The following is a 104,154-nucleotide window of genomic DNA, read 5'->3' as shown; positions in this document are numbered from 1 at the left end:
ATTCCTGTACTATGATATGACAGAACTGTGGGGACACGTGCAGAGAGCGGAAGCCGGGAACGGTATCCCGGTGCAAGCGAGGTACCAGTCACATTGGAAAAACCGTGTGGCAATGGGAAGACGTGATGCGGAGTGAATTTTAGTAACGAAGTCCGTGAGCTGTGCGTCAAGAAAAGCCGCTATTGTTCATACCATACCCGTACCGTAAACCGACACAGGTGGATGAGGAGAGAATCCTAAGGCCGGCGGAAGAAGCATTGTCAAGGAACTCGGCAAAATGACCCCGTAACTTCGGGAGAAGGGGTGCCACTGAGAAGTGGCCGCAGAGAATAGGCTCAAGCAACTGTTTAGCAAAAACACAGGTCTATGCGAAACCGTAAGGTGAGGTATATGGGCTGACGCCTGCCCGGTGCTGGAAGGTTAAGAGGAGAGGTTAGCGCAAGCGAAGCTTTGAATTTAAGCCCCAGTAAACGGCGGCCGTAACTATAACGGTCCTAAGGTAGCGAAATTCCTTGTCGGGTAAGTTCCGACCCGCACGAAAGGCGTAATGATTTGAGCGCTGTCTCGACAATGCATCCGGTGAAATTGAAGTACCAGTGAAGATGCTGGTTACCTGCGCCAGGACGGAAAGACCCCATGGAGCTTTACTCCAGTTTGGTACTGGGATCCGGTACTGCATGTACAGGATAGGTGGGAGGCTATGAAATGGTAACGCCAGTTGCCATGGAGCCGCTGTTGGGATACCACCCTTGCAGTATTGGGTTTCTAACCAGCCGCCGTGATCCGGCGGTGGGACAATGCCAGACGGGGAGTTTGACTGGGGCGGTCGCCTCCGAAAGGGTATCGGAGGCGCCCAAAGGTTCCCTCAGGATGGACGGAAACCATCCAAAGAGTGCAAAGGCAGAAGGGAGCTTGACTGCGACACCGACGGGTGGAGCAGGTACGAAAGTAGGGCTTAGTGATCCGGTGGTATTAAGTGGGAATGCCATCGCTCAACGGATAAAAGCTACCCTGGGGATAACAGGCTTATCACTCCCAAGAGTTCACATCGACGGAGTGGTTTGGCACCTCGATGTCGGCTCATCGCATCCTGGGGCTGTAGTAGGTCCCAAGGGTTGGGCTGTTCGCCCATTAAAGCGGTACGCGAGCTGGGTTCAGAACGTCGTGAGACAGTTCGGTCCCTATCCGGCGTGGGCGTAGGATATCTGAGAGGAGCTGTCCTTAGTACGAGAGGACCGGGATGGACGGGCCGCTGGTGCACCGGTTAGACTGCCAAGTCTATAGCCGGGTAGCCAAGCCCGGAAGGGATAAACGCTGAAGGCATCTAAGCGTGAAGCCCCCCTCAAGATGAGATATCCCATCCGAAAGGAGTAAACCCCCTTGAAGACGACGAGGTTGATAGGGCAGGGGTGGAAGTGTGGTAACACATGGAGCTGACTGCTACTAATAGGGTGAGGGCTTGACCAACTAGTTCGAGAAAGGTCATGAGGTGACCGCTATCGAACGGAAGCATGGTTAAAATTCGATTGCTTAGTCAACATGTATGTAGTTTTGTAGGTACGATAAATTTTCTAGGGGATTGGTCAAATGGTATGATAGGGGTCTCCAAAACCTTTGGTGGGAGTTCGATTCTCTCATCCCCTGCTATTTAAGAAGAACAAAGAAGTTTTAAATAGAACTTCTTTGTTCTTTTTTTGTGAAAAAATGAGATATCGGGAGAAATATAGAAAAAAAGAAAGTAAAACATAGATAATATCAATATTTCGTTGCGCTTTTTCACGATTTAGCGTAATATAGTAGTATTAAAGTATAGTATTAGGAAAGAGGGGCTTATGGAGAAATTTTCAATGTTTGTAAACCAGATGGATGCGATAGTCTGGAGCATGGTATTGGTTGTTTTGTGTCTTGGAGTTGGACTTTATCTGTCACTGCGTCTTAAATTTCCACAGATCCGCTTAGTGAAAGAAATGGTCAAACTTCTGACATCCAAAGAAGAGAGTGAGAGCGGAATCACTCCATTTCAGGCATTTGCTACAACAGTAGGTGCCCGCGTAGGTATGGGAAATATTGCCGGCGTCGCTTCTGCGATCTTTTATGGCGGACCGGGATCTGTTTTCTGGATGTGGATGATCGCTGTGATCGGAGCAGCGTCTGCCTTTGTTGAATCGGCACTTGCCCAGGCATACAAAGTCAAGAGTCCTGACGGAGAATTCACCGGCGGCCCGGCATATTACATAGAAAAAGGCCTGAAGTGCAAACCATATGCGGTCGTGTTTGCAGTAGTTGCCTTTCTGGGACCTGGATTCCTCATGCCGGGTGTGCAGATTAACTCACTGGTAACTGTGTTTGAGGAAGCTTTTTCTGTAAATAAGATCCTTGTGGGCGCGATCTGCTGTATCGTACTTGGAATCGTAGTATATGGAAGTATCAAACGTATTGCCCATATCGCGGAAATGCTGGCACCGGCAATGTGCGCGATCTATATTCTGGCAGCGCTGATCATTGTCGGACTGAATATCACCAAACTTCCGGGGATCCTTCTGATGATCGTGCAGTCTGCGTTTGGTGTACATGCAGTACTTGGCGGTATTCTCGGATCTGCTGTTTCCTGGGGTGTCAAACGAGGAATTTACTCAAATGAAGCTGGAATGGGATGTGGTGCGATTGTGTCCGCAGCGGCAGAATGTTCCCATCCGGTGAAACAGGGACTGATCCAGTCATTTTCTATCTATGTAGATACTTTATTTATCGGAACTTCAACTGCACTGATCGTTCTTCTGACAGGAACCTTTGATGTCACCGATGGTGCAGGAAATCTTCTAATGAGCCAGACCGGCGGCATCGAAGCCGGAATCAAATGGACACAGTATGCGCTGATGAGCACGTTTGGAACGTGGAGCGGCAAGGCGCTGGCGATCATCATTGTATTGTTCGTATTCACATCCATGACGGGATACTGTTATCAGGCAGAGTCCAATATCCGTTATCTCACCGGCAACAGCAAGAAAGCCATTGCAATCGCACGGGCAATTTTTCTTGCGGCATCATTCATGGGAGCCATTGTAAATGCGGATGCAGTATGGGCGATGGGCGATATCGGCTATGGCCTGATGGCATGGGCAAACATCATTGCGATTGCACTTCTCGCACCAAAAGCCGTCGCACTTCTTAAAGATTATGAGAAACAAAAGAAAGAAGGCAAAGATCCAGCCTTCGATCCGAAAGAATTCGGAATCGAAGATGAGACCGGAGCCTGGAAATAGCAATAAAAAAAGATAGCTGACAATAAATAGTTCGGCTATCTTTTTTTATGGAAAAATTCAGAAGTTCTCTATGTATTTGATCACTTTTTCAGCAGTGGTGTTCTGGTATTTGCCTTTTTTCCAGATGACACCGATACGCTGCTCAATCGATGGCATGACCGGGATCCCGACAATATCTGGATGTGCTTCCACAATAGAACGATACAGGAAGGTTCCTACATGACCGGATTTGACCATATTGATGAGTGTCGTGATCTGGCTGGTGTTTAGGATAACACGCGGGGTTACACCGACTGCTTTGAACTGCCGGGTCAGTGTCATGACCTGCACAGAATCTGTGTTAAAGAGAATCAGAGGTTCGTTTGCGAGCATAGTGAGAAGAATTGTCTTCTGTTCGGCAAGAGGATGATCTGGTGCAACACAGAAATAAAGATCCTCTGTATCAATAATGCGAGAATTACATTTGTCAATTGCAGGCTGTTCCGCATTGACGATCGCGATATCCAGTTTTTCCTCCAAAACAAGGTCACACGCTTTGATAGAACCAAACTCAAAAAGCCGGAAATCGACTTCCGGGAAATTTCCTTTCAGGGATAAATACAATTCAGGCAGATAGATCGTCCCCAGCATAGGCGGGATCCCGATGCGGATCGGTGTGATTTTTTTCCTTAATTCATGAAATTCCATCTCGACAGAATCTGCATGCGCAAGAAGTCCTTCTGCACTCTTATAAAAGAGCTCGCCTTCCGGTGTGAGGGTGAGCTTATTATTATTCCGGAAAAAAAGATTCACACCAAATTCCTCCTCCAGTGCTTTGATCGCATTGGAAATCGAAGGCTGAGTCACAAAAAGCTCTTTGGCGGCTTTGGTAATATTGTGATACCTGGCCGCCACACAAAAGTATTCTAACTGAGTTAATTTCATGCTGAAATTCCCCCTTGTATCTGTAGTTTTATTAAAATTCATAATAGCATGAGAAAAAAAGATTCGCAATGAAAAGATAAAGAAACGTTTATTGAGATGAATTTTTCAATAGGAAAAACTTATAGTACCATATGTTTTAATAAATGTACAATCCTGAAACCCTTGTATATAATAAGCTCATAACAAAACAGTAATGAATCGGCCGAACGATTACTGAAAAATTACATAACGAAAAAGTAGGAGGGTGTGGCAATGAGTCCATCAACAATTACACTGCTGTTTCTCCTGTTTGCGGTAATCATGTTCGTATTTGAGAAGATTCCGCTGGGAGTTACATCCATGATCGTCTGTATCGGTCTTGTCGTAACCGGAGTCCTGGATGTCAAGACAGCTTTTGCAGGATTCATCGACAGTAACGTCATCTTGTTTGTATCCATGTTCATCGTAGGTGGGGCATTATTTGAAACTGGCATGGCAAACAAGGTCGGAGGTATTGTAACAAAATTTGCAAAATCAGAAAGAATGCTGATCATCGCGATCATGGTGATCGTAGGTTTTATGAGTGGTGTTTTATCCAACACAGGTACAGCCGCAGTTCTGATCCCGGTAGTGATCGGTATCGCAGCAAAATCCGGATACAAGAGATCCCGTCTCCTGATGCCGCTGGTATTCGCAGCAGCTATGGGCGGTAACCTTTCTCTGATCGGAGCACCAGGAAACCTGATCGCACAGAGTGCACTTCAGGAAATTGGAATGAAATTCGGATTTTTCGAGTATGCGATCGTAGGTCTTCCGATCTTGATCGTAGGAATTCTGTTCTACGCAACCATCGGTTACAGACTTCTTCCAAATCACGATGTCAAAGATGAGGGAGCATTCGATACAGAAAAAGATTTCAGCGACGTTCCGGCATGGAAACAGTGGTTATCCCTGATCATCCTGATCCTGACACTGCTGGCAATGATCTTTGAAGACAAAATTGGTATTAAATTATGTATTTCCGGTGGAATCGGAGCACTGCTTCTGATCCTCACAGGAGTTATCTCTGAGAAAGATGCACTCAAATCCATCGATCTCAAGACGATCTTCCTTTTTGGCGGTACACTTTCTCTTGCAGCTGCACTGCAGGAAACAGGAGCCGGTGAACTGATCGCCAACAAAGTAATTGGAGCACTTGGTGAAAATCCATCTCCATACATCCTGACATTTGTAGTATTCATTCTCTGCTGTATCCTGACAAACTTCATGTCAAACACAGCAACAACCGCTCTTATGGTTCCAATCTGCCTGTCAATCGCACAGGGAATGGGAGCTGACCCGAGAGCAGTACTGATGGCATGTGTGATCGGCGGTTCCTGCGCATACGCAACACCGATCGGAATGCCAGCAAACACAATGGTAGTAGGTGCCGGCGGATACAAGTTCATGGACTATGTAAAATCCGGATTCCCGCTCATCATCATCGCAACAATCGTAAGTATGATCATTCTTCCGATCGCTTTCCCATTCTTCCCGTGAGAATGAGAAACGCGAAAGGAATTTGATAAATAAACTCAAACTCAATTATTAACTTTAAAATTATAATAACCAGGAGGACAAACAAATGGGTAAGAAAGAACAGGTAGAGCAGCTTACCACTTATATGGCAAACTTTGTTTCCTATATTGGTAAAGTGCTGCCGGACGACATCAAGGCAAAGATCAACGAACTTGCAGAGAAAGAAGACAGCCCGCTGTCTAAAGTAATTTACCAGACCATGCAGAGAAACCAGGTTCTGGCAAAAGAACTCAACAGACCAAGCTGCCAGGATACAGGTGTATTACAGTTCTGGGTAAAATGTGGAACAAACTTCCCGCTCATCGGAGAACTGGAAGCACTCCTCAAAGAAGCAGTTGTCAAAGCTACTTTCGAAGCACCACTTCGTCATAACAGTGTAGAAACATTTGACGAGTACAACACAGGCAAAAACGTTGGTAAAGGAACTCCTACCGTATTCTGGGATATCGTTCCGGACAGCGACAAATGCGAGATCTACACATACATGGCCGGTGGCGGATGTACTCTTCCGGGAAAAGCTATGGTCCTGATGCCAGGTGAAGGCTACGAAGGTGTAACAAAATTCGTTATGGATGTCATGACATCTTATGGCTTAAATGCTTGTCCGCCACTCCTTGTAGGTGTTGGTGTTGCAACATCCGTAGAAACAGCTGCACTGCTTTCCAAGAAAGCTCTTATGAGACCGCTTGGAAGCCACAACGAAAACGAGCGTGCTGCATCCATGGAAAAACTGCTCGAAGACGGTATCAATGCGATCGGCCTTGGACCTCAGGGTATGGGCGGTAAATATTCCGTAATGGGTGTTCACATCGAAAACACAGCAAGACATCCATCCACCATCGGTGTAGCCGTAAACGTTGGATGCTGGTCCCACAGACGTGGACATATTATCTTTGATAAAGACCTTAACTACACAATCACAACACATTCGGGGGTGACTTTATAATGCTGGAAATGAAAGATGGAAAGAAAATTTTAACAACACCGATCTCAGCAGAAGATCTGAAGGATATCCATGCAGGAGATATCGTATACTTAAACGGAAGCATGACAACCTGTCGTGACGTTGCTCACAGACGTCTTGTTGAAGAAGGCCGTGAACTTCCTGTAAACGTAAGAGATGCAGCAATTTTCCACGCTGGCCCGATCATCCGTCCACTGGAAAATGATAAGTTCGAAATGGTATCTGTAGGACCGACAACCAGTATGCGTATGGAAAAATTTGAATACGAATTCGTAAGAGAGACAGGCGTTCGTGTTATCATCGGTAAGGGTGGTATGAAAGAAAACACAGAGCGTGCATGCAAAGAATTCGGTGCGATCCACTGTGTATTCCCGGCTGGAAACGCAGTTGTAGCAGCAACAGAAGTAGAAGAGATCGTAGATGCTCAGTGGAGAGACCTCGGAATGCCTGAGACACTGTGGCACTGCCGTGTCAAAGAATTCGGACCTCTGATCGTATCCATCGACACAGAAGGACGTAACCTCTTCGAAGAGAACAAAGTAATCTTCAACCAGAGAAAAGATAAAGCAGTAGAAGAAATCTGCAAGCACGTAAGCTTTATCAAATAATTCCTTAGAATTAAATGTTCAGACATATATAAGTAACGTACTTAATAAGTAAATCAAAATTTTGCCATAACAAAAGCCATACCGAAGGATTACTGCCATGATCCCGGAGTATGGCTTTTGTGCTGCTTATGAATAAAAAATTATGCGGATTTTGTTTCGTGGGCGTGAGCGTAGGCTACCTGGATCTCTTCCGGCATAGAATCCGGGATCATCGCATGAAGCTGATCTTCGCTGACACCTTTCATTACCTGGTCATAAAACCAGCATTTGTATTTCAGCATATCAAGTGCCTGGTTCATACGCTCAATTTCTGCCTCGATATTCTGACGCTGACGCTGGAACATGGCACGGCGCTGCGGGTAAGTTTCCTTTCCCATGGCACACCATTCGATGAACTGGTGGATGTCCTTGATCTCCATGCCGGATTTTTTGAGGCATTCGATGACACGCAGAGTCTCCAGTTCGCGGTCGCTGAATTTGCGGACCCCGGAGACACGCATCATATCCGGAAAAAGCCCCTCCTTGTCATAGTAGCGGAGCGTGGAGACCGGCAGGTCAAACATTTCAGATACTTCTCCGATAGAATACATAATAAAAACCTCCTGAATTCAGATATTTCGATTAAAAGTTAAGATCGCGAAGCGCAGGATAACCATAAGCGGACTTCGCACTATGAACAGCACAGAGGATCGCTTCTGACATGACATCGGCTGCAAGCGTGCCGACCATATCGTAGTCTGCAGCAACGGTTCCGACGGAAAGGGCGTAGATACTGTCGCCGTCAGCAGAAGTGTGCACCGGACGGATGGAGCGGGCATAGCCATTGTGTGTCATACCGGCGATCTTGCAGAGCTGGCTTTTGTCGAATTTTGCATTGGTGATGATGGTACCGATCGTAGTATTTCCTGTAAATTTGTTTTCGCGTACTTCATAAGACTGATAGAGCAGTTTCGCAGAATCAGCAAAAGAATTACGGTCTTCATTGAGTAGACCGGCGATGATCCTGCCAGAGTGGTGATCGTAAATATCACCAAGTGCATTTACCGCAACGATCGCGCCGACTTTAAGCTCACCGATCTGCACGGCGTAACTTCCGATGCCGGATTTCATGCAGAAATCCATCCCTTTAAATTTACCGACGGTTGCTCCTGTACCTGCACCGAAGTTTCCATCCTGGTAATTGTCAAGATAAGCATTCTTACAGGCTTCATATCCCATCGCCTTATCCGGGCGGCAGTGTGGATCAGCTACGGTCAGGTCAAAAAGATCCGACTGGCAGACAAGCGGTACCTTAGTCACGCCTACATCAAAACCGATGTCCTTTTCTTCCAGGAACTGCATGACACCGCCGCCGGCATCCAGCCCGAATGCACTTCCTCCACCAAAGAGTACGGCGTGGATCGTCTGTGCATTGGCAAGCGGCTTGAGAAGTTCGCTTTCCCTCGAAGCAGGACCGCCCCCGCGGACATCAAGTCCCGCGCACATGCCGCCTTCGCTCAGGATAACGGTACATCCTGTTCCTCCATCGACATTCTGTGCATTTCCAATGCGGATCCCCGGAAAGTCTTTGATACTGATAACGTCCATTACATTCCTCCATAATCTGTAAAACCGTAAAATAAAACCGGAATTTACTCTATATTTTACCTAAAGGTATTGACCTAAAGTCAGGTTTAAGTGTTATACTCATAGTAACAAATTAAAATTTTAATGTCAAACAGAATGGAGGAAACTTTATCATGGCAAAGAAATTAGTAGCATATTTTTCAGCAAGCGGAGTAACAGCAAAGATGGCAAAAGCCCTGGCAGAAGTTACAGGAGCAGATCTTTTTGAAATCCAGCCTGCAGTACCGTACACCAATGCAGACCTTGACTGGATGAACAAAAAGAGCCGCACCATCTGCCAACTGGAAAGAAGGCAAACGTTTCGGAAGTGCGGACAAGAATGCTCTCAAAGTATGGGCAGATTCCCTGGGAATGTGATCCTCACAATAAAATACACGATCACAGACAGAGCGATATAGCCTGTTTCTTAAAGGAAGCGGGTGTGTATCGCTTTTTTCTGCTTTTTTATAACAATATAAAAATATTTTGGCAAATAAAAAGTTTTTGCAATATCCAATTGCAAGAATACATGATTACGGTTATAATGACGGCAGAGGTGAGCAAAATGGCAGATTATATCATCTGTAATGGAAAGATCGTAAATGGAAAAAACGAGGCTCCTTTTGAGGGCAATATCATAATAGAAGGAAGCCGGATCAAAGAAATCACAAAGACGACGGAGTTTCCTTCTGATTTTCCGAAGGAGCGGATCCTGGATGCGAAGGGCGGCTATGTGACGCCGGGATTTATTGACATCCACAGACATGGAGACTGGCAGGCACTGGAAAACGGTGACGATGAACTTCTGAACCGTCAGGGACTTACGACAGTTGTGAATGGAAACTGCGGCCTTTCGGTCGCACCGGTCGGAACAGAACATCAGAAGGAGATTCTTGGTTTTATCAGTAGCGTTACCGGAAATCCGCCGGAGAAATATATAAAGGAAGACAAAAGCTGCCCGGCAGCAGAGTCCTTCCACGCCTATATGGATGCCCTGAAAGCGACGAAGCGGAGCGTGAATACAGGAATGCTCGCGGGAAACGGAACGATCCGTGCCTGTGCAGCCGGCTACAGGACAGGAAGTTTGACGAAAGAAGAATTAAGAACAGCCTGGAAGCAGATCGAGGAGAGCCTGGACGCAGGAGCACTCGGTATCAGTCTTGGTATTGCCTATGCGCCGGAATTTGAATACGATGAAAAAAGCCTGATCGAAGTCTTAAGTCCGCTCAAAGATACCGGGATCCCGATCACGACGCATGTGCGCAGCGAAGGCGACAGTCTGATCGAATCACAGAAAGAAGTCCTCCATGCAGCAAAGGCACTTCATATCCCGCTGCACATCAGTCATGTGAAATGCATCGGAAAGAAAAACTGGGGAACGAAATGTGAAGAAGCCCTCCGGCTTTTTGCACAGGCGAGGGCAGAGGGTGTGCAGCTTGATTTTGACCTGTATCCGTATCTGACAGGTCCCACACAGCTCGTGCATGTGCTTCCACCGGAATGCCAGAAAGGCGGTACGGATGAAATCATCCGGAGACTGAAGGACAGAACATACCGTAAACATCTGACAGAAGTCCTCAAAACACCATCTGATGAATTCGAAAATATCGTGGAACTGGCAGGTTTTGACCAGATCTATACAAGCACGCTCCATACAGAGAAATACAAAGCCTATGCAGGAAAAACGATCCAGGAGATCGCAGACTTTACAGGAAATGATCCGTATGATACACTGTATGACATTCTGATCGAAGAAAACTGTCAGGTCACAATGCTTGACACGATCGCATCGGAAGAAGACATGCTGCATTTTCTGAAGGATGAATATGCAAATCTGATCTCAGATGCGATCTATCCGGCAGGTGGCAAATATCATCCGAGGGTTTATGCCGCATTTCCGAAGGTGCTTACGGACTATGTGCGTGACAGACAGATCTTTACGATCGAGGAGGCTGTCTACAAGATGACAGGAAGAGCAGCGAAACCTCTGCATCTGGACCGTGGCGTTCTGGAGGCAGGAAAGGCAGCAGATATCAATATTTTCCATCTGGAGAATCTCAAGGTGAAAGCAGATTTTGATGATCCGGATCAGTTCTGCGAGGGATTTGACTACGTTCTGACAGGAGGGAAGATCGCAGTCAGGGATGACAGATGGACAAACACAGGAAGCGGAGAAGTTCTTGTGAGAAAGTAAACAAATAAAGGGGAATTGGAGAGGGAAGTTATGGATTATCAGCAGCTCATTACATTTATTATGGAAATGGTCGGGACGATCGCTTTTGCGGCATCCGGTGCCATGGTTGCGGTAGATCGGGCAATGGATATTTTTGGTGTGATCGTGCTGGGAGTCACGACAGCTGTAGGAGGAGGGGCAGTGCGTGATGTGATCCTCGGGATCGTGCCGCCGGCAATGTTCCAGCATCCGGTTTATACGGTCGTCGCAACGGTCACATCCTGTGTTGTTTTTATGATCCTGTATCTTAAGAAGGAACTCCTTCAGGGACATAACAGGGAGACTTATGACAAAGTAATGCTTGTCATGGACTCAATCGGGCTTGGAATCTTTACTGTGGTAGGTGTGAATACAGGGATCGCCCATGGATATATGGATTATACTTTCCTGCTGGTGTTCCTTGGCACCGTCACAGGTGTCGGCGGAGGACTTCTCCGTGATGTCATGGCAGGTGTGCCGCCGTATATCCTGGTGCGCCATATTTATGCATGCGCGTCTATCGTCGGAGCAATCGTCTGTGTGGTACTGTACCGGAATTTTGGGGCAGTCGCAGCGATGGTGGGAGCCTCAGCGGTGGTAATACTGATCCGTTATCTGGCAGCGCATTACCGGTGGAATTTGCCAAAACTTACAAGAGAAGAATAAAAGACGACAGAAAAGCAGCCCTTCTACACAGAAAGAAGAGCTGCTTTTGCTTAGAGGAAAATCTATTAATACTGCCGGGGGAATCTTATTCCAGCGGCTGAGTATCCTGAAGTGCTTCAAATCCTTCCTCACCGGTACGGATCTTGACAACGTTTTCGATATCATATACGAAGACTTTTCCATCGCCGTACTGACCGGTGTGAAGTGTTTTCTTGGCTGTTTCGATGACGGTTCTTACCGGAACGAGGCTGACTACGATCTCGATCTTGATCTTCGGCAGCAGGTTCATATCCATCTCAACACCACGGTAGTAGGAACGGGAACCTTTCTGTACACCGCATCCCATAACGTTTGTGATGGTGATACCGGTAACACCGATCTCATTCATTGCATGCATGAATTCTTCAAGTTTGCTCTGTCGTGTGATGATAACAACTTTTGTCAGTTTATGTACGCCTTCCTTCGGAAGTTCTGGAATGGTGGCTGCAACTTCAGCAGGTGCAACATTTGCGGAAGTGTTTGCGGAAGGAGCTGCTTTTGTAACACCCATAGGTGTTGGAACAGTCATAGTGTCGTGTACAACGAATCCGTCGTATGCACTTGTAAGACCATGTTCTTTGGAGTCCAGACCTTCGATCTCTTCTTCAGCAGTTACACGAAGACCAACCGTATGTTTGATCGCCTGGAAAATGATCGTCATAGTAACAGCAACCCATGCGATGGTGATGATCATACTGATAAACTGTACACCAAATCCGTGGAAACCGCCGCCTACGAGGAGACCTTTCCATTCCGTACCTGTACCATCGGAGAAAAGACCAACAGCAAGAGTACCAAAGGCACCGTTTAATCCGTGAACGCCGACAGCACCAACCGGGTCATCGACTTTGAGTACTTTGTCAATAAATTCAATACCAAATACTACAACAAAACCAGAAGCGATACCGATGATAGCTGCAGATGTAGGAGAAACGGTATCACAACCTGCTGTGATCGCTACCAGACCTGCAAGAGATCCGTTGAGGGACATGGAAACATCAGGTTTTTTGTATCTTACCCATGTGATAAGAAGAACAGTGACAGTTGCAACAGCTGCTGCAAGGTTAGTAGTTACGAAGATCTTACCTGCACTTACGATAGCATCGCCTTCCATGCTGACGGTAGATGCACCGTTGAATCCGAACCAGCAGAACCAGAGGATGAATACACCTAAAGCACCGATGGTAAGGTTATGTCCAGGAATCGCTTTGGACTTGCCGTCTTTTCCGTATTTGCCGATACGAGGTCCAAGGATGATGGCACCGATAAATGCTGCAACACCACCGACCATATGTACTGCACAGGAACCTGCAAAATCATGGAAGCCCATCTGGCTGATAAATCCGCCGCCCCAGATCCAGTGTCCGGATACCGGGTAAACGATCAGGCTGATCAGGAAACTGTAGATACAATAGGAAGAAAATTTAGTACGTTCTGCCATGGCTCCGGATACGATCGTAGCGGAGGTTGCACAGAATACTGTCTGGAAGATCAGGAATGCCCAGAACGGAACGCCGTCAGGAAGCATTGCGGAACCATAATTTGCCTCTGTGGCAATGCCGCCGATCTTTCCGAAGAATCCGTTTCCTGCTCCAAACATGATCCCGAATCCGACGATCCAGAAAGTAGGAGTACCGATACAGAAGTCCATAAGGTTTTTCATGATGATGTTACCAGCGTTTTTTGCTCTGGTGAAGCCGGTTTCTACCATTGCAAATCCGGCCTGCATAAAGAAGACAAGCGCGGCGCCAAAAAGCACCCATATAGTGTTTACTGATGAATACATAAAGTTACCTCTCTTTCCCTAAAAAGTTGACAAGATTAGTGTGGCTTCAATATTCAGAAAAGGCGCGAGAATGAAATTTCATCATTTTCGCGCCTTTACGAATCAAGTATATGTAAAACAGGGGATACCGTATCGTGTGATTAATGGATGAGGAAATCGATAATGAATTATGAAGTAGTTCATGTTTCATGAGATATCCCCTGGTTTTACCGGTATGAAATTGTCTGTTATCCTCTGAATCAGTCAGAGATGGAGAATAACAGTTTGCCGTATGTCGGATATGGAAGGATAGAATCTGGGATCAGAGCTTCTGCTGCATCAGCGGAAACACGAACTTTTTCCATATCGGTAAGTACAACACTCTGATAGAGTTTTGCACTCTTGAGAAGATCTTTGTCGACTTCGTATTCTGCCATTGCAGTATCCTCTTTGAGTCTTTCCAGATCTTTGACCATGGTCTCAGAAAGTTCTGTCAGTCTGGTAAGAAGTGCAGCTTCTGTGGATACGGAGATATCAGGAACGACTGATTTCTTAAGTGCTGCAGTCTGAGCCAGTTTTTCCATATATGTAGTAACTGCCGGAAGAAGATCTTTCTGGATGATCTCAACCATAGTGCCGGCTTCGATATGAAGTGTCTTTACATAGTTCTCAAGCTTGATCTCATAACGGGAATGAAGCTCTGCATGTGTAAAGATGTGATGGCTGGTAAGAAGTTTTTCATTCTTTTCATCGGTGAAGTGCGGCAGTGCATCCGGAGTAGATACCAGGTTGTAGAGACCGCGTTTTTCTGCTTCTTCGATCCATTCATCTGTATAACCGTTTCCGTTGAAGATGATACGTTTGTGTTCTTTGATGGTCTTTTTGAGTAATTCATGAACAGCGGATTCCATTCCGTCAGCCGGAACATCTTTGAGTTCCTCATAGAACTGGCTTAATACTTCAGCAACAGCAGTGTTGAGGATGATGTTCGGGTTTGCTACGGAAGAAGAAGATCCAAGCATACGGAACTCGAATTTGTTTCCTGTGAATGCGAACGGTGAAGTACGGTTTCTGTCTGTGTTGTCTTTTACGAAGTGCGGAAGTACTTTTGCTCCGATATCCATCTGAACAGCACCGTGTCCAACGAAGAATTCGTCGTTCTCGATCGCTTTGAGTACTTCTGTCAGCTCGTCGCCAAGGAAGATAGATACAACTGCCGGCGGAGCTTCGTTTGCACCAAGACGGTGATCATTTCCTGCACTTGCAACAGAGATACGGAGAAGATCTGCGTAATCATCCACTGCTTTGATGACTGCTACAAGGAATACCAGGAACTGTGTATTTTCTGCAGGTGTTTTGCCAGGATCAAGAAGGTTGACACCTGTGTCTGTGCTCATGGACCAGTTGTTGTGTTTACCACTTCCGTTGATTCCTTCGAATGGTTTCTCATGAAGCAGGCATACCATGTTGTGTTTGGCAGCTACTTTTTTCATGATCTCCATTGTAAGCTGGTTGTGGTCAACTGCTACGTTTGTGGTATCGAATACAGGAGCCAGCTCGTGCTGTGCAGGAGCAACTTCGTTATGTTTTGTTTTAGCCGGAATTCCAAGTTTCCAGAGCTCTTCGTCCAGGTCATGCATGTAAGCAGATACACGAGGTTTCAGGGTTCCGAAGTAGTGGTCTTCCATTTCCTGTCCTTTTGGAGCCGGAGCACCGATCAGGGTACGTCCGCAGAAGATCAGGTCTTTTCTCTTATTATAGAGGTCTTTGTCTACCAGAAAGTATTCCTGTTCCGGACCAACGGTGGTATCGATATGTTTTACTTCTGTATTTCCGAGAAGGCGGAGGATCTTGACAGCCTCTTTGTTCAGGGTATCCATGGAACGAAGAAGAGGTGTTTTCTTATCCAGTGCCTCTCCGCTGTAGGAGCAGAATGCAGTCGGGATATAAAGGGTACGGTCTTTGATGAATGCCGGTGATGTAGGATCCCATGCTGTATATCCTCTTGCTTCAAATGTAGCACGAAGACCGCCTGACGGGAAACTGGATGCATCCGGCTCGCCTTTTACAAGTTCTTTACCGGAGAATTCCATGATCACCTGTCCGTCGCCTGTCGGGGAGATGAAGCTGTCATGTTTTTCTGCGGTGAAGTTTGTCATTGGCTGGAACCAGTGAGTGTAATGGGTAGCTCCATGTTCGAGAGCCCATTCTTTCATGGCAACTGCAACGGAGTTGGCAACATCAAGTTCCAGGTGTGTACCGTTCTCAATCGTTTTTTTCAGTGCCTTGTACATGTCTTTCGGTAATTTCTCACGCATGATCTTGTCGTTAAAAACAAGACTGCCGTAGATTTCAGGAATGCTCTGTGCCATAATAAAATCTCCTTTCAATGCTCCATTAATCTTAATTTTCGTAATTAAAATAAAAACTCTCAGATAAACAAAAAAGGCGCCTTGGATTTTGTTTTCCAAAGCGCCGTTGCTTATGTGTTGTAGTATACACAAAAAAATCGGGATGTCAACAACTTTTTCGAAAATTTTTTCAAATTTTTTGTTTGGACGGATGAATTTATTTGTATGCTTTTTTGAGGGGACAAGGGTTGACAAATCACTTTCTTCTATTATAATTTCACTGTGAAAAGCACTTCAGAAAGCAGAAAGCATTTGAAAAGAATGGGAGGAAATTCTGATGGCAGAATTAAAGGAAGCCTGCGGCGTATTTGGTATGTACGATCTGGATGGAGGGAATGTGGTTCCCTCTATTTATTATGGTCTTACATCTTTGCAGCACCGTGGACAGGAGTCTTGCGGACTTGCAGTTTCCCGCACAGAGGGCGAAAGAGGAAACATCCAGTTTCATAAGGATCTCGGACTTGTAAGTGAAGTCCTTCGTGAGAATACTATCCGCAATATGGAAGGAGATCTTGGCATCGGTCATGTACGTTATTCAACGACAGGAGCATCGGTAGCAGAGAATGCACAGCCGCTTGTCCTGTCCTATATTAAGGGAACACTTGCACTTGCACACAATGGAAACCTGATCAACACACCGGAACTGAAATGGGAACTGATCCAGAATGGAGCGATCTTCCATACGACTACGGACTCAGAAGTCATTGCGTTCCATATAGCGAGAGAGCGTGTACACACTAGGACAGTAGAGGATGCCGTTCTCAAGACCGCGCACAAACTCAAAGGTGCTTATGCACTTGTGGTCATGAGCCCGCGTAAACTGATCGGTATCCGTGATCCGCTTGGACTGAAACCGCTCTGCCTTGGCAAGAGGGATAATACCTATGTCCTCGCATCCGAAAGCTGTGCACTGACCTCTGTCGGCGCAGAGTTCGTAAGAGATATTGAACCAGGAGAGATGGTCACCATCTCAAAGAAAGGCATCGAATCCAACAAAGAACTCGCCGGCGGTAAACATGCACACTGTGTATTTGAATATATTTACTTTGCAAGACTGGACAGCGAGATGGATGGCGTCAAGATCTACGATGCACGTATCCGCGGCGGTAAATCTCTTGCAAAATCTTATCCTGTAGAAGCAGATCTTGTGGCTGGTGTACCGGAGTCCGGCATCCCGGCAGCCAAGGGATATTCCGAAGAATCCGGAATTCCATTTGGATTTGCTTTCTATAAGAACAGCTATATCGGACGAACTTTCATCAAACCGACCCAGGAGGAGCGTGAATCCAGCGTTCACCTCAAACTGAGCGTCCTGGAATCCGCAGTTAAGGGTAAGAGGATCGTTCTGGTCGACGACTCCATCGTAAGAGGAACCACGATCGCAAACCTGATCCGCATGCTCAAGAAAGCCGGAGCACTGGAAGTGCATGTACGTATCAGCTCCCCGCCGTTCCTTCATCCATGTTATTTCGGAACAGATGTACCGTCCAATGACCAGCTGATCGCTTCCAATCACAGCACCGAAGAGATCCGTAAAATGATCGGTGCAGATTCCCTTGGATACATGCAGAGTGAGTTCCTGGAGGGAATGGCAGGAGGACTTCCTCTCTGCAAGGCATGTTTTGACGGAAATTATCCGCTGGATGTTGAGGCAGAACTGAATAAGAAGATCGACTGCGGCTGTTAAACTGTCACTGATTTTGGCAGAATGTGCAGGAAAAAAAGATAAAAAAATGCGATTTATATAAAAATTACATATTTACAAAGTGTCCAAAATACGGTATAGTAATGCACATATTTAAGAGTCGTGTCTGACAAAGGCGTCAGAGGCAGATAAGGGTAAACCAGCCCCTTCATCCGCTTCTGGTGCTTTTTCTTTTATCAGACATTTATGTGTAACACAGATGGAGGAGGAAATCACAATGTCAGTTAAATATGTTTTTGTTACAGGCGGTGTTGTATCCGGACTGGGTAAAGGGATCACGGCAGCGTCCCTGGGAAGGCTTCTCAAGGCAAGAGGCTATCAGGTGACCATGCAGAAATTTGATCCTTATATCAATATCGATCCGGGAACCATGAACCCGATCCAGCATGGAGAGGTCTTTGTTACTGATGACGGTACAGAGACAGACCTGGATCTTGGTCATTATGAGAGATTTATCGATGAAAGCCTTGATAAAAATTCCAACGTGACAACCGGTAAGATCTACTGGTCAGTCCTGCAGAAAGAGCGTCACGGAGATTTTGGAGGAGGGACAGTACAGGTCATTCCTCATATTACAAATGAGATCAAGAGCCGTTTTTACCGCGCCAAATCACCGGAAGAAGAGAGAATCGCGATCATCGAGGTCGGAGGAACCGTTGGTGACATCGAGAGCCAGCCGTTCCTGGAATCTATCCGTCAGTTCCAGCATGATGTGGGACATGACAATGCAATCCTCATTCATGTAACCCTGATCCCATACCTCAAAGCTTCTGAGGAAATGAAGACCAAACCGACCCAGGCAAGTGTCAAGGAACTTCAGGGAATGGGAATCCAGCCGGACGTTCTGGTATGCAGAAGCGAACATCCGCTGACAGATGAGATCAAAGGCAAGATCGCACTGTTTTGTAACGTACCGGTCAGCCATGTATTACAGAACCTTGATGTAGAATATTTATATGAAGCTCCTCTTGCAATGGAAAGAGAAAAACTTGCCGATGTAGTTCTGGAATCCTTGAGACTTGAGAACCGCAAACCGGATCTTACCGAGTGGACAGAGATGGTCAACGATCTGAGAAATCCGGAGAGCACAGTAAACATTGCAATGGTAGGAAAATATACACAGCTCCATGATGCCTACTTAAGTGTTGTGGAAGCTCTGAAACACGGTGGGATTTCCTGCAGAGCCAAAGTAGAACTGACCTGGGTGGATTCTGAAGAATTAAATGAGAAGAATCTCGACCAGACACTTCATAATGTAGACGGTATCCTTGTTCCGGGAGGATTTGGAAACAGAGGTACAGAGGGAATGATCCTGGCAGCACAGTATGCCCGTGTCCACAAGATCCCGTACCTTGGGATCTGCCTTGGAATGCAGATGGCGATCGTAGAATTCGCCCGCCACGTATTAGGATACGAAGATGCAAACAGCATCGAGCTGAACCCAGCTACCAAACATCCGGTGATCGCACTGATGCCGGATCAGGAGAGTGTAGAAGACCTTGGAGGAACTTTAAGACTTGGAAGCTATCCATGTGTACTTGCAGATAACTCCAAAGCACTGGAACTTTTTGGAAAGAAAGAGATCCAGGAACGTCACAGACATCGTTATGAAGTCAACAACGCATTCCGTGAAGAGCTTGCTGCGAAAGGCATGACGATCGCCGGAACTTCCCCTGACGGACATATCGTAGAGATGATCGAGATCAAGGATCATCCGTTCTATGAGGGAACCCAGGGACATCCGGAATTCAAATCCAGACCGAACCATGCACATCCTTTATTCCGCGGCTTTGTAAAAGCAGCAGACGCATACGTAAAGGAGAAAGAAAGCAGGAAACAGCAAAATAAAGAATAATATAATTTTTTTTGATAGAGAGGACGAAGATTATGCAGGAAGTAACGAGAGAAGAACAGGGCCTGTATCGCCAGGAATTTGAGCATGACAACTGTGGTATCGGCGCAGTTGTCAACATCAAAGGAAAGAAAACACATGAAACTGTTGCGAATGCTCTCAGGATCGTAGAACATCTGGAGCATCGTGCAGGTAAGGATGCAGAGGGAAAAACCGGTGACGGTGTTGGTATCCTTCTGCAGATCTCCCATAAATTTTTCAAAAAAGCCTGTAAGAAAGAGGGCTTTGATATCGGTGAGGAAAGAGAATATGGTATCGCACAGTTCTTCTTCCCGCAGCACGAGATCAAACGCGCCCAGGCAAAAAAAATGTTCGAGATCATCGTGGAAAAAGAAGGACTGGAGCTTCTCGGATGGAGAAACGTTCCTGTGATCCCGGAGGTCCTCGGACACAAGGCAAGAGAGTGCATGCCATGCATCATGCAGGCATTCATCAAAAAACCACAGGATGTCGAAAAGGGTCTCCCATTCGATCGTATGCTCTACATCGCACGTCGTGAGTTTGAACAGAGTAATGACAACACTTATGTTGTTTCTATGAGCAGCAGAACGATCGTTTACAAAGGTATGTTCCTGGTCGGACAGCTTCGTACTTTCTTTGCAGACCTGCAGAATCCGGAGTATGAATCCGCGATCGCAATGGTACATTCCAGATTCAGTACCAACACAAACCCAAGCTGGGAGAGAGCACATCCGAACCGTTTCATCGTACACAACGGAGAGATTAACACCATCCGTGGAAATGCCGACAAGATGCTCGCCAGAGAAGAAAATATGGAATCTCCATACCTCAAAGGCCAGCTTCACAAAGTCCTTCCGGTCGTAAACCGCAACGGTTCCGACTCCGCAATGCTTGACAATACACTGGAATTCCTTGTAATGAGTGGTATGGAACTTCCGCTTGCAGTCATGATCACGATCCCGGAGCCATGGGCATACAACGACACGATCTCCCAGGAGAAGAGAGATTTCTATCAGTATTATGCAACCATGATGGAGCCATGGGACGGACCGGCTTCCATCCTGTTCTCCGATGGTGATGTGATGGGTGCAGTCCTTGACCGTAATGGTCTTCGTCCATCCAGATATTATATTACTTCCGACGGCTATATGATCCTTTCTTCTGAGGTCGGTGTCATGCCGGTTCCGGAAGAGAAGATTGTTCTCAAAGAACGTCTCCATCCGGGCAAAATGCTCCTGGTAGATACTGTTCAGGGAAAAGTCCTCGACGATGATGAACTGAAAGAAAAATACGCAAAAATGCAGCCGTACGGCGAATGGCTGAACAGTAATCTCGTACAGCTTAAAGACATCAAGATCCCGAATATCCGTATGGAAGAGTACACACCGGAACACCGTGCACGCCTTCAGAAAGCGTTCGGATATACTTACGAACAGTACCGTACCTCTATCCGCAACATGGCATTAAACGGAGCAGAGAGTATCGGAGCCATGGGTGTAGATACCCCGCTTGCTGTCCTCTCCAATGAGCACAGACCTTTATTCGACTATTTCAAACAGCTTTTTGCACAGGTAACAAACCCGCCGATCGATGCGATCCGTGAAGAGATCGTTACCTCCACAAGCGTTTATGTAGGTAAGGACGGAAACCTTCTGGTACAGCAGCCGGAAAACTGCCATGTACTCAAGATCCTTCATCCGATCCTCACAAATACAGACATGCTCAAGATCAAAAACATGAAGGCAGATGGATTCAAAGTTGCTGTTGTATCTACTCTCTATTATAAGAGTACGAAACTGGAGAGAGCGATCGACCGTCTCTTCGTGGAGGTTGACAAGGCATTCCGTGACGGCGCAAACATCCTCGTACTTTCTGACCGTGGAGTAGATGAAAACCATATGCCGATCCCGTCTCTTCTGGCGGTATCCGCAGTACATCAGCATCTCGTAAAAACCAAGAAGAGTACTTCCCTGGGTCTGATCGTAGAATCCGGCGAGCCGAGAGAAGTCCATCATTTCGCAACTCTTCTCGGTTATGGTGCAAGTGCAGTCAACCCATATCTCGCACTGGAAACGATCCGCGAGCTGATCGATACCCATATGCTGGATAAAGATTATTATGCAGCAGTTGAGGATTATAACCACGCAGTCTTAAGTGGCATCGTCAAGATCGCATCCAAGATGGGTATTTCCACGATCCAGTCTTATCAGGGATCTCAGATCTTTGAGGCAATCGGTATCTCTAAGGATGTTATCGATAAATACTTTACAGGAACTGTAAGCCGTGTAGGCGGAATCACACTGGAAGATATCGAGGAGAACGTAGACAGACTTCACTCTGAAGCCTTTGACCCGCTGGGACTGAATACAGACCTCACACTTGACAGTGTCGGTGCACACAAGATGAGAAGCCAGGGAGAGGAACACCGCTACAATCCGCAGACGATCCATCTCCTTCAGGAATCTACAAGAACAGGAAGCTATGCACTGTTCAAAGAATATACAAAAGTCGTAGACCAGGAAAGCCATGGAGCCCTTCGTGGACTTCTGGAATTCAATTATCCGGAAAAAGCGATCCCGATCGACGAAGTAGAAAGCGTAGATGAGATCGTAAAACGTTTCAAGACAGGTGCGATGTCCTACGGATCTATTTCCCAGGAAGCACATGAGACACTTGCGATCGCTATGAACCATCTCCATGGAAAATCCAACACAGGTGAAGGTGGAGAGAGTGATGAGCGTATCGCTTCCGCAGGAAGTGAAAATGACCGCTGTTCTGCGATCAAACAGGTTGCCAGCGGACGTTTCGGTGTTACCAGCAGCTATCTGGTATCCGCAAGAGAGATCCAGATCAAGATGGCACAGGGTGCAAAACCAGGTGAAGGCGGACATCTTCCGGCAAAGAAAGTTTATCCGTGGATTGCAAAGACCCGTCATTCAACACCTGGCGTAAGTCTGATCTCCCCGCCGCCGCATCACGATATCTACTCTATCGAGGACCTGGCACAGCTGATCTATGACCTTAAAAATTCAAACGTTTATGCAGATATTTCTGTAAAACTTGTTTCTGAGGCAGGTGTAGGTACTGTAGCAGCCGGTGTTGCCAAAGCCGGAGCACAGACAGTCCTGATCTCAGGATATGATGGAGGTACCGGTGCAGCACCGAGAAGTTCCATCCACAATGCAGGACTTCCGTGGGAACTTGGTCTTGCCGAGACACACCAGACTCTGATCATGAACGGACTCCGTAACCGTGTCCGCATCGAGACAGACGGTAAACTGATGAGTGGCCGTGACGTTGCCATTGCAGCACTTCTCGGTGCAGAGGAATTTGGTTTTGCGACAGCTCCGCTTGTAACCATGGGATGCGTCATGATGCGTGTCTGCAACCTGGATACCTGCCCGGTCGGTGTAGCAACACAGAACCCGGAACTTCGTAAACGTTTCCGTGGAAAACCGGAATACGTAGAAAACTTCATGAGATTTATCGCTCAGGAGCTGAGAGAATATATGGCACGCCTTGGTGTTCACACTGTCGATGAGATGGTAGGACGTACAGACCTCTTAAGACAGTCTGTGGAAGCTTCCCAGGCAGAGCCGCACAAAGGCAAAGTTGACTTAAGCGCGATCCTCGATAACCCATATGCCGGAAACGGACAGAAAGTGACCTTCGATCCAAAGGCAGTTTACAACTTCGAACTGGAAAAAACTCTGGATGAAAAAGTCCTTCTCAAGAAATGCGGCAAAGCGATCGCCAAAGGTGAACATATCGAACTCGATGTAGACGTAACAAACACAGACCGTACCTTTGGTACGATCCTCGGTGCAGAGATCACCAGACAGACCGGAAAGGGACTTCCGGATGACACGATCGTGATCAACTGTCACGGAGCCGGCGGACAGAGTTTCGGTGCTTTTATCCCTAAGGGTCTTACACTGAACCTTACCGGTGACAGCAACGACTACTTCGGAAAGGGACTTTCCGGTGGTAAACTGATCGTCAAAGTTCCGGAAAAAGCAGCTTACAAACCGGAAGAAAACATCATCATCGGTAACGTTGCACTCTACGGTGCTACCAGTGGATATGCATTTATCAACGGTGTTGCCGGAGAACGTTTTGCAGTCCGTAACTCAGGTGCTTACGCAGTTGTAGAGGGTGTCGGCGAGCACGGATGCGAGTATATGACAGGCGGTCGTGTCGTAGTCCTCGGACGCACCGGAAAGAACTTCGCAGCAGGTATGAGCGGCGGTATCGCTTACGTACTTGATGTTGAGAACAAACTTTACAAAAACATCAACAAGGCAATGATCTCTATCGAAAAAGTAGAGAACAAATATGATAAGAAAGAACTTCGTGATCTGATCGAAGCCCATGTTGCGGCAACAGGCTCCAAACTGGGTGCAAAAGTGCTTGCTGACTTTGATGCTTACCTGCCGCACTTTAAGAAACTGATTCCGAACGAATATAAAAAGATGCTTACACTCAGCGCCAAACTGGAAGAAAAAGGACTGACAAGTGAGCAGGCACAGATGGAAGCATTTTACGAAAGCATCGGAGCAAAGCATTAAGGAGGATGAGGAAACATGGGAAAGCCAACAGGATTTTTAGAATATAACAGAGAGACAGCCAAAGTACTGCCGCCAAAGGTCCGGATTGCCAATTTCAATGAGTTCCGGACTCCACTCAGCAAAGAAAAACAGAAACTTCAGGGGGCACGCTGCATGGCATGCGGCGTTCCTTTCTGCCAGTCAGGAATGATGCTCGGAGGAATGGCATCCGGCTGTCCTCTGCACAACCTTGTTCCTGAGACAAACGATCTGGTATATACAGGAAACTGGAAACAGGCATATTTGAGACTTTCCAAGACGCACAGTTTTCCGGAGTTTACTTCCAGAGTGTGTCCTGCACTCTGCGAGGCAGCCTGCACCTGTAACTTAAACGGAGAGCCGGTTTCCACAAAGGAAAACGAAAGAGCGATCATTGAGACCGCTTACAAAGAAGGCTGGGTCCAGCCGCAGAAACCGAATGTCCGCACCGGCAAGACCATCGCCGTGATCGGAAGCGGTCCATCCGGACTTGCAGCAGCACAGCAGCTCAATAGACGAGGCCACAGTGTTACAGTTTATGAAAGAAGCGACCGCCCGGGCGGACTTCTCCGCTACGGTATCCCGAACATGAAACTGGAGAAATCTGTAATAGACAGAAGAATCCGTCTCATGGAAGAAGAAGGAGTAAAATTTGTCCTCAATACAAACGTGGGCAAGGACATCAAGGCAGAAGACCTGCTGAAACAGTATGACAGAGTCGTGCTTGCCTGCGGAGCTTCCAACCCGCGTGACATCAAAGTGCCTGGAAGAGAGGCAAAAGGGATCTATTTCGCAGTAGACTTCCTCGGAATGGTCACAAAGACACTTCTCGACAGCAACTTCGAAAAAGTTCCATATGAACTGGCAAAAGGCAAACATGTCCTTGTCATCGGTGGTGGTGATACAGGAAATGACTGCGTAGGAACTTCCGTCCGTCTTGGTGCAAAATCTGTGACACAGCTTGAGATGATGCCGAAACCGCCGGTTGAGCGTGCTGCAAACAACCCGTGGCCGCAGTGGCCGAGAGTCCTCAAGACAGACTACGGCCAGGAAGAAGCGATCGCAGTTTTCGGACATGATCCACGGATCTATCAGACAACCGTCACCGAATTTATCGCTGACAAAAAAGGCAATGTGTGCAAGGCAAAGATCGTAGACCTCAAAGCACAAAAAGACGAAAAGACCGGAAGGATGATGATGGTTCCGGTTGAGGGAAGCGAGAAAGTGATCCCTGCAGATCTGGTCCTGATCGCAGCAGGATTCCTCGGAAGCCAGAAATACGTAACCGATGCATTTCACGTAGCGATCAATGGAAGAACAAACGTTGAGACAAAACCGGATGCCTACGCAACTTCTGTACCGAGAGTCTTCACAGCTGGCGACATGCACAGAGGACAGTCTCTGGTCGTATGGGCGATCCGCGAGGGCCGCGAAGCCGCCAAAGCCGTAGATGAATCCCTGATGGGTTATACAAATCTCTGAAAAAAGACGTTGACAAAGACCATGCCGGTTGCTATAATACCTGCATGAACAAAGGCGTTCTTTTGGAGGGTAAACCTTCCGAAAGTACGCCTTTTTTGTTTTTATTTTCAATAGATAAGGAGAGAATGGCATGGGGAATTATACCAGAGAAGAAATATTACAGATGGTTGAGGAGGAAGACGTAGAATTCATCCGCCTTCAGTTTACTGATATGTTCGGTGCGATCAAGAATATCGCTGTTACGACCCGGGAACTTCCCCGTGCGTTAGCGAATCAGTGTATGATCAACGGCGAACAGATCGCAGGGATGGATCCTGAAAAGGGATCTGATCTTTATCTTCGTCCGGTGCTGGATACGTTTGCTATCCTGCCGTGGCGTCCGCAGCAGGGAAAAGTTGCGAGAATGATCTGCAATCTCTACTGGCCGGATGGTACACCATACAAAAACAGCCCGAGATATATTCTTGAGAGAGTAGCCGAAGAGGCGGAGCAGGAAGGATACACCTGCTATATCGATCCGGAGTGTGAGTTTTTTCTTTTCCACACAGACGATAATGGCAATCCGACAACCGTAACACACGAAAAAGCAGGATACCTGGATATGAGTCCGCTGGATCTTGGCGAGAATGCAAGACGTGACATGGTGCTGACTCTCGAGGATATGGGAATGGAAGTAGAATCCTCCCATCATGAAGCAGCTCCGGCACAGCATGAGATTGATTTCAGCTATGGTGAGATCCGTGATATCGCAGACTGCATCATGACATTCAAGATGGCAGTCCGTATTGTTGCAAAGCGTCATGGCCTTCATGCAACTTTTATGCCGAAGCCAAGAGCAGAGGTAAATGGTTCCGGAATGCACATCCAGTTTTCTGTATTCAAAAATGGAAGAAATCTGTTTGAAGACGCAGATCATCCGGGAGAATTAAGTGAAGAGGCCCGTTATTTTATCGGAGGACTTCTTGCACACAGCAAGGAGATGGCACTGATCACTAATCCTCTCGTGAATTCCTACAAGCGTCTTGTTCCTGGATATGATGCACCGACAGAACTTACCTGGACAGAGAATAATCAGAATTCACTTGTCCGCATCCCTGTGACAAGAGGAGAGGGAACAAGAGTGGAACTGAGAAGTCCGGATGCATCTTCCAATCCGTACCTGGTGTTTGCAGTATGTCTTGCAGCCGGACTGGATGGGATCCGAAACAAAATTTCTCCTACAAAATCGTCAAATATCGCAACACAGGATCAGGAGACAGAGCATCTTCCGGAAACACTCAAAGATGCGATCGAGCTTTTTGAAAACAGCACCTGGATCCGGGGAATACTGGGCGAAGAATTCTGCAGGACTTATCTTGCACAGAAGAAAGATGAGTGGCTGCGTTATACCAGACAGGTAACTGACTGGGAAGTAGAAGAATACCTGTATCGCCTGTAAGCATAAGACAAAAAATAGGAGAACACTTGTATGAGCAGCATTGTGATCGCATTACCCAAAATCGAAGATGCAAAAAAAATCCGTGCGGTTCTGGCGCGGCACGGATTTACCGTTGCATCTGTATGTACAACCGCATCAAATGCTCTGTCAAGTGCTTCCGAACTTGGAAGCGGCGTACTGATCTGCAGTCATCGGCTTCCGGATATGAATTATCTTGATCTTTCAGAGTGTATGCCAAGAGATTTTGAAATGCTGCTTCTTGCGTCTGCAAGAGTGATCTGTGAAGTGCCGACATCGATCCTGTCGGTACAGATGCCGGTCAAGGCAAGCGACCTTGTCAACACAGTAAATATGATCCTGACGCAGCAGGAGCGAAGAAAAAGAAAAGAAAAAAAGAAACCAAAGGCACGATCCTGGAAAGAACAGAACTATATATCCAATGCAAAAATGATGCTGATGCAGCGAAATCATTTAAGTGAAGATGAAGCCTACCGTTATATCCAGAAATCCAGCATGGATTCCGGAACGAACATGGTAGAAACAGCACAGATGCTTTTGATGCTTTTATATGATGAATAATAATAGAAACTTTTAAGAGACTTATAATATGGAGGATGAGGAAATGGAGTTTTTGGATGGTACATGGAAAAAAGAAGTTACTTCGTGGGAAGCACTGTTAGGAGAGGAACTTCTGGATCAGGAAGTTGTTCTGGAAGGAGCCGTTCACAGCATCCGAAATATGGGCGATGTTGCGTTCGTGATCCTCAGAAGAAGAGAGGGACTTTTTCAGACTGTTTTTGAAAATGAAAAGGCAAATCTTTCCATTCATGATCTCAAAGAGGCAATGACACTTCGCGTGAAAGGGATCCTGAATGCAGAAGAACGTGCGCCTCATGGAAGAGAGATCCGCATCAGAGAAATTGAGATCCTGTCACAGCCGGCAGAGCCGATGCCGCTGGCGATCGACAAATGGAAATTAAACACATCTCTGGAGGCAAAACTGAATTTACGTCCGATCGCACTCCGTAACATCCAGGAACGTTCCAAATTCAAGATCCAGGAAGCGCTGACACGTGCTTTCCGTGATTACCTCTATGAGAACGGTTTCACAGAGATCCACACACCGAAGATCGGGGCAAGAGGAGCCGAGGGTGGAGCAAACCTTTTCAAATTCAGCTACTTCCACAAACCGGCGGTCCTCGCACAGAGCCCGCAGTTCTACAAACAGATGATGGTCGGTGTGTTTGACAGAGTATTTGAGACAGGACCGGTATTCCGTGCAGAGAAACACAATACCAAACGTCACTTAAACGAATATACCAGCCTTGACTTTGAGATGGGATACATCGACAGCTTTGAAGAGATCATGGCAATGGAAACAGGATTTCTTCAGTATGCAGTAGCACTTCTTCAGAAAGACTACGCAAAGGAACTTCAGATCCTTAAAGTACAGCTTCCAAAAGTCGACAAGATCCCGGCCGTTCGTTTTGACAAAGCCAAAGAACTGGTTTCCGAGAAATATAACCGTAAGATCCGCAACCCATACGATCTGGAGCCAGAAGAAGAAGCTCTGATCGGAAGATACTTCAAAGAAGAATACGATGCGGACTTTGTATTTGTAACTCATTATCCGTCCAAGAAACGTCCGTTCTACGCAATGGATGATCCGAGTGATGAGAAGTTTACCTTAAGTTTTGACCTTCTTTTCCACGGACTGGAAGTAACGACCGGCGGACAGAGGATCCATGACTACGATCAGCTCAAAGCCAAGATCGCAGCAAGAGGCATGGAAGAAGAAGGAATGGAGCAGTATCTGGATACCTTCAAACATGGCATGCCGCCACATGGAGGACTTGGTATTGGTCTGGAACGTCTGACCATGCAGCTTCTTGGAGAAGAAAACGTCCGTGAAGCGTGTCTGTTCCCGAGAGACCTGAACAGACTGGAGCCGTAAGAGAAGGAGGAAAAGCCAGATGGCAAAGATCATAGATGACGAAACAATCGAAAACGTATGTATCCTCGCAAAACTTTCCTTAGGTGAGGAAGCCAAGGCAAAAGCAAAGCAGGACATGCAGAAAATGCTGGATTATGTAGAAAAACTGGACGAACTGGATACAGATGGCGTGGAGCCTCTGTCCCATATCTTTGGTGATGAAAATGTATTCCGTGATGACGTTGTGACAAACGGAGACAACAAAGAAGCAATGCTTGCAAACGCACCAAAGGAAAAAGAAGGACAGTATCAGGTACCGAAGACCATAGGATAGGAGAATGAGGATGGAACTGCAGACAATGACAGCCCTGGAGCTGTCAAAAAAGATCAGACAGCGTCAGGTCAAAGTAGCAGACGGTGTCAAAGAGGTTTTTGATCAGATAGAGAAAAAAGAGGGCAAAGTACACGCATATCTTGATCTTTATAAGAAAGATGCCCTTGCAAGAGCAAAAGAAGTCGAAAAAGGAATCATGGACGGCATTTACACCGGACCGCTTGCCGGAGTGCCGATCGCAGTCAAAGACAACATTTGCATCAAAGGCAAAAAAACAACCTGCGCATCAAAAATATTAGAGAACTTCGTACCACAGTATAATGCAGAAGTCATCGACCGTCTGGAAAAAGCCGGAATGATCGTGATCGGAAAGACAAACATGGATGAGTTTGCCATGGGAAGTACCACAGAAACTTCTGCTTACGGTGTGACAAGGAACCCGTGGGATCTGGAACACGTTCCGGGAGGTTCTTCCGGCGGTTCCTGTGCGGCAGTTGCAGCAGGAGAAGCCTTTATGGCTTTAGGTTCTGACACCGGCGGTTCTATCCGTCAGCCAAGTTCTTTTTGCGGCGTGACCGGGATCAAACCAACTTACGGAACCGTATCCCGTTATGGACTGGTAGCTTATGCTTCCTCTCTTGACCAGATCGGACCGGTCGGAAAAGACGTGGCAGACTGTGCCGCACTTCTTGAAGTGATCGCAGGACATGACCCGAAAGACAGCACTTCCCTCGACCGCAAAGACCTTGATTTCTCAAAGAGCATTGAGGAGAAGAAACTTCTCGGAATGAAGTTCGGCGTGCCGAAAGAATTCCTCGCCAAAGGTCTTGATCCGGAAGTCAAAGATGCTTTTATGGAGACGCTCAAAGTCCTCACCTCACAGGGTGCGATCGTAGAATTTTTCTCCGTAGAGACAATGGAATATATGATCCCTGCCTATTATATCATTGCCAGCGCGGAGGCAAGCTCCAACCTGGAACGTTTCGATGGTGTAAAATATGGCTATCGTGCAGCAGAGTACGAGGGACTTCACGATATGTACAAAAAGACCAGAACAGAAGGATTCGGCGAGGAAGTCAAACGCCGTATCATGCTTGGTTCCTTCGTTTTAAGTTCCGGTTATTACGATGCTTATTACCTGAAAGCACTTCGTACCAAAGCCCTGATCAAACAGGAATTTGATCGTGCTTTTGATAAATATGATGTGATCCTTGCACCGGCTGCTCCGTACACAGCACCAAAGATCGGAGAAAGTCTCAAGGACCCGCTTGCCATGTATCTTGGCGATATCTATACCGTTGCCGTCAACCTCTGCGGTCTGCCTGGGATCACCGTTCCGTGCGGACAGGACAAGGCAGGCATGCCGATCGGTATCCAGATGATCGGAAACTGCTTCGGAGAACACAAGATCCTCCGTGCAGCGGCTGCTTATGAAGCAGAAAGAGGGGCATTCCCGACTCCTCTGAAAGGAGGCAAAGAGGCATGAAACAGTATGAAACCGTCATTGGTCTTGAAGTCCATGTAGAACTTGCAACAAAAACAAAGATCTTCTGTGGATGCTCTACAGAGTTTGGTGGAGCACCGAATACACATACCTGCCCGGTCTGCACCGGTATGCCGGGTTCCCTGCCGGTACTGAACCGTCAGGTCGTAGAATTTGCACTCAAAGCCGGTATCGCGGCAAACTGCCAGATCAACCAGTACTGCAAATTCGACAGAAAGAACTATTTCTACCCGGATAACCCGCAGAACTACCAGATCTCACAGCTTTACCTGCCGATCTGCCACGATGGCTGGGTAGAGATCGAAACTTCCGCCGGAAAGAAAAAGATCCGTATCCACGAAATGCATATGGAAGAAGATGCCGGAAAGCTGATCCATGATGAATGGGAAGACTGCTCTCTGGTTGACTATAACCGAAGCGGCGTGCCGCTGATCGAGATTGTATCCGAGCCGGATATGAGAAGTTCTGAGGAAGTTATCGCATACCTCGAGAAACTTCGCTGCATGATGCAGTATCTCGGTGTATCTGACTGTAAATTACAGGAAGGTTCCATGCGTGCCGATGTCAACCTGTCTGTCCGTGAAGTCGGCAGTGAGACATTCGGAACAAGAACCGAGATGAAGAACCTGAACTCCTTCAAGGCGATCGCAAGAGCCATCGAGGGCGAGAGAGAGCGTCAGATCGAGCTGATCGAAGAAGGCAGAGCCGTTGTCCAGGAAACCCGCCGCTGGGATGACAACAAAGAATCTTCCCATGCCATGCGTTCCAAAGAGGATGCCAAAGATTACCGTTACTTCCCGGACCCGGATCTTCCGCCGATCCATATTTCCGATGCATGGATCTATGAGATCCGCACTTCCCAGCCGGAACTCCGCGAGGAAAAACAGCTTCGTTATCAGGAAGAATTTGAGCTTCCGGCATACGATGCAGGAATCCTTACCGAGTCCAGACACCTTTCTGAGCTTTTTGAGGAAGTTGCAAACCTCTGCGGCAGCCCGAAGAAAGCAGCCAACTGGTTCATGGGTGAAGTACTCCGTCTGACCAAGGACAAGGGCCTTGATGTGGAAAAAGTTTCTTTTACACCGAAACACCTCGCCGACCTGATCCAGATGGTAGAGAAAAAAGAAGTCAGCGCACAGAATGCAAAGAAAGTCTTCGAAAAAGTCTTTGATGAGGATATCGAACCAGTATCCTATATCGAAGAACACGGCCTCAAGATCGTAGAAGACACAGGACTTCTCAACGACATCTTACAGAAGATCATGGATGAGAACCCTGGACCGCTCGCAGAACTTCTTGGCGGTAAAGAAAAAGTATTCGGATTCTTTGTCGGTAAGATGATGAGAGAACTCAAAGGCAAGGCAAGCCCGGACGCAGTCCGTGAAGCACTTGTAAAAGAAGTGGAGAAAAGAAAAAATCAATAATGCTTCAGAAGAGAAGCGCAAACATAGAGATGAGGAGAATATATTATGGTAACAGTAAATAAAAATTATCTGAAACTGCCGGGAAGCTATCTTTTTTCCACAATTGCAAAAAAAGTAGCCGCATATCAGGCTGCAAATCCGGATGTAGAGATCGTACGTCTTGGAATCGGTGATGTCACACAGCCGCTTGTACCGGCGATCATTGATGCACTTCACAAATCTGTCGATGAGATGGCAAATGCCGAGACTTTCCACGGCTATGCACCGGATCTCGGATACGAATTCTTAAGAAGCGCGATCGCAAAAAATGATTACGAGGCACGCGGATGCCAGATCAGTGCAGATGAGATCTTTGTTTCTGACGGAGCAAAGAGTGATTCCGGAAACATCCAGGAGATCTTTGGCACAGACAACAAAGTGGCAGTCTGCGACCCGGTTTACCCTGTTTATGTAGACACAAACGTAATGGCAGGACGTACCGGCGAATACAATAAGAAAAACGAAAACTTTGACGGCGTGATCTACATGCCGTGTCTGGAATCCAACGGATTCCTGCCGGAACTTCCGGTAGAAACACCGGATCTGATCTATCTCTGCTTCCCGAACAACCCGAGTGGTGCAGCGATCACAAAGGACAAACTTCAGGAGTGGGTAGACTATGCAAACAAGAACGGTGCAGTGATCATCTATGATGCCGCTTACGAGGCATATATCACAGAGGAAGATGTGCCGCACAGCATTTATGAGTGTGAAGGTGCACGTACCTGTGCGATCGAGCTGAGAAGCTTTTCCAAGAATGCGGGATTTACCGGCGTTCGTCTTGGATTCACTGTTGTTCCGAAAGACCTTGTCCGCGAAGGTGTTGCACTTCATGATCTCTGGGCAAGACGTCATGGGACCAAATTCAATGGTGCCCCATATATCGTACAGCGCGCCGGCGAAGCTGTCTATTCCCCGGAAGGAAAAGCACAGTTAAAAGAGCAGGTTGCCTACTATATGAGAAATGCCCATACGATCTACAACGGTCTGAAAGAAGCGGGCTATTCCGTATCCGGCGGTGTGAACGCTCCATACATCTGGCTCAAAACACCGAACAACATGAGCTCCTGGGATTTCTTTGATTATCTTCTGAAGACAGCACACGTTGTCGGAACTCCGGGATCAGGATTCGGAGCACACGGAGAAGGCTTCTTCCGTCTGACCGCATTCGGAACCTACGAAAATACCTTAGAAGCGATCCGCAGGATCACAGCTTTATAAAAATTTATTTAGGAAAACTGGCAGCAGGGTGTCGAAGTGGCACCCTGCTTTTTGCGTGATACCCCCCCTGGTGAGATTGGCATTGCCAGAAAGAAGATAATAACGTATAATCAAGTGCAGAATAAACGACAGATGAGGAGTGGCTGATTATGTACTATGAAACAACAAAAGAACTGCTTGCTTTTATCAAAAAAAGCCCTACGGCATTCCACGCTGTAGAAGAAATGCAGGCGAGACTGACGGAAGATGGATTCCAGGTGCTTTCGGAGAAGGAACACTGGAAGCTTACACCGGGAGGGAAATATGTGGTGACGCGGAACCATTCTGCGCTGATCGCTTTTACCATACCGGAGAAGGAATCATGGAAGTTTCATATCATCGCCAGCCACAGCGATTCACCGTCTTTTAAGATCAAAGAAAACCCGGAGATCGTTGTAGAGAAGACTTACGTGAAACTGAATGTCGAAAAGTACGGCGGGATGCTGATGGCACCGTGGTTTGACCGTCCGCTGTCCATTGCCGGAAGAGTGATCGTGCGAAAAGATGGAAAGTTAGAAGAAAAACTGATCGATTTCGACAGGAACCTCGTGATGCTCCCGAACCTCGCGATCCATATGAACCGGGAGGCAAACAGCGGCGTTTCCTATAATCCGCAGAAGGATATGCTGCCGTTGTTCAGCATGGGAGGTTCTGATGTGTCACTGCAGAAACTTCTGAGCACACAGCTTGATGTAGAAGAAAAAGATATCCTGAGCCATGATCTTTTTCTTTACAACCGCATGGAAGGCTCCATATGGGGCGCAGAGAACGAATTCGCATCCAGCGCCAGACTGGACGACCTGCAGTGCGCTTTTGCCTCTCTGAAGGGCTTTCTGGGCGCACAGAAGCAGGACTGCATTGCGGTGCACTGTGTCCTTGACAATGAAGAAGTCGGAAGCGGCACGAAGCAGGGAGCGGCATCCACCTTCCTCAAAGACACACTTCTCCGTATCAACAGCGGGCTTGGAAGGACATACGAGGAATATCTGATGACACTTGCGGACAGCTTTATGATCTCCGCAGACAATGCCCATGCGCTCCACCCGAATTATACAGATAAGGCAGACCCGGTCAACCATCCGCTTCTGAATAAAGGAATCGTGATCAAATACAATGCAAACCAGAAATACTGCACAGATGCAGTGTCAGCGGCTGTGTTCAAAGATCTCTGCGACGGGGCAGGTGTTCCGTGGCAGACATTTGTCAACCGTTCTGACATTCCGGGCGGTTCCACGCTTGGAAATATCTCCAACACGCAGGTCCCGATGAATACGGTGGATATCGGCCTGCCACAGCTTTCCATGCATTCTCCGTATGAGACAGCAGGGGTGAGGGACACAGAGTATTTTGTTAAGGCAGCAAAGGAATTTTTTGCATAAACAGGCATAAGAAGAGGGAAAGAGAATGAATACAGACAAAAAAGCAGTTTTTTTTGATGCAGACGGTACGATCTGCGATATTGAAAAAGGAGTTCCGGACAGTGCGGTAGAGGCGATCCGTAAATTAAGGGAAAACGGACATGAGGCGTGGCTGTGCACCGGAAGAAGCAGGGCTTTTGTCCCGGGCTATCTGGAACAGATCCCGTTTACCGGTATGATCAGCGCATGTGGCGCGACTATTGAAAAAGACGGACAGCGGCTTTATAACAAAGAGATGCCGGTGGAAGTGGCGAAACTTTCCGTGGAGACTCTGCGTAAATACGGTCTGATCCCGGTCATGGAAGGTGCAGATTTCATGTACTATGACAAGGATGAGTATACGAATGAAGTCAACTGGTACCGTGACCTGATCACAGAGGCTCTTGGACCGAAATGGCGGCCGATCCGCGGCTATGAGGACAGCATGCATATCAACAAGATCAGTGCCAAGATGACAGAGGGCTGCAACGACGAAGAGGCATGCAGGGAACTGTCACAGTATTATGACGTGATCCGCCATGAGAACAATGCGTTTGTGGGAACAACGATCGAGCTGGTTCCGAAGGGCTGCAATAAGGCTGTCGGAATCGCTGCAGTCTGCCGTATCTTTGACATTCCGTGGGAAAGCACTGTAGTCTTTGGGGACAGCAACAATGACCTGTCCATGTTTGAATATGCAGCGACAAAGGTGGCCATGGGAAATGGTTCCCAGAAGATCCGTGAACTGGCAGATTATGTGACCACAGATATGTTTCACTATGGAATCCGAAACGGTCTCACAAAACTCGGTCTGATCTGAGAAGGCAGGAGAAAAAGTTATGAAATATGGAAAAATAAGAATCGAAGACGGCAATCTTATCTTCGCAAAAAGAATGCTGATCAATTATCTGCCATGTAAGGACATTTTGTGGGCGTATATGCGAAGAGAAGGTGTGGAAGGTGGGCGGCAGAAGCAGTTCAGCACCAGCTCTCTTGTGATCATCACCCGGCGAAAAAAACGCTATGAATTTGAGATGACGGACAAAGAGATCAGAGACTGCATCCAGCTTCTCAAAGTCCTGAATCCGAAACTTGCAACAGGTTTTCCGAAGGGTGCGAGGATTCCGCTCCAGAGCCTTCCGAATACCCGCGATCTCGGAGCGCTTGCCACGAAGGATGGAAGACATATCCTTCCGCGCAGGCTTCTGAGGAGTGGTAATCTGTATCATATGTCTCTTCAGGACCAGGATACGCTCCTCGATGAGTATCATCTGTCGACGGTTGTCGATTTTCGTACCAGAATGGAAGTCCTGGAAAAACCGGATACCGTTCTTGAGGGAGTGGAGTACCATGAGATCTCAATCGTGGATGAAGAAACTCTTGGCATTACCCGTTCCGGAAATCTGCTGGAAATGCTTCTGAAATTTGACCAGCCGATCGATGAGTTCATGCAGAAACAGTATGTTTCTTTTGTGCGGGATGATTTTTCGGTCAAACAGTATGCCCGTTTTCTGGATGTCATCCTGCAGCAGGAAGAGGGTGCCGTCCTGTGGCACTGCAGCATGGGTAAAGACAGGGTCGGCGTTGGAACGGCACTTCTTCTCTATGCGCTTGGGGTACCGATGGAGACGATCATGGAGGACTATCTCCGTACCAACCGCTGCCTGGAGGAAGACCAGCAGCATATGATCCGGCTTCTGGAAACCAAGATGATCGTGGACAATGAAGTGATGGACAAGATCAAGGCACTGTACCGTGTCAAGGAAGAATATCTGGAGGCGGTTTTTGACGCGATCAGACAAGATTATGGTTCCGAAGAAATGTTTTTGAAGAGGGCTCTCTACATGACTCCAAAGGCAGTCGACTCTCTTCGCAAAAAATATCTTGTATAAAATACAAAAAAGGTAAGAAAAACCACGAAATATATGCATAGATATACAAATACAGCAAAATTTGACGTTGACAAACGGGCTAATGTTGTTATAATGTAAAACATGCAAACGATTTTACAATGGAATTGTTTACAAGGTTAAAGTGATGAAAGCAGGTGGGTTATGCAAAAGAGAATTTTGTCCCTGTTAGTAGATAACACCGCAGGTGTTTTGAGCCGTATTTCCGGACTTTTCAGCCGACGCGGTTACAATATTGACAGCCTGACAGTTGGTGTGACTGCAGATGAGCGTTATTCCAGAATGACAGTTGTATGCAGTGGAGATTCCATGATCCTGGAACAGATCACCAAACAGCTTGCCAAGCTGGTAGATGTAAGAGACATCAAGGTTCTTGAGCCGGACAACAGTGTGAGCAGAGAACTGGTTCTTGTGAAGGTCGCAGCAAGACCGGAGCAGAGAGAGGGAATCATTTCCATCGCAAATATTTTCCGTGCCAACGTCATTGATGTCGGCAAGACTTCTCTGGTCATTGAGATGACAGGAAGCAAGAGCAAGCTGAGTGCTCTGATCGACCTTCTGGGAGAGTATGAGATACTGGAACTTGCAAGAACTGGTATTACCGGACTTTCCAGAGGTGCCAGTGACGTAAAATTCTTATAAGGATTTTACATTAAACATGTTTGCTAAGGGCAGATACCCTTAACGATAAATTATGAAAAAATTTACAAATAGCTTAGGAGGAAACAAAGATGGCAAACAGGATTTTTTACCAGGAAGACTGTAATTTAGGATTACTGGATGGTAAGACCATTGCGATTATCGGCTACGGCAGCCAGGGACATGCACATGCACTGAACTTAAAGGAATCAGGCTGCAATGTCATTGTTGGTCTGTATGAGGGAAGCAAGTCCTGGAAGAAAGCCGAGGAGCAGGGCTTTAAAGTATATACAGCAGCAGAAGCAGCAAAACAGGCTGATATCATCATGATCCTGATCAATGATGAAAAACAGGCTAAACTTTACAAAGAAGATATCGAGCCGAACCTTGAAGAAGGCAACATGCTGATGTTCGCTCATGGTTTCAACATTCATTTCGGATGTATCGTTCCACCAAAGAACGTAGATGTTACTATGATCGCACCAAAGGCACCAGGACATACAGTAAGAAGCGAATATCAGGCAGGTAAAGGAACTCCTTGTCTGGTAGCTGTTGAGCAGGATTATACAGGTAAAGCACTTGACAAAGCACTTGCTTATGGTCTTGCAATCGGCGGAGCAAGAGCTGGTCTTCTTGAGACTACATTCCGTACAGAAACAGAAACAGACCTGTTCGGTGAGCAGGCAGTTCTCTGTGGTGGTGTTGTTGCACTTATGCAGGCTGGTTTCGAAACACTTTGCGAAGCTGGATATGACCCGAGAAATGCATACTTCGAATGTATCCATGAGATGAAACTGATCGTTGACCTGATCTATCAGTCAGGATTCGCAGGAATGAGATACTCTATCTCCAACACTGCTGAATATGGCGATTACATCACAGGACCGAAGATCGTTACAGCAGAAACAAAGAAAGCTATGAAACAGATCCTGACAGACATTCAGGATGGTACATTCGCAAAAGAATTCCTGCTTGATATGTCTGACGCTGGAAAACAGGTTCATTTCAAAGCAATGAGAAAACTGGCTTCCGAGCATCCGTCAGAAAAAGTCGGCGAGGAGATCCGTAAACTGTACAGCTGGAACGGCGAGGATAAACTCATCAATAACTAAGGAAATTTTAAGGCGCACCCGTCAGGGTGCGTCTTTTTTTGATGTTTTCTGACTTTTGGCTGTCGAAACAGGGGGAACGAATCTGGTTGACTTTCTTTGGCTCACAGCGTATGATAAGACCATCTGAAACAACGGCAGACATCTCTGCCACGGACTCTTCTTCTGAAGAGGATCTTTAGAATTCCATTTTTATTATTTTTTAATTTTAACTGCAAAGGGGCGTACTCTATGACGGGACTTTTGCGGGGCAGGCCTCCGCCGTAAGATCAATAAAATATCCTACATAAAAAGAAAGGCAGGATTTATGAAAACAGCAGAAAAAGCAGGACGGCTTTTTTTCGCGGTGCTTGGACTTGCAGGTCTGCTGTTGCTGATACTTCCCCGGGCCGGAATTTCTGTAGATATGGTTCTGTCCGGTTCCATGGAACCAAAGATCAGGACGGGAGGACTTGTATTTACAGATACCAGCCGGAAAGACCCTCAGATCGGAGATATCATCACATACAGCCTGAATGACAGTTTTGTGACACATCGTGTTATACGCAGAGAAGGCAGTATGCTGATCACAAAGGGCGATGCAAATGACGGGGAAGACCTGGCACCGGTAAGTGCAGAGCAGGTGCTCGGAACGGTAGTGTTTACAATACCGTTTCTTGGATATATGGCAGCTTTTATGAGACGAAAGACAATTTGGGCCATATGTATTCTGATGATTTCGCAGGAATTGATTTTTATAGTTCAGAATGAACTGACAGAAAGGAGAGCGCGAAAGAAAGCGCGGGCAAAAATATGAAAACAAACAAAAAAAGAAACCTCAAAAAAGCAGGATTTGTAGCAGGAGTTTTATGTCTGGCATCTATCGGTGGTGTATCTGCTTACCTGACAGATTTTGATAAAGCAGATAACCAGTTTACCGTCGGCAAAGTATCTATTGATCTGGACGAGCCTGGATTTAAACCGGAAGAACAGACAAAAATCGAGCCGGGAAAAGACGTAAAAAAAGATCCACAGATCAAAAATACAGGAGTAAATGATGCATTCGTCTATCTGGAAGTATCCATTCCGATGGCAGAAGTAGAGGCAGCATCAGAAGATGGAACACGATTAGGCAAAAGAGAACAGGAACTGTTTTCTTTCCAGACGCCGACAAACTGGACAAAATTAAGCTCCAAAAAAACAGGAGATAATCAGGTCTATGTCTATGCATATAATGAAGTGTTGAAGCCGGAGCAGACAACAAACACTTTGTTTGATTCTGTAAAATTCCTCAATATCATTGAGGGGCAGATCGATGAGAAAAATCTGAGTATTCCGATCAGAGCCTATGCAATTCAGACATCGTATACCGGAGGAGATTCTGCAAGTGTTGTTGACCAGGCAAGAACAGCGTATGAGAAATATGTAAATCAGAATAAAGGACAGGAAGGTCAGGTTACTCCGTAAGAAAGTGCAGAAAGAAAGCAGGTAGTAAGACATGAAAAACAGGAAGAAACTGGCTGTCGCATGTGCGGCGACACTGGGCTTCATCCTTGGAATCGGTGGTACGAATGCATATCTGACTTCTTATGACCAGGTAGTAAACGTGGTTGGCGTGGGGAAGAACACGACAAATATCGTAGAAGAATTTCCCACACCATCACCTCTGCCCGGAGATGAAGATTCTGAACTTCCAAAAATAGTATGGGTCGCAAATGGAAATGTGCAGGGCGAAGAGGCTTCGGTCGACTGTTATGTAAGGGTATCACTGGGGTATTCCAACTCTGATATAGGCAGGGCAGTGACATTGAAGCAGATAGATCGGACAAACTGGGTGGAAGCAGATGACGGATTTTATTATTACAAAAAAGTCCTCCGGGAAGGAGAGAAGACAACGCCTCTCTTTTCAGGAATCTCCGTAGATTCTTCGAAACTTGAAAAGACATATCTGGATCAGATCGATGCATTTGAAGTACAGGTTTATGAGGAGTCTGTGCAGGCTGCCGGATTTGAGGATTACAGAAGTGCCTGGGAATTTTATCGGACTTAAAGGATGGAAGAACTATGAGGAAAAGAACAAAGATAGCGGCAGGAATTCTTTCTTTGAGCATCCTGGGGATATCAGGCGTGTATGGATATTTTTCGGACACTTTGCAGGTTGTGAACCATATCTCTGTGGGGGATATCAAGATCAGTGTGGAAGAATTTGAAAAGAAGGGAACAAAAGAAGTTCTTTACAACAATAAAGGAGATGTCCTTCCCGGGGCAGTGGTATCCAAGATCCCAAGGATCACAAACCGTGCTCTTCCGTGCTGGGTGCGCGCCAGAATCTTGTATACAAATGACCGAAAAGAACTGGAAGGTCTGGACGATACGAAACTTTCCGGTTTTTCTTCTAAATGGATCAAACGCGGAGAGTACTATTATTACACCAGTATCCTGAAGAGAAAAGAGACGGTCGATCTGTTCCAGAGTGTACATATTCCGGCATCCTGGAAAAAGGAGCATGAGCTTCAGAAACTGGGGCTGACCATTCAGGCAGAAGCAATCCAGGCAGCGAATTTCACACCGGATTTCAGTGCCATGTCGCCATGGGGAAATCAGCTGATTCGGCAGTGTATCCATGAAGAAGACGGAGCAATGACCTGCAAAAAGCCGCAGACGAAGCTGTCAGTGGAATTTAACGGAAAGGCGCATAAACTCCTGTCTGTGCCGGGAGATTTTTTTACAAATCTCGGAACTGCGATGCCGGGAGATGTGCTTACAGATACGATCACAGTGTCCAATACTACAGACAGTGCGGCGGAAATTTTGTTCCGAACCAGCACGGAAGGAAGAAACAGTGAGCAGATTGCGATGCTTAAGGATGTAAAACTTACCGTGGCAATGGGAAATAAGATTCTGTACAGCGGGACTTTGGATTCCACGGGTCTTGCCAGAAACAAAACGCTGGGAATTCTGGAAGCCGGACAGAAAGGAAGTATGAAGTTTCGGCTGGAGATTCCGGCAGAGTGGGATAACCGTATGGCACAGAAAAAAACAGATGTCACATGGATCTTTACTGTTAATGAAGAAGAAAAGACATCATCTTCCGATTCAACAGGAGGATCCGAAAGCGGGGAAAGTACTGCCCGGCCGGCAGTGACCAGAGATAACGGAAGCAAACAGGCAGACCATGTCAAAACAGGTGACTCGTCAGCAACAGAACTTCTGTTGATCCTTCTTCTTGCTTCTGGTGGCATGGTTCTTGTAATCAAAGCATGGAAAGGAGGCAGAGGAGTATGAAAAAAAGAATAATATCAGGAATTTTTGCTGCATTATTTGCTGTTTCTGCTGTTACGGGAATCTCTGCTGCCTCAGATTCTGTGTTTCAGGAAGAAATACAGGATGAGTTTCAGGATGCAGATGGAGATGAAGATATATTTATGCCCGGAGACGAAACAGAGAAAGCTGATGACGAAGATTTTTCAGAAGATGCGGACGGAGATTCTGCTGAGATATCCGAGACAGATTTTGAAGAAAATATGGAACCGGATTCTTTCGATGTGACAGTCAGAGCAGAACAGGGAACGATTGTATTTGAAACGGATCTTCTGCAGCTTAAAGAAGAACAGGAAAAGCTGAGTGCCGATGAACTTTTGCAGATGCAGGAACGAGAACATCTTTTTGTGGCAGGAGAAGCAGTGGGTTTCTATATCCATCCATTTGAAGGATATGAGTGCACAGAAGTAACAGCAGAAAGTGAAGGAGAAGCTGTTTCGGTAACTCTGGGAGAAGATCAGAGATATGAGTTTGTTATGCCGGAAAGTTCTGTGATTCTGAATGCAGAGTTTGAGAAAATTCCCGGGGAAGAAAATGAAGAAGCAGAGATTTTCAATGACGGAGAAGAAGCGGAAGCAGTAAGTACTTCTGCCAGGTCTACAGCAGTCAAGGCTGTGGCAGCAAATTATAAGATGAGACCAGAGTATGCCTTTGCATATGCTTTTCGAAAAGGTAAGACGAAACTTACGGAGGTGCAGGGGGCTTCTGCAAGCCTTCCGGCTAAACTGGATGCGCAGTTTGGTTGGTCCCAGAATGGTGCAACAAATTACAAGAATACCTTTTCGGCATGCAGTATTCAGAATGCTGCACAGAAGGGAAAAATTTCTGCAAAGTATACAAATGTAGGGGAATATAAGGGCAAAATTGTAGACCTGAAAATTACAGTGCCGGAATGGGGTACGGTAAGCTATACACATATGGGTGTTGACAATACTGTGATTTCTCCATGTATTCTGTTTTATAATGACAGGATTGCCTTTTCAACACTTTCTGTAGGAATTGTGCGCTTTAAGTTTGAGTTCTTCGATCATGAAACCGGAGATCAGATTTCTCCTAAAGGGCATGTGACGATGATGGACCTTGACGGAGGTCAGGGATTTCGTGTTTATGACGGATGGGGCGTAGATGCCATGTATATCCGAAGCGGGTACGAGCATCTACAGGCGACGACCGGAACTACAAGTAATGGAACGGTATACACAGAAGTATGTGCTCCGGAAGGAACATCAACAGATAACAACGATGTAAAAGGCTGGTGTCATGTAGATTTTAATAAGTCCTTTACAGTAAACTGGCTTGCAGGTGCGGGTGGACTGACAGGAAAAACTCCGTATTCAGCGTTTTTTATGTCAGGGGCACAGACAGTTGGAACCTATGAGCCGAATTCGGAACCTGAGAAGAAAGTCGGAGCTGTTGATTCGTCTTATAGCAGCATGAAACGACGTGAATCGGAATCGGATACAGCAGCGGAAAAACCTTATACTATCCCAAAGACCAAGGAATTTGATTATATGATCTCACAGACAGTTCTTCCGGGAGATTACAAAAAATTTGAGGTCACGGATCAGCTGGATTCCTGCCTGGAGTACAAAAGTGCTTCTGTCGAAACTGCTCAGGGGAATGATGTCACGCAGCAGTTCACGATCACTGCTACGAAGAATACAGTGAAGTTTGCGGCTGCGAGCAGCTTTCTGAAGACTGATGCGGCCTGCAATAATGTAACCTATTATTTCAGGATCCATGTAAAAGCCAAAGCAGACAGTGTGATTGCCGCTCATGGGCATTATAAAGACGGTATTTATTATCATATTTCAAACCAGGCAAAACGACGTCTTGATTCCTCACAGATGGCAGACACCCAGAAAACAAATATGTCATGGGTACGTGGGATTATTGAAAGGAACTGCAGCATCCGCAAAACAGATGCGGCAGACAGCACGAAAGACCTGACAGGAGCAGTATTTCAGGCATATGCATGGGATGAACAGAAAAAGAGTTATGCCATTACGGGAGAGCAGTTTGCGTATACGGAGAAAACGAAATTATATACGAAAAAACTGCAATATACAGACCAGAACAAAGGAAAATTCAGACTGGTCGAGACACAGGCACCAGAAGGATACCTTGGGAACTGGAAAGAAGATATCTCTATTCTGGACGAAAACCAGGACTTTGCGCTGGAAGTGTCAAATGAAGGAATACGTCCGCCATATGGTGAGATAACGATAACAAAAAAGATCCTGGAGAATGATATTATCTGGGCGCATGGAAATCCGGTTTTCCGGTTTGTGGTAAATGGAACAGATCGGAAAGGAAAAGCGCACAGTTACGAAAATTATGTAGAGTTCAGACAGGAAAATTACGAAAAACAGGGAGACTATGCCGTTTTGAGCTGCACAATAGCCAAAGTTCCATTTGGAAGTTACACGATCAGTGAAAAAGAAACGCTGCGTTATAAATTTCAGGGTATCACAGCAAATACTCCCAATGTACAGATTACAGGCAGAGAAGGAACAGCAGTTCTGGACAGTATAAATGAGACAGCAGCAGTTACCTTTACCAATCTGAAAACACGTTATGACGGCTACAGTCATACAGATGTCGTGAGAAATATCATACCAGTCGCATAAAAGAATAAAATAAAACAAAAAGGCTTCCGAACGACCATAACGTCCAGAAGCCTTTCCTGTTGAATAAGAACATCGGGGAAATGGGATTTGAACCCATGACCTCACGGCCCCCAGCCGTGCGCGCTACCAAGCTACGCCATACCCCGAGAATATGTAGTATTATAGCAAGCAGAAAATACTTTTGCAACTGCTTTTTTTATTTTGATGGTCAATTGATTGAAATTGTCCAAAGAATATATTATAATGTAAAAAAACTGGAAAGGAGAGGAGGGAATGAAATTGGAAAGAAGTAGTTGGGCTGGCAGAACGATGCTGGTGGTATTCTTTTTTGCATTGATCCTTTCATGTGGAGCAGGGGATGTTCATGCGGCAGTGAATAGCAGCGCGAAGACTTCAGCATCCACTGGTAAGGGAAGTACTTCGAAAGTCAAGAAGGGACTTATCTGGGAAAAGGGTGGTTATCGCTATTATGTCAATAATAAACCTGTCCGGAATACATGGAAGATCATCAAAGGTAAATATTACTGGTTTCGTGAAAATGGCGTAGCAGCCAGAGGTGGGGCATGCAATGTAAGAGGGATATATTATGTATTTGATATGAACTCTCACAAAGTGACACCTGGAAGCACGAAAGTCGTAAAGATAAACACATACTGGTTTATCGTCAACAAATATGGTAAAGGCGTTGGCGGATGGCAGGAAGTAAACGGCAGAGTCTATTATGCTTACAAAAGCGGCAGATGCATAGTCAACAGGACTATAAGCGGTCTCAGGCTTGGCAAGAACGGATATGCGGTGGATACCATGCAGGCACGCTGTAAGATGGCAGCAAGGAGATTTATTGCAAATCATACAACAGCAGGTATGACCAATCGTCAGAAACTGCGGGCATGCTTTAATTATATTATAGGTTATAATAGATTTGTAGGAAGCATGGATCCTACCCCTGCTGAATTCAGAAGCCGCAGATGGGTATATAAATACGCAGTTCAGATGTTTGAAAACGGTCTGACAGGAAACTGTTATGGAATGGCAAGTGCAGTCGCAGCAGTTGCAAAGGAACTGGGATATCAGCCGTATGTGATCACTCTGGCAGAGGGACACAGCTTTGTGATGATAAATGGACGCTATTATGATAACATGTATGGAGCTTTATTTGATGCGGCTTCACGCCCGTCTTATGTAGCACAGTATAAAATAAAATTTTAAATAAAAAAGGAGAATCAACATGAAAAAAACCAGAAAAATCTTGGCAGTAGCACTTTTCCTGCTGCTCATGCTGACACCGGTTGTTTCAGTTTCTCAGCCAGTCACTGTGCAGGCTGCTGCAAAAACAACCCTGAAGAAATCAGGCGGCAGATATTACGCTTATGAGAATGGCAAGAAACTGTGTAATGCTTGGCGTAAGATCAAGAGCGGCAAGGTCAGCTATACCTATTACTTTGGAGCAAATGGTGCAGCCTATCAGGCCGACAAAGAAATGATGGGAAAATACAGTGTAATTGTCAAAAAGATCAAGGGTCAGTATTATGGCTTTGATTATCTGGGACACAGAGTTAAGGGAGTACGTGTGGGAAGTACCTCTGCATATGGAATGCCATATGTATATTACTTCAACGCAAACGGGACTTACAACAAAACAAAAACAGCACAGTTGAGAGCTGCTTCCAGAACAAACAAAAATGCAACAACAATCAAGAAACTTCTCGGAAAATACAAAAAATACAAAATTTCCAAAAACAGTTGTTTCAGAAATGGAAACGGAGTGGATATCACCTATACTTATGATAATGTAGAGTTATCTGTATTCCGTCCAAAGGGTAAGAGCTATAAATATGATGTTGTAGAGAGCCTTGTTTCACGCTACTAAGAAAGAAGAGGGAGAATCTAGCATGAAGAAAAAATTAACAGCACTCGTTTTAAGTCTTGTGATCGCAGCAATGCCGGCAGCAGCTCCGGTTATGAATGTACAGACCGTGTCAGCGGCAACAACCAAAGCAGCTGTTCTGAAAAATACATGGAGCAAAGATCATAAATATTATTATGACAAAAACGGCAAAAAAGTAAAAGGAATCCGTAAGATCGGCAAATATACCTATATCTTTGATTCCAAATATACACTTGTGAAAAACAAGAAATATTACAAATACAACGCAAGTACTTACTACAGGATCGATACTCGGGGACGTGCAACCAAACTGTCTCAGGTAGAGACACTGGCAGCAATCCGTCTTCAGAAATGTGGCGGTAACTTAAGAAAAGCGTTTAACTGGTCAGCATCTCTTCGCTACAATGGAAACTACAAAGTGGCAAAGAAAAACCAGACATATTATGGAATTTATGGTTTCCGTACAGGAAGTGGTGACTGCTATGTGATGGCAAGTACATTTTACTGGATGGCAAAGGTTGCGGGATATAATGCACATTATGTAACTGGTTACGTAAACAAAGGTAAAGGCAATGGACCTCATGCATGGGTTGAAATTAAGGTCAAAAACAACACTTATGTATATGATCCAAACTTCCAGAAGGAATACGGACCGAAAGGTTACACAGGATATGCAGTCAAATACGGACAGAAAGGTACTTTGAAGTATATCAAGAAAAAAGTCTACTAAAAAGAGAGGCAGGACAGGTAAATGAAGAAAAAAATCGTAACAATTTTAATGACAGCGGCAATTGGAACCAGTCTGTTAGCAGGCCAGGCTGTTATGGCAGCAGACACAGAAACAGCGACAGAAGCCAAAGCAGATGATACCGGGGATTCCAAAGAAACAGAAGAAGAAAAAACAATCGGTAAAAAACCGGAAACAGATAAAGACGCAGAGGGTGTTTTCAGCCTGAAATTCAAGAACCTTACAGGTAAGGTGATTACAGAAGTGACTGTCAAGAATGAGAAAGATGAGAAATATCCGGATAATTTCCTCGAAAAAGATGACAAGTTTGCAGCAGATGAAGAAAGAACACTCTGGTTTGACCCGAATGCAGACACAGAAGATGCAGCAGAGACAGCAGATGACAAGGACACAGAAGAAGCATCTGAAACATCTGAGCCGGAAGTTCAGAAATATGATATGCAGATTACATTCGAAGATGGAACAACTGCAACACTTCATACACTTCCGTTTGGCGATACAGAGGAAGCGGAACTTCATCTTGAAGGAGAAGTTGCTTATATTGTATTTGACAGCAAGGATCTGAAGAAATCTGTCAATACAAAGGAAACAGAGCAGGCACTGGTACCGAAACCGACAGAAGCACCGGCACAGCAGACATCCTCACAGACAGAGGATTACAGCTATGATTACAGCTATGATGATTACAGCTACGATGACTACGGTTATGATGATTCCGGAGATTCTGACGGCGGAAGCGATGATTCCGGAGATTCTGACGGCGGAAGCGATGATGGATGTCTGGACAATGCGATTTTGAATTAATCAGTCAGGCAGGGGCACTGCATTAAGTAATTAGTGCAGTGCCTTATTCTGGCTTATGCAGGAGAAAATATCATGTCATTAGTATCAAATCTTTTTTTATTGTTTGTAGCGGCAGGAGTTATTGTATATTATCTTGTGCCTGCAAAGTGGCAATGGCTGGTGCTGTTGGCTTTCAGTTATATTTATTACATAGCGGGAGGCATCAGATATGTTGGCTTTCTGCTGTTTTCCACGTTTGTAACCTGGCTGACTGCGCTTGCCATAGAAAAAATGGAAACAGCAGGGAAACACAAAACCGCAAGGAAATTTGTGATCCTTGGGCTGGTACTTAATTTTGGAATGCTTGGTCTTGTGAAATACACAAACTTTGCAATAGAGAATCTGAATGCCCTGTTTCATATGAATCTGAGGGGAATGCAGATTCTGCTTCCACTGGGCATTTCCTTTTATACCTTTCAGTCTTCGGGATATATTCTGGATGTATACTGGAAACGATGCAAAGCAGAACATCATCCCTTGAAATATGCGCTGTTTGTATCCTTCTTCCCGCAGATCCTTCAGGGACCGATCGGAAGATACAGCAGACTGGCACATCAGCTTTATGAGCCTCATAAATTTGAGAGCGCGAATATTACAAGAGGTCTTGAGAGAATTCTCTGGGGCTTTTTCAAAAAAATGATCCTGGCAGATTGGTCAGCGGTTTTTGTAGATGCAATTTTTGATAATCCGGATCAGTATGGCGGCCTGGCAATCTTTGGAGTCCTGTTTTATACGATACAGCTGTATGCGGATTTTTCTGGTGGAATGGATGTTGTAATTGGTATTGCTTCCATGTTTGGAATTGAACTGGATGAGAACTTTACCCGTCCGTTTTTTGCAACGTCTATTACAGACTTCTGGCATCGCTGGCATATCACCCTTGGTACATGGATGAAGGACTATGTTTTTTATCCGGTGACGCTTTCCGGATGGATGAAAAAATTTGGAAGATGGGCAAAAAAAGTCTTTGGAAAGAAAACAGGTCGTACTTTACCGATCTGTCTGTCAAATCTGATCGTATTTTTTGTAGTTGGTGTGTGGCATGGTGCAGCATGGAAATATATCGTATATGGTATGTATAACGGTATTATCATTGCGTTCAGCGGCCTTATGGCAGGAAACTACAAGAACTGGAAGAAAAAGCTCAATATTACGGGAAAAGAGAACTGGTATTATGTGTTTATGATCATCAGGACTTTTGTTCTGGTAAACATCAGCTGGTTCTTTGACCGTGCAGATACCGTTGGACAGGCACTTCATATGATGAGACTGGCGGTGACCAGATTTGCGCCGGCAGAACTGCTTCTGATTCCGGCAGGCAAGGAGGGAACAGCATTTACACCTTATGCATTGCTGATTCTTGCAGTTGGATGCATGATTCTGTTTATTGTCAGCGTTCTTCAGGAACGTGGTATCAGAATCAGGGAGACGCTGTCCAGATGTAGTTTACCGGTCACAGTGGCAATTTATTTTTGCCTGCTGTTATCCATTGGTTTCTTCGGATCAACAGCGGCAGTAAGGGGATTTATCTATGCACAGTTTTAAAAAATTTTCAAAAGCAGTTCTCGTCATTGCAGTCTGCACAGCAATACTGATACTGCTGGATACAGCACTTTATCCCTGCACTTTTATGAGAAACGATGTACATACAGTTGTAACACAGCAGTTTGATGACATTATTCTGGGAACTTCTCATGGTAAAATGGACATTGATCCGGAGTCCATGGAGGAAGTGAACGGACGTACAGGACATAATCTCTGCGTAGGTGGTGAATATGGGATTGATGCATATTATCTTACAAAGCTGATCACAGAGAAGCAGAAACCGAAACGAATCATTTATGAAGTGGATCCGGGATATTTTGTTACCGAAAAAGAAGAAGGAAACAACTATCTGCTGTTTTATCATGAATTTCCAGTCACAAAAGCGAAGGCAGAGTACTTCTGGAATTCTATTGTGAAATGTAATTTCCGAACAGTTTTGTTTCCGTGGTATGAATATTCACTTAGCTATGAAGTTCCAAAGATCAAAGAGACTTTCACACAGAAATTGAAAAAAGATTACAGCATCGAAGGGTTAAAGAGTGATTCTCAGGAATATCATGAGAGTGGATTTATCGAAAGGTATCCGGTGGATGTAAAGAAAATAAAGAAAACAGAGCCAAAACTGTTTGAACAGGATAAAGTCAGCAGCCAGAATATGGAATACCTCCAGAAGCTGATTTCATTCTGTAAAGAAAATGACATTGAGTTTGTGGCAGTAACCACACCGGTTCCAATTGCGGCATTGAAGGATTACAGTGATAATTATAATGCGGCGTGGAAGTATTTCGGTAAATTTTTTGAAGAGCAGGATGTAGAATATCTGAACTTTAACACACAGTACTTCAAGGTATTTACACATGACATGAAGGCATACACAGATTATGATGGTCACATGAATGGTGACGCGGCAAGACAGTATTCCAGAATCCTGGCAGAACTTCTGGATAAAAAATAATATTTACGTACCGGATTTCAAATAAGGAATCCGGTATATTGTTTTAAAGGGAACTTTTGAAATTCACCCTTGACAAGAATGAAATGTCATGTTAGTCTTACTACATCAGAAAAAGCAAAATGATGAAATGCAATGATAAGGAATAGTACATGCAAACCGGAGCGCAGAGAGCTGTCGGCTGGTGTAAGGCAGCAGAAGGAATCCATGGAACTCGCCTTTGAGCATCTGTCCGAAATCCGATAAGGAGAGTAGACACAGACGGTATCCACCGTTATATGGAGAGGATATAAGGATCCAATGATCCCGTATCCCTTGAGTGTATGAAACCGTTCATAAATAAGAGTGGTACCGCGAAAGTTACTGTCTTTCGTCTCTTACAATAGTGTAGAGATGAGAGATTTTTTTTTGCACAGAATTTTTTACAAGATGGAGGAAAGATCATGGAAAACGTAACAAAATATCAGAGACAGTATTTTATGCCGCCAGTGAGATGCATGAAATGGGCAGAGAAAGAATATGTAGACAAAGCTCCAATCTGGTGCAGCGTTGACCTTCGTGATGGAAACCAGGCCCTGGTCATCCCGATGAGCCTGGAGCAGAAGATCGAATTCTTCAAACTGCTCGTAGAGATCGGTTTCAAAGAGATCGAAGTTGGCTTCCCGGCAGCATCTGAGACAGAATACACCTTTATCCGTACTCTGATCGAACAGAACCTGATCCCGGATGACGTAACCATCCAGGTACTGACTCAGGCGAGAGAGCATATCATCCGCAAAACTTTCGAGGCTGTCAAGGGCGCACCGAAAGCGATCGTTCACGTATATAACTCTACTTCCGTAGCACAGCGCGAGCAGGTATTCAAGAAATCCAAAGAAGAGATCCTGAAGATCGCTGTAGACGGAGCAAAACTCCTCAAAGAACTGGCTGACCAGACAGAAGGAAATTTCCAGTTTGAATACAGCCCGGAGAGCTTTACAGGAACAGAACCGGAATACGCGCTGGAAGTCTGCAACGCAGTTCTGGATGTATGGAAACCGACCGCAGACAACAAAGCGATCATCAACCTGCCTGTTACCGTACAGCATTCCATGCCTCATGTATATGCAAGCCAGATCGAATACATGTGCGAAAACATGAAATACCGTGAAAACGTTATCGTTTCCCTTCATCCACACAATGACCGTGGCTGCGGTGTCGCAGATTCTGAGATGGGTCTGCTGGCAGGCGCTGACAGAATCGAGGGAACCTTATTCGGAAATGGAGAGCGTACCGGAAACGTGGATATCGTTACTGTTGCAATGAACATGTTCTCCCAGGGCGTAGATCCGAAGCTTGACTTTTCCGATATGCCGCATGTATGCGAAGTATACGAAGAGTGCACAGGCATGAAAGTTGACGAGAGAAGCCCGTACAGCGGTGCACTTGTATTCGCAGCTTTCTCCGGATCCCATCAGGATGCGATCGCTAAAGGAATGCACTGGAGAGAGGAAAAAGACCCGAGCCGCTGGACAGTTCCATATCTGCCGATCGACCCGACCGATGTTGGAAGAAACTACGATGCAGATGTTATCCGTATCAACAGCCAGTCCGGAAAGGGCGGCGTAGGCTATATCCTGGAGACCAAGTATGGTCTGAATCTGCCGCCTAAGATGCGTGAAGCTATGGGTTATGCAGCCAAAGCCGTATCCGACCACAGCCACAAAGAACTTCATCCGGATGAGATCTTTAACCTGTTCAAATCCACTTTCGAAAATGTGGTGAGCCCATACAGCATCAGCGAAGTACATTTCCAGCAGAAAGACGGTGGAATCGTTACTCAGGTAACTTCCAGCTTCAATGGAAAGACAGTTATAACAGAGGCAACCGGAAATGGTCGTCTGGATGCAGTCAGCAACGCACTGAAGAAAGCTTACGAACTGAAATTTACACTGGTTACCTACCAGGAGCATGCGCTTGAGAAGAGCACCAGTTCCAAAGCGATTGCTTACGTAGGAATCCAGAAACCAGACGGAACTCTCTCCTGGGGAGCCGGCGTTGACCCGGATATCATCCGTGCATCCATCGATGCACTTGTAACTGCGATCAACAACCGTTAAATGAAAATCAATCATCTCTTTCTTTTCCGCAGTTCTCCGCAAAACTGCGGATCAGAAAGGGATTTTTTTATGCATGTTTCACAGAAAAATCGATCCCTCTGGAAATTTCGGAATTTTTCTGCTAAAATTAAATAATGTATGCCTTTATACCTTTAAAATTGGATGAAAGAAAGGAATCGATGCACAGATGCTAAAGATTAAAAGCTATGTGAAAGTAAACAGCATTGAGGAAGCATATGAGCTGAATCAGAAAAAAACAGCGATCGTGCTTGGCGGAATGGTATGGCTTAAGATGGGAAATCGAAATATTTCCACAACTATTGATCTTTCCGGACTTGGACTTGCTGGCATTCAGGAAACGGATGAGGAATTCGTGATCGGATGCATGACGACTTTGAGAGAACTTGAGACTGATAAGAGACTGAATGAATATACGCAGGGGGCCGTGAGAGAAAGTGTCCGGCACATTGTTGGCGTGCAGTTCCGAAACTGTGCGACTGTCGGCGGCAGTATCTGGGGACGATACGGTTTCTCGGATGTACTGACCATGTTCCTGGGGATGGATACCTGGGTAGAACTTCACAATGCAGGAAAAATCCCGCTGACAGAGTTTGTGGATCGGAAGAAAGATAACGATATCCTTGTAAATATTATTGTAAAGAAGCAGCCTCTCCGCGTCTGTTATATGAGCCAGAGAAATACAAAGACAGACTTTCCGGTACTGACCTGCTGTGTTTCTCTGATCGGAAACGAAGCGAGGACAGTGATCGGTGCAAGGCCTGCCCGTGCCATGGTCGTAGAGGATCAGGAAGACATCCTTGGAAATTTTGACCAGAAGAGTGAAGAAGCAAAGAAAGAAGTAATTCAGAAATTTGCAGACTATGCAGCAGAACATGTTCCGACTAGCGGAAACATGAGAGGATCCAAAGAATACAGAACCCTTCTTGTAAAAGTTCTTACGAGAAGAGCCTGGGAAGTAGTAGGGGGAATGAAGGATGAATATTAAATTCTGGCTGAATGGAATACAGCGTCAGGAAGAAGTCGATCCGGGAATGCTCCTGATCGATTTTCTGAGGGAAAAAGGCTGTTACAGTGTCAAGAGAGGCTGTGAGACAGCAAACTGTGGTCTCTGTACGGTGTTGATGGATGAGAAACCGATCCTTTCCTGTTCCATGCTCGCTGTAAGGATCGATGGAAAGAAGATCGTGACACTGGAAGGACTTCAGAAAGAAGCAGAGGAGTTTGGAACTTTTCTTGCAAATGAAGGTGCAGAACAATGCGGCTTCTGCAATCCGGGATTTATCATGAATGTGATCGCGATGCTCCGTGAACTCGAGGAACCGGATGAAGAGCAGATCAAGGAATACCTTGCAGGAAATCTGTGCAGATGTTCCGGTTTTGTCTCCCAGACCGCAAGTATCCTGAAATACCTTAATTATAAGAAAACACAGGAGGAAGCATAAAATGAAATATGTAAATCAACCTGTCCAGAAAACAGATGCCATGGCACTGGTAACAGGAAAGCCTGTGTACACGGACGACCTGGCACCGAAAGATTCCCTGATCGTCAAAGTCCTGCGAAGCCCTCATGCCAATGCATGGGTCGACACGATCAAGACGGATACAGCAAAGAAAGTTCCTGGCATCGTCTGTGTTTTTACCTATGAAGATGTTCCGCAGAAGCGTTTTACACTTGCAGGACAGACTGCACCGGAGATGAGCCCGGATGACAGACTGATCCTTGACCGTCATGTGCGTTTTGTCGGAGATGCAGTTGCGATCGTTGCAGGTGAGACAGAGGCGGCTGTTGATCTGGCACTTAAGCGGATCAAGGTCAAATATCAGGTGGAAACACCGGTCTTCGACATCCACACTGCAAAAGATAATCCGATCCTGGTGCACCCGGAGGAGGACTGGAAACTCAAGATCCCGCTTGGCGGCGATAATAAGAGAAACTTATGTGCTACAGCAAGGGAAGAACATGGTGATGTAGATAAAGTCTTAAGTGAATGTGCATATACGGTAGAACACACTTATCACACCAGGGCAAACCAGCAGGCTATGATGGAAACTTTCCGTACAGCATGTTATATGGACCATTTTGGACGTCTGATCGTACTTTCTTCTACACAGATTCCTTTCCATATCAGAAGAATCGTAGGTCGTGCACTGGATATTCCGGCATCCAAAGTTCGTGTCATCAAACCAAGGATCGGCGGTGGCTTTGGCGCAAAGCAGACTTCTGTCAGTGAGATCTACCCGGCATTTGTAACCTGGAAGACAGGCCGTCCGTCCAAGATGATCTATTCCAGATATGAATCGATGATCTGCTCCACACCGCGTCACGAGATGGAGATCACTGTCCGTGCAGGTGCAGATGAGCACGGTATCATCCGTGCACTGGATGTCTATACACTGTCAAATACCGGTGCGTATGGAGAACACAGTTCTACAACCGTAGGATTAAGTGGTCACAAATCCATTGGACTTTACCGACATACCGAAGCATATCGTTTTTGTTTTGATGTCGTTTATACGAATGTGCAGGCAGCAGGAGCTTACCGTGGATATGGAGCAACGCAGGGTATTTTTGCGGTTGAATCTGCGGTCAATGAACTGGCACACAAGATGGGAATGGATCCGGCCAGGATGAAAGAATTGAACATGCCGGTAGAGGGCGGTCCGCTTCCGGGATATCCAGATGTCCCATATGCACAGAGCTGTGCAATGGATCGCTGTATGGCAAGAGCAAAGGAAATGATGAACTGGGATTCCAGATCACTCTCCCAGGATATGGGCAATGGCAAAGTACGTGGTCTGGGTGTTGCGATGGCAATGCAGGGTTCTTCTATTGCAGGTGTTGATGTCGGCGGTGCAGACATCAAGCTGAATGAAGATGGTTCCTACACTCTGGCACTTGGCTGTACAGACATGGGAACCGGATGCGATACTGTCATGGCACAGATTGCTGCAGACTGTCTGGAGACTCCGATGGAAAATATCGTAGTATTCAGTGTAGATACTGATATTTCTCCATATGACTCAGGTTCCTATGCATCTGCAACAACCTATACAACCGGTATGGCAGTCGTAAAAGCCTGCCAGGAGCTCCGCAAAAAAATCTGTGAACTCGGAGCAGAAATGCTGCAGACAGAGCAGGAGAACGTTGATTTTGACGGCTCTTATGTATTCTGTGCCGAGGATGAGAATAAAAAAGTTTCTCTCGAGGAAATTGGGCTTAAGAGTACTTTCTTTAACAATATAGAACTGCAGGTAGTGAAACAGCATTCCTCACCGCTGTCCCCTCCGCCGTTCATGGTCGGAATGGTCGAGGTCGAAGTAGACAAAGAAACAGGAAATATAGATGTTCTTGATTATGTTGCTGTTGTTGACTGTGGAACACCGATCAACCCGAATCTTGCCCGGGTGCAGACCGAGGGCGGTATCGTACAGGGAATCGGAATGGCACTGTTTGAGGATGTACAGTATACAGATAAGGGAAAGATCCGCAACAATTCCTTCATGCAGTACAAGATCCCGAGCAGAATGGATATCGGTAAGATCCGTGTTGATTTTGAGAGCAGTTACGAGGAGAGTGGCCCATTCGGAGCGAAATCCATTGGAGAGCTTGTCATTGATACCCCGTGTCCGGCACTTGCAGAAGCAATCTATAATGCAACAGGAGTCCGTGTACGTGAACTTCCGATCACTCCGGAGAAGATCGCGATGGGGATCCTTGAAAAAGAGATGGAGAAATAAATATGGAAATGGCAATGAAGGGAATCCTGGCTGTTTTCTGGCTTATCCTTGTACCGGTTGCTGTGGGAAGACTGCCGTTTGTCAAAAGACGGCAGCCCCTTCTGACTGAACGTTTCGTGAGCGGTTATCTGATCCTTTTTTCGATCATGGAGGTTCTGACCCTTCCAATGACGTTTCTGAAAATGCCGCTGCATGTGCTGGTGATTTCCTATGGAAGTATCGCACTGATCCTGGCTCTGACAGGTGTTTTTGTGACGGTGAAGGCGAAAGATACTATTCGTCTGTCCGGTATTTTTGACAGAGAAAAAATCTATTTCTGGATCGCACTGATCCTGATTCTGGCACAGATGGCAATGTGTGTTCTACTGGCACATATGGATGCAGATGATGCTTTTTATGTGGCTCAGGCGACCTCTGGCGTACAGACGGATACGATCTTTGAAATTATCCCATATACAGGACAGAAGTATTATGGTATTGCAAGCAGATATATACTTTCTCCGTTCCCTGTATTTCTTGCGGTGGTAAGCCAGCTCAGTGCGGGACTTCATCCAGCGATCATGGCGCATATGATTTTCCCGGCAGTTTTTCTTCCGGTAGTTTACAGTGTTCAGTATCTTCTTGGAAAGAAATGGTTTCCCGGTGATAAAAGAGCGCAGGGAATGTATTTGTTCCTGACAGCATGTATCTGTAGCTTTTCAGCATATTCTGTATATAATTCAGGAAGCTTTCAGATGATTCGTATCTGGCAGGGCAAGGCACTGCTGGCATCTGCTTTTCTGCCGCTTCTGCTTTATATCTGCCAGTCTGTGCTCATGGAGAAAAAAACGGAATATCCCTGGGTTCTTCTTGCAATGGCAGATTTAAGCTGCTGCCTTCTGTCGTCTATGGGAATCATTCTGGGGACAATGATGCTTGGAGTTTTTCTACTGCTTTGCCTGGTGATTCACAGGGACTGGAGAGCTTTTTTGAAGGGAATCATCTGCTGCATTCCTTCTCTGGTGCTCGGAGTTTTTTACATTTTGATTGTGTGAAGGATAAAAGAATATGATGAAAGAAATGATTAAAAAATCTTTGGGATTCTGGAATAATTACTGGGGGAGCAGCATTTTTCCATATCTTCTGGTAATTGCACTTCTTTATCTGCTGATTTTTAAACACAAAAAGAAAACGACCCGGTATGTACTGGCATATGTTTTTCTGATGCTTTTTCTGTTCTTTTTTCCATATACGGCAAAAATCATACAGAAATGTATAGGAGAGAATGTTTACTGGAGAGTTTTGTGGCTTGTACCATCAACATCGGTGATCGCACTGGCATTGACAGAGTTTATCCGTGGAAGGAAAAGCTTCCTGCAGCCGGTTCTTCTGGTGCTTTTTGCAGGAATGATCGCCTGGGGCGGCAAAGAGTTTTATACAGAGGGCTACTATCATAAGGTAAATAATTATCAGCAGGTTCCGGACGTAGTTGCAGGAATCTGTGAACTTGCGAAGCAGGATGCAGATGGAAAGAAATTCCTGCTGGTGGCAGATGAGTATGTCAGTTCGTATATTCGTGTTTACGATCCATCGGTTTATCTTCCGTTTGGAAGAAGAGGATCCGGCGGTGCGGTAGGGGCGAGGAGACAGTTGTACTTCGAAATCAATGCACCTGCATTTAATTACGCAAATATTGCAAAATATGCTGAATGGGTTAAATGCAACTATCTTGTGGTAAAAATTCCAAATGAACAGCAGAAAGAGGAACTGGAAGCCTGTCACTATCAGGAGCTTGGAGTAGTCGGAGAATACAGTGTTTATCGGCTTGGAAATTCAGTAGAAGAATACAGAAGTCCTTTGCTTGGAGAATCGTAACTACAATTTTATGCAATTGTGTATATAAAATAAAAAACTTTACTTTTCAAGTAAGATGTGATAATATATCATGTGTTAAGAGTATTGCGTCTTAACACATTTGCACCTGTAGCTCAGTGGATAGAGCAGTGGTTTCCGGTACCATGTGCGGGGGTTCGATTCCCTTCAGGTGTGCTGCACTGGGTAATGGGTCTGCCTCGGTGCGTTGTAATTTAAGGAGGACAAGAACTTGGATAATTTCAGGGAATGGTTATCGGATAACCTTCGCTATTTTATGCTTGGCGGAGCAATTCTGATAATCGTAGCTGTATTGTTCTTTGGCGTTCGTGCCTGTATTGGAAGTGGGAAGGGTACTTCTAAGAAAGAACAGAATACAGTGGAGGACAACAGCCAGGGAAATGATCCTTCTTCTCCGGAAGATGATGGGGAGACAAACGACGGGAAGAAAGAAGAAGACACGAATCCCTTGGAAGAAGGCAGTGACGAGATCACCGCACTTATGAAGAGCTATTATCAGGCTTTAGGGGAAAGAGATATTACCACACTGAGAACACTGGTCAGCAATCTGACGCCTTCTGATGAGTCGCGAATTACAAATGCCAAAGATTATATAGAAGGATATCAGGTTGACCATGTATATGCGAAGAAGGGCATGGACGAGAATTCCTATGTAGTATATACACGTGGAAGTTTTATTTGTAAGGGGATAGATACATCTGCGCCTTCATTATGGAGTTCTTATATAGTCAGAGACAGTGACGGCAGTTATAAGATTCTGGGCGATCTGGAACAGAATAAGGAAGTTTCCGATTACATGGACTCACTGAAATTCGATGAGGATGTTAAGAAACTTACAGCAGAAGTTCAGGCAGATTATGAGAAGGCACAGCAGGATGACACAGCACTTGCTGCATTTTTGAATGGACTGGGAGAAGAGGTGGATTCCACCACATCACAGACATCGGATGGTACGACAATGACTGTTGCAGAGGGGTGCAATGTGAGATCTGCTGCCAATAGCGATGAGGATAATATCATCGGTGGTCTGGATGAAGGAGATCAGGTACAGGTTCTCGGTCAGGAAGGTGACTGGATTCAAATTGAATATGACGGGCAGACTGGATATGTATACAGTGGATTGCTTCAGTAACGTAAGGCAAAGGCACAGATTTTCTGTGCCTTTTGTTATGTCCGGGTTTATGGACCAAAAAAGAATCTGCGTTTTGGTGTATACGCAGATTTCTTTTTTATTGACCGGTAAAATCACCGTATGCGATGCCGGTGGTAAGTTCTGTGCCTTTGATTTTGGCAAGTTCGTGAATCGTGACTAACTGGTAGCCTTCCTCGATTAATTTCGGGATAAAAATCTCAGCAGCATCTACAGAAGTACTGAAGATGTCGTGCATCAGAATAATTGAACCATCCTGAACCTGAGACATGACAGCCTCTGTGATCTGACTGGCATCCTGCGTTTCCCAGTCCAGTGTGTCGATCGACCAGAGAATCATAGGGGTGCCAACGGTTGATCGTACAGAATCATTGATGTTTCCATATGGAGGACGAAGTACCGTGGCACCGTGTCCGACCAGATTGACGAGATCTTCATCTACACCTGCAATTTCGGCAGACATATCTTCCGGGGCAAGTGTTGTGAGATCTACATGGGAATAAGTATGGTTTCCGAGTTCACAGCCCAGAGATTCCATGCGTTTAACTTCATCAGGAAAACTGTCGATTTCTTTGCCGACCATAAAAAAGGTAGCTTTGGAATTGTTTGCTTCCAGACAGTCAAGCAGTCTGTTCGTAAAAGAACTTGGACCGTCGTCAAAGGTCAGAGCCACATATTTATCGGCTGTTTTTTCAGACGATTTATTTTTGGACTTTGAGGCTTTTGCTTTGGCAATGGGTGTTGTCGTGGCCTTTTTTGTCTTTGTTTTGTAGCCTTTCAGTGAACCGTCATCAAGAAGTTCATAGCTTTTTCCGTCGACAGTGACAACACCAGTCTGCATGATACCGTCCAGATCCATATAGTAACGTTTACCGTCTGCATCTACCCATCCGGTTTGCATAATACCATCTTTGTTGAAATAGTATGTTTTGCCGTCTGTGTCTGTGAGCCATCCGGTATAGGCTTTGCTGTCTACCATAAAGAGCCAGTCGCTTCCACTGGAAGTCCAGACTCCGGAAGCTGCCTCATCAGAAATTTTGCGTTCAGATGAAGATGGCTTCTCTGTAGGAGAAGGTGTGGCAGTTTCGGAAGGTGAAACGGATTTCTGGTCAGAATCAGGCTCGTTCTGTTCCTGGCTGTCAGATACAGAAGCAACTGACTGAGAAGGTTTCTCGCTGAGAACAGAAAAATCAGCATTTGACTGTCTGAGCGTGACACCAAGAACGAGACAGATAGCGATGGCAATGAGCAGCAGAAACGGATTTGTATGTTTTTTGCGGCTTGGCATGCCGTTTCCTCCTAACATTTATGAAAATAATACCGGGTCTGTCTGAGCTGTCTGAGAAGACAAAAGCCCGGACTTCTATACATGATACAATAATCGACACAAAAATACAAGAGTCCGTCAAAATTAAGGCTGGAATTAAAAGGAAAACCTGAAACTCTTTGTTGCGGTCAAAAAGAAAAAATTATATAATAGAACAATGGATAAAAAAATCAAAACAGAAAATACAGAAACGATCAGAATAAATAAATACTTAAGCAACGCAGGCGTATGTTCCAGGCGGGATGCCGATCAGCTTACCGATGCGGGGAGAGTTACGCTGGATGGCGTTGTGATAAAAACAGGAGAGAGGATAACGGCAGATGCAGAAGTCTGCCTGGACGGACACCCGATCACGAGAGAGAATAAAAAAGTCCTTCTGCTGTTTTATAAGCCGAGAGGAATTGTCTGCAGCACCAAGAAACAGCGAAATGAGACGACGGTGACGGAGTACCTTAACTATCCGCTGCGTGTCTATCCGGTCGGACGGCTGGATAAGGATTCGGAAGGGCTGCTGCTTCTGACGAATCAGGGCGATCTTGTGAATCGGATCATGCGTGCAGGGAATTATCATGAGAAAGAATATCTTGTGACAGTAAATAAGGAGATTACGGAGGATTTCCTTAAGGGCATGCGGGGCGGCGTTCCGATCCTTGACACGGTGACGAGACCCTGCACGGTAAAGAAAACCGGACGGAGAAGTTTTCAGATCATTCTGACGCAGGGGCTGAACCGTCAGATACGCAGGATGTGCGAATATTTTGGATATCAGGTGCAGACACTTAAGCGAGTCCGGATCATGAACCTGACCCTTGATGGGCTGGATCCGGGAGAATACCGTGAGATCCGAAAGGAAGAATGGAAGGAATTAGAAAAACGGATCCGAAATTCATCAAGTGAAACGATCAAAGAGACAGGAGGACATCATGGAAACAGCAGCCGTAAACCAAATGAAAGAACTGGTAAAAAAACTGAACGAAGCGGCAAAGGCCTATTATCAGGAAGACCGGGAGATCATGAGCAACAGAGAATACGACGCTCTGTACGATCAGCTGGAGCAAATGGAAGCAGAAACAGGCATCGTTCTGGCAGACAGTCCGACTGTTAATGTAGGATATGAGGCAGTAGATGCACTGCCAAAGGAAACACACGAATCTCCGATGCTCTCTCTCGACAAGACCAAAGAGCGAGAGACACTCAGAGCTTTTATAGGAACCAATCCGACACTGCTTTCCTGGAAAATGGATGGACTGACCATTGTCCTTACCTATGAGAACGGGGAACTTCAGAAGGCGGTCACCAGAGGAAACGGGATCGTCGGAGAGGTCATTACTAATAATGCAAGGACATTCAAGAATATCCCGCTTAAGATCGCCTATCAGGGAAGGCTTGTGCTGAGGGGCGAGGCAATCATTACCTATTCCGATTTTGAGAGGATCAATGAAACGATCGAAGACGTCGATGCCAAATACAAAAATCCGCGAAATCTCTGTAGCGGATCGGTCAGACAGCTGAACAATCAGATCACCGCGGAGCGAAATGTAAGGTTTTATGCGTTTGCGCTGGTATCTGCACAGGATGTGGATATGCATAATTCCAGGGCATATCAGATGGAATGGCTGAAATCTCAGGGCTTTGAGGTGGTGGAATACCGTATGGTGACAGGCGAAAGCCTGGACGAAGCGATGGATTATTTTTCTCATGCGATCGAGAATAATGATTTTCCATCCGATGGACTTGTTGCGCTTTATGATGACATTGCATATGGAGATTCACTTGGAAGTACTGCGAAATTCCCGCGAAATGCGTTTGCTTTCAAATGGGCAGATGAGATCCGCGAAACGACGCTTCGTGAGATTGAGTGGAGCCCGTCGAGAACAGGACTGATCAATCCGATCGCAGTTTTTGATCCGGTGGAACTGGAGGGGACGACCGTCAGCCGTGCAAGTGTCCACAATGTCAGCATTGTGAAGGAATTACAGCTTGGGATCGGCGATACGATCCAGGTCTACAAGGCAAATATGATCATTCCGCAGATCGCAGAGAACCTGACCAGGAGCAGTAATCTGGAAATCCCACATATCTGTCCGGTCTGCGGTGAGGAAGCCAGGGTCATTCAGGAAAATGAAGTAGAATCTCTCTACTGCATGAACCCGGACTGTGTTGCGAAGAAGATCAAGGCATTCACACTCTTTGTAAGCAGAGACGCCATGAATATAGACGGATTGTCTGAAGCTACACTGGAGAAATTCATCGCCAAAGGTTTTATCCATGATTTCGGAGATGTTTTTGAGATCGCGAAGCATCGCGAAGAGATCGTGACAATGGAAGGATTTGGAGAGAAATCTTATGACAATCTTATAGTAAGCATTGACAAAGCAAAGGAGACAACACTTGCGAAGGTGATCTACAGTCTTGGAATCTCTAACATCGGACTTTCCAATGCGAGAGTGATCTGCCGGCATTTTGATGATGATCTGGACAAGATCCGGACAGCCGAGGAAGAGGAGATCAGTGCGATCGATGGAATCGGCCCGGTGATCGCAAAGAGCCTCACGAAATATTTCAAAGATCCGGAAAACAACCGCAAGCTGGATCATCTGCTTGGATATCTTCATATTAATAAAGAAGAAGTTTCTGAGAACCAGACACTGGCAGGAATGAATTTTGTTATCACAGGAAGCCTGGAGCATTTCAGCAACCGCGGCGAAGCCAAGAAGCTGATCGAATCCTTGGGCGGCAAGGTGACAGGTACCGTCACAGGCAAGACAAATTACCTGATCAACAACGATACCACATCCAATTCATCCAAAAACAAAAAAGCCAGGGAACTTGGGATTCCAATTTTGTCTGAGGAAGACTTTATCAAAATGACAGAACAATAATATATAGAAAGAAGCACATAAAGGAGGAACGGAAAATGCCTATTAAAATACAGGGGGATTTACCGGTAAAAGAAATTCTGGAAAGAGAAAATATATTCGTCATGGACGAGGGAAGGGCTGTGCATCAGGACATTCGTCCGATCCAGATCCTGATCCTGAACCTGATGCCACTCAAGGAGGAGACAGAGCTTCAGCTTTTGCGTTCTCTCTCCAACACACCGCTGCAGGTGGATGTGACTTTTATGGCAGTGGAGAGCCATGAGGCAAGAAACACTTCGATCAGTCATCTGAATAAATTCTATGAGACTTTTTCTGATCTCAAAGACAGACGTTTTGACGGAATGATCATTACAGGAGCTCCGGTCGAGCAGATGGAATTTGAAGAAGTAGACTACTGGAACGAACTCCAGGAGATCATGGACTGGACTTCTGACCACGTGACCTCTACGATCTTTCTGTGCTGGGCTGCACAGGCGAGTCTTTATCATTTCTATGGACTTAAGAAACGCCAGCTTGACCACAAGATGTTCGGCCTGTTCTGGCACAAAGTCCTGAACCGCAAGATCCCGCTGGTAAGAGGGTTTGACGATATGTTCCTTGCACCACATTCCAGACATACAGAGGTCCCGATCGAGGACATCCGTGCCTGCAAGGACATCACGATCCTGGCAGAATCCGAGGAAGCTGGACTTTTCCTGGCAATGGCAGAAGGTGGAAGGAAGATCTTTGTGATGGGACATCCGGAATATGACCGTGTCACACTGGACGGCGAGTACAAGCGTGACATGAGCAAAGGACTCCCGATCGAAATCCCGGAGAATTATTATCGCGAAAACGATCCGGCAAACAAACCGCTGCTTATGTGGAGAGCACATGCAAACAATCTGTATACAAACTGGCTGAATTATTACGTATACCAGAGCACTCCGTTCGACCTGTACGGAACACCTGATTTCGACAGTATTAAAGGGCATTGATAAATTAAAAAATAAGAGGGGGAAACGAAATGGATGGATCAATGTTTATCGGAACCTGGTGGTCACTGGTTCCACCGCTGCTGGCGATCGCGCTGGCGCTGATCACGAAGGAGGTTTACAGCTCACTGTTTATCGGTGTGGCAATGGGAGCACTGCTTTATACGGGCTTTCATCCGTGGAATGCGTTTGTAGCATTGTTTGACATCATGAAGAGCAGTATGAATCTGAATATTCTGATCTTTGACGTTCTGCTTGGAATGATCATTGTACTGATGGCGAAGTCAGGAGGATCAGCGGCGTATGGACGCTGGGCGGGCAGTAAGATCAAGAATAAAAAGAGCGCAATGTTTGCAACAACAGGACTTGGTATCCTGATCTTTGTGGATGACTATTTTAACTGTCTGACCGTAGGCTCTGTTATGCGTCCGGTCACAGACAAGTACAGAGTATCACGTGCGAAACTTGCTTACATAATCGACGCGACTGCAGCACCGGTTTGTATTATCGCACCGATCTCAAGCTGGGCGGCAGCAGTCAACTCTTATGTGCCGGCAGATGCAGGGATCACAGGATTCCAGCTTTTTCTCTGGACGATCCCGTATAACCTGTATGCACTTCTTACCCTGGTCATGGTATTTTATATGATCGGTACCGGATTTGATTTCGGACTTATGAAGAAACATGAACAGAATGCGGCAAGAGGAGATCTTTTTACTTCCGGCGGAGAAGAATTTGATCAGGTCAAGGAAGAAGAGATTTCTTCCAACGGTCATGTCATCGATCTGATCCTTCCGGTCCTGGTACTGATCGGAACTGCGATCGGTGCGATGATCTATACAGGATTCCTTGGCGGAGCGACAGATATCGTCACTGCTTTTTCCGGCTGTGATGCAGAGACCAGTCTGATCTTTGCAACGATGATCACCGTATTATTTATGCTCGTGCTGTATCTTCCGCGAAAAGTTGTCACATTCAAGGGGTTTATGGACAGCTTTGTAGAAGGATTCAAGATGATGATCCCGGCGATCGCGATCCTGATCTTTGCATGGTCACTGAAAGGAATGGGCGATGCACTTGAGATCGGAACTTTTGTCAAGACGATCGTAGGCACCAATGCATCTGCAAGTGTGATCCTTCCGGCGATCCTGTTCCTGGTGGCGATCTTCCTTTCTTTCTCAACAGGAACAAGCTGGGGGACGTTTGCAATCCTGGTTCCGATCGCGATTGCGATGTTTCCGGGTGCCGACAATATGCAGATGATGATCATTGCAGTATCCGCGGTTCTTTCCGGAGCTGTCTGCGGAGACCATGTTTCGCCGATCTCTGACACAACGGTTATGTCCTCAGCAGGTGCACAGAGTAATCATATCAATCATGTAACGACACAGATGCAGTACGCGGCTGTAGTTGCAGTGGTATCCGCAGTGGGCTTCCTGCTTGCAGGCTTTGTCCATGTATGGTGGATCGTCCTGGGAGTCAGCCTTATCCTGCTGCTTGCGGTCCTTACTGTGCTCCGCAAAGTTGCAAAGTAGATGATATCTGACAGGAAAGAGACAGGAGATATGACGAAGATCAAAGTACCTTATATCGACCAGAGCGGCAGATATCCGACAGGATGCGAGAGCGTCACTGCTGTCATGCTTCTCCGTTATCTTGGGTGTGATATTACGGTAGATGGTTTTATCCGGAACTGCCTCAGGTGCAGGGCGATGGAGCAGAGAGAGGACGGACTTTATGGACCGGATCCGAACGAATTTTTCTGTGGAAGTCCTTATGATGATGAGGCTTTTGGATGCTATGCACCGGCACTTAAGGGAGCACTTGAGCGGGCGGCAGGAGATACTTTTGCATTTGTCAATGAGACAGGAACTTCCATAGAAGAGTTGTGCAGAAAGTACATTGACCGCGGGATGCCGGTAGTTTTCTGGGCCTGCATCAATATGCGAAAGGAGATCCCGGGGCCGGAGTGGAAACTTCTGGATTCCGGTGAGCGGTTTGAATGGACTTCCAATGAGCATTGTATGCTTCTGGTGGGATATGATGAGAATGGCTACTGGTTCAACGATCCATATGATCATAATGGTGTGATCTTTTACGAAAAGGAACTGACAGAGCAGCGTCATGCGGCACAGCACAGTATGGCGATCGGTGCTTCGAAGAAAAAAATTTAAAATTCACAAAATCTCTATTTTCAAATGGCCGGATATCTGTTATAGTAGATGTTGGTTACAGCAAACAATTTATTTGCACAGAAAGAAGTGTTTATTTTGCGAAAGAAATCACACATACTGTTAGCAAGATATCTGGCAGATCAGATGCCTGCTAATGAGAGCTTACAGTCACATAGAAAAGCATTTTGTCTCGGAAATATCCTTCCGGACATCCAGCCATCCTTTGTAACCAAGAGACATGAATATTTTGGCACCTTTGACGAGGTACAGGGAAAGATCAGCCGTCTGGTAGAGAACGGTCTGGTAGAATACAATGACCGTGTGTTCTGGAGAAGAGCAGGCGAGATCATGCATTACATTGCAGACTACTTTACATTTCCGCATAACAAGACATTTGACGGATCTCTGCGTCAGCACAATACGTATGAGAAGCATCTGAAGAATGAACTCAAGGTCTTTGTTGAGAGTGGAAGAGCAGATATTTATGCGGAGAAGAATCTTCGCTTTGATACACTGAACCAGCTTCTTGATTATATCAGAGAGCGTCACAACGTTTACCTTGACCGCAAGCGTTCGATCGAGGAGGATATCCATTATATCTTAAGTGTATGCTTTCAGGTATTCCAGGGATTGTTCCAGCTTTGCCTCCGTGTAGTAGCATCAGGTGTACCGGCAGTAAATATCTGAAAATATGAAAAAAATATGAAAATTACCCAAATCCGCCGGAGTGTTACACTCCGGCGGTTGATTTTGAAAAAACAGTATGCTAAAATAAGCACAGTTATTATGTAAGTTAGAAGATTTTAACATATTCCTTTCAGGAAATGGGAATATGGTCACAGAAGGGAGTTTTTTTGGCAGAATGAAGAATAAATATCTGACAAAGTATTTATGCATCTCGATGATTTCAGCAATGGTTTTGTCCAGCCCGATGTCTATTCTGGCTGCGGATGAAGGAATAGAGGCTTCAAGCGATTTTGGAGACGGCAGTGATCTGAGTGATGGTTCCGGGGAGGAGACACCGGCACCAGAACCAACAACAGCGCCAGATCCGGAACCAACAGTCGCACCGGAACCAACAACGGCACCAGAGCCAACGACAGCACCGGAACCGACAACAGCGCCAGAACCAACGACGGCACCGGAACCGACAACAGCACCGGATCCAACAGCAACTGTGACACCGGTTCCAACTACAGCGCCTACGTCAACACCAACGCCGACTCCGACAACAGATAATTCAGCAGTGACTGCGCTGATCAGTCAGATCAATGCCCTGGCAGGGGAGACACTTACTTTGAATCATGCATCCAGAGTAGAGGCACTTCGGACAGCTTACAATAATCTGTCAGATGAACAGAAAGCAATGGTTACCAACTATCAGACTCTGGTAAAACTTGAGGCAAAGATTGCAGAACTTAAGAAGAAACAGAACAGCAGCAACAGCAATACTACTGATATTTCAGATGGAACGAAAACGACAGATGTGACAGGTAAGACCGGTACACCGGTTTATTATGTGTCAAACCTTCATGCAGGAAAGGACTTTTATCTGGACAGCCTGAAGGAGAATTATCAGCTCAGCTTTTCTGATGATTTTTCATCTGTAATGGACGAAATTGAGAAAGAATATAAAGAAAAGAACAAACTGACAGATGCCAGTGACAGCAGAACGGATGGAATGACTACATCTGCGGATTCTCTGCTCGTGCGAAACTGGCAGGATATTCTGGCGATTTATGTGTATGAGCAGAGCCAGAAAGGTACCAAGGAATTTAAACTGGATTCTTCCAGCAAGGATGAGCTTGCTGAGATTTTTGCAAAGATGAATCCGGTAGTTCGTGACAAAGAAAATATCACCCATGTTTCCTATGGAAACTATCATATTAATACGTACATCAAGCAGAATAATATTGCACAGGACAAGAGAACTGTTCTCAAGAAATACACAGAAACAGACTGTAAGCTCCTTTGTGCGATCGTTACAGATGCCAAAGGATTTGTACGTCAGAGTGTTGGAGATGATGTTTCGGAAGAACGTGTCAATGTCATTACAGCGGCATATTCTCTGGTAGGTGAGGTCGGCTATTTCTGGGGCGGCAAGTCTACTACGATCGGCAAGGATCCGAGCTGGGGAAATGCAGAGAAGGTTTCAGCAGCCGGAAGCCCGAGCACAGGAACGACCAGAGCCTATGGTCTGGATTGCAGTGGCTTTGTTACCTGGGCAGTCATCAATGGATATGACAGCACAGATATGGAAGGCAGTGTTGGAGATGGAACTTCTGATCAGTGGGAAAAGGCAGATGTAGTCAGCGAGCAGGATGCGCAGCCTGGCGATCTGGTGTTCCAGAATGGTCCGGAATCAGGAAGCAATAATCATGTGGGTATCATCTGTGGTAAGACAGATGCGGGCGACTGGATCGCAGTACATTGTTCTTCCAGCAAGAACGGGGTTACAGTAGGAGAGGCATACGGTGCAAGTTTCCGTTACATCCGTCAGCCATCTTTCTATCCGACACAGGAAGAACTTGCCCAGATGGTAAGTGATGGAACGACTGCAAGTAATGCAGAGGCACTGGATACTGCCGCAGATGTAACAGAAACATCGGATGGTGATTTCACAGCCAATACAGAAACAAAAGCAGACACTAAGAAAGCAGAAGAATCCAGCGAAGATACATCAGGAATTGATATCAGTTTTGAGGATGATGTGGAAGCAGGAACAGAGGATGCCGGGCTTTCTGACGGAATCACTTCAGGAAGTACAACAGTAGAAGTGACAGGTACACTTAAAGAAATTCTCGAAAAGGGAATGACAGTTTCTTCCGGCAGTGCCGCAATTTATCCACAGCAGCCGGATAACAGTGATATTCAAGTGGAATTCGAAGATTAACACCTGAGAAAAGCCCGTGAAGATCGGTATATGATTTTCGCGGGTTTTTTGACATCGGGATTTGTCGGTTGTTCGTGAATATCCGTAATACAGACCCTTTTTTCGGTATGCTATAATAAAAAGAAACTATCAGGAAGACAGAGGAGTGGGAAATGAGAAAGCACAGGTTGCCTCAGAAAGTATGCCTGTTTGTGATTTTGCTTGCCGTTCTGGGATGGGGACTGAATACACGGATCCACAGATCTGGAGAGACAGGCAGTGATACAGAACAACAGTCTGTGATCATGGATGTGGCGAGGGGGATTTTTGACAGAGAACCTTCAGAGGTACAGGATTTACGAGAACAAAGTATAGCAGAGACGGACGAGGGTGGATATCAGGAGTATTATTTTAATCTTCTCGGGGATGATGAAAGAAGAATCTACCGGGAAATGTTAGATGGAATTGAGAAAAGAGAGAATAATTTTTATCTGACAACTTCAGAAGAAACGAAGATCAACAAGGTTTATCATGCACTTCTTAAGGACCATCCGGAATTGTTCTGGGTACATAACCGGCAGGAAGTATATACAACTTCCTATCCGGGGAAAGATTACTGTGAATTTGCCCCGGGCTATACTTACACAGATCAGGAAGTCGAAGAAATTCAGCAGGCAATGCAGAATGCCTGTCAGGAAGTTCGAAGTCTGATTCCAGAAGGAGCAGATACTTACGAGAAAGTCAGGACAGTTTACGCTTATCTTATTGATCATGCAGAATATGCATCTTCTGAGGATGATCAGAATATTGCGGGGATTTTCTGGAAAGGGCAGGCAGTCTGCGCCGGTTATGCAAGGGCTGTACAATACCTCCTGGAACAGCTTGATATCCCCTGCATTTATGTCGAAGGGGATACCAGGGACAGTGATGAGGGACATGCATGGGATATTGTTCAGATAGAAGGGCAGTATTATTATGTGGATGCAACCAATGGAGATCAGCCGCAGTTTCTGGAGGGAGATGCTGTTCAGTTCGCAGAACACAAAACAATTATTTATGACTATCTCTGTCCGTTTCCTCAGGAGTATGAGCTGGTTTATACAGCTTCGGATGAATTTCCTGTACCGGAATGTACGGCAACAGATAAGAATTTCTATATGTTAAATGGAGCATGCTTTGACAGTTACGATTACCAGTCGCTATATGAATTTTGCTGTATGCGTCTGGATAACGGGGCTGCGGTAGTTCGTTTTAAGTTCAGAAATCAGGAAGATTTTGACGAAGTTTATCGGCAGTGGATTCAGAGCGACGGAGATGAATATATTCAGGATGTGGCACGATATTATATGGGACTGTATGGGCTTAGTACAGTAGAGTATCATTATGGAGTTCTGGATAATCTCAAAACAATGTATTTTATGTTTTAGGAGGAGCGTTATGACAGGAATTTTACAACAGATAATGAGTACCATGGAGCAGACCAGGTCCGTTTCGGTTCTGGACAGCGTTTCTATGATCGGATTTGCAGCCCTTCTTGTTCTTGGTGTGATCAATTGCGTATTGGGATACCGGCTGCTCCGCTTCTGGATGATGCTGTTTGGCTTTCTGATCGGAGGCGGTATCGGACTTGGCGTGGCATATACCATGGGAATCCAGGAAAAATATATGTACGCAGTGATCATGATCGGTGTGGGCATTCTGCTCGCAGTGATCGCTTTTCTGAGCTACAAGGTCGGAATTTTTATTATCGGTGCAGGCATCGGACTGGGACTTGGAATCTATGTTTTCCATCCGACAACTTCTCTGGTATTTTTCTTCTGCCTGCTGCTTGGCGTGGGACTTGGCGTGCTTGCCATGAAGTGGGCGGGGATTGTCCTGATCGTTGGAACCAGCCTGCTGGGCGGCGCCATGGCAGGTTTTTCCTTGGCGAAACTTGGAGGACTTGCAGATATTCCGTATGGACTTGGCTTGAGCGTGGGTTGTGCCCTTCTTGGTATGCTGATCCAGTTTGCGACAAACCGCCGTGTTGTGATCGAAGAAGAGGAATATGACCCGCAGGAATACGAAAAAGCTCGCAGAAGCTCAGACTATGTGGATACAGACGATTATCTTCCACGCAGAAAGAGAGAAAGAGCAACGGGTGAGGAACAGAAATCCCAGAGGAATCGTAAACGCCGTGAAGAGCATTCCAAAGAACATAATTCTGTTCAGCAGAAACAGGTAGTTGATGTTCCGCTTGAGAAAAAAACACGTAAGCGCAGGCTCGATGATCCGGCACCGGAACGGGAGGAGACAGTTGTATACCGTCCAAAGAGAACCAGCGCATCTGCGGGAACAGGGCGCAGTGGCAGCGGTAATGTGAATGACAGAAATGTAAATAATAGAAATATAAATAACCGAAATGTCAGACGGAATACTTATGAGGATGATTATTACGATGATTACTATGATGACGAGCCGATCGATGAGGAGGATCTTGACGAGCAGATCATTCAGGAAATGATGGATGAGGATGACCGCGAAGGCGAAGAGATCTGGAACCGGATCTCCGGAAAGAATTCAAGAAATACAAAGAATACAAAACGAAACAGAAATGCCAGATAAGAGGCAGGAAAGAAGGACACAATGGCAAAGGAAGCAAAGACAAATGCAATGAGAATGTTGGACCGCCAGAAGGTGAAGTATGAGGCGTTCCCTTATGAATGTGATGAATTTATAGATGGACTCCACAGTGCAGACCTGATCGGTGCACCATACGAACAGTCCTTTAAGACACTGGTCATGGAGGGCAAAAGCGGCGGCTATTATGTGTTCGTAGTTCCGATCGAGAAAGAAGTAGACCGCAAGGCAGCAGCCAAAGCAGTCGGCGAGAAAGCAGTAGACATGATCCATGTCAAGGATATCCTCAAGATTACGGGATATGTCAGGGGTGGCTGCAGTCCGCTCGGAATGAAGAAAGCATATCCGACAGTTTATGATGCATCCGCGGGAAACTTTGATGAGATCTATGTGAGCGGCGGAAGGATCGGACTGACACTCAAGGTTCCGCTTGAACCACTTCTCAAGGTGACCAATGGGAAGCTTGCTGATATCACCATGAAATGATAAATATATAAAAATCCCCCGTTCCATGAGAAGTGTCTCGGGAACAGGGGATTTCTTGTATATGGAATAAATCAGATGCAAAGATTTAGTTATCCGCAGCGTCCTCTTCATTAACCTGGAAGACATGGCGTTTCTTGGCCATTTCGTCGCTTGCCAGATATTCGTCATAAGTTGTGATCTTGTCGATCAGCTTGCCGTCCGGAAGGATTTCCATGATACGGTTTGCAGTTGTCTGTACAAACTGATGATCGTGTGAGGTGAAAAGGATGACACCCGGGAATTTGATCAGTCCGTTGTTCAGGGCAGTGATGCTTTCCATGTCAAGGTGGTTGGTAGGCTCATCAAGGATCAGGATGTTCGCACCGGAGATCATCATCTTGGATAACAGGCAGCGGACTTTCTCACCACCGGAGAGTACACGGACTTTCTTGACACCGTCTTCGCCCGGGAAGAGCATTCTTCCGAGGAAGCCACGTACATAAGTAGCATCCTTGATCTCAGAGTACTGGGTCAGCCAGTCTGTAATGGTAAGGTCATTGTCGAATTCCTGTGTATTGTCCTTCGGGAAGTAAGCCTGGGAAGTAGTAACGCCCCATTTGTAGGTTCCTTCATCCGGCTCCAGCTCTCCTGTAAGGATACGGAAGAATGTTGTGATCGCCTGCTCATTGGCACCGACGAAAGCAACCTTGTCGTCATGACCGAGAGTGAAGCTGATGTTGTCAAGAACTTTCACACCATCGATGGTCTTGGAAAGGTTCTCGACCATAAGTACTTCGTTTCCAATCTCGCGGTTCGGACGGAAGTCGATGTAAGGATATTTACGGCTGGACGGACGCATGTCGTCAAGCTGGATCTTCTCCAGGGCACGCTTACGGGAAGTAGCCTGTTTGGACTTGGAAGCGTTGGCACTGAATCGGGAAATGAATTCCTGGAGTTCTTTGATCTTTTCTTCCTTTTTCTTGTTGGCTTCTTTCATCTGTTTGATGAGGAGCTGGCTGGATTCGAACCAGAAGTCGTAGTTTCCGGCATATAACTGGATCTTGCCGTAGTCGATATCTGCGGTGTGAGTACAGACTTTATTAAGGAAGTAACGGTCATGGGATACAACGATGACGGTATTGTCAAAGTTGATCAGGAATTCCTCGAGCCATTCGATCGCCGGGAGATCCAGGTGGTTGGTAGGCTCATCGAGGAGCAGGATGTCCGGGTTTCCAAAAAGTGCCTGAGCCAGAAGGACTTTGACCTTCTGGCTTCCTGTCAGGTCTGCCATCTGTGTGTAATGAAGATCGGTATCAATGCCAAGTCCGTTCAGAAGAGTAGCAGCATCAGATTCTGCTTCCCATCCGTTCATCTCTGCGAATTCGCCCTCGAGTTCACTGGCACGGATTCCGTCCTCATCTGTAAAATCTTCTTTAGCGTAGATCGCTTCTTTTTCTTTCATGATCTCGTACAGTCTGGCATTTCCCATGATGACGGTGTCGAGAACCTGATAAGCGTCATATTTGAAGTGGTCCTGCTGCAGGAAAGAAAGACGCTGGCCAGGAGTGATAACGATATCTCCGTTGGTCGGCTCAAGCTGTCCGGACAGGATCTTGAGGAAAGTAGACTTACCGGCACCGTTTGCACCGATCAGACCATAACAGTTTCCCTCTGTGAATTTGATGTTGACATCCTCAAAGAGAGCTTTCTTGCCAACACGCAGTGTGATATTATTTGCTGAAATCATAAAGTACCTCTTTTCTTGATTATGGTTTCTTGGTTTTCTTATTATTTTTATGCATTCACATCTCATTTTACAGTAAAAAGAGGATTTTGCAAGACTTAATCCTTGATTTTTGCGGGAAAAACGAAGAAGCTGTTGAAAATAATTAAAAATCCGGCTGAAAAATTAAAAATAATGTTGAATTTATACAATAAAATTGTTATAATCCATACCAATAGGCTGTAGTAAGAAACAAAAGGTACGCAGACAGATAAGGACGCAAAGGAGAGGGACGTCCGAGACAGCAGAGAGAGGGCTTAAACTATGTTGATTACCAGAGAATGTGATTATGCAGTAAGGGTCGTGCGCGCACTGGCGGCAGGCGGGAGGATGAGTGTTGGGGATATCTGTGATAAGGAATTTATCACAGCACCTTTTGCCTACAAGATCCTTAAGAAACTTCAGAAAGCAGAGATTGTAAAGGGATTTCGGGGAGTGCATGGGGGGTATTCCCTGAACCGCAGGGCAGAGGATCTGACTCTTTACGATATTTATACAGCGATTGATCCGGAATTCCTGATCATCGACTGTCTGGAACCGGGATATGAGTGTCCGCGCAATGGTGAGGGTGACCATGCGTGTACCATACACTGTGAGCTGTGCAAGATCCAGAAGGAACTTTGCGGAATGCTTAAGAGCAGTAACCTTAAGGATCTTCTTCCATCGGACTTTATGGAAGAGCCGGCCGATTCCTGAAAAGCAGAACAGAATGTCATTTTTGGTACAAAACACCAGAGAATTTGTTACAGTTCACAAAAAAGTAAGTGGACTGTAACTTTTTTGTATGTAAATATGTACAGAAAAAATACAATCCAGATTGGACAATCCGAAAGGCGTATGCTATAATAATGAATGGACTTTTAGACCGCTTACTGGTCTAGAGATAAAAATTTTTCATCATACCTTTAAGGAGGAAACAAACTATGGCAAGAAAGATGAAAACCATGGATGGTAACCATGCAGCCGCTCATGCTTCTTATGCATACTCAGATGTAGCTGCTATCTACCCGATCACTCCTTCATCTGTTATGGCGGAAGCAACAGATGAGTGGGCAACTCAGGGAAGAAAGAACATCTTTGGACAGGAAGTACAGGTTACAGAGATGCAGTCTGAGGCAGGTGCTGCAGGTGCAGTACACGGATCTCTGGCAGCAGGTGCTCTGACAACTACTTATACTGCATCCCAGGGTCTTCTTCTGATGATCCCGAACCTTTACAAAATCGCTGGTGAGCAGCTTCCGGGCGTTATCAACGTATCCGCTCGTGCACTTGCTTCTCACGCACTTTCCATCTTCGGAGATCATTCCGACGTTATGGCCTGTCGTCAGACCGGATGCGCAATGCTCTGCGAATCATCCGTACAGGAAGTTATGGACCTGACACCGGTTGCTCATCTTGCAGCAATCAAAGGTAAAGTTCCGTTCATCAACTTCTTCGATGGATTCCGTACATCTCACGAGATCCAGAAGATCGAGACATGGGACTATGAGGACCTGAAAGACATGGCAGATATGGACGCTATCCAGGCATTCCGTGACCATGCACTCAACCCGAATCATCCATGCCAGAGAGGTTCCGCTCAGAACCCGGATATCTTCTTCCAGGCAAGAGAAGCATGTAACCCGTTCTACGATGCTCTTCCGGCAGTAGTTCAGGAATACATGGACAAAGTAAATGAGAAGATCGGAACAGATTACAAACTGTTCAACTACTACGGAGCAGAAGATGCTGAGCACATCATCATCGCTATGGGTTCCGTAAACGATACAATCGAGGAGACAATCGATTACCTTGCAGCAGCAGGCAAAAAAGTCGGTGTTGTTAAAGTTCGTCTTTACAGACCATTCTGCGCACAGGCACTGATCGATGCTATCCCGGATTCCGTTAAACAGATCAGCGTTCTCGACAGAACAAAAGAGCCAGGAGCACTTGGCGAGCCTCTGTACCTTGACGTTGTTGCTGCATTAAAGGACAGCAAGTTCAAAGATGTCAAGATCTTCACAGGACGTTACGGTCTTGGTTCCAAAGATACTACACCGGCACAGATCGTTGCAGTATACGAGAACACAACAAAAGAAAAATTCACAATCGGTATCGTTGATGATGTTACACACCTTTCTCTGGAAACAGGTGCTCCGCTTGTTACAACACCAGAAGGAACTACAAACTGTAAGTTCTGGGGACTTGGAGCAGATGGTACTGTAGGCGCTAACAAGAACTCCATCAAGATCATCGGTGACAATACAGACATGTACGCTCAGGCTTACTTCGATTATGACTCCAAGAAGTCCGGCGGTGTTACAATGTCTCACCTTCGTTTCGGTAAGAAACCGATCAAATCCACATACCTGATCCACAAAGCAAACTTTGTTGCATGTCACAATCCGTCCTATGTAAACAAATACAACATGGTTCAGGAACTTGTTGATGGCGGTACATTCCTTCTTAACTGTGCATGGGATATGGAAGGTCTTGAGAAACATCTCCCGGGACAGGTTAAAGCATTCATCGCTAACCACAATATCAGATTCTACACCATCGACGGTGTGAAGATTGGTATCGAGACCGGCATGGGACCAACACGTATCAACACAATCCTTCAGTCTGCATTCTTCAAACTTACAGGAATCATTCCGGAAGAGCAGGCAATCGAACTGATGAAAGCAGCAGCAAAAGCTACTTACGGACGTAAGGGTGATGACGTTGTTCAGAAGAACTGGGCAGCTATCGATGCTGGTGCAAAACAGGTTGTAGAAGTTAAAGTTCCGGAGAGCTGGAAAGATGCAGCTGATGAAGGTCTCTTCATGGCTCACGCTAACCACGGTGCTCAGGATGCTCAGGACTTCGTAAACAACATCCAGTGCAAGATCAATGCTCAGGAAGGTAACTCCCTCCCTGTATCTGCATTCACAGAATATGTTGATGGTACTACACCGTCCGGAACAGCAGCATACGAAAAACGTGGTATCGCTGTAAACGTACCGGTATGGCAGCCAGAAAACTGTATCCAGTGTAACCGTTGTGCATATGTCTGCCCACACGCAGCAATCCGTCCGGTAGCACTGACAGAAGAAGAAGCAGCTAACGCTCCAGAAGGAATGGTTACTCTTCCAATGACAGGTATGAAAGATTACAAATTCACCATGACTGTATCAGCTTATGACTGTACAGGATGTGGTTCCTGTGCAAATGTCTGCCCAGGCAAGAAAGGTGCAAAAGCCCTTGCTATGGAAAACATGGAAGCAAACGCAGGACTTCAGAAATTCTTCGATTACGGAAGAGAACTTCCGATCAAAGAAGATGTTGTTGCTAAATTCAAAGAAACAACAGTTAAGGGAAGCCAGTTCAAACAGCCTCTGCTTGAGTTCTCCGGAGCATGCGCAGGTTGTGGTGAAACACCTTACGCTAAACTGATCACACAGCTGTTCGGTGACAGAATGTACATTGCAAATGCTACAGGATGCTCCTCTATCTGGGGTAACTCTTCACCGTCTACACCATACACAACCAACGCTAAGGGACAGGGTCCGGCATGGGCTAACTCACTGTTCGAAGACAACGCTGAGTTCGGTTATGGTATGCTTCTTGCTCAGAGAGCTATCCGTGATGGCCTCAAAGCAAAAGTTGAAGCTGTTGTAGCAGAAGGTAAAGACGAAGCAGTTAAGGAAGCAGGTCAGGAATGGCTGGATACATTCTCTGTTGGAGCAACCAACGGTGCAGCAACAGACAAACTGATCGCAGCTCTGGAAGCTTGTGGATGTGACGCAGCAAAAGAGATCCTTGCTCAGAAGAACTATCTGTCCAAGAAATCCCAGTGGATCTTCGGTGGTGACGGATGGGCTTACGATATCGGATTCGGTGGTGTTGACCATGTTCTCGCAAGCGGACGTGACATCAACGTTATGGTATTCGATACAGAGGTTTACTCCAACACAGGTGGACAGTCCTCTAAATCTACACCAACAGGTGCGATCGCTCAGTTCGCAGCTGGCGGTAAAGAAACCAAGAAGAAAGATATGGCTTCCATCGCAATGAGCTATGGCTATGTATACGTAGCACAGATCTCTATGGGTGCTGACTTCAACCAGACTGTTAAAGCAATCGCTGAAGCAGAAGCTTATCCGGGACCGTCTCTGATCATTGCATACGCTCCATGTATCAACCATGGTATCAAGAAAGGTATGGCAAAAGCTCAGACAGAAGAAGAACTGGCAGTTAAGTGCGGATACTGGCACAACTTCCGCTTCAACCCGGCAGCAGACAAGAAGTTTGCTCTGGATTCCAAGACACCGGATATGGAGAACTACATGGACTTCCTGAATGGCGAGGTTCGTTACAACTCCTTACAGCGTCAGAATCCTGAAAAAGCAGCTAGACTGTTTGCTAAGAACGAATCTGAAGCAAAAGCTAGATATGCATATCTGAATAAACTCGTAGCTATGTACGGCGAAGAAGAATAATTCAGAATCATTGGCCGCGGTACTTTATGTACCGCGGCTTTTTTGATACATGCAGGATGGATTTGTATAAGAGAGAATGGCATGAATAAAAAACTGGATAAAAAAAGAAATATAGATTTTTACCTGTTATATACGTTAGTTTTTTTTGCAGTTGCCCTGGCACTGTATCTGAAATTTTTTGCAAATGGGAAATCACTTGTCTGGAGCCATGACGGTGTGCCACAGCATCTCAACTCACTGGCATATTATGGAAAGTATCTGAGAAAGGTACTTCATACTTTGTTTATAGAACATAAGCTGTCCCTGCCTCTGTGGGATATGCATATTGGCTACGGTTCGGACATTTTGACGACCTTACATTATTATGTGATTGGGGACCCGCTGACACTTTTATCTGTGTTTGTCCCGGCATCAAAGACAGAAGCCCTCTATGCGTTTCTGATCTTTCTGCGTATTTATCTGGCTGGCATTGCGTTCAGCAGATACAGTTTTTATCATAAGAATTCAAAACAGGCGACCTTTATGGGAACGATGATCTACATCTTTGCAGGATGGACGATCTATGCGGCGATGAAACATCCGTATTTTTCCAATCCCATGATCTACCTGCCTCTGATTCTTCTGGGAATTGACAAGATCTATAAGAAACAAAAACCATATGTATTTATATGGTCCGTTGCCCTGGCAGGACTTTCAAACTTTTATTTCTTTTATATGCTGGGGATCTTTATGGTACTTTATGCGATTTTCCGCTACTTTGATCTGTTTGCGGACAGATCCATCAAAAATATCGGGAAATGGCTTGGTGTTTTTGCGGTATATTCCGTGATCGCAGTACTGATCGCTGCGGTGATCCTGCTTCCGGTGATTCTTCCGGTGTTTGGAACGGATCGTTTCAAGGCAGAGAACTATGTACCGCTGTTTTATGACAGAATTTACTACGAAAAATATCTTGGATGTCTGATCGGAGAAAACATGATCCAGTGGGGTGTTGCCGGTTATACGGCAGTTTCCCTTGCCGGTGTTTTCGTACTGTTTTCCAAAAAGAAAAAGTACACCGCACTCAAGGCTGGTTTTGTGCTTCTGAATGTGTTTTTGCTGCTGCCTTATGCAGGGCATGTCCTGAATGGACTTTCCTACGTTTCCAATCGCTGGATCTGGGCTTATGGAATGCTGATCGCGTACATCTTTGTAAAAATATACCCGGAACTTTTTGCTCTTACGCTTACAGAAAAGCGAAAAGTTTTTGTGATGCTTCTGATCTACTGTATTCTGGCGCTCCTTCCGGAGGCGGCAAGGACACAGCGAAATCTGATGGCGATGGTCCTTTTGTCACTTTCGACATTTACCGTGCTTTCCTTCGGAAATATCTTTACCAGGGAGCGAAATCTTACGGTGATGGTTGCAGGTTTCCTGATCGCAGGCATCCTGTTTAATATGCATTATCAGTATTCCTATGAGAAAGATTATCTCTCGGAATTCACCGACAGTGGAGAAGCCCTGGAGAAACTGGAAACAGGCGTTGACCGTGCGGTACTCAGTACCGATGATCCTTCGGTTTACCGTTATGACCAGATGGATACGAATTCCAGCGAAAACTCTTCGATGCAGATGGGAACGAACAGTACTGCTTATTATTTCAGTGTCGCAAGCTCAAGCATCGCGAATTTCTTTGACGAGATGTACCTGAATACACCGTGGGAACAGCATTATAACAATCTTGACGGACGGACGATCCTGGACCGCCTCGCTTCAGTGAAATATTTTGTAGTCAAAAAGGGCAAGGAATCAGATCTTCCATATGGCTATTCCAGACTCAGCGGCGAAGCAGAAAAGAATGGCAAGACTTATCTGGCATATGCAGATGAAGATGCATTGCCGCTTGGCTATACCTATGATTCCTGGATATCCAGAGAAGATTATGACAAGATGACTGTGACAGAGAAACAGCAGGCTCTTTTGCAGGGCGTGGTCCTCGATGACAGTTCCCTTCCAGAGACAGAGACACATTTCAATGACCGCGAAGTTTCCTATTATACATCAGAGGGCAAAGGCTGCCGCCTCAAGAATGGCAAAGTCGTGGTCACACAGGAAAATGCACAGCTCAAGCTGGTCTTTGAAGGAGAGGAAAATGCGGAGACATATCTGATCACGGAAGGCCTGGATTACGAAGGGCTTTCCCCAAGAGAAATGATCAGCGACAAAAAATGGTCCAAAATGACAACTTACGAGCAGAACAAACTGCTGGAAGAAAACAGCAACTGGCGTTACTGGAAGGAGAGTCAGAAAGCTTCGATCCAGATCGGAGGACGTTTCCTCAAGAAAACGATCCAGATTTTTACAGATAAGTACAATGCATACAGTGGCAAGCATAATTTCCTCTGCAATACCGGATACAGCGAAAAAGGCAGACACACGATAACTCTGACTTTTGAAAATACGGGAGTCTACAGTTTCGACAGCCTCAAGATCTACTGCCAGCCAATGACAGAGATCGACAGCCAGACCAGCAAACTTGGCGAAGAAGTTCTGACCGATGTAAAAATTGGCAATAACGAGATCAATGGAAAAATCTCTCTTTCTGACACAAAAGCACTGGTACTTTCCATTCCTTACAGTGAAGGATGGACGGCGTATGTCGATGGAGAAGAAACAGAACTTAAAGAAGCAAATACCATGTATATGGCCCTGGAACTTCCGAAAGGTGATCACGAGATCCACCTGGTATACTGGACACCATATCTCAGAACCGGTCTGTGCTTGACTTGTATCGGTGTATTGTGCTACATTGTGTTGGTGTTAATAAACAGAAAGAAAAAGAGGTTTTAAAAATCATGAAGAATATGCTGTCAGTTGTGCTTCCGGCTTATAATGAGGGACTTATGATAGGAAAAACCTGCAGGGTTCTTCGGGAAGTACTGGAAGGAGCAGGAATTCCCTACGAACTGGTTCTGGTAAATGACGGTTCCAGCGACAATACCTGGGAAGAGATCCTTAAGGCGGGTCACAAAGACCCGGCAGTTCTCGGTGTGCGTTTTTCCAGAAATTTCGGGAAAGAAGCGGCAGTTTTTGCAGGAATGGCGCAGGCATCCGGAGATGTGGTCGCTGTTATGGACTGCGACCTCCAGCACCCGCCGGAAACACTGATAGAAATGTACGCACTCTGGAAACAGGGGTATGAAGTGATCGAGGGCGTCAAGAAAAGCCGTGGCAGAGAAAGTTTTCTGCACAAAGAAAGCGCAGGCTTTTTCTATGGCATCATGTCCAAAGTGACAGGCGTAAATATGCAGAACGCTTCCGATTTCAAGATGATGGACCGGCAGGTGGTGGATAATATCCTTGCGATGCCGGAGCGGAATATGTTTTTCCGTGCAACTTCATCTTGGGTGGGATTCAGGACGACATCTGTAGAGTTTGAGGTACGGGAGAGAGAAGCGGGAGAGTCCAAGTGGTCTACCTGGTCACTGGTCAAATATGCATTTACCAATATCGTGGCGTTCACAACATTGCCGCTTCAGTTTGTGACGGTGGCAGGTGGAATCTGTTTTCTTGGTTCACTGCTTCTGATCATTTATTCCCTGGTGCAGTATTTCTCTGGTCATGCAGTGGAAGGATACACAACGACGCTTCTCGTGCTTCTTCTGATCGGCAGCGCGATCATGCTGAGTCTTGGCATCATCGGATACTATATCGCCAAGATCTATGAGGAAGTCAAGCGCCGTCCGCGTTATATCGTTTCCAGGATCATGCGTGGTGGAGAAGACGTTTCAGAGACTGCCAGACACGATGGAAGATAGGAGCAAATGATTATGAAGAAACTAAAAGATATGATCCTGCGTTTTTACCAGAACGATGTGATCCGATATGTATTTTTTGGAGGATGCACGACCCTGGTCAATCTGGTCTGCTTTTTTGTACTCCGTAAATGTGGACTGGAGCTGAATATTGCAAATCTGATCTCGATTATCACAGCGATCCTGTTCGCCTATGTCGTTAATTCCAGATTTGTATTTCAGGACAAATGCGAGACACTTAGAGACCATTTCAGACCGTTCTGCAAATTTATCAGCGCGCGCCTTGTGACAATGGTGATCGAGGTCGGCGGTGTGTGGCTCCTCGTCGAAGTCTGCAAAATGAACGACATGGTGGGAAAATTCATCACACAGTTTATCGTTCTCGCTTTAAATTACATATTCAGCAAGTTTTTTATTTTTACAACAGGAAAAAAATAATCTGGTCTTAAATATACGATTGGGGGATTTCAGAAATGACATTAGAAGAAACACTTCAGAAGATTCATCCACTGGATGAAAAAGCAATGGAAATTTCCAGAAAGAGATGGGACAGTATCGCTAAACCACTGCATTCTCTTGGAAAGATGGAAGATCTGGTCGTTCAGATCGCGGGCATCACAGGAAGCCCGGATATGAACCTTAAGAAACGTGCCCTGGTTGCGATGTGTGCAGACAACGGTGTGGTAGAGGAAGGCGTGACACAGACAGGACAGGAAGTGACCGCGATCGTTGCAGAGAATTTCCTGACAGGCGATACTTCTGCCTGCACGATGTGCCGTCAGTGCGGAACAGATGTTTATCCGGTGGATGTTGGAATGGCGGTAGATACCAAAGTCCCGACAGATCTCAAAGTTGCCATGGGTACCAGAAATATGGTCAAAGAACCGGCAATGACAAGAGAAGAAACAGTGAAAGGGATCGAGGCGGGGATCGAGATGGTGTCAAGACTCAAAGAGAAGGGATACGGTCTTCTTGCAACAGGAGAGATGGGAATCGGAAATACTACGACCAGTAGTGCTGTTGCATCTGTTCTTCTTGACCGTCCGGTGGAGGAGATGACAGGACGCGGCGCAGGTCTTTCCAGCGATGGTCTGAACCGCAAGATCACCGCGATCAAAAAAGCGATCGACAAACACCAGCCGGACCCGAAGGATGCGATCGATGTCCTTGCAAAAGTCGGTGGTCTGGACATTGCAGGTATGGCAGGCGTATTTATCGGCGGTGCTGCCTTTAGTGTTCCGGTTGTGATCGATGGATTTATCTCCTGTGTGGCAGCCCTGATCGCGCAGCGAATCTGCCCGACCGTAGGTGACTATATGATCGCTTCCCATGTATCCAAGGAACCGGCTGCCCATCTGATCCTAGAGGCTCTTGGCAAAGAAGCTGTGATCCACGGTGACATGTGCCTTGGAGAAGGCAGCGGTGCTGTTGCCCTGTTCCCGTTCCTTGATATGGGAACCGCAGTTTATCAGTCTATGAGCACGTTTGATGACATTCATGTAGAACAGTATGAGGAGCTTGTCTGAGTATGATGATTCTTGTAACAGGAGGCAGCGGAAGCGGGAAATCTGCCTTTGCGGAAGATCAGGTCGTATCTTTTGGCGAAGCGGAGAGAGTCTATATCGCTACGATGTTCCCTTTTGATGAAGAGAGCAAAAAAAGAGTGCAGCGCCATCGGAATATGCGAAGCGGCAAGGGGTTTGAGACCATTGAATGCTACACCGATCTTGCACAGGTAAGAGTTTCAAAGGGCAGTACTGTCCTTCTGGAATGCATGTCGAATCTTGTTGCCAATGAAATGTTCCAGGAAAACGGAGCACATGAGCGGACAGTCCAGGAGATCCTCAAAGGTGTGAAGTCTCTTCTTGCCCAGGCGGGGAATCTGGTGATCGTCACGAATGAGATCTTTTCGGAGGCGGCTTCCTATGAGGGAGAGACGGAAACTTACCAGAAATATCTGGGAAAGATCAACCAGGAGCTTGCACATCTTGCGGATGAGGTCGTGGAAGTAGTTTACGGAATCCCTGTCTATCACAAGAAATCAAAAGGAGGCACTTACCATGAAAAGTCTGTGGAATAGTTTTAAGATCGCATTTGCCATGTTTTCCAAGATTCCCATGCCACAGGCAGAGTGGACAGAGGAAAACATGCGCTATATGCTGTGCTTTTTTCCATTTGTAGGAGCAGCAGCAGGCCTCCTCACGTTGGGAGTAAGCTGGCTGGGAGAGTACTTTGGATTTGGTACAGGCTTTATGGCAATGGCGCTGATCCTGGTTCCAGTCCTTGTGACGGGCGGGATCCATGTAGACGGGCTTCTGGACACTTCAGATGCCTTAAGTTCCTGGAGAGACCGTGAAAAACGTCTGGAGATCCTCAAAGATTCCCATGCGGGTGCATTTGCCGTGATCACAGCATGCGTGTATTTCCTGGTTCTGTATGGCGGATTCAGCCAGATCACGGGTGACTGGACAGCGATGAAACTTATCGCACTTGGCTATGTAGTATCGAGATGTTTTTCCGGACTCGGTGTGATCACCCTGCCAAAAGCCAACGCCGGCGGCACAGTGGCAGAGTTTTCACGCAAGGCACAGGATACCACGGTTCGAAATACACTGATCGTTTATCTCGTGCTTCTGGCGGCTTTGATGCTTCTGATCCAGCCGGTATGGGGAGCAGTGACTTTTGTGACGGCTGTGCTTGTTTCTCTTTTTTATAAACATAAGGCGATGAAATATTTTGGAGGAACGACCGGGGATCTGTCGGGGTATTTCCTGTGTCTCTGTGAGGCATGGATGGTACTTGCACTGGCAATCCTGACGGTAGTTTATCCGATATAGGAGTGTAGAGTATGGAAATAATAATTGGAGGGGCTTTTCAGGGAAAAAGCACCCTGGCAGAAAAAGATCATCCAGATGTAACATGGATAAACGGGGCACAGGCAGACTGGGAGAGCCTTTCCCATGCAGAAGGTGTCATGGGATTTCATGAATATATCCGAAAAGAAATGAAAGCAGGAAACGATATCAGCAGCCTTGCCGAAGACCTGATCCGTGTAAATCCGGATCTGATCCTGGTATCAGACGAAGTTGGTTATGGCGTTGTGCCGATCGATGCGTTTGACCGCGCCTACCGTGAGGCGGTCGGCAGGATCTGCACGAAACTGGCAGCATACAGCCACCGGGTAACGAGAGTTGCCTGCGGGATCGGGACGGTGATCAAGGATGCTTAAGTTATGGTTTGTCCGCCATGGAATGACGGAGGGAAACAGCCACCAGAGATATATTGGAGTGACAGATGAACCTCTCTGTGAGGAGGGACGGAAATTACTGGAGAAATTTACTTATCCTGCCGTACAGGCTCTGTTTGTAAGCCCTCTGAAACGCTGCAGGGAAACCGCATCGATCCTGTTTCCGAAGGGAGAGCAGAGGATAGTGCCGCTTCTTGCAGAGTGCGATTTTGGAGAATTTGAGAACAAAAACTATAAAGAACTTTCAGACAATCCTCACTATCAGGAATGGATCGACAGCAACGGAACCCTTCCGTTTCCGGGAGGCGAGAGTAAGGAAGAATGCGCGGACAGGAATCTGAAAGGTTTTGATGAAGTGCTCAAAGCCTGTAGAGATGAAGGCATTACCGAGGCAGCACTGGTGGTCCATGGGGGCACGATCATGAATATCATGGAAGCGTATGCCCTTCCGAAGAAAGCTTTTTATGAGTGGCATGTCGGAAACGGCTGCGGCTATCTGGTCGAGCTGGAGCTTCGGGACTGGAATGACGCAGAACGACATTTTACTCAGGTCACTGCCACTGCAAATAAGTAATTGCAAGAGTAATCATGCTCTGTCTCTAGGCAATCCTTCTTTTTATGAGTAGTATGCATCGGTTTGGCGGATTGCTTTATTTTCCGATGCCCGATGGGATGATTATATTAAGGTATGAGCATCGATTTATCAGTTTACATTATTTTCCGATGTCAAATCTGTTTGGTATGTTAGGGTATTGGCATCGGATTTAACGATAACATGGTTTGAGATGTAGAAATTTATTACAGTACTGTTTTTTATAAGAAAAATATGGTAGAATCAGATAGACAGCGACGGAGCGAAAGCTTCGCCGCTTTTTCTGTATCCGGGATAAATGAGAAATTACTTTTGAATACAAAATTTTTTTGACAAACAAAAACATTTTGCGAATTATGGTTGAAATAAAATACAGAATATGATAGAGTATTAGTATAAAATATCTAAATCCTGTGGATGATAACAAACCTGTGTTGGAAAAAATTCACAAGACAAGGAGGAGATCTTTATGTTGATTGTTGGAAACGGAAGAATGATCACAAGGGACGCATCCTGTGCACTGCTTGAGAATGGTGCAGTTGCAATGGATGGTAACACCATAAAGATGGTGGGGGTAACTGATGAAGTAAAGAAAGCATATCCTGATGCAGAATTTATCGATGCACATGGCGGGATCATCATGCCGGCATTTATCAATGCGCATGAACATATCTACAGTGCATTTGCCAGAGGACTGAGCGTGAATGGATACCACCCACAGGGATTTCTGGATATTCTGGATGGCATGTGGTGGAACATTGACCGTCATCTGACTCTGGAGCAGACGAAGCTTTCTGCCTATGCAACTTACATCGATTCGATCAAGAACGGTGTGACAACAGTATTTGACCATCATGCAAGCTTTGGTCACATCACAGGTTCTCTGAATGCGATCGAGGAAGCTGCGAAGGCTCTCGGTATCCGCACCTGTCTGTGCTATGAGATCTCAGACAGAGACGGCATGGACAAATCCCGGGAATCCGTGATGGAGAATGTAAACTTCATCAAACATGCGAAGCAGGACGACAGCGATATGCTGGCAGCAATGATGGGTATGCATGCATCTTTTACAATTTCAGATGAGACAATGGCACTGTGCCGGGAATTAAAGCCGGACGGAGTCGGCTATCACATCCATGTGGCTGAGGGGATCTATGATCTTCACCAGTGTCTCAAGGAACACAGCAAACGTATCGTAGACAGACTCTATGACTGGGATATCTTAGGTCCGAAGACTCTGCTTGGACACTGCATCTATATCAATGAGCATGAGATGGATCTGATCAAAGAGACAGATACCATGGTCGTACACAATCCGGAATCCAATATGGGAAATGCCTGCGGATGCCCTCCTACCATGGAGCTGGTACATAAGGGGATCCTGACAGGACTTGGAACGGATGGCTACACCCATGATATGATGGAATCCTGGAAGGTGGCAAACATCCTTCACAAACATCATCTCTGTGACCCGAATGCCGCATGGGGCGAAGTTCCACAGATGCTGTTTGAGGGAAATGCAAAGATCGCAAACCGTTACTTTAAGAAGGAACTCGGTGTACTTAAGGAAGGTGCAGCAGCAGATGTGATCGTTATTGATTATGATCCGCTGACTCCTATGAACGAGGGCAATATCAACAGCCATCTGCTGTTCGGTGTAAACGGTGCCATGGTGCAGACAACGATCTGTAACGGCAAAGTTCTCATGAAAGACCGTGAAGTGCTTGTATGTGATGAAGCCAAAGTCATGGCAGACTGCCGTCAGGCTGCAAAAGAACTTGCAGAGGATATCAACAGCTAAATGCTGACAATCACTATTTTTGTATTGGGAATTACAGGGAGAAATGAATTATGAGCGATATTATGAAGAGTATTCCATTTGGACAGTTAATGGAATGGATATTAGCAGAACACAAAGCAACAGGACAGGTCTTTGGAATCCAGAAAGCATATGTGGCTGATCCGGCCAGAACCGTAGAGATTTTTGGAAGAAAACTTGAAAATCCTGTCGGACCGGCAGCAGGTCCGCATACACAGCTTGCACAGAACCTTGTGGCAGCTTACTATGCAGGTGCGAGATTTTTTGAGTTAAAGACAGTACAGAAGATGGATGGACCGGAACTTTCCGCATGTATTCCGAAACCATGTATCGTGGCAGAGGATGAGGCATACAACTGCGAATGGTCTACAGAACTTTACGTTCCACAGGCAATGGGCGAATATATCAAGGGCTGGATGGCACTTCATGTGATCTCCAAAGAATTCGGACTTGGAAGCCCGGACGGATTCCAGTTCAACATGTCCTGCGGCTACAACCTGGAAGGAATCAAGGATAAGAAGATCGACGACTTTATCGAAGGACTCAAAGATGCCCGCGATACAGAAGTTTTCAAGGAATGTAAGACATGGCTTCTCGATCATGCAGATCTCTTTGAGCATGTGACAAAAGAAGATATTGAGGCAATTCCATCAGAAATCTGTAATTCTATCACACTTTCTACCATGCACGGATGTCCTCCGCAGGAGATCGAAAATATTGTTATGTATCTCCTCAAAGAAAAACACATCAATACTTACGTAAAATGTAATCCGACACTTCTTGGTTATGAATTTGTCCGTAAAGCAATGGACGATCTGGGATATGACTACATGGCATTTACAGATTTCCATTTCAAGGATGATTTACAGTATGAGGATGCTGTTCCAATGCTGAAACGCCTCAAAGAAACAGCAGCACAGGAAGGCCTTTCCTTCGGTGTGAAACTGACCAATACCTTCCCGGTAGATATCAAACGCCAGGAACTTCCGGGTGAGGAGATGTATATGTCCGGTAAAGCCCTGTTCCCGCTTTCTATCACAGTGGCAGCACGTCTTGCAGAATCTTTTGACGGCGAGCTTCCAATGTCCTTTTCAGGCGGAGCTGACCAGAAGAATATCGATCAGATCGTGGGCTGCGGTATTTGGCCGGTCACAGTGGCAACTGTTCTTCTCAAACCGGGTGGATACAAATGGATGACCCGCATTGCAGAGAAAGCAGATGAGTGCGAAGTTGGAGAATGTGGCAAAGTCAAAGTAGAAGAAGTGAAGAAACTTGCAGAATCTGCTCTTGCTGATGCTCATTATCAGAAGAACACAAAGAAAGCAGCAGGAAAGAGAAACGAAGAGAAATCCCCGCTTCTTGACTGCCTTAAGAAGAAAGATGCTCCGAACAAAAAAGATTTCACAGCACACAAACGTGTATGCGGAAACTGTGCAGACGTATGTCCGAACCGTGCAAACGTCCTGATCGAAGTACCGGAGATGGAACTTCTGCAGATCCTTCATGTAGACTATATGTGTAACGAATGCGGCAACTGCCGTTCCTTCTGCCAGTATGCGGGAACACCATATAAAGACAAATTTACTTTATTTGCAACAGAAGAAGACATGAAAGACAGCACAAACAATGGTTTCACCGTACTGGATACAGAAAGCAAAGAAGTAAAAGTACGTATTGGAGACAAAGAAGAAATCGTAAAAGCAGACCAGCTGTCCGGCATCCTCACAGAAGGACTGTCACAGCTTATCTGCACAGTAATCAATGACTATGCTTACCTGTTGATGTGATATCCATAAAACAGGAAAAGGAGAATCCACTATGGCAATATTTAAAGTAAATGGACAAAGTGTTCAGCCGGAGAAGAATCAGAAGCTTTTGAGATTCCTCCGTGACGAACTTCACCTGACATCCGTAAAGGACGGATGCAGTGAGGGCGCATGTGGAGCCTGTACAGTGATCATTGACGGAAAAACCTGCAAAGCATGTGTCCCGGATACAGATTCCCTTGACGGAAGAGAGATCATAACCGTAGAGGGACTGACAGAATGGGAACAGCAGGTATACACCTATGCATATGGAAAGGCCGGAGCAGTACAGTGTGGATTCTGCATTCCTGGAATGGTAATGTGTACGAAAGCACTTCTCGATGAAAATATGGAGCCTACAGACGACGAGATCCGATATGCGCTGCGCAATAACTACTGCCGCTGCACAGGATACGTAAAGATCATGGATGCCGTCCGTCTGGCAGCAAAGATATTAAAAGCAGGCGAAATTCCAGATGATGGTGACCCGAACTGGACACTTGGCAATCGCGTGGCAAGGATCGATGTAGAGGAGAAAGTCCTCGGATACGGTAAATATCCGGATGATTTTTACCTGGATGGCATGCTTTATGGAGTCGCTCTCCGAAGTAAATATGCACGTGCGAGAGTGCTTTCCATCGATACTTCCAGAGCAAAAGCACTTCCGGGTGTGGAAGCAGTTGTAACCGCAGAGGATATCCCAGGCGAGAACAAGATCGGTCATCTGAAGCATGATCAGTACACTCTGATCCCGGTCGGCTCTCTCGTACATTATCTCGGCGATGCGATCGCACTCGTAGCGGCAAAAGACCGTGAAACCGCAGAAAAAGCGATCAAACTTATCAAGGTAGAGTATGAGGCGCTTCCTCATGTACATACGATTGAGGAAGCAGCAGCGCCGGATGCACCGAAGGTTTTTGACGAGGAAGAAAACAATATCTGTGCACACAAACACATCAGCAGGGGAAATGCCGAGGAAGCGATCCGAAATTCCAAATATGTGATCTCGCATCATTTCGAGACGCCATGGACAGAGCATGCTTTCCTTGAGCCGGAATGTGCCGTTGCTTTTTATGATGAGGACGGAGACGTATTTATCTATTCCACAGACCAGTCAGCACACCAGACCCTGCATGAGTGTTCTCTGCTCCTTGGAACGGATAAGGTCAAGGTGCAGAATGCACTTGTAGGCGGCGGTTTTGGCGGTAAGGAGGATATGACAGTACAGCATCTTGCAGCTCTCCTTACTTATGTGACAAAGAAACCGGTCAAAGTCAAATTTACCAGAGCAGAGTCTCTCCTTGTCCATCCGAAGCGTCATCCGTTCTATATGGATATGACGATGGGCTGTGATGAAGATGGTAATATCATGGGCGTAAAAGCAAGCGTCACTTCGGATACAGGTGCTTTTGCCTCCCTTGGCGGCCCTGTCCTGGAACGTGCCTGCACCCATGCAGCAGGTCCGTACCATTACGAAAACTTTGAGATCGAGGGAACTGCTTACTATACAAACAATCCGCCGGCAGGAGCTTTCCGTGGATTTGGTGTAACGCAGACCTGTTTTGCGACAGAGACCCTGCTTAATATGATGGCAGATAAAGTCGGCATCACTCCATGGGAGATCCGCTACCGCAATGCGATCCGCCCGGGAGAAGTCCTTCCGAATGGCCAGATCGTAGATGATTCCACAGGCCTTGTGGAGACTCTGGAGGCGGTCAAGGAAGATTATGACGCAGCGATGGCGGCAGGAAAACCGGTCGGAATCGGCTGTGCGATGAAAAATGCCGGTGTTGGCGTTGGTATTCCGGATACAGGACGTGTGAAATTGATCGTGGAGGATGATGAGAAACTTCATATTTATTCCGGAGCTTCCTGTATCGGTCAGGGCCTTGGAACGGTTCTCGTACAGATGATCGTGACAAATACAGACATCAGACAGGAAGACATCGTATATGAGCGAAGTAATACCTGGATCTCACCGGATTCCGGAACGACTTCCGGTTCCAGACAGACGCTTGTTACCGGTGAAGCCTGCCGAAGAGCCTGCGAGAAACTGATGGAAGACCGAAGAGCCGGCAAGGAACTTAAGGATATGAAGGGGATCGTATACTACGGAGAGTACCTGGCAAAGACAGATCCTCTTGGTGCAAATGTGCCGAACCCGGTATCCCACGTTGCATACGGATATGCGACCCAGATGTGTGTCGTAGATCCAAAAACCGGTAAACTGGATCAGATCGTTGCCGCACACGATGTCGGCAAAGCGGTCAATCCACTGTCCTGCGAAGGTCAGATCGAGGGCGGTGTGGTCATGTCCATGGGTTACGCCCTGAGGGAGCAGTATCCGATCGATGAGAACTGCAAGCCGATACAGAAGTATGGTTCTCTCAGATTATTCCGTTCCCATGAAGTTCCAAAGATCAAAGCGATCGTTGTAGATAAACCGGGACTCAAAGTAGCCTGCGGAGCGATCGGTATCGGAGAGATCACATCGATCCCTACCGCACCGGCGATCGCAGATGCATATTTCCGCTATGACGGAATCCGCAGATACAGTCTCCCGCTTGTGAGCACACCATACGAAAGGAAGGGTTGATATGGCAGTCAAAAAGAAATTTCCATATAAGGCAGCCATTGTTTCCTGCAATGGTGGATGCAGGGCGGTCAAGGGGGAAGCAGGATGCAGTGAAGGCTGTATCGGCTGTGGAGCCTGTGTCGATGCATGTAAATTCGGCGCGATTTCCCTCAATGAATACGGAGTGGCAGAAGTCGACGAATCCAAATGCATTGCCTGCCAAAAATGTACCAAAGTCTGTCCGCAGGAGATCATTCATATTCATGAATGCGCGAATTATATCGTGGTCAAATGCTCCAATAAGAGCAAAGGTGCAGCGGCGAAGAAACAGTGCGAAGCAAGCTGTATCGGCTGCGGGATCTGCGAGAAGACCTGTACTGCAGGTGCTGTTAAAGTAACAGATAACTGTGCAGTGATCGATGAGGATGCCTGCTTAAGCTGCGGCATGTGTTCCGTCAAATGCCCGCGCCATGTGATCCATGACCTGCGAGGTATCTTTACACCTGCAAGATAAAGAAAGTAATAAAAGATAGACTAAAAATTCAGAAAATTCAACAGAAAAGATTGCAACTATGCAGTAAAATATGTTACACTATGGGTACGCAAAAAGAACTGAATACCTGAAGTGGAAAATAGCATGGTTCGGAGCCGGACGTAAGTTCAGAGGGGAACAGAGAAGTTTCTTGGGACTTGATCCGGCTCTTTTTATCAGAGGATTTTTCAGAAAATAAGTGCAGGTATTCCAAAGTTTACAATAAAAGCAGGCAGGTGAGAGGTTATGATAGGAAAAAGCGTTCCGCGTGTAGACGCATATGAAAAGGTAACCGGAAGAGCCAAATTTACAGAGGATCTGATACCGCCGAGATGTCTGGTCGCCAAAGTGTTGCATGCATCGATCGGAAATGGTATCGTGACATCCATCGACACAAGTGAAGCAGAAGCGCTGGAAGGGGTTGTCAAAGTTGTGACTTTTAAGGATGTGCCGGAGCACTGTTATCCGACACCGGGACATCCATGGTCAGTAGAACCGGCGCACCAGGATGTGGCAGACCGGAATCTTCTTACGGGACGTGTCCGTTATTATGGTGATGATATTGCGGCAGTTGTCGCAGAGGACGAGATCACGGCAGCCAGGGCACTGAAACTGATCAAAGTGGAATATGAGGAATATCCGGTTGAGATCCATCCACGTAAATCCATGCAGGGAAGCCATCCGCCGATCCATTTCGACAAGAAGGACAATGTTCTGGCACGCTCCAATTATTTTATCGGAGATGTCGATAAAGGTATGGAAGAATCAGAGACAGTTGTCCGGGGAACGTATAAGACCCCGATCGTCCAGCACTGTCATATCGAGAATCCAATTTCCTATGCTTACATGGAAAAGGGCAGGATCGTAGTAGTGACTTCCACACAGATCCCGCATATCGTCCGCCGTGTCATCGGCCAGGCACTGGGAATCCCGTGGGGCAATGTACGTGTCATCAAGCCGTATATCGGCGGAGGTTTCGGAAATAAGCAGGACGTTCTCTATGAACCGCTGAATGCCTTTCTGACCACGCAGGTTGGCGGCAGACCAGTCAAACTGGATATCAGCAGAGAAGAAACTTTCTGCAACACCAGGACCCGTCATTCGATCGAATTCGACCTTGCAGCAGGCGTGGACAAAGACGGTAAACTGCTTGCCAAGGATATGCATTCCTATTCCAACCAGGGAGCTTATGCCTCCCATGGACACGCGATCGCGGCGAACGGTCTGACTTCCTGGCGTTTACAGTATGCCTGTCCAAATATCCGGGGAGAAGCGTATACAGTTTATACCAACACCCCGGTCGGCGGCGCGATGCGAGGTTATGGGATCCCGCAGGTATGTTTCGCGATAGAAAGCTTCATGGATGATGTGGCAGCTGCGATCCATATGGATCCACTTGAATTCCGAAGAAAAAATCTGATCCAGGGATACTATGCAGACGTTTATCTGAAACCGATCGCGGCAAACTCAAACGGTATTTTTGAATGCCTCAAAAAAGGTGCAGATTATATCCACTGGGATGAGAAACGTAAGGAATATGCAAACCAGACCGAAGATGTACGAAGGGGAGTCGGTATGGCACTGTTTTCTTATAAAACAGGCGTATGGCCGATTTCTCTGGAGATCTCAGGAGCAAGGCTTTCCCTGAATCAGGATGGAAGCGTGCAGCTTACCCTTGGCGCGACAGAGATCGGCCAGGGTGCAGACACTGTATTCTCGCAGATGGTGGCAGAGACACTTCACACAGATATGGAACATGTACATATCATGTCCACACAGGATACGGATATTTCGCCATTTGATACGGGAGCTTATGCATCGAGACAGTCTTTCGTTACAGGAACGGCAGTCCGCCATTGTGCGGAGATCCTGCGTGACAAGATCCTTGCCTATGCCAAGACACTGCTTCCGGAGATCGACACCACGGAACTTGAACTTCGGGACAACTGGATCTGGGCAGGCAAAGAGCAGGCGATCTCACTTGCAGCTCTTGCCGAGGAGAGCTATTACAGTCTCACCAATTCTTCTGTACTGACAGCAGAAGTTTCCGAGCAGGTGAAAAAAAATACGATCGCGACCGGCTGCTGTTTTGCAGAAGTCGAAGTAGATATGAAGCTTGGAAAGATCAAAGTCCTCCATATCATCAATGTGCATGACAGCGGCAAATTATTGAATCCGCAGCTTGCAGAGATGCAGGTACATGGAGGCATATCCATGGGTATGGGCTATGGTATCAGTGAGCAGCTCATTCTCGATGAGAAGACAGGACGGCCGCTGAATGGAAATCTCCTGGACTATAAGCTGATGACCATGCTCGATACACCGGAACTCAAGGCAGATTTTGTCGAACTTGATGATCCGATCGGACCATATGGAAATAAGGCACTGGGTGAGCCGCCTGCGATCCCGTGTGCACCGGCGATCCGAAATGCCGTCCTGCATGCAACAGGAGTTGCTTTTAACGAAAATCCACTGACACCGCAGAGACTGATCGATGGTTTCCAAAAAGCGGGACTGATCTGAAAGGGGGAAGACATCATGTATGATATTGAAAATTATTATAATGCAAAAACCGTTTCAGAAGCAGTGGAGCTTCTTACGGAACATCCGGACGCAAGGATCATTTCCGGGGGAAGTGATGTCCTGATCAAGATCCGTGAGGGAAGGATGGCAGGCACTTCGCTGGTGTCGATCCGTGACATCGAAGAACTTAAGGGAATTGAGAAAAAAGATTCCGGGGATATTTATATAGGGGCAGGAACGGTGTTTTCACATATCACAGCAGATCCGATCATTCAGGAGTGTGTTCCTGTGCTTGGGGAGGCGGTAGACCAGGTTGGTGGACCGCAGATCCGAAATATTGGAACGATCGGTGGAAATATCTGCAACGGTGCAGTCAGTGCCGACAGTGTGCCGACGGTTTTTTCCTATAATTCACTTCTGCATATTGCAAATGCAGAGGGCAGCAGAGTGGTTCCGGTCAGGGAGTTCTATCTTGGTCCGGGACGTGTGGCTCTTAAGCAGGGAGAAGTGCTGATGCATGTTGTGATCCCGCGTACCGAATATGAAGGGTATCATGGACATTACATCAAATATTCCATGCGAAATGCCATGGATATCGCAACGCTGAGCTGCAGTGTAGTCAGCAAAGTGAACCCGGAAACAAAGATCCTGGAGGATGTACGTATCACATTTGGTGTAGCTGCACCGGTACCGTACCGTTGCGTGGAGACAGAAGAACTTCTGAAGGGACGGAAACTTGGAGAAGAGCTGTACCGGAAACTTGAGGACAGCATCCGAAGTGAGATCCATCCGCGAGATTCCTGGAGAGCTTCGAAGGCTTTTCGTCTGCAGATCGGCGGAGAGATCGCCCGCAGGGCACTGATCCGGACTGTGGAACTTGCCGGTGTGCCGGCCGACAGTGTCAGTGGAGGTGAAATGGCATGAAGAGACAGAATGTACTCGTACAGTGTATTGTAAACGGAGAAGAAGTTGCGGAGTATGTAGACCCGAGAGAATCGCTTCTGGATATGCTGCGTAATCATCTAGGTCTTACTTCCGTCAAAAAAGGCTGTGAAGTAGGCGAATGTGGTGCCTGTACCGTCATCATAGACGGAGAAACGATAGATTCCTGCATCTATCTTGCTGTCTGGGCAGAGGGCAAAAACATTCGCACCCTCGAAGGTCTGGAAGAAGACGGGCAGATCACAAGAATCCAGGAAGCGTTTATTGAAGAAGGTGCAGTTCAGTGCGGTTTTTGTACACCGGGATTTATCATGTCTGCGACTGTCCTTCTGGAGCAGGGCAAAGAACTCACCAGAGATGAGATCCGCAAAAAAATGTCCGGAAATCTCTGCCGCTGCACCGGATATCAGAATATCGTCAATGCGGTAGATAAAGTCATGCATGAAAATGCAGAAAGCAGCAGAAAGGAATAAAAGTAACATGGAACACAAGACAAAACTGATCGTTCGCGGAGGAGGAGATCTTGCCAGCGGGGTGATCCATCGATTATATCGATGCGGCTATCAGGTACTGGTACTGGAATGTAAGAGACCAAGCGCGATCCGAAGAGAAGTTTCTTTTGGAGAGGCAGTCTACGATGGAACTTCCTGCGTTGAGGGAGTGACAGGAAGGCTGATCACGAAGGTCAGTGAATGCCAGAAAGTCTGGGAGAATGGAGAGCTTCCGATCCTTGTCGATGAGAGCGGGGAAGCGGTGAAAGAGTTGAAACCGGATGCGCTGATCGATGCGATCCTTGCAAAGAGAAATCTTGGAACAACGAGGGACATGGCACCTCTCACTGTCGCGCTGGGACCTGGCTTTGAAGCCGGAAAGGACGTAGATTTTGTCATAGAAACGCAGAGAGGGCATGACCTTGCAAGGATCATCTCCAAAGGGCCGGCAACGCCAAATACAGGAGTTCCGGGCATCATTGCCGGATACGGCAAAGAACGAGTGATCCATTCCCCGGCGGCAGGGATCATGCATAACCGCTCCAGGATCGGAGATATTGTAGAAAAAGATCAGATCATAGCGATGGTCGATGAGATGCCGGTCTATGCATCTCTGACCGGTGTTCTCAGAGGAATCATCCGCGATGGCTACAAAGTGCCGAAGGGAATGAAAATCGCAGACATCGATCCACGTAAAGAGCAGAAGAAAAACTGTAATACTATCTCGGACAAAGCCCGCTGCATCGCCGGAAGTGTCGTGGAAGTCCTGATGGTGAACGGAGTGCTGCCGTGATGAAAAAGACACTTCTGGAAGCACTGGCGATCAATGCAGAAAAAATATCCACGATCGCCGTAGTTGGCGGCGGCGGCAAGACCAGCCTGATCTTTCGGCTGATGGAAAGCTTTGTTTCTATTGGAAAAAAAGTGATCGTGACAACGACCACACACATGGCATATGAGCCGGAGCGGCCGTTTGTGGAGGACGGAGATATTGACGGAGTTTGGAAGGATCTGCAGAGATATCACTATACGGTAGCAGCCAGTCTTGACCGCGCGACGGAGAAGATTGGCTGTCTTTCCGAGGAGAAATTAGAGGAACTGAGAGGACTTGCAGATGTACTTCTGATTGAAGCAGATGGTGCAAAACGCCTGCCACTCAAAGTACCGGGAGAGCGGGAACCAGTGATTCCGGAGTTTGCGGAGATGGTTATCGGAGTTGTTGGTGTGGATGCTCTCGGAGAGCCAATCCAGAAGACCTGCCACAGACCGGAGAAAGTTGCGGATTTCCTTGGAAAAGGGATGGAAGAAGTGGTTACAGAGGATGATATCGTGAAGATTGCTGTTTCCGCGGAGGCATTAAGGAAATGCGTGGATGGACGCGAGTATTGTGTTCTGTTAAATAAAGCAGACATCCGGGGGAAAGCCGAGGCAGCAGAGAGAATCGCAGGAAAACTGGAAGAGCAGGGAGTTCATGCGGCCTGGGGGAGTTTACAGAAGCAAAATTATAATAGTATCTGTAATTGTATTGATAGGACAGAAGAAAAAGCAGAAGTGTGGATGAATAAGTTGCAGGAGCCGCAAAATAAAGGTAGCCAGGCACAGGAAAAGCCCACATTCATCATGCTGGCAGCAGGAAACAGCCGCCGTTTCGGCTCCAACAAGCTGCTGTACGAAATCGGCGGAGTGCCGATGTATCTGCGTACATTGCACAAGCTTCAAAAGGCAGCGTCAGAACTCGGAAACTGCGAGATCATAGTCGTCACCCAGTACGAAGAAATAGCTTCCAAAGCACAAGAATCAGGAGTCCGGGTCCTGATCAATTCACACCCGGAACGTGGCATTTCCTCATCCATGCAGATCGGCCTAGCCGCTGCAAAAGAATCGGCCGCCTGCCTTTTTATCGTATCCGACCAGCCCTGGCTCACCACAGAGACCATCGTCAATCTGGTGCACAAATTTCAATCAGAACACAAAGGCATGGCATGCACCCTCCTTAACGACAAAACCGGAAACCCCTGCATCTTCTCCCGGAAATATTACCAGGAACTACAGGAGATCACCGGCGACAAAGGTGGAAAACAGATCATAAACAGACATCCCGAGGATGTGGCATATCTTGAGATCGAAGATGCGAAGGAGCTTGTGGATGTGGATACGCTGTATAATGATGGCAGACAATGAAGAAGGAGCCGATTTCCATAGAGAGGGATTTCGACTCCTTTATTATATGTTATGTTAGCATTGCTATGATTTTTCTGACTGATGCTTCGCAAGATAATCTGAAAATGATCTATATCCAAGTTTCCTTTTTCTGGCAAGCATATTAGCCCAGATAGTATTTCCCTGTGCTTCGTTGATGTACCCTGCATCAAATGCCATTTTCATAATATCGCCTGTTGTAAGATGAGAAAGACCATATTCTGTAACATAAGCAGATATATCTCTCAAATTATTGCTGGCAAGTATGCCTTGTTTCTCTTTTGCAAGTGAAATGGAAGCAGCTTCTCCGCGACCGATGATTTTGTGTCCGGGGTCTGGATGACTTGTAAGCTTTCGGTAAAGTTCATATGTATCAGTACCCACCATAATGGACTCGATTGTTGCATTCCCTGCCTGGAGCATTAAATCGACTTGCGCCTTTAATCCTTTAACACGATTTACACCAGGATGAGACAACTCATCATATACTTCTTTGGGAATAACAATTCTTCCAGGAAACAGCTTGGAAAGAATGCTTTCATTATTTACCCAAAGAAATGCAGAAATGCAATCTGTATCAAAGAAAAGTGGCTCAGTCAATCAATTCACCACCTTCCTCGGTGCCATATACGAGATCATCTCTGAAAGCAGTGAGCAATAATTCTTCATATTTTCCATATGAAACAATATCACGATTTAATAACTGGTCAGCCTGGTTAATATAATGACCATAGGTGCGATATTGTTTTTCTTCAGGTAATGGACGATACAAATCAGAACTATAGCCCATTGCCTCTGCCTGTCGTCTGACACTGATATTTAACAAAGCATCAAGTTCCTCTCGGTTTATATAGCCACAATTATTTAACTGATACACGGCGGTCTGATGGCTGACTCCGAAATACTGCTCAATGCGGATAATATCCTGAAGGGTAATTTTGCCTCCGTGCTTTGAAATAAGTTTATCTGCTTTGTCAGCTAATGCTGCACGAGGCATTAAAAAATATGCAGCAAAAGCATCGGCCATTTTTTCTGTTTCATTGCCTGTACCGATTGACTTGGCACAAACAGATTTCATATTATTATCATAAAACAAATGGTAAAATTCGTGAGCAAGTGAGAAACGCTGCCGTCCTAATGTCATTGATGAATTTAATGCTATGGTGCATCTTTCCTCAGTCCCTTTGATACACATTCCACTGATCTTATTACCCAGAGGATAATAGACAATGGTTAATGTTTCGATTCCTTGTGCTAATGAGAAAATGTCGATCGGAGAGTTATTGTCCTCTCCAAATTGCTTTCTTAAACGTTCGGCTTTTGTCATTAAATCTGCATAATCAATCATAAGCGTTATCCTTTCAATAATTCTGCCATATACTCGGAGTTAAGTGCAATACGGTTAATAGCACTGATTGCTTCCAGATCTTCAGCAGACAAATCGCTTGCCCTGAATGCAAATGAAAGGCTTGATGTTTCAATAGTGTTGCTTTCGATAGCATCAATTGAGATACCGAACAGACATGCAAGTTTCTCCAACATATCGGTCGATAAACTTCTTTCGCCTTTTTCGACTTTTGAAATCAAGCTTTGATCTACATTGAGGAAACGGGCAATAGTAGACTGGCTAAATCCCATATTATCTCTAAGTATTTTAATATTATTTCCGATGATGTTTGCCATGTTCATGTTCCTCCTTCTTATTATTGTTCGTTTATATTATTATATTATGAATTTGTCATAATATCAACACAAATAATAAGAGAAAATATGACGAATTACAGAGATATAACTGGCAAATAGTTGTTTCCTATAACGGCAAAATAGAATGAATAAATTTGAATATTCATGGATTTGTTGCCGATAATGTGGTATCATATAATATGATTAAGGAAAATTTTGATTTTATGGGAGGATAGTAATGTCATATCTTTCAGTTGCTGAGACTGCAAAAAAGTGGAATATCTCTGAACGTAGCGTAAGAAACTATTGTGCTCATGGACGTGTACCAGGCGCATTTCTTACTGGTAAGACCTGGAATATCCCCGAAAATGCAGAAAAACCAGAGCGATCTAACAAGAAAAAAGAAAAACCAATCATTTTGTTAGATATCCTGCAGGAGCAGAAAGTCAGCAAATACTCTGGTGGTATTTACCATAAAACACAGATTGATCTGACATATAATTCTAACCACATCGAAGGAAGTCGTCTGACCCATACTCAGACTCGCTGTATATTCGAAACGAACACTATTGGTGTTGAAAAAGAAGTTCTCAACGTAGATGATATAATTGAAACTGCAAATCATTTTCGCTGCATCGATCTGATCATTGACCATGCAAAAGCAACACTGACAGAAAAATTTATCAAGGAACTACACCTTATTTTGAAAAACAGCACCAGCGATTCCAGAAAAGAATGGTTTGCTGTAGGCGATTATAAAAGACTGCCGAATGAAATAGGTGGCATGGAAACTGCTTTACCAGAAGAGGTTGCTGACAAAATGAAAGCATTGCTGGCAGAATACAACAGTAAAGAGGAGAAGACTTTCGAGGATATTCTGGGTTTTCATGTAAGATTTGAACGGATTCATCCTTTCCAGAATGGAAATGGTCGTATAGGACGATTAATTATGTTCAAAGAATGCCTGAAATACAATATTGTTCCGTTCATTATTGAAGATAACCTGAAATTGTTCTATTATCAAGGCTTAAAAGAATGGAACAATGAAAAAGGCTATCTGACAGACATTTGTTTGACTGTACAGGACAGGTATAAGGCGTATTTGGAGTATTTTAGAATTGTTTATTAAAGAAGCAGGAGTGAATTCATGTTTTATAAAATGATAGAAAATAAGTGCACTCAATGGTATGAATCGGATCAGTGTACTGTTAAAAATTTGATTGAATATATAAAAAAAACAGGGCAGATGCGAGACGCTCAGATAGAGGCAATTAAAGTATATTTGTTTCTCAAAATTGCTTGTGAGAGCAAACCATTGATGTAGTTATTTCGTCAGGGATTTTTTAATTCTATTGACGTAACTATTCAGTACCCCGTTAAGTACATCTTGATTTTTCGGCAAAACAGAGAAAATAAAATATCGTAGGTGCAGTCAGCATCAAACGCACCCATGAGATTCTTTCCGGAGTATTTAACATTCCAATTGCAACAGGAACGATCAGCAGCATGGTAAAAAGATGCGCTGACAGTCTGAGTGAAACAGTAGGTAAGATCAAGGATAAAATGATCGGTTCCGCACTTGGACATTTCGATGAAACAGGAACCAGAGTGGATAAAAAACTCTGGTGGGTTCATGATGCCTCAAATTGTGAATACACCTATCTTGATATCAGTCCCAAACGTGGAAATGCAGGTATGGAACAATGCGGTGTTCTCCCGGAATTCAAAGGGATTGCCATGCACGACTGCTGGGCTTCCTACTGGAATTATCCGGATATTCAGCATGCAGTCTGCTGTGCCCATCTTCTCCGTGAATTAACGGGGATTGATGAAAATCATTCTGAACAGAAGTGGGCATCTCTGTAGAGAAAGGTAAGGACTTTCTGAGCTATTATCACTATCATAAGTTCGATAAAAAGTATGATGAACTTATCGAACAGGCCCGGAAGGAAAATCCACTTCCCAAAACCACGGAGAAAAAACGTGGCCGGAAGAAAAAAGGAAAAATCCTTGCCCTTGTAGAACGCCTTGCGAATTACAAGGCTTCAGTCTGCCTTTTTATCCATAACTTCAATGTCCCGTTTGATAACAACCAGGCAGAACGTGATCTTCGGATGATAAAGGTCAAGACCAAAGTATCTTTTGATAACAACCAGGCAGAACGTGATCTTCGGATGATAAAAGTCAAGACCAAAGTATCAGGATGCTTCCGAACTGAGAAAGGTGCCAGAGATTATCTAAAAATCATGTCCTACGTAGGCACGGCACATAAACAGGGATACAATGCTTACAAAGCAATCAAAAATGCGATCACAGGTCACCCTGATTTCATCTTTGAATAAGGGTGGTTCTGAATAGTTACACCAAAAAATATATTGAACAAATTATTATGGATTATAAATTACCTTATAAGGTATCTGGAAATAATGTGTATATTTATGGATATGCAGTGGAATGCGATTTGTTAATACTAAAACAAGATAGCAAAGCAATTTTTGAAGCACCAGAAATATATCGTGCAGAGGATGTAATAACTATTATTGAAAGCAAGGCAACAGGTATTTTTATTGATAAGAAAAAACCTAAAAATCCTTTTTTAAATGAACTGTGTATGGTTAAACAATTAAATGATAAAGGTGTTGGTGTTAAGTTTGCTTACATTTCTCTTGCAGAGCAGATTTCCGGCAGATCAAGTAGGTTGCTAGATGAGGCCAATAGATATATTAATGAGTATTCAAATGAAAAAAACCAAAATAAGGGAGTGTATTGTTTTTCAAAAACATATCCAGAAGATGAATATCCATTGTATGAAGGAAATCCATATTCTTTTGACGAGTATATTAAATATTTGTGCGATGATTTTTCATAGGCATACTGAAACTTAAGTAAATAGAAAACAACAATTTCCAGTTGTGCGCCCAGCTAAGGGTGTGTAGTCAAGCCGGTGGGATTCCGGTTTATCC

General features: G+C 45.8%; 82 protein-coding genes, 3 tRNA genes, 1 rRNA gene, 2 pseudogenes and 1 other annotated feature (1 of these 89 only partly in view). Of the genes and pseudogenes, 77 read left to right on the top strand and 11 right to left on the bottom strand.

Features of this window, described 5'->3' with window-relative positions; translation table 11 throughout:
- The 3 genes from DWX28_RS19515 to DWX28_RS07325 form a co-directional block, all read left to right on the top strand.
- Nucleotides 1-1,467 (top strand): 23S ribosomal RNA (locus DWX28_RS19515) (it extends 1,569 nt beyond the left edge of the window).
- A gap of 106 nt (nucleotides 1,468-1,573) precedes the next feature.
- Nucleotides 1,574-1,644: transfer RNA gene (locus tag DWX28_RS07330), tRNA-Trp, on the top strand.
- 188 nt (nucleotides 1,645-1,832) lie between these two features.
- The gene (locus tag DWX28_RS07325) at nucleotides 1,833-3,263 is read left to right on the top strand and encodes an alanine/glycine:cation symporter family protein (RefSeq protein ID WP_118252302.1); all 1,431 of its coding nucleotides are present in this window, start codon (nucleotides 1,833-1,835) and stop codon (nucleotides 3,261-3,263) included.
- A 57-nt stretch (nucleotides 3,264-3,320) separates the two neighbouring features.
- Here the strand turns inward: DWX28_RS07325 and DWX28_RS07320 are convergent, their stop codons facing one another.
- Entirely contained in the window at nucleotides 3,321-4,187 is an 867-nt protein-coding gene (locus DWX28_RS07320) for a LysR family transcriptional regulator (RefSeq protein WP_118252301.1), read from the bottom strand.
- Between the two features lie 252 nt (nucleotides 4,188-4,439).
- On the opposite strand from DWX28_RS07320, the gene DWX28_RS07315 reads away from it, so the two are divergent.
- The 3 genes from DWX28_RS07315 to ttdB all read left to right on the top strand — a co-directional run bounded on the left by DWX28_RS07315 (nucleotide 4,440) and on the right by ttdB (nucleotide 7,316).
- Nucleotides 4,440-5,705, top strand: a complete 1,266-nt coding sequence (locus DWX28_RS07315) for an SLC13 family permease (protein WP_118252300.1) — start codon at nucleotides 4,440-4,442, stop codon at nucleotides 5,703-5,705.
- A gap of 85 nt (nucleotides 5,706-5,790) precedes the next feature.
- The gene (gene ttdA / locus DWX28_RS07310; RefSeq protein ID WP_022214739.1) at nucleotides 5,791-6,690 is read left to right on the top strand and encodes a L(+)-tartrate dehydratase subunit alpha; all 900 of its coding nucleotides are present in this window, start codon (nucleotides 5,791-5,793) and stop codon (nucleotides 6,688-6,690) included.
- Nucleotides 6,690-7,316 (top strand): L(+)-tartrate dehydratase subunit beta, encoded by a 627-nt coding sequence (ttdB, locus tag DWX28_RS07305; protein ID WP_022214740.1) that lies wholly within the window; start codon nucleotides 6,690-6,692, stop codon nucleotides 7,314-7,316. The genes ttdA and ttdB overlap by 1 nt, the downstream gene beginning before the upstream one ends.
- A gap of 140 nt (nucleotides 7,317-7,456) precedes the next feature.
- Here ttdB and DWX28_RS07300 read toward each other — a convergent pair whose 3' ends face one another.
- Both DWX28_RS07300 and DWX28_RS07295 read right to left on the bottom strand, forming a co-directional pair.
- On the bottom strand, nucleotides 7,457-7,906 hold the full coding sequence (locus DWX28_RS07300) for a MerR family transcriptional regulator (RefSeq protein ID WP_118252299.1): 450 nt from the start codon (nucleotides 7,904-7,906) through the stop codon (nucleotides 7,457-7,459).
- Nucleotides 7,907-7,937: 31 nt separating this feature from the next.
- On the bottom strand, nucleotides 7,938-8,903 hold the full coding sequence (locus DWX28_RS07295) for a P1 family peptidase (RefSeq protein ID WP_118252298.1): 966 nt from the start codon (nucleotides 8,901-8,903) through the stop codon (nucleotides 7,938-7,940).
- A 152-nt stretch (nucleotides 8,904-9,055) separates the two neighbouring features.
- On the opposite strand from DWX28_RS07295, the pseudogene DWX28_RS20510 reads away from it, so the two are divergent.
- From DWX28_RS20510 to DWX28_RS07280, 3 genes and pseudogenes are all read left to right on the top strand, one after another.
- A pseudogene (locus tag DWX28_RS20510) lies at nucleotides 9,056-9,238 on the top strand (flavodoxin); the annotation flags it as partial.
- A gap of 248 nt (nucleotides 9,239-9,486) precedes the next feature.
- Complete coding sequence (locus tag DWX28_RS07285) at nucleotides 9,487-11,115, top strand: N-acyl-D-amino-acid deacylase family protein (protein ID WP_158565292.1); 1,629 nt, start codon at nucleotides 9,487-9,489, stop codon at nucleotides 11,113-11,115.
- A 30-nt stretch (nucleotides 11,116-11,145) separates the two neighbouring features.
- Nucleotides 11,146-11,799, top strand: coding sequence for a trimeric intracellular cation channel family protein (locus tag DWX28_RS07280; RefSeq protein WP_022214745.1), 654 nt, complete (start codon nucleotides 11,146-11,148; stop codon nucleotides 11,797-11,799).
- Between the two features lie 85 nt (nucleotides 11,800-11,884).
- On the opposite strand, the gene DWX28_RS07275 is transcribed toward DWX28_RS07280, so the two are convergent.
- A complete protein-coding gene (locus tag DWX28_RS07275; RefSeq protein ID WP_118252296.1) occupies nucleotides 11,885-13,624 on the bottom strand; it encodes an ammonium transporter in 1,740 nt (579 codons plus the stop codon).
- A 239-nt stretch (nucleotides 13,625-13,863) separates the two neighbouring features.
- On the bottom strand, nucleotides 13,864-15,975 hold the full coding sequence (locus tag DWX28_RS07270) for a glutamine synthetase III family protein (RefSeq protein WP_118252295.1): 2,112 nt from the start codon (nucleotides 15,973-15,975) through the stop codon (nucleotides 13,864-13,866).
- A 316-nt stretch (nucleotides 15,976-16,291) separates the two neighbouring features.
- On the opposite strand from DWX28_RS07270, the gene purF reads away from it, so the two are divergent.
- The 21 genes from purF to DWX28_RS07165 all read left to right on the top strand — a co-directional run bounded on the left by purF (nucleotide 16,292) and on the right by DWX28_RS07165 (nucleotide 44,577).
- Nucleotides 16,292-17,701: an amidophosphoribosyltransferase gene (purF, locus tag DWX28_RS07265; protein ID WP_118252294.1), complete on the top strand. Its 1,410-nt coding sequence runs from the start codon at nucleotides 16,292-16,294 to the stop codon at nucleotides 17,699-17,701.
- Nucleotides 17,702-17,936: 235 nt separating this feature from the next.
- Nucleotides 17,937-19,574: a CTP synthase gene (locus tag DWX28_RS07260; RefSeq protein ID WP_118252293.1), complete on the top strand. Its 1,638-nt coding sequence runs from the start codon at nucleotides 17,937-17,939 to the stop codon at nucleotides 19,572-19,574.
- Between the two features lie 32 nt (nucleotides 19,575-19,606).
- On the top strand, nucleotides 19,607-24,160 hold the full coding sequence (gene gltB, locus DWX28_RS07255) for a glutamate synthase large subunit (protein ID WP_118252292.1): 4,554 nt from the start codon (nucleotides 19,607-19,609) through the stop codon (nucleotides 24,158-24,160).
- A gap of 15 nt (nucleotides 24,161-24,175) precedes the next feature.
- Nucleotides 24,176-25,660, top strand: a complete 1,485-nt coding sequence (locus tag DWX28_RS07250) for a glutamate synthase subunit beta (protein WP_022214751.1) — start codon at nucleotides 24,176-24,178, stop codon at nucleotides 25,658-25,660.
- Between the two features lie 130 nt (nucleotides 25,661-25,790).
- Nucleotides 25,791-27,098 (top strand): type I glutamate--ammonia ligase, encoded by a 1,308-nt coding sequence (glnA, locus tag DWX28_RS07245; RefSeq protein WP_118252291.1) that lies wholly within the window; start codon nucleotides 25,791-25,793, stop codon nucleotides 27,096-27,098.
- A 30-nt stretch (nucleotides 27,099-27,128) separates the two neighbouring features.
- The gene (locus DWX28_RS07240; protein WP_022214753.1) at nucleotides 27,129-27,677 is read left to right on the top strand and encodes an ANTAR domain-containing response regulator; all 549 of its coding nucleotides are present in this window, start codon (nucleotides 27,129-27,131) and stop codon (nucleotides 27,675-27,677) included.
- 43 nt (nucleotides 27,678-27,720) lie between these two features.
- The gene (gene aspS / locus DWX28_RS07235; protein ID WP_022214754.1) at nucleotides 27,721-29,052 is read left to right on the top strand and encodes an aspartate--tRNA(Asn) ligase; all 1,332 of its coding nucleotides are present in this window, start codon (nucleotides 27,721-27,723) and stop codon (nucleotides 29,050-29,052) included.
- A 19-nt stretch (nucleotides 29,053-29,071) separates the two neighbouring features.
- Complete coding sequence (gene gatC, locus DWX28_RS07230) at nucleotides 29,072-29,365, top strand: Asp-tRNA(Asn)/Glu-tRNA(Gln) amidotransferase subunit GatC (RefSeq protein ID WP_022214755.1); 294 nt, start codon at nucleotides 29,072-29,074, stop codon at nucleotides 29,363-29,365.
- A gap of 10 nt (nucleotides 29,366-29,375) precedes the next feature.
- Nucleotides 29,376-30,851 carry an Asp-tRNA(Asn)/Glu-tRNA(Gln) amidotransferase subunit GatA gene (gatA, locus tag DWX28_RS07225; RefSeq protein ID WP_118252290.1) on the top strand — a complete coding sequence of 492 codons (1,476 nt, stop codon included), beginning with the start codon at nucleotides 29,376-29,378 and terminating at the stop codon, nucleotides 30,849-30,851.
- Nucleotides 30,848-32,293 carry an Asp-tRNA(Asn)/Glu-tRNA(Gln) amidotransferase subunit GatB gene (gene gatB, locus DWX28_RS07220; protein ID WP_118252289.1) on the top strand — a complete coding sequence of 482 codons (1,446 nt, stop codon included), beginning with the start codon at nucleotides 30,848-30,850 and terminating at the stop codon, nucleotides 32,291-32,293. The genes gatA and gatB overlap by 4 nt, the downstream gene beginning before the upstream one ends.
- Nucleotides 32,294-32,338: 45 nt before the next feature.
- Nucleotides 32,339-33,553, top strand: coding sequence for an LL-diaminopimelate aminotransferase (locus tag DWX28_RS07215; protein WP_022214758.1), 1,215 nt, complete (start codon nucleotides 32,339-32,341; stop codon nucleotides 33,551-33,553).
- A 149-nt stretch (nucleotides 33,554-33,702) separates the two neighbouring features.
- A complete protein-coding gene (locus tag DWX28_RS07210) occupies nucleotides 33,703-34,971 on the top strand; it encodes a M18 family aminopeptidase (RefSeq protein WP_118252288.1) in 1,269 nt (422 codons plus the stop codon).
- Between the two features lie 25 nt (nucleotides 34,972-34,996).
- Nucleotides 34,997-35,809: an HAD family hydrolase gene (locus DWX28_RS07205; protein WP_118252287.1), complete on the top strand. Its 813-nt coding sequence runs from the start codon at nucleotides 34,997-34,999 to the stop codon at nucleotides 35,807-35,809.
- A 19-nt stretch (nucleotides 35,810-35,828) separates the two neighbouring features.
- Nucleotides 35,829-36,881, top strand: a complete 1,053-nt coding sequence (locus DWX28_RS07200) for a tyrosine-protein phosphatase (protein WP_022214761.1) — start codon at nucleotides 35,829-35,831, stop codon at nucleotides 36,879-36,881.
- 162 nt (nucleotides 36,882-37,043) lie between these two features.
- Nucleotides 37,044-37,541, top strand: coding sequence for an acetolactate synthase small subunit (ilvN, locus tag DWX28_RS07195; protein ID WP_022214762.1), 498 nt, complete (start codon nucleotides 37,044-37,046; stop codon nucleotides 37,539-37,541).
- An 89-nt stretch (nucleotides 37,542-37,630) separates the two neighbouring features.
- The gene (gene ilvC, locus DWX28_RS07190; protein WP_022214763.1) at nucleotides 37,631-38,650 is read left to right on the top strand and encodes a ketol-acid reductoisomerase; all 1,020 of its coding nucleotides are present in this window, start codon (nucleotides 37,631-37,633) and stop codon (nucleotides 38,648-38,650) included.
- A 304-nt stretch (nucleotides 38,651-38,954) separates the two neighbouring features.
- Entirely contained in the window at nucleotides 38,955-39,443 is a 489-nt protein-coding gene (locus tag DWX28_RS07185; RefSeq protein WP_118252286.1) for a signal peptidase I, read from the top strand.
- Nucleotides 39,440-40,093 (top strand): TasA family protein, encoded by a 654-nt coding sequence (locus tag DWX28_RS07180; RefSeq protein WP_022214765.1) that lies wholly within the window; start codon nucleotides 39,440-39,442, stop codon nucleotides 40,091-40,093. Before DWX28_RS07185 ends, DWX28_RS07180 begins: the two co-directional genes overlap by 4 nt.
- 31 nt (nucleotides 40,094-40,124) lie before the next feature.
- Nucleotides 40,125-40,676 carry a SipW-dependent-type signal peptide-containing protein gene (locus DWX28_RS07175; RefSeq protein ID WP_118252285.1) on the top strand — a complete coding sequence of 184 codons (552 nt, stop codon included), beginning with the start codon at nucleotides 40,125-40,127 and terminating at the stop codon, nucleotides 40,674-40,676.
- 14 nt (nucleotides 40,677-40,690) lie between these two features.
- Nucleotides 40,691-41,911 (top strand): hypothetical protein, encoded by a 1,221-nt coding sequence (locus tag DWX28_RS07170; protein WP_118252284.1) that lies wholly within the window; start codon nucleotides 40,691-40,693, stop codon nucleotides 41,909-41,911.
- The gene (locus DWX28_RS07165) at nucleotides 41,908-44,577 is read left to right on the top strand and encodes an isopeptide-forming domain-containing fimbrial protein (protein ID WP_158565291.1); all 2,670 of its coding nucleotides are present in this window, start codon (nucleotides 41,908-41,910) and stop codon (nucleotides 44,575-44,577) included. The genes DWX28_RS07170 and DWX28_RS07165 overlap by 4 nt, the downstream gene beginning before the upstream one ends.
- 72 nt (nucleotides 44,578-44,649) lie before the next feature.
- Here the strand turns inward: DWX28_RS07165 and DWX28_RS07160 are convergent.
- Nucleotides 44,650-44,723, bottom strand: a tRNA-Pro gene (locus DWX28_RS07160).
- Nucleotides 44,724-44,850: 127 nt separating this feature from the next.
- Between DWX28_RS07160 and DWX28_RS07155 the strand changes: the two genes are divergently transcribed.
- The 14 genes from DWX28_RS07155 (at nucleotide 44,851) to DWX28_RS19855 (ending at nucleotide 59,415) form a co-directional block, all read left to right on the top strand.
- Complete coding sequence (locus DWX28_RS07155) at nucleotides 44,851-45,786, top strand: hypothetical protein (RefSeq protein WP_118252282.1); 936 nt, start codon at nucleotides 44,851-44,853, stop codon at nucleotides 45,784-45,786.
- 19 nt (nucleotides 45,787-45,805) lie between these two features.
- Nucleotides 45,806-46,447 (top strand): hypothetical protein, encoded by a 642-nt coding sequence (locus DWX28_RS07150; protein ID WP_118252281.1) that lies wholly within the window; start codon nucleotides 45,806-45,808, stop codon nucleotides 46,445-46,447.
- Nucleotides 46,448-46,469: 22 nt separating this feature from the next.
- On the top strand, nucleotides 46,470-47,195 hold the full coding sequence (locus tag DWX28_RS07145; RefSeq protein WP_118252280.1) for a transglutaminase domain-containing protein: 726 nt from the start codon (nucleotides 46,470-46,472) through the stop codon (nucleotides 47,193-47,195).
- Between the two features lie 21 nt (nucleotides 47,196-47,216).
- Nucleotides 47,217-48,017, top strand: a complete 801-nt coding sequence (locus DWX28_RS07140; RefSeq protein WP_118252279.1) for a hypothetical protein — start codon at nucleotides 47,217-47,219, stop codon at nucleotides 48,015-48,017.
- 72 nt (nucleotides 48,018-48,089) lie between these two features.
- Nucleotides 48,090-49,601, top strand: coding sequence for an MBOAT family O-acyltransferase (locus DWX28_RS07135; RefSeq protein ID WP_118252278.1), 1,512 nt, complete (start codon nucleotides 48,090-48,092; stop codon nucleotides 49,599-49,601).
- Entirely contained in the window at nucleotides 49,588-50,556 is a 969-nt protein-coding gene (locus DWX28_RS07130; protein ID WP_022213748.1) for a hypothetical protein, read from the top strand. The genes DWX28_RS07135 and DWX28_RS07130 overlap by 14 nt, the downstream gene beginning before the upstream one ends.
- Nucleotides 50,557-50,679: 123 nt before the next feature.
- Nucleotides 50,680-50,934 (top strand) — a binding site (T-box leader).
- Nucleotides 50,935-50,996: 62 nt separating this feature from the next.
- Complete coding sequence (locus DWX28_RS07125; RefSeq protein WP_118252277.1) at nucleotides 50,997-52,652, top strand: 2-isopropylmalate synthase; 1,656 nt, start codon at nucleotides 50,997-50,999, stop codon at nucleotides 52,650-52,652.
- 187 nt (nucleotides 52,653-52,839) lie between these two features.
- A complete protein-coding gene (locus tag DWX28_RS07120) occupies nucleotides 52,840-53,658 on the top strand; it encodes an FAD binding domain-containing protein (RefSeq protein ID WP_118252276.1) in 819 nt (272 codons plus the stop codon).
- Nucleotides 53,648-54,115, top strand: a complete 468-nt coding sequence (locus DWX28_RS07115) for a (2Fe-2S)-binding protein (RefSeq protein ID WP_022213745.1) — start codon at nucleotides 53,648-53,650, stop codon at nucleotides 54,113-54,115. The genes DWX28_RS07120 and DWX28_RS07115 overlap by 11 nt, the downstream gene beginning before the upstream one ends.
- Before the next feature lies 1 nt (nucleotide 54,116).
- Nucleotides 54,117-56,411, top strand: a complete 2,295-nt coding sequence (locus DWX28_RS07110; RefSeq protein ID WP_118252275.1) for a xanthine dehydrogenase family protein molybdopterin-binding subunit — start codon at nucleotides 54,117-54,119, stop codon at nucleotides 56,409-56,411.
- Nucleotides 56,412-56,413: 2 nt separating this feature from the next.
- The gene (locus DWX28_RS07105) at nucleotides 56,414-57,445 is read left to right on the top strand and encodes a DUF6077 domain-containing protein (RefSeq protein ID WP_118252274.1); all 1,032 of its coding nucleotides are present in this window, start codon (nucleotides 56,414-56,416) and stop codon (nucleotides 57,443-57,445) included.
- 13 nt (nucleotides 57,446-57,458) lie between these two features.
- Nucleotides 57,459-58,265, top strand: coding sequence for a hypothetical protein (locus tag DWX28_RS07100; RefSeq protein WP_118252273.1), 807 nt, complete (start codon nucleotides 57,459-57,461; stop codon nucleotides 58,263-58,265).
- Nucleotides 58,266-58,367: 102 nt separating this feature from the next.
- A tRNA-Arg gene (locus DWX28_RS07095) sits at nucleotides 58,368-58,439 on the top strand.
- Between the two features lie 55 nt (nucleotides 58,440-58,494).
- Nucleotides 58,495-59,415, top strand: coding sequence for an SH3 domain-containing protein (locus tag DWX28_RS19855; RefSeq protein WP_227221885.1), 921 nt, complete (start codon nucleotides 58,495-58,497; stop codon nucleotides 59,413-59,415).
- Between the two features lie 97 nt (nucleotides 59,416-59,512).
- Here DWX28_RS19855 and DWX28_RS07085 read toward each other — a convergent pair whose 3' ends face one another.
- A complete protein-coding gene (locus tag DWX28_RS07085) occupies nucleotides 59,513-60,721 on the bottom strand; it encodes a polysaccharide deacetylase family protein (RefSeq protein WP_118252272.1) in 1,209 nt (402 codons plus the stop codon).
- A gap of 196 nt (nucleotides 60,722-60,917) precedes the next feature.
- Here DWX28_RS07085 and DWX28_RS07080 point away from each other — a divergent pair.
- From DWX28_RS07080 to ybaK, 10 genes and pseudogenes are all read left to right on the top strand, one after another.
- A pseudogene (locus tag DWX28_RS07080) lies at nucleotides 60,918-61,592 on the top strand (pseudouridine synthase); the annotation flags it as partial.
- Between the two features lie 91 nt (nucleotides 61,593-61,683).
- Nucleotides 61,684-63,642: an NAD-dependent DNA ligase LigA gene (ligA, locus tag DWX28_RS07075; protein WP_118252271.1), complete on the top strand. Its 1,959-nt coding sequence runs from the start codon at nucleotides 61,684-61,686 to the stop codon at nucleotides 63,640-63,642.
- 35 nt (nucleotides 63,643-63,677) lie between these two features.
- Complete coding sequence (gene metA / locus DWX28_RS07070) at nucleotides 63,678-64,619, top strand: homoserine O-acetyltransferase MetA (RefSeq protein ID WP_022213738.1); 942 nt, start codon at nucleotides 63,678-63,680, stop codon at nucleotides 64,617-64,619.
- A 29-nt stretch (nucleotides 64,620-64,648) separates the two neighbouring features.
- Entirely contained in the window at nucleotides 64,649-66,151 is a 1,503-nt protein-coding gene (locus DWX28_RS07065) for a Na+/H+ antiporter NhaC family protein (RefSeq protein ID WP_022213737.1), read from the top strand.
- Nucleotides 66,152-66,181: 30 nt separating this feature from the next.
- Entirely contained in the window at nucleotides 66,182-66,790 is a 609-nt protein-coding gene (locus DWX28_RS07060; RefSeq protein WP_118252270.1) for a C39 family peptidase, read from the top strand.
- 87 nt (nucleotides 66,791-66,877) lie between these two features.
- Nucleotides 66,878-67,477 carry a zinc dependent phospholipase C family protein gene (locus DWX28_RS07055; protein ID WP_227221891.1) on the top strand — a complete coding sequence of 200 codons (600 nt, stop codon included), beginning with the start codon at nucleotides 66,878-66,880 and terminating at the stop codon, nucleotides 67,475-67,477.
- 175 nt (nucleotides 67,478-67,652) lie between these two features.
- A complete protein-coding gene (locus DWX28_RS07050) occupies nucleotides 67,653-69,683 on the top strand; it encodes an NlpC/P60 family protein (protein ID WP_118252305.1) in 2,031 nt (676 codons plus the stop codon).
- A gap of 152 nt (nucleotides 69,684-69,835) precedes the next feature.
- Nucleotides 69,836-71,089: a transglutaminase domain-containing protein gene (locus DWX28_RS07045; protein ID WP_227221884.1), complete on the top strand. Its 1,254-nt coding sequence runs from the start codon at nucleotides 69,836-69,838 to the stop codon at nucleotides 71,087-71,089.
- 10 nt (nucleotides 71,090-71,099) lie between these two features.
- Complete coding sequence (locus DWX28_RS07040; protein WP_022213732.1) at nucleotides 71,100-72,266, top strand: TM7S3/TM198-like domain-containing protein; 1,167 nt, start codon at nucleotides 71,100-71,102, stop codon at nucleotides 72,264-72,266.
- Nucleotides 72,267-72,287: 21 nt separating this feature from the next.
- Nucleotides 72,288-72,767, top strand: a complete 480-nt coding sequence (ybaK, locus tag DWX28_RS07035; protein WP_022213731.1) for a Cys-tRNA(Pro) deacylase — start codon at nucleotides 72,288-72,290, stop codon at nucleotides 72,765-72,767.
- Between the two features lie 85 nt (nucleotides 72,768-72,852).
- On the opposite strand, the gene DWX28_RS07030 is transcribed toward ybaK, so the two are convergent.
- Complete coding sequence (locus tag DWX28_RS07030; protein WP_022213730.1) at nucleotides 72,853-74,493, bottom strand: ABC-F family ATP-binding cassette domain-containing protein; 1,641 nt, start codon at nucleotides 74,491-74,493, stop codon at nucleotides 72,853-72,855.
- A gap of 300 nt (nucleotides 74,494-74,793) precedes the next feature.
- Here DWX28_RS07030 and DWX28_RS07025 point away from each other — a divergent pair, with 300 nt between their 5' ends.
- The 19 genes from DWX28_RS07025 to yqeC all read left to right on the top strand — a co-directional run bounded on the left by DWX28_RS07025 (nucleotide 74,794) and on the right by yqeC (nucleotide 99,490).
- The gene (locus tag DWX28_RS07025; protein ID WP_022213729.1) at nucleotides 74,794-75,225 is read left to right on the top strand and encodes an RrF2 family transcriptional regulator; all 432 of its coding nucleotides are present in this window, start codon (nucleotides 74,794-74,796) and stop codon (nucleotides 75,223-75,225) included.
- 227 nt (nucleotides 75,226-75,452) lie between these two features.
- Nucleotides 75,453-78,989 (top strand): pyruvate:ferredoxin (flavodoxin) oxidoreductase, encoded by a 3,537-nt coding sequence (nifJ, locus tag DWX28_RS07020; protein WP_118252269.1) that lies wholly within the window; start codon nucleotides 75,453-75,455, stop codon nucleotides 78,987-78,989.
- Between the two features lie 81 nt (nucleotides 78,990-79,070).
- A complete protein-coding gene (locus tag DWX28_RS07015) occupies nucleotides 79,071-81,818 on the top strand; it encodes a YfhO family protein (protein WP_118252268.1) in 2,748 nt (915 codons plus the stop codon).
- Between the two features lie 5 nt (nucleotides 81,819-81,823).
- Nucleotides 81,824-82,786, top strand: a complete 963-nt coding sequence (locus tag DWX28_RS07010; RefSeq protein ID WP_022213468.1) for a glycosyltransferase family 2 protein — start codon at nucleotides 81,824-81,826, stop codon at nucleotides 82,784-82,786.
- Between the two features lie 12 nt (nucleotides 82,787-82,798).
- Nucleotides 82,799-83,221, top strand: a complete 423-nt coding sequence (locus DWX28_RS07005; RefSeq protein WP_118252267.1) for a GtrA family protein — start codon at nucleotides 82,799-82,801, stop codon at nucleotides 83,219-83,221.
- A gap of 35 nt (nucleotides 83,222-83,256) precedes the next feature.
- Nucleotides 83,257-84,309 carry a nicotinate-nucleotide--dimethylbenzimidazole phosphoribosyltransferase gene (gene cobT / locus DWX28_RS07000; RefSeq protein WP_118252266.1) on the top strand — a complete coding sequence of 351 codons (1,053 nt, stop codon included), beginning with the start codon at nucleotides 83,257-83,259 and terminating at the stop codon, nucleotides 84,307-84,309.
- 2 nt (nucleotides 84,310-84,311) lie between these two features.
- Nucleotides 84,312-84,863 (top strand): bifunctional adenosylcobinamide kinase/adenosylcobinamide-phosphate guanylyltransferase, encoded by a 552-nt coding sequence (locus DWX28_RS06995; RefSeq protein WP_022213465.1) that lies wholly within the window; start codon nucleotides 84,312-84,314, stop codon nucleotides 84,861-84,863.
- Entirely contained in the window at nucleotides 84,844-85,620 is a 777-nt protein-coding gene (gene cobS, locus DWX28_RS06990) for an adenosylcobinamide-GDP ribazoletransferase (protein ID WP_118252265.1), read from the top strand. The genes DWX28_RS06995 and cobS overlap by 20 nt, the downstream gene beginning before the upstream one ends.
- An 11-nt stretch (nucleotides 85,621-85,631) precedes the next feature.
- On the top strand, nucleotides 85,632-86,012 hold the full coding sequence (locus DWX28_RS06985) for a bifunctional adenosylcobinamide kinase/adenosylcobinamide-phosphate guanylyltransferase (protein ID WP_022213463.1): 381 nt from the start codon (nucleotides 85,632-85,634) through the stop codon (nucleotides 86,010-86,012).
- Nucleotides 86,005-86,604: a histidine phosphatase family protein gene (locus DWX28_RS06980; protein WP_118252264.1), complete on the top strand. Its 600-nt coding sequence runs from the start codon at nucleotides 86,005-86,007 to the stop codon at nucleotides 86,602-86,604. Before DWX28_RS06985 ends, DWX28_RS06980 begins: the two co-directional genes overlap by 8 nt.
- Before the next feature lie 487 nt (nucleotides 86,605-87,091).
- On the top strand, nucleotides 87,092-88,423 hold the full coding sequence (gene ssnA / locus DWX28_RS06975; protein ID WP_118252263.1) for a putative aminohydrolase SsnA: 1,332 nt from the start codon (nucleotides 87,092-87,094) through the stop codon (nucleotides 88,421-88,423).
- Between the two features lie 50 nt (nucleotides 88,424-88,473).
- The gene (locus tag DWX28_RS06970) at nucleotides 88,474-90,228 is read left to right on the top strand and encodes a selenate reductase (RefSeq protein ID WP_118252262.1); all 1,755 of its coding nucleotides are present in this window, start codon (nucleotides 88,474-88,476) and stop codon (nucleotides 90,226-90,228) included.
- A gap of 31 nt (nucleotides 90,229-90,259) precedes the next feature.
- Nucleotides 90,260-92,842: a selenium-dependent xanthine dehydrogenase gene (gene xdh, locus DWX28_RS06965; RefSeq protein WP_118252261.1), complete on the top strand. Its 2,583-nt coding sequence runs from the start codon at nucleotides 90,260-90,262 to the stop codon at nucleotides 92,840-92,842.
- A gap of 1 nt (nucleotide 92,843) precedes the next feature.
- A complete protein-coding gene (locus DWX28_RS06960) occupies nucleotides 92,844-93,335 on the top strand; it encodes a 4Fe-4S binding protein (protein WP_118252260.1) in 492 nt (163 codons plus the stop codon).
- Between the two features lie 264 nt (nucleotides 93,336-93,599).
- On the top strand, nucleotides 93,600-95,876 hold the full coding sequence (xdhA, locus tag DWX28_RS06955; RefSeq protein ID WP_118252259.1) for a xanthine dehydrogenase subunit XdhA: 2,277 nt from the start codon (nucleotides 93,600-93,602) through the stop codon (nucleotides 95,874-95,876).
- Nucleotides 95,877-95,891: 15 nt separating this feature from the next.
- Complete coding sequence (gene xdhB, locus DWX28_RS06950) at nucleotides 95,892-96,800, top strand: xanthine dehydrogenase subunit XdhB (RefSeq protein ID WP_118252258.1); 909 nt, start codon at nucleotides 95,892-95,894, stop codon at nucleotides 96,798-96,800.
- Nucleotides 96,797-97,291, top strand: a complete 495-nt coding sequence (gene xdhC / locus DWX28_RS06945; RefSeq protein ID WP_118252257.1) for a xanthine dehydrogenase subunit XdhC — start codon at nucleotides 96,797-96,799, stop codon at nucleotides 97,289-97,291. The genes xdhB and xdhC overlap by 4 nt, the downstream gene beginning before the upstream one ends.
- Nucleotides 97,292-97,298: 7 nt before the next feature.
- Complete coding sequence (gene yqeB / locus DWX28_RS06940) at nucleotides 97,299-98,102, top strand: selenium-dependent molybdenum cofactor biosynthesis protein YqeB (protein WP_118252303.1); 804 nt, start codon at nucleotides 97,299-97,301, stop codon at nucleotides 98,100-98,102.
- Entirely contained in the window at nucleotides 98,102-99,490 is a 1,389-nt protein-coding gene (yqeC, locus tag DWX28_RS06935) for a selenium cofactor biosynthesis protein YqeC (protein ID WP_118252256.1), read from the top strand. Before yqeB ends, yqeC begins: the two co-directional genes overlap by 1 nt.
- 63 nt (nucleotides 99,491-99,553) lie before the next feature.
- Here the strand turns inward: yqeC and DWX28_RS06930 are convergent, their stop codons facing one another.
- From DWX28_RS06930 to DWX28_RS06920, 3 genes are read right to left on the bottom strand one after another with little or no spacing between them, the layout of a single operon-like run.
- Complete coding sequence (locus tag DWX28_RS06930) at nucleotides 99,554-100,108, bottom strand: hypothetical protein (RefSeq protein WP_022213452.1); 555 nt, start codon at nucleotides 100,106-100,108, stop codon at nucleotides 99,554-99,556.
- The gene (locus DWX28_RS06925) at nucleotides 100,101-100,856 is read right to left on the bottom strand and encodes an ImmA/IrrE family metallo-endopeptidase (RefSeq protein WP_022213451.1); all 756 of its coding nucleotides are present in this window, start codon (nucleotides 100,854-100,856) and stop codon (nucleotides 100,101-100,103) included. The genes DWX28_RS06930 and DWX28_RS06925 overlap by 8 nt, the downstream gene beginning before the upstream one ends.
- A 5-nt stretch (nucleotides 100,857-100,861) precedes the next feature.
- A complete protein-coding gene (locus tag DWX28_RS06920) occupies nucleotides 100,862-101,191 on the bottom strand; it encodes a helix-turn-helix domain-containing protein (protein WP_022213450.1) in 330 nt (109 codons plus the stop codon).
- 238 nt (nucleotides 101,192-101,429) lie between these two features.
- Between DWX28_RS06920 and DWX28_RS06915 the strand changes: the two genes are divergently transcribed.
- The 4 genes from DWX28_RS06915 (at nucleotide 101,430) to DWX28_RS06900 (ending at nucleotide 104,060) form a co-directional block, all read left to right on the top strand.
- The gene (locus DWX28_RS06915; RefSeq protein ID WP_022213449.1) at nucleotides 101,430-102,320 is read left to right on the top strand and encodes a Fic family protein; all 891 of its coding nucleotides are present in this window, start codon (nucleotides 101,430-101,432) and stop codon (nucleotides 102,318-102,320) included.
- Nucleotides 102,321-102,610: 290 nt separating this feature from the next.
- Nucleotides 102,611-103,057 (top strand): IS66 family transposase, encoded by a 447-nt coding sequence (locus DWX28_RS20240; protein ID WP_118252255.1) that lies wholly within the window; start codon nucleotides 102,611-102,613, stop codon nucleotides 103,055-103,057.
- Complete coding sequence (locus DWX28_RS20235; protein ID WP_199611803.1) at nucleotides 103,042-103,533, top strand: IS66 family transposase; 492 nt, start codon at nucleotides 103,042-103,044, stop codon at nucleotides 103,531-103,533. Before DWX28_RS20240 ends, DWX28_RS20235 begins: the two co-directional genes overlap by 16 nt.
- A 47-nt stretch (nucleotides 103,534-103,580) precedes the next feature.
- Nucleotides 103,581-104,060 (top strand): hypothetical protein, encoded by a 480-nt coding sequence (locus DWX28_RS06900; RefSeq protein WP_147342087.1) that lies wholly within the window; start codon nucleotides 103,581-103,583, stop codon nucleotides 104,058-104,060.
- The last annotated feature ends 94 nt before the right edge of the window (nucleotides 104,061-104,154 follow it).

Origin of the sequence: Blautia sp. AF19-10LB (genome assembly GCF_003461245.1) — a bacterium.
In the GTDB taxonomy this organism is placed as follows: Bacteria; Bacillota; Clostridia; order Lachnospirales; family Lachnospiraceae; genus Blautia_A; species Blautia_A intestinihominis.
Note: the sequence above shows the minus strand (reverse complement) of the source record. Positions and strands in the feature narration are given on the sequence as shown.

Excerpts from the sequence above, each read along its gene's own strand:
- DWX28_RS07150 (WP_118252281.1), top strand. The coding sequence starts at position 45,806 with ATGAAAAAAACCAGAAAAATCTTGGCAGTAGCACTTTTCCTGCTGCTC.
- metA (WP_022213738.1), top strand. The coding sequence starts at position 63,678 with ATGCCTATTAAAATACAGGGGGATTTACCGGTAAAAGAAATTCTGGAA.
- DWX28_RS07165 (WP_158565291.1), top strand. The coding sequence starts at position 41,908 with ATGAAAAAAAGAATAATATCAGGAATTTTTGCTGCATTATTTGCTGTT.
- xdhA (WP_118252259.1), top strand. The coding sequence starts at position 93,600 with ATGATAGGAAAAAGCGTTCCGCGTGTAGACGCATATGAAAAGGTAACC.
- ybaK (WP_022213731.1), top strand. The coding sequence starts at position 72,288 with ATGGCAAAGGAAGCAAAGACAAATGCAATGAGAATGTTGGACCGCCAG.
- DWX28_RS07145 (WP_118252280.1), top strand. The coding sequence starts at position 46,470 with ATGAAGAAAAAATTAACAGCACTCGTTTTAAGTCTTGTGATCGCAGCA.
- xdhC (WP_118252257.1), top strand. The coding sequence starts at position 96,797 with ATGAAGAGACAGAATGTACTCGTACAGTGTATTGTAAACGGAGAAGAA.
- gatA (WP_118252290.1), top strand. The coding sequence starts at position 29,376 with ATGGAACTGCAGACAATGACAGCCCTGGAGCTGTCAAAAAAGATCAGA.
- ssnA (WP_118252263.1), top strand. The coding sequence starts at position 87,092 with ATGTTGATTGTTGGAAACGGAAGAATGATCACAAGGGACGCATCCTGT.
- DWX28_RS07270 (WP_118252295.1), bottom strand. The coding sequence starts at position 15,975 with ATGGCACAGAGCATTCCTGAAATCTACGGCAGTCTTGTTTTTAACGAC.
- DWX28_RS07100 (WP_118252273.1), top strand. The coding sequence starts at position 57,459 with ATGATGAAAGAAATGATTAAAAAATCTTTGGGATTCTGGAATAATTAC.
- DWX28_RS06980 (WP_118252264.1), top strand. The coding sequence starts at position 86,005 with ATGCTTAAGTTATGGTTTGTCCGCCATGGAATGACGGAGGGAAACAGC.
- DWX28_RS07240 (WP_022214753.1), top strand. The coding sequence starts at position 27,129 with ATGAGCAGCATTGTGATCGCATTACCCAAAATCGAAGATGCAAAAAAA.
- DWX28_RS07125 (WP_118252277.1), top strand. The coding sequence starts at position 50,997 with ATGGAAAACGTAACAAAATATCAGAGACAGTATTTTATGCCGCCAGTG.
- DWX28_RS07215 (WP_022214758.1), top strand. The coding sequence starts at position 32,339 with ATGGTAACAGTAAATAAAAATTATCTGAAACTGCCGGGAAGCTATCTT.
- ttdA (WP_022214739.1), top strand. The coding sequence starts at position 5,791 with ATGGGTAAGAAAGAACAGGTAGAGCAGCTTACCACTTATATGGCAAAC.
- DWX28_RS07325 (WP_118252302.1), top strand. The coding sequence starts at position 1,833 with ATGGAGAAATTTTCAATGTTTGTAAACCAGATGGATGCGATAGTCTGG.
- xdh (WP_118252261.1), top strand. The coding sequence starts at position 90,260 with ATGGCAATATTTAAAGTAAATGGACAAAGTGTTCAGCCGGAGAAGAAT.
- cobT (WP_118252266.1), top strand. The coding sequence starts at position 83,257 with ATGACATTAGAAGAAACACTTCAGAAGATTCATCCACTGGATGAAAAA.
- purF (WP_118252294.1), top strand. The coding sequence starts at position 16,292 with ATGGCAGAATTAAAGGAAGCCTGCGGCGTATTTGGTATGTACGATCTG.
- nifJ (WP_118252269.1), top strand. The coding sequence starts at position 75,453 with ATGGCAAGAAAGATGAAAACCATGGATGGTAACCATGCAGCCGCTCAT.
- ligA (WP_118252271.1), top strand. The coding sequence starts at position 61,684 with ATGGAAACAGCAGCCGTAAACCAAATGAAAGAACTGGTAAAAAAACTG.
- DWX28_RS07025 (WP_022213729.1), top strand. The coding sequence starts at position 74,794 with ATGTTGATTACCAGAGAATGTGATTATGCAGTAAGGGTCGTGCGCGCA.
- DWX28_RS06925 (WP_022213451.1), bottom strand. The coding sequence starts at position 100,856 with ATGATTGATTATGCAGATTTAATGACAAAAGCCGAACGTTTAAGAAAG.
- DWX28_RS07205 (WP_118252287.1), top strand. The coding sequence starts at position 34,997 with ATGAATACAGACAAAAAAGCAGTTTTTTTTGATGCAGACGGTACGATC.
- DWX28_RS07010 (WP_022213468.1), top strand. The coding sequence starts at position 81,824 with ATGAAGAATATGCTGTCAGTTGTGCTTCCGGCTTATAATGAGGGACTT.
- DWX28_RS07030 (WP_022213730.1), bottom strand. The coding sequence starts at position 74,493 with ATGATTTCAGCAAATAATATCACACTGCGTGTTGGCAAGAAAGCTCTC.
- gltB (WP_118252292.1), top strand. The coding sequence starts at position 19,607 with ATGCAGGAAGTAACGAGAGAAGAACAGGGCCTGTATCGCCAGGAATTT.
- DWX28_RS07130 (WP_022213748.1), top strand. The coding sequence starts at position 49,588 with ATGCACAGTTTTAAAAAATTTTCAAAAGCAGTTCTCGTCATTGCAGTC.
- DWX28_RS07320 (WP_118252301.1), bottom strand. The coding sequence starts at position 4,187 with ATGAAATTAACTCAGTTAGAATACTTTTGTGTGGCGGCCAGGTATCAC.
- DWX28_RS07180 (WP_022214765.1), top strand. The coding sequence starts at position 39,440 with ATGAAAACAAACAAAAAAAGAAACCTCAAAAAAGCAGGATTTGTAGCA.
- DWX28_RS07260 (WP_118252293.1), top strand. The coding sequence starts at position 17,937 with ATGTCAGTTAAATATGTTTTTGTTACAGGCGGTGTTGTATCCGGACTG.
- DWX28_RS07155 (WP_118252282.1), top strand. The coding sequence starts at position 44,851 with ATGAAATTGGAAAGAAGTAGTTGGGCTGGCAGAACGATGCTGGTGGTA.
- DWX28_RS07250 (WP_022214751.1), top strand. The coding sequence starts at position 24,176 with ATGGGAAAGCCAACAGGATTTTTAGAATATAACAGAGAGACAGCCAAA.
- DWX28_RS07315 (WP_118252300.1), top strand. The coding sequence starts at position 4,440 with ATGAGTCCATCAACAATTACACTGCTGTTTCTCCTGTTTGCGGTAATC.
- DWX28_RS07110 (WP_118252275.1), top strand. The coding sequence starts at position 54,117 with ATGAAATATGTAAATCAACCTGTCCAGAAAACAGATGCCATGGCACTG.
- aspS (WP_022214754.1), top strand. The coding sequence starts at position 27,721 with ATGGAGTTTTTGGATGGTACATGGAAAAAAGAAGTTACTTCGTGGGAA.
- DWX28_RS07015 (WP_118252268.1), top strand. The coding sequence starts at position 79,071 with ATGAATAAAAAACTGGATAAAAAAAGAAATATAGATTTTTACCTGTTA.
- DWX28_RS07140 (WP_118252279.1), top strand. The coding sequence starts at position 47,217 with ATGAAGAAAAAAATCGTAACAATTTTAATGACAGCGGCAATTGGAACC.
- DWX28_RS06995 (WP_022213465.1), top strand. The coding sequence starts at position 84,312 with ATGATGATTCTTGTAACAGGAGGCAGCGGAAGCGGGAAATCTGCCTTT.
- DWX28_RS07085 (WP_118252272.1), bottom strand. The coding sequence starts at position 60,721 with ATGCCAAGCCGCAAAAAACATACAAATCCGTTTCTGCTGCTCATTGCC.
- DWX28_RS07135 (WP_118252278.1), top strand. The coding sequence starts at position 48,090 with ATGTCATTAGTATCAAATCTTTTTTTATTGTTTGTAGCGGCAGGAGTT.
- DWX28_RS07120 (WP_118252276.1), top strand. The coding sequence starts at position 52,840 with ATGCTAAAGATTAAAAGCTATGTGAAAGTAAACAGCATTGAGGAAGCA.
- gatB (WP_118252289.1), top strand. The coding sequence starts at position 30,848 with ATGAAACAGTATGAAACCGTCATTGGTCTTGAAGTCCATGTAGAACTT.
- DWX28_RS07065 (WP_022213737.1), top strand. The coding sequence starts at position 64,649 with ATGGATGGATCAATGTTTATCGGAACCTGGTGGTCACTGGTTCCACCG.
- DWX28_RS06985 (WP_022213463.1), top strand. The coding sequence starts at position 85,632 with ATGGAAATAATAATTGGAGGGGCTTTTCAGGGAAAAAGCACCCTGGCA.
- DWX28_RS07295 (WP_118252298.1), bottom strand. The coding sequence starts at position 8,903 with ATGGACGTTATCAGTATCAAAGACTTTCCGGGGATCCGCATTGGAAAT.
- yqeC (WP_118252256.1), top strand. The coding sequence starts at position 98,102 with ATGAAAAAGACACTTCTGGAAGCACTGGCGATCAATGCAGAAAAAATA.
- yqeB (WP_118252303.1), top strand. The coding sequence starts at position 97,299 with ATGGAACACAAGACAAAACTGATCGTTCGCGGAGGAGGAGATCTTGCC.
- DWX28_RS06900 (WP_147342087.1), top strand. The coding sequence starts at position 103,581 with ATGGATTATAAATTACCTTATAAGGTATCTGGAAATAATGTGTATATT.
- DWX28_RS07060 (WP_118252270.1), top strand. The coding sequence starts at position 66,182 with ATGACGAAGATCAAAGTACCTTATATCGACCAGAGCGGCAGATATCCG.
- DWX28_RS07105 (WP_118252274.1), top strand. The coding sequence starts at position 56,414 with ATGGAAATGGCAATGAAGGGAATCCTGGCTGTTTTCTGGCTTATCCTT.
- DWX28_RS07115 (WP_022213745.1), top strand. The coding sequence starts at position 53,648 with ATGAATATTAAATTCTGGCTGAATGGAATACAGCGTCAGGAAGAAGTC.
- DWX28_RS07185 (WP_118252286.1), top strand. The coding sequence starts at position 38,955 with ATGAAAACAGCAGAAAAAGCAGGACGGCTTTTTTTCGCGGTGCTTGGA.
- DWX28_RS07285 (WP_158565292.1), top strand. The coding sequence starts at position 9,487 with ATGGCAGATTATATCATCTGTAATGGAAAGATCGTAAATGGAAAAAAC.
- gatC (WP_022214755.1), top strand. The coding sequence starts at position 29,072 with ATGGCAAAGATCATAGATGACGAAACAATCGAAAACGTATGTATCCTC.
- DWX28_RS07280 (WP_022214745.1), top strand. The coding sequence starts at position 11,146 with ATGGATTATCAGCAGCTCATTACATTTATTATGGAAATGGTCGGGACG.
- DWX28_RS07200 (WP_022214761.1), top strand. The coding sequence starts at position 35,829 with ATGAAATATGGAAAAATAAGAATCGAAGACGGCAATCTTATCTTCGCA.
- DWX28_RS07040 (WP_022213732.1), top strand. The coding sequence starts at position 71,100 with ATGACAGGAATTTTACAACAGATAATGAGTACCATGGAGCAGACCAGG.
- ttdB (WP_022214740.1), top strand. The coding sequence starts at position 6,690 with ATGCTGGAAATGAAAGATGGAAAGAAAATTTTAACAACACCGATCTCA.
- DWX28_RS06960 (WP_118252260.1), top strand. The coding sequence starts at position 92,844 with ATGGCAGTCAAAAAGAAATTTCCATATAAGGCAGCCATTGTTTCCTGC.
- DWX28_RS06920 (WP_022213450.1), bottom strand. The coding sequence starts at position 101,191 with ATGGCAAACATCATCGGAAATAATATTAAAATACTTAGAGATAATATG.
- DWX28_RS07300 (WP_118252299.1), bottom strand. The coding sequence starts at position 7,906 with ATGTATTCTATCGGAGAAGTATCTGAAATGTTTGACCTGCCGGTCTCC.
- DWX28_RS07005 (WP_118252267.1), top strand. The coding sequence starts at position 82,799 with ATGAAGAAACTAAAAGATATGATCCTGCGTTTTTACCAGAACGATGTG.
- glnA (WP_118252291.1), top strand. The coding sequence starts at position 25,791 with ATGGGGAATTATACCAGAGAAGAAATATTACAGATGGTTGAGGAGGAA.
- ilvC (WP_022214763.1), top strand. The coding sequence starts at position 37,631 with ATGGCAAACAGGATTTTTTACCAGGAAGACTGTAATTTAGGATTACTG.
- ilvN (WP_022214762.1), top strand. The coding sequence starts at position 37,044 with ATGCAAAAGAGAATTTTGTCCCTGTTAGTAGATAACACCGCAGGTGTT.
- xdhB (WP_118252258.1), top strand. The coding sequence starts at position 95,892 with ATGTATGATATTGAAAATTATTATAATGCAAAAACCGTTTCAGAAGCA.
- DWX28_RS07210 (WP_118252288.1), top strand. The coding sequence starts at position 33,703 with ATGTACTATGAAACAACAAAAGAACTGCTTGCTTTTATCAAAAAAAGC.
- DWX28_RS07275 (WP_118252296.1), bottom strand. The coding sequence starts at position 13,624 with ATGTATTCATCAGTAAACACTATATGGGTGCTTTTTGGCGCCGCGCTT.
- DWX28_RS07050 (WP_118252305.1), top strand. The coding sequence starts at position 67,653 with ATGAAGAATAAATATCTGACAAAGTATTTATGCATCTCGATGATTTCA.
- DWX28_RS07045 (WP_227221884.1), top strand. The coding sequence starts at position 69,836 with ATGAGAAAGCACAGGTTGCCTCAGAAAGTATGCCTGTTTGTGATTTTG.
- DWX28_RS07175 (WP_118252285.1), top strand. The coding sequence starts at position 40,125 with ATGAAAAACAGGAAGAAACTGGCTGTCGCATGTGCGGCGACACTGGGC.
- DWX28_RS07170 (WP_118252284.1), top strand. The coding sequence starts at position 40,691 with ATGAGGAAAAGAACAAAGATAGCGGCAGGAATTCTTTCTTTGAGCATC.
- cobS (WP_118252265.1), top strand. The coding sequence starts at position 84,844 with ATGAAAAGTCTGTGGAATAGTTTTAAGATCGCATTTGCCATGTTTTCC.
- DWX28_RS06970 (WP_118252262.1), top strand. The coding sequence starts at position 88,474 with ATGAGCGATATTATGAAGAGTATTCCATTTGGACAGTTAATGGAATGG.
- DWX28_RS06915 (WP_022213449.1), top strand. The coding sequence starts at position 101,430 with ATGTCATATCTTTCAGTTGCTGAGACTGCAAAAAAGTGGAATATCTCT.